109 protein-coding genes, 1 tRNA gene and 1 riboswitch (2 of these 111 only partly in view) are annotated in these 111605 nt (G+C 72.3%); of the genes, 46 read left to right on the forward strand and 64 right to left on the reverse strand.

What is annotated here, in order from left to right:
• Nucleotides 1–1399, forward strand: partial view of an HAD-IC family P-type ATPase gene (locus tag BX283_RS19610; RefSeq protein WP_101388868.1) — the 3' portion only. The gene continues 1019 nt to the left of window position 1, outside the view; the window shows 1399 of its 2418 coding nt (coding positions 1020–2418); its start codon lies beyond the left edge, outside the window; it ends in the stop codon at nt 1397–1399.
• Nucleotides 1400–1657: 258 nt separating this feature from the next.
• Here the strand turns inward: BX283_RS19610 and BX283_RS19615 are convergent, their stop codons facing one another.
• Both BX283_RS19615 and BX283_RS19620 read right to left on the reverse strand, forming a co-directional pair.
• Entirely contained in the window at nt 1658–4783 is a 3126-nt protein-coding gene (locus BX283_RS19615) for a sacsin N-terminal ATP-binding-like domain-containing protein (protein WP_101388869.1), read from the reverse strand.
• A gap of 376 nt (nt 4784–5159) precedes the next feature.
• Nucleotides 5160–6068, reverse strand: coding sequence for a DUF3027 domain-containing protein (locus BX283_RS19620; RefSeq protein WP_101388870.1), 909 nt, complete (start codon nt 6066–6068; stop codon nt 5160–5162).
• A 291-nt stretch (nt 6069–6359) separates the two neighbouring features.
• On the opposite strand from BX283_RS19620, the gene BX283_RS19630 reads away from it, so the two are divergent.
• From BX283_RS19630 to BX283_RS19645, 4 genes are read left to right on the forward strand one after another with little or no spacing between them, the layout of a single operon-like run.
• On the forward strand, nt 6360–7709 hold the full coding sequence (locus BX283_RS19630; RefSeq protein WP_101388871.1) for an MFS transporter: 1350 nt from the start codon (nt 6360–6362) through the stop codon (nt 7707–7709).
• Nucleotides 7710–7736: 27 nt separating this feature from the next.
• Entirely contained in the window at nt 7737–8234 is a 498-nt protein-coding gene (locus tag BX283_RS19635; protein ID WP_229848007.1) for a DUF2771 domain-containing protein, read from the forward strand.
• A gap of 1 nt (nt 8235) precedes the next feature.
• Nucleotides 8236–8874: a futalosine hydrolase gene (locus BX283_RS19640; protein ID WP_101388872.1), complete on the forward strand. Its 639-nt coding sequence runs from the start codon at nt 8236–8238 to the stop codon at nt 8872–8874.
• A complete protein-coding gene (locus BX283_RS19645; protein ID WP_101388873.1) occupies nt 8867–9724 on the forward strand; it encodes a 1,4-dihydroxy-6-naphthoate synthase in 858 nt (285 codons plus the stop codon). Before BX283_RS19640 ends, BX283_RS19645 begins: the two co-directional genes overlap by 8 nt.
• A 10-nt stretch (nt 9725–9734) precedes the next feature.
• On the opposite strand, the gene BX283_RS42185 is transcribed toward BX283_RS19645, so the two are convergent.
• A complete protein-coding gene (locus tag BX283_RS42185) occupies nt 9735–10118 on the reverse strand; it encodes a cold-shock protein (RefSeq protein WP_067162767.1) in 384 nt (127 codons plus the stop codon).
• Nucleotides 10119–10291: 173 nt separating this feature from the next.
• On the opposite strand from BX283_RS42185, the gene BX283_RS19655 reads away from it, so the two are divergent.
• Nucleotides 10292–10552, forward strand: a complete 261-nt coding sequence (locus BX283_RS19655; protein ID WP_101388874.1) for a hypothetical protein — start codon at nt 10292–10294, stop codon at nt 10550–10552.
• Here the strand turns inward: BX283_RS19655 and BX283_RS19660 are convergent.
• Together BX283_RS19660 and BX283_RS19665 are read right to left on the reverse strand one after the other, a co-directional pair.
• Nucleotides 10549–11187: an HAD family hydrolase gene (locus BX283_RS19660; RefSeq protein WP_101388875.1), complete on the reverse strand. Its 639-nt coding sequence runs from the start codon at nt 11185–11187 to the stop codon at nt 10549–10551. The genes BX283_RS19655 and BX283_RS19660 overlap by 4 nt on opposite strands.
• 192 nt (nt 11188–11379) lie before the next feature.
• On the reverse strand, nt 11380–12378 hold the full coding sequence (locus BX283_RS19665; protein ID WP_101388876.1) for a hypothetical protein: 999 nt from the start codon (nt 12376–12378) through the stop codon (nt 11380–11382).
• Nucleotides 12379–12459: 81 nt separating this feature from the next.
• On the opposite strand from BX283_RS19665, the gene BX283_RS19670 reads away from it, so the two are divergent.
• Nucleotides 12460–15021, forward strand: coding sequence for a helicase C-terminal domain-containing protein (locus tag BX283_RS19670; RefSeq protein WP_101388877.1), 2562 nt, complete (start codon nt 12460–12462; stop codon nt 15019–15021).
• A gap of 173 nt (nt 15022–15194) precedes the next feature.
• Nucleotides 15195–16844: a DNA repair helicase XPB gene (locus tag BX283_RS19675; RefSeq protein WP_101388878.1), complete on the forward strand. Its 1650-nt coding sequence runs from the start codon at nt 15195–15197 to the stop codon at nt 16842–16844.
• 96 nt (nt 16845–16940) lie between these two features.
• Here the strand turns inward: BX283_RS19675 and BX283_RS19680 are convergent, their stop codons facing one another.
• Entirely contained in the window at nt 16941–18140 is a 1200-nt protein-coding gene (locus BX283_RS19680; protein WP_373979599.1) for a glycosyltransferase 87 family protein, read from the reverse strand.
• 131 nt (nt 18141–18271) lie between these two features.
• Nucleotides 18272–18463, reverse strand: a complete 192-nt coding sequence (locus tag BX283_RS19685; protein WP_101388879.1) for a hypothetical protein — start codon at nt 18461–18463, stop codon at nt 18272–18274.
• 404 nt (nt 18464–18867) lie between these two features.
• Here BX283_RS19685 and BX283_RS19690 point away from each other — a divergent pair, with 404 nt between their 5' ends.
• Complete coding sequence (locus BX283_RS19690) at nt 18868–20910, forward strand: ATP-binding domain-containing protein (RefSeq protein WP_101388880.1); 2043 nt, start codon at nt 18868–18870, stop codon at nt 20908–20910.
• Between the two features lie 23 nt (nt 20911–20933).
• Here the strand turns inward: BX283_RS19690 and BX283_RS19695 are convergent, their stop codons facing one another.
• The gene (locus BX283_RS19695) at nt 20934–21260 is read right to left on the reverse strand and encodes a helix-turn-helix transcriptional regulator (RefSeq protein WP_101388881.1); all 327 of its coding nucleotides are present in this window, start codon (nt 21258–21260) and stop codon (nt 20934–20936) included.
• A 90-nt stretch (nt 21261–21350) separates the two neighbouring features.
• Between BX283_RS19695 and BX283_RS19700 the strand changes: the two genes are divergently transcribed.
• The 3 genes from BX283_RS19700 to BX283_RS19710 all read left to right on the forward strand — a co-directional run bounded on the left by BX283_RS19700 (nt 21351) and on the right by BX283_RS19710 (nt 24725).
• Complete coding sequence (locus BX283_RS19700) at nt 21351–22538, forward strand: MFS transporter (protein WP_101388882.1); 1188 nt, start codon at nt 21351–21353, stop codon at nt 22536–22538.
• A gap of 126 nt (nt 22539–22664) precedes the next feature.
• The gene (locus tag BX283_RS19705; RefSeq protein ID WP_143676439.1) at nt 22665–23351 is read left to right on the forward strand and encodes a hypothetical protein; all 687 of its coding nucleotides are present in this window, start codon (nt 22665–22667) and stop codon (nt 23349–23351) included.
• Between the two features lie 126 nt (nt 23352–23477).
• Nucleotides 23478–24725: a DUF2993 domain-containing protein gene (locus BX283_RS19710; RefSeq protein ID WP_101388884.1), complete on the forward strand. Its 1248-nt coding sequence runs from the start codon at nt 23478–23480 to the stop codon at nt 24723–24725.
• Nucleotides 24726–24840: 115 nt separating this feature from the next.
• On the opposite strand, the gene BX283_RS19720 is transcribed toward BX283_RS19710, so the two are convergent.
• Both BX283_RS19720 and BX283_RS19725 read right to left on the reverse strand, forming a co-directional pair.
• Nucleotides 24841–25530, reverse strand: a complete 690-nt coding sequence (locus tag BX283_RS19720; RefSeq protein WP_101388885.1) for a copper homeostasis protein CutC — start codon at nt 25528–25530, stop codon at nt 24841–24843.
• A 116-nt stretch (nt 25531–25646) separates the two neighbouring features.
• Nucleotides 25647–26876, reverse strand: coding sequence for a hydrolase (locus BX283_RS19725; RefSeq protein WP_101388886.1), 1230 nt, complete (start codon nt 26874–26876; stop codon nt 25647–25649).
• 463 nt (nt 26877–27339) lie between these two features.
• Here BX283_RS19725 and BX283_RS19730 point away from each other — a divergent pair, with 463 nt between their 5' ends.
• The gene (locus BX283_RS19730) at nt 27340–27972 is read left to right on the forward strand and encodes a hypothetical protein (protein ID WP_101388887.1); all 633 of its coding nucleotides are present in this window, start codon (nt 27340–27342) and stop codon (nt 27970–27972) included.
• Between the two features lie 110 nt (nt 27973–28082).
• Nucleotides 28083–28685, forward strand: coding sequence for a Uma2 family endonuclease (locus tag BX283_RS19735; RefSeq protein WP_101388888.1), 603 nt, complete (start codon nt 28083–28085; stop codon nt 28683–28685).
• A 32-nt stretch (nt 28686–28717) separates the two neighbouring features.
• Here the strand turns inward: BX283_RS19735 and BX283_RS19740 are convergent, their stop codons facing one another.
• Together BX283_RS19740 and BX283_RS19745 are read right to left on the reverse strand one after the other, a co-directional pair.
• Nucleotides 28718–28984, reverse strand: coding sequence for a DUF4031 domain-containing protein (locus BX283_RS19740; RefSeq protein WP_101388889.1), 267 nt, complete (start codon nt 28982–28984; stop codon nt 28718–28720).
• The gene (locus BX283_RS19745) at nt 28981–29349 is read right to left on the reverse strand and encodes a hypothetical protein (RefSeq protein ID WP_101388890.1); all 369 of its coding nucleotides are present in this window, start codon (nt 29347–29349) and stop codon (nt 28981–28983) included. The genes BX283_RS19740 and BX283_RS19745 overlap by 4 nt, the downstream gene beginning before the upstream one ends.
• Nucleotides 29350–29436: 87 nt before the next feature.
• Here BX283_RS19745 and BX283_RS19750 point away from each other — a divergent pair, with 87 nt between their 5' ends.
• The 3 genes from BX283_RS19750 to BX283_RS19760 are packed head-to-tail and all read left to right on the forward strand — an operon-like array spanning nt 29437 to nt 31934.
• Nucleotides 29437–30357 (forward strand): MurR/RpiR family transcriptional regulator, encoded by a 921-nt coding sequence (locus tag BX283_RS19750; RefSeq protein WP_101388891.1) that lies wholly within the window; start codon nt 29437–29439, stop codon nt 30355–30357.
• 41 nt (nt 30358–30398) lie between these two features.
• On the forward strand, nt 30399–31316 hold the full coding sequence (gene murQ, locus BX283_RS19755) for an N-acetylmuramic acid 6-phosphate etherase (RefSeq protein WP_101388892.1): 918 nt from the start codon (nt 30399–30401) through the stop codon (nt 31314–31316).
• Between the two features lie 60 nt (nt 31317–31376).
• Nucleotides 31377–31934: a hypothetical protein gene (locus BX283_RS19760; RefSeq protein WP_101388893.1), complete on the forward strand. Its 558-nt coding sequence runs from the start codon at nt 31377–31379 to the stop codon at nt 31932–31934.
• 12 nt (nt 31935–31946) lie between these two features.
• Here the strand turns inward: BX283_RS19760 and groL are convergent, their stop codons facing one another.
• The 4 genes from groL to thrC form a co-directional block, all read right to left on the reverse strand.
• Nucleotides 31947–33569, reverse strand: coding sequence for a chaperonin GroEL (groL, locus tag BX283_RS19765; protein ID WP_067162842.1), 1623 nt, complete (start codon nt 33567–33569; stop codon nt 31947–31949).
• A 334-nt stretch (nt 33570–33903) separates the two neighbouring features.
• The gene (locus BX283_RS19770; RefSeq protein WP_005315736.1) at nt 33904–34107 is read right to left on the reverse strand and encodes a cold-shock protein; all 204 of its coding nucleotides are present in this window, start codon (nt 34105–34107) and stop codon (nt 33904–33906) included.
• 434 nt (nt 34108–34541) lie between these two features.
• Nucleotides 34542–34820: a MoaD/ThiS family protein gene (locus tag BX283_RS19775; protein WP_101388894.1), complete on the reverse strand. Its 279-nt coding sequence runs from the start codon at nt 34818–34820 to the stop codon at nt 34542–34544.
• A gap of 28 nt (nt 34821–34848) precedes the next feature.
• The gene (gene thrC, locus BX283_RS19780) at nt 34849–36144 is read right to left on the reverse strand and encodes a threonine synthase (protein WP_101388895.1); all 1296 of its coding nucleotides are present in this window, start codon (nt 36142–36144) and stop codon (nt 34849–34851) included.
• A gap of 17 nt (nt 36145–36161) precedes the next feature.
• Nucleotides 36162–36289: riboswitch (SAM riboswitch) on the reverse strand.
• A gap of 152 nt (nt 36290–36441) precedes the next feature.
• On the opposite strand from thrC, the gene BX283_RS19785 reads away from it, so the two are divergent.
• Both BX283_RS19785 and BX283_RS19790 read left to right on the forward strand, forming a co-directional pair.
• A complete protein-coding gene (locus BX283_RS19785) occupies nt 36442–37389 on the forward strand; it encodes a glucosyl-3-phosphoglycerate synthase (RefSeq protein WP_101388896.1) in 948 nt (315 codons plus the stop codon).
• Between the two features lie 75 nt (nt 37390–37464).
• Nucleotides 37465–38856 (forward strand): trehalose-6-phosphate synthase, encoded by a 1392-nt coding sequence (locus BX283_RS19790; RefSeq protein ID WP_101388897.1) that lies wholly within the window; start codon nt 37465–37467, stop codon nt 38854–38856.
• A 189-nt stretch (nt 38857–39045) separates the two neighbouring features.
• On the opposite strand, the gene otsB is transcribed toward BX283_RS19790, so the two are convergent.
• The 3 genes from otsB to BX283_RS19805 all read right to left on the reverse strand — a co-directional run bounded on the left by otsB (nt 39046) and on the right by BX283_RS19805 (nt 41526).
• Nucleotides 39046–39888 (reverse strand): trehalose-phosphatase, encoded by an 843-nt coding sequence (otsB, locus tag BX283_RS19795; RefSeq protein ID WP_101388898.1) that lies wholly within the window; start codon nt 39886–39888, stop codon nt 39046–39048.
• A gap of 51 nt (nt 39889–39939) precedes the next feature.
• On the reverse strand, nt 39940–40185 hold the full coding sequence (locus BX283_RS19800; RefSeq protein WP_101388899.1) for a DUF3263 domain-containing protein: 246 nt from the start codon (nt 40183–40185) through the stop codon (nt 39940–39942).
• Between the two features lie 120 nt (nt 40186–40305).
• Complete coding sequence (locus BX283_RS19805; RefSeq protein ID WP_101392467.1) at nt 40306–41526, reverse strand: extracellular solute-binding protein; 1221 nt, start codon at nt 41524–41526, stop codon at nt 40306–40308.
• Between the two features lie 307 nt (nt 41527–41833).
• Between BX283_RS19805 and BX283_RS19810 the strand changes: the two genes are divergently transcribed.
• The 3 genes from BX283_RS19810 to BX283_RS19820 all read left to right on the forward strand — a co-directional run bounded on the left by BX283_RS19810 (nt 41834) and on the right by BX283_RS19820 (nt 44961).
• Nucleotides 41834–42826, forward strand: a complete 993-nt coding sequence (locus tag BX283_RS19810; protein WP_180357201.1) for an ROK family protein — start codon at nt 41834–41836, stop codon at nt 42824–42826.
• The gene (gene nagA, locus BX283_RS19815; protein ID WP_101388901.1) at nt 42826–43962 is read left to right on the forward strand and encodes an N-acetylglucosamine-6-phosphate deacetylase; all 1137 of its coding nucleotides are present in this window, start codon (nt 42826–42828) and stop codon (nt 43960–43962) included. The genes BX283_RS19810 and nagA overlap by 1 nt, the downstream gene beginning before the upstream one ends.
• A gap of 78 nt (nt 43963–44040) precedes the next feature.
• Complete coding sequence (locus BX283_RS19820) at nt 44041–44961, forward strand: 1-phosphofructokinase family hexose kinase (protein ID WP_101388902.1); 921 nt, start codon at nt 44041–44043, stop codon at nt 44959–44961.
• A 91-nt stretch (nt 44962–45052) separates the two neighbouring features.
• Here the strand turns inward: BX283_RS19820 and BX283_RS19825 are convergent, their stop codons facing one another.
• Both BX283_RS19825 and cdgB read right to left on the reverse strand, forming a co-directional pair.
• Complete coding sequence (locus BX283_RS19825) at nt 45053–46042, reverse strand: CBM35 domain-containing protein (protein WP_101388903.1); 990 nt, start codon at nt 46040–46042, stop codon at nt 45053–45055.
• 129 nt (nt 46043–46171) lie between these two features.
• A complete protein-coding gene (gene cdgB / locus BX283_RS19830) occupies nt 46172–47842 on the reverse strand; it encodes a diguanylate cyclase CdgB (protein ID WP_101388904.1) in 1671 nt (556 codons plus the stop codon).
• A 506-nt stretch (nt 47843–48348) separates the two neighbouring features.
• On the opposite strand from cdgB, the gene BX283_RS19835 reads away from it, so the two are divergent.
• Nucleotides 48349–48822 (forward strand): flavin reductase family protein, encoded by a 474-nt coding sequence (locus tag BX283_RS19835; protein ID WP_373979602.1) that lies wholly within the window; start codon nt 48349–48351, stop codon nt 48820–48822.
• Between the two features lie 239 nt (nt 48823–49061).
• On the opposite strand, the gene arfB is transcribed toward BX283_RS19835, so the two are convergent.
• Nucleotides 49062–49496 carry an alternative ribosome rescue aminoacyl-tRNA hydrolase ArfB gene (arfB, locus tag BX283_RS19840; protein WP_101388905.1) on the reverse strand — a complete coding sequence of 145 codons (435 nt, stop codon included), beginning with the start codon at nt 49494–49496 and terminating at the stop codon, nt 49062–49064.
• A gap of 181 nt (nt 49497–49677) precedes the next feature.
• On the opposite strand from arfB, the gene BX283_RS19845 reads away from it, so the two are divergent.
• Together BX283_RS19845 and BX283_RS19850 are read left to right on the forward strand one after the other, a co-directional pair.
• The gene (locus BX283_RS19845; protein ID WP_101388906.1) at nt 49678–50253 is read left to right on the forward strand and encodes a TerD family protein; all 576 of its coding nucleotides are present in this window, start codon (nt 49678–49680) and stop codon (nt 50251–50253) included.
• 377 nt (nt 50254–50630) lie between these two features.
• Nucleotides 50631–52136, forward strand: coding sequence for a M4 family metallopeptidase (locus tag BX283_RS19850; RefSeq protein ID WP_101392469.1), 1506 nt, complete (start codon nt 50631–50633; stop codon nt 52134–52136).
• A gap of 22 nt (nt 52137–52158) precedes the next feature.
• Here the strand turns inward: BX283_RS19850 and BX283_RS19855 are convergent, their stop codons facing one another.
• On the reverse strand, nt 52159–53550 hold the full coding sequence (locus BX283_RS19855; RefSeq protein WP_101388907.1) for a M1 family metallopeptidase: 1392 nt from the start codon (nt 53548–53550) through the stop codon (nt 52159–52161).
• 160 nt (nt 53551–53710) lie between these two features.
• Nucleotides 53711–54286: a heme-binding protein gene (locus BX283_RS19860; RefSeq protein WP_101388908.1), complete on the reverse strand. Its 576-nt coding sequence runs from the start codon at nt 54284–54286 to the stop codon at nt 53711–53713.
• 267 nt (nt 54287–54553) lie between these two features.
• Here BX283_RS19860 and BX283_RS19865 point away from each other — a divergent pair, with 267 nt between their 5' ends.
• The 3 genes from BX283_RS19865 to BX283_RS19875 all read left to right on the forward strand — a co-directional run bounded on the left by BX283_RS19865 (nt 54554) and on the right by BX283_RS19875 (nt 57175).
• On the forward strand, nt 54554–55693 hold the full coding sequence (locus BX283_RS19865; protein ID WP_257584340.1) for a sensor histidine kinase: 1140 nt from the start codon (nt 54554–54556) through the stop codon (nt 55691–55693).
• Nucleotides 55694–55717: 24 nt separating this feature from the next.
• Nucleotides 55718–56332, forward strand: coding sequence for a response regulator transcription factor (locus BX283_RS19870; protein ID WP_101388910.1), 615 nt, complete (start codon nt 55718–55720; stop codon nt 56330–56332).
• A 339-nt stretch (nt 56333–56671) separates the two neighbouring features.
• Nucleotides 56672–57175 (forward strand): hypothetical protein, encoded by a 504-nt coding sequence (locus BX283_RS19875; protein WP_101388911.1) that lies wholly within the window; start codon nt 56672–56674, stop codon nt 57173–57175.
• A 28-nt stretch (nt 57176–57203) separates the two neighbouring features.
• On the opposite strand, the gene BX283_RS19880 is transcribed toward BX283_RS19875, so the two are convergent.
• Nucleotides 57204–57884 carry a pentapeptide repeat-containing protein gene (locus tag BX283_RS19880; protein ID WP_101388912.1) on the reverse strand — a complete coding sequence of 227 codons (681 nt, stop codon included), beginning with the start codon at nt 57882–57884 and terminating at the stop codon, nt 57204–57206.
• Nucleotides 57885–57995: 111 nt separating this feature from the next.
• On the opposite strand from BX283_RS19880, the gene BX283_RS19885 reads away from it, so the two are divergent.
• Nucleotides 57996–59156, forward strand: coding sequence for an NAD(P)-binding protein (locus BX283_RS19885; protein ID WP_101388913.1), 1161 nt, complete (start codon nt 57996–57998; stop codon nt 59154–59156).
• 118 nt (nt 59157–59274) lie between these two features.
• Nucleotides 59275–60282, forward strand: a complete 1008-nt coding sequence (locus BX283_RS19890) for a zinc-binding dehydrogenase (RefSeq protein ID WP_101388914.1) — start codon at nt 59275–59277, stop codon at nt 60280–60282.
• A gap of 56 nt (nt 60283–60338) precedes the next feature.
• Here the strand turns inward: BX283_RS19890 and BX283_RS19895 are convergent, their stop codons facing one another.
• Nucleotides 60339–61736: an FAD-binding oxidoreductase gene (locus BX283_RS19895; RefSeq protein WP_101388915.1), complete on the reverse strand. Its 1398-nt coding sequence runs from the start codon at nt 61734–61736 to the stop codon at nt 60339–60341.
• 232 nt (nt 61737–61968) lie between these two features.
• Here BX283_RS19895 and BX283_RS19900 point away from each other — a divergent pair, with 232 nt between their 5' ends.
• Nucleotides 61969–62706, forward strand: coding sequence for a thioredoxin domain-containing protein (locus BX283_RS19900; RefSeq protein ID WP_180357202.1), 738 nt, complete (start codon nt 61969–61971; stop codon nt 62704–62706).
• On the opposite strand, the gene BX283_RS19905 is transcribed toward BX283_RS19900, so the two are convergent.
• Nucleotides 62684–63358, reverse strand: a complete 675-nt coding sequence (locus tag BX283_RS19905; protein WP_101392471.1) for a rhomboid-like protein — start codon at nt 63356–63358, stop codon at nt 62684–62686. The two genes, BX283_RS19900 and BX283_RS19905, sit on opposite strands and share 23 nt — an antisense overlap.
• 16 nt (nt 63359–63374) lie before the next feature.
• On the opposite strand from BX283_RS19905, the gene BX283_RS19910 reads away from it, so the two are divergent.
• Complete coding sequence (locus tag BX283_RS19910; RefSeq protein ID WP_373979603.1) at nt 63375–64280, forward strand: aminoglycoside phosphotransferase family protein; 906 nt, start codon at nt 63375–63377, stop codon at nt 64278–64280.
• Nucleotides 64281–64348: 68 nt separating this feature from the next.
• Nucleotides 64349–64825 carry a GNAT family N-acetyltransferase gene (locus BX283_RS19915; RefSeq protein ID WP_101388917.1) on the forward strand — a complete coding sequence of 159 codons (477 nt, stop codon included), beginning with the start codon at nt 64349–64351 and terminating at the stop codon, nt 64823–64825.
• Here the strand turns inward: BX283_RS19915 and BX283_RS19920 are convergent.
• The 6 genes from BX283_RS19920 to BX283_RS19950 form a co-directional block, all read right to left on the reverse strand.
• On the reverse strand, nt 64777–65046 hold the full coding sequence (locus BX283_RS19920) for a hypothetical protein (RefSeq protein WP_101388918.1): 270 nt from the start codon (nt 65044–65046) through the stop codon (nt 64777–64779). The genes BX283_RS19915 and BX283_RS19920 overlap by 49 nt on opposite strands.
• Nucleotides 65047–65346: 300 nt before the next feature.
• Nucleotides 65347–66198: a helix-turn-helix transcriptional regulator gene (locus BX283_RS19930; protein WP_101388920.1), complete on the reverse strand. Its 852-nt coding sequence runs from the start codon at nt 66196–66198 to the stop codon at nt 65347–65349.
• A gap of 21 nt (nt 66199–66219) precedes the next feature.
• A complete protein-coding gene (locus tag BX283_RS19935) occupies nt 66220–66762 on the reverse strand; it encodes a DUF6879 family protein (protein WP_101388921.1) in 543 nt (180 codons plus the stop codon).
• Nucleotides 66734–66976, reverse strand: a complete 243-nt coding sequence (locus tag BX283_RS19940) for a hypothetical protein (RefSeq protein WP_101388922.1) — start codon at nt 66974–66976, stop codon at nt 66734–66736. Before BX283_RS19940 ends, BX283_RS19935 begins: the two co-directional genes overlap by 29 nt.
• A 110-nt stretch (nt 66977–67086) precedes the next feature.
• Nucleotides 67087–69198, reverse strand: coding sequence for a restriction endonuclease (locus tag BX283_RS19945; protein WP_101388923.1), 2112 nt, complete (start codon nt 69196–69198; stop codon nt 67087–67089).
• Between the two features lie 103 nt (nt 69199–69301).
• Nucleotides 69302–69378, reverse strand: a tRNA-Thr gene (locus BX283_RS19950).
• 218 nt (nt 69379–69596) lie between these two features.
• Between BX283_RS19950 and BX283_RS19955 the strand changes: the two genes are divergently transcribed.
• The 3 genes from BX283_RS19955 to BX283_RS19965 all read left to right on the forward strand — a co-directional run bounded on the left by BX283_RS19955 (nt 69597) and on the right by BX283_RS19965 (nt 72120).
• Nucleotides 69597–70733, forward strand: a complete 1137-nt coding sequence (locus tag BX283_RS19955; RefSeq protein WP_101388924.1) for an ABC transporter ATP-binding protein — start codon at nt 69597–69599, stop codon at nt 70731–70733.
• Nucleotides 70734–70939: 206 nt separating this feature from the next.
• The gene (locus BX283_RS19960) at nt 70940–71350 is read left to right on the forward strand and encodes a hypothetical protein (protein ID WP_101388925.1); all 411 of its coding nucleotides are present in this window, start codon (nt 70940–70942) and stop codon (nt 71348–71350) included.
• Between the two features lie 38 nt (nt 71351–71388).
• The gene (locus tag BX283_RS19965; RefSeq protein WP_101388926.1) at nt 71389–72120 is read left to right on the forward strand and encodes a nucleotidyltransferase family protein; all 732 of its coding nucleotides are present in this window, start codon (nt 71389–71391) and stop codon (nt 72118–72120) included.
• 269 nt (nt 72121–72389) lie between these two features.
• On the opposite strand, the gene BX283_RS19970 is transcribed toward BX283_RS19965, so the two are convergent.
• The 6 genes from BX283_RS19970 to BX283_RS19995 form a co-directional block, all read right to left on the reverse strand.
• Complete coding sequence (locus tag BX283_RS19970) at nt 72390–73925, reverse strand: DoxX family protein (protein WP_101388927.1); 1536 nt, start codon at nt 73923–73925, stop codon at nt 72390–72392.
• Nucleotides 73926–74042: 117 nt separating this feature from the next.
• Nucleotides 74043–75002: a 23S rRNA (guanosine(2251)-2'-O)-methyltransferase RlmB gene (gene rlmB / locus BX283_RS19975; RefSeq protein WP_101388928.1), complete on the reverse strand. Its 960-nt coding sequence runs from the start codon at nt 75000–75002 to the stop codon at nt 74043–74045.
• A gap of 119 nt (nt 75003–75121) precedes the next feature.
• Nucleotides 75122–76522, reverse strand: coding sequence for a cysteine--tRNA ligase (gene cysS / locus BX283_RS19980; protein WP_101388929.1), 1401 nt, complete (start codon nt 76520–76522; stop codon nt 75122–75124).
• 134 nt (nt 76523–76656) lie between these two features.
• On the reverse strand, nt 76657–77169 hold the full coding sequence (ispF, locus tag BX283_RS19985) for a 2-C-methyl-D-erythritol 2,4-cyclodiphosphate synthase (RefSeq protein ID WP_101388930.1): 513 nt from the start codon (nt 77167–77169) through the stop codon (nt 76657–76659).
• Complete coding sequence (gene ispD / locus BX283_RS19990) at nt 77159–77896, reverse strand: 2-C-methyl-D-erythritol 4-phosphate cytidylyltransferase (protein WP_101388931.1); 738 nt, start codon at nt 77894–77896, stop codon at nt 77159–77161. Before ispD ends, ispF begins: the two co-directional genes overlap by 11 nt.
• 248 nt (nt 77897–78144) lie before the next feature.
• Nucleotides 78145–78627 (reverse strand): CarD family transcriptional regulator, encoded by a 483-nt coding sequence (locus tag BX283_RS19995; protein WP_003953493.1) that lies wholly within the window; start codon nt 78625–78627, stop codon nt 78145–78147.
• A gap of 629 nt (nt 78628–79256) precedes the next feature.
• Between BX283_RS19995 and BX283_RS20005 the strand changes: the two genes are divergently transcribed.
• The gene (locus BX283_RS20005) at nt 79257–79937 is read left to right on the forward strand and encodes a DUF461 domain-containing protein (protein WP_101388933.1); all 681 of its coding nucleotides are present in this window, start codon (nt 79257–79259) and stop codon (nt 79935–79937) included.
• A gap of 77 nt (nt 79938–80014) precedes the next feature.
• Here the strand turns inward: BX283_RS20005 and BX283_RS20010 are convergent, their stop codons facing one another.
• Both BX283_RS20010 and BX283_RS20015 read right to left on the reverse strand, forming a co-directional pair.
• Nucleotides 80015–80695: a response regulator transcription factor gene (locus tag BX283_RS20010; RefSeq protein WP_017242433.1), complete on the reverse strand. Its 681-nt coding sequence runs from the start codon at nt 80693–80695 to the stop codon at nt 80015–80017.
• Nucleotides 80692–81969, reverse strand: coding sequence for a cell wall metabolism sensor histidine kinase WalK (locus BX283_RS20015; protein WP_101388934.1), 1278 nt, complete (start codon nt 81967–81969; stop codon nt 80692–80694). The genes BX283_RS20010 and BX283_RS20015 overlap by 4 nt, the downstream gene beginning before the upstream one ends.
• A 212-nt stretch (nt 81970–82181) precedes the next feature.
• Between BX283_RS20015 and phoU the strand changes: the two genes are divergently transcribed.
• Nucleotides 82182–82859 (forward strand): phosphate signaling complex protein PhoU, encoded by a 678-nt coding sequence (gene phoU, locus BX283_RS20020; protein ID WP_101388935.1) that lies wholly within the window; start codon nt 82182–82184, stop codon nt 82857–82859.
• A 338-nt stretch (nt 82860–83197) separates the two neighbouring features.
• On the opposite strand, the gene BX283_RS20025 is transcribed toward phoU, so the two are convergent.
• Together BX283_RS20025 and BX283_RS20030 are read right to left on the reverse strand one after the other, a co-directional pair.
• Nucleotides 83198–84379 (reverse strand): serine hydrolase, encoded by a 1182-nt coding sequence (locus tag BX283_RS20025; RefSeq protein ID WP_101388936.1) that lies wholly within the window; start codon nt 84377–84379, stop codon nt 83198–83200.
• 199 nt (nt 84380–84578) lie between these two features.
• Nucleotides 84579–85340, reverse strand: coding sequence for a phosphoglyceromutase (locus tag BX283_RS20030; protein WP_101388937.1), 762 nt, complete (start codon nt 85338–85340; stop codon nt 84579–84581).
• A 174-nt stretch (nt 85341–85514) separates the two neighbouring features.
• Here BX283_RS20030 and BX283_RS20035 point away from each other — a divergent pair, with 174 nt between their 5' ends.
• Nucleotides 85515–86789 carry an MFS transporter gene (locus tag BX283_RS20035; protein WP_101388938.1) on the forward strand — a complete coding sequence of 425 codons (1275 nt, stop codon included), beginning with the start codon at nt 85515–85517 and terminating at the stop codon, nt 86787–86789.
• Nucleotides 86790–86804: 15 nt separating this feature from the next.
• Here the strand turns inward: BX283_RS20035 and BX283_RS20040 are convergent, their stop codons facing one another.
• Together BX283_RS20040 and mshA are read right to left on the reverse strand one after the other, a co-directional pair.
• On the reverse strand, nt 86805–87314 hold the full coding sequence (locus tag BX283_RS20040; RefSeq protein WP_101388939.1) for a YbjN domain-containing protein: 510 nt from the start codon (nt 87312–87314) through the stop codon (nt 86805–86807).
• Nucleotides 87307–88650, reverse strand: a complete 1344-nt coding sequence (gene mshA, locus BX283_RS20045) for a D-inositol-3-phosphate glycosyltransferase (RefSeq protein WP_101388940.1) — start codon at nt 88648–88650, stop codon at nt 87307–87309. The genes BX283_RS20040 and mshA overlap by 8 nt, the downstream gene beginning before the upstream one ends.
• Before the next feature lie 207 nt (nt 88651–88857).
• Between mshA and BX283_RS20050 the strand changes: the two genes are divergently transcribed.
• The 3 genes from BX283_RS20050 (at nt 88858) to BX283_RS20060 (ending at nt 92865) form a co-directional block, all read left to right on the forward strand.
• On the forward strand, nt 88858–89646 hold the full coding sequence (locus tag BX283_RS20050; RefSeq protein WP_101388941.1) for an SAM-dependent methyltransferase: 789 nt from the start codon (nt 88858–88860) through the stop codon (nt 89644–89646).
• A 305-nt stretch (nt 89647–89951) separates the two neighbouring features.
• Nucleotides 89952–90968, forward strand: coding sequence for a C40 family peptidase (locus BX283_RS20055; RefSeq protein WP_101392472.1), 1017 nt, complete (start codon nt 89952–89954; stop codon nt 90966–90968).
• 334 nt (nt 90969–91302) lie between these two features.
• Nucleotides 91303–92865 carry a PP2C family protein-serine/threonine phosphatase gene (locus BX283_RS20060; RefSeq protein WP_257583211.1) on the forward strand — a complete coding sequence of 521 codons (1563 nt, stop codon included), beginning with the start codon at nt 91303–91305 and terminating at the stop codon, nt 92863–92865.
• Here BX283_RS20060 and BX283_RS20065 read toward each other — a convergent pair.
• From BX283_RS20065 to BX283_RS20090, 6 genes are all read right to left on the reverse strand, one after another.
• A complete protein-coding gene (locus tag BX283_RS20065) occupies nt 92862–93209 on the reverse strand; it encodes a DUF2516 family protein (RefSeq protein ID WP_257583213.1) in 348 nt (115 codons plus the stop codon). The two genes, BX283_RS20060 and BX283_RS20065, sit on opposite strands and share 4 nt — an antisense overlap.
• Nucleotides 93210–93309: 100 nt before the next feature.
• Nucleotides 93310–93927 carry a hypothetical protein gene (locus tag BX283_RS20070; protein ID WP_101388942.1) on the reverse strand — a complete coding sequence of 206 codons (618 nt, stop codon included), beginning with the start codon at nt 93925–93927 and terminating at the stop codon, nt 93310–93312.
• 59 nt (nt 93928–93986) lie between these two features.
• The gene (locus BX283_RS20075) at nt 93987–94412 is read right to left on the reverse strand and encodes a helix-turn-helix domain-containing protein (protein WP_101388943.1); all 426 of its coding nucleotides are present in this window, start codon (nt 94410–94412) and stop codon (nt 93987–93989) included.
• Between the two features lie 104 nt (nt 94413–94516).
• Nucleotides 94517–95101 carry a YceI family protein gene (locus BX283_RS20080; protein WP_101388944.1) on the reverse strand — a complete coding sequence of 195 codons (585 nt, stop codon included), beginning with the start codon at nt 95099–95101 and terminating at the stop codon, nt 94517–94519.
• A gap of 202 nt (nt 95102–95303) precedes the next feature.
• On the reverse strand, nt 95304–97361 hold the full coding sequence (locus BX283_RS20085) for an AAA family ATPase (RefSeq protein ID WP_101388945.1): 2058 nt from the start codon (nt 97359–97361) through the stop codon (nt 95304–95306).
• 67 nt (nt 97362–97428) lie between these two features.
• On the reverse strand, nt 97429–98037 hold the full coding sequence (locus tag BX283_RS20090; RefSeq protein ID WP_101388946.1) for a TetR family transcriptional regulator: 609 nt from the start codon (nt 98035–98037) through the stop codon (nt 97429–97431).
• Between the two features lie 120 nt (nt 98038–98157).
• On the opposite strand from BX283_RS20090, the gene BX283_RS20095 reads away from it, so the two are divergent.
• Nucleotides 98158–99129: a zinc-binding dehydrogenase gene (locus BX283_RS20095; RefSeq protein ID WP_101388947.1), complete on the forward strand. Its 972-nt coding sequence runs from the start codon at nt 98158–98160 to the stop codon at nt 99127–99129.
• A 225-nt stretch (nt 99130–99354) separates the two neighbouring features.
• Here BX283_RS20095 and BX283_RS20105 read toward each other — a convergent pair whose 3' ends face one another.
• The 3 genes from BX283_RS20105 to BX283_RS20115 all read right to left on the reverse strand — a co-directional run bounded on the left by BX283_RS20105 (nt 99355) and on the right by BX283_RS20115 (nt 102352).
• Nucleotides 99355–100491: an aminoglycoside phosphotransferase family protein gene (locus BX283_RS20105; RefSeq protein ID WP_101388949.1), complete on the reverse strand. Its 1137-nt coding sequence runs from the start codon at nt 100489–100491 to the stop codon at nt 99355–99357.
• Between the two features lie 170 nt (nt 100492–100661).
• Nucleotides 100662–101357 (reverse strand): HAD family hydrolase, encoded by a 696-nt coding sequence (locus BX283_RS20110; RefSeq protein WP_180357203.1) that lies wholly within the window; start codon nt 101355–101357, stop codon nt 100662–100664.
• Between the two features lie 80 nt (nt 101358–101437).
• Nucleotides 101438–102352 carry a GntR family transcriptional regulator gene (locus BX283_RS20115; RefSeq protein ID WP_257583218.1) on the reverse strand — a complete coding sequence of 305 codons (915 nt, stop codon included), beginning with the start codon at nt 102350–102352 and terminating at the stop codon, nt 101438–101440.
• Between the two features lie 128 nt (nt 102353–102480).
• Between BX283_RS20115 and BX283_RS20120 the strand changes: the two genes are divergently transcribed.
• Nucleotides 102481–102672, forward strand: a complete 192-nt coding sequence (locus tag BX283_RS20120) for a hypothetical protein (RefSeq protein WP_101388952.1) — start codon at nt 102481–102483, stop codon at nt 102670–102672.
• 21 nt (nt 102673–102693) lie between these two features.
• On the opposite strand, the gene BX283_RS20125 is transcribed toward BX283_RS20120, so the two are convergent.
• The 3 genes from BX283_RS20125 to BX283_RS20135 form a co-directional block, all read right to left on the reverse strand.
• On the reverse strand, nt 102694–103989 hold the full coding sequence (locus BX283_RS20125) for a GNAT family N-acetyltransferase (RefSeq protein WP_101388953.1): 1296 nt from the start codon (nt 103987–103989) through the stop codon (nt 102694–102696).
• A gap of 77 nt (nt 103990–104066) precedes the next feature.
• On the reverse strand, nt 104067–105017 hold the full coding sequence (locus BX283_RS20130; RefSeq protein ID WP_101388954.1) for an asparaginase: 951 nt from the start codon (nt 105015–105017) through the stop codon (nt 104067–104069).
• A gap of 61 nt (nt 105018–105078) precedes the next feature.
• Nucleotides 105079–105687 carry an ABC transporter substrate-binding protein gene (locus BX283_RS20135; protein WP_101388955.1) on the reverse strand — a complete coding sequence of 203 codons (609 nt, stop codon included), beginning with the start codon at nt 105685–105687 and terminating at the stop codon, nt 105079–105081.
• Nucleotides 105688–105830: 143 nt separating this feature from the next.
• Here BX283_RS20135 and dtd point away from each other — a divergent pair, with 143 nt between their 5' ends.
• The gene (dtd, locus tag BX283_RS20140) at nt 105831–106256 is read left to right on the forward strand and encodes a D-aminoacyl-tRNA deacylase (RefSeq protein WP_101388956.1); all 426 of its coding nucleotides are present in this window, start codon (nt 105831–105833) and stop codon (nt 106254–106256) included.
• Nucleotides 106257–106326: 70 nt separating this feature from the next.
• Here dtd and BX283_RS20145 read toward each other — a convergent pair whose 3' ends face one another.
• From BX283_RS20145 to BX283_RS20175, 6 genes are all read right to left on the reverse strand, one after another.
• Entirely contained in the window at nt 106327–107292 is a 966-nt protein-coding gene (locus tag BX283_RS20145; RefSeq protein WP_101388957.1) for a folate-binding protein YgfZ, read from the reverse strand.
• Nucleotides 107293–107301: 9 nt separating this feature from the next.
• A complete protein-coding gene (locus tag BX283_RS20150) occupies nt 107302–107763 on the reverse strand; it encodes a Fur family transcriptional regulator (protein WP_101388958.1) in 462 nt (153 codons plus the stop codon).
• 81 nt (nt 107764–107844) lie between these two features.
• Nucleotides 107845–108417, reverse strand: a complete 573-nt coding sequence (locus tag BX283_RS20155; protein ID WP_101388959.1) for an FABP family protein — start codon at nt 108415–108417, stop codon at nt 107845–107847.
• Nucleotides 108418–108689: 272 nt separating this feature from the next.
• Nucleotides 108690–109565 (reverse strand): hypothetical protein, encoded by an 876-nt coding sequence (locus tag BX283_RS20165; protein WP_101388961.1) that lies wholly within the window; start codon nt 109563–109565, stop codon nt 108690–108692.
• Nucleotides 109562–110335 carry a hypothetical protein gene (locus tag BX283_RS20170; protein ID WP_257583225.1) on the reverse strand — a complete coding sequence of 258 codons (774 nt, stop codon included), beginning with the start codon at nt 110333–110335 and terminating at the stop codon, nt 109562–109564. The genes BX283_RS20165 and BX283_RS20170 overlap by 4 nt, the downstream gene beginning before the upstream one ends.
• Nucleotides 110332–111087, reverse strand: a complete 756-nt coding sequence (locus BX283_RS20175; RefSeq protein ID WP_257583227.1) for a hypothetical protein — start codon at nt 111085–111087, stop codon at nt 110332–110334. Before BX283_RS20175 ends, BX283_RS20170 begins: the two co-directional genes overlap by 4 nt.
• Before the next feature lie 104 nt (nt 111088–111191).
• Between BX283_RS20175 and BX283_RS20180 the strand changes: the two genes are divergently transcribed.
• Complete coding sequence (locus tag BX283_RS20180; protein WP_101388964.1) at nt 111192–111557, forward strand: DsrE family protein; 366 nt, start codon at nt 111192–111194, stop codon at nt 111555–111557.
• 22 nt (nt 111558–111579) lie between these two features.
• Here BX283_RS20180 and BX283_RS20185 read toward each other — a convergent pair whose 3' ends face one another.
• A protein-coding gene (locus tag BX283_RS20185; RefSeq protein WP_101388965.1) for a DUF3099 domain-containing protein crosses the window boundary here: on the reverse strand, nt 111580–111605 show its final stretch. It continues 232 nt past the right edge of the window; 26 of the gene's 258 nt are visible here — the last part of the coding sequence; the start codon falls outside the window, past its right edge; its stop codon occupies nt 111580–111582.

The following is a 111605-nucleotide window of genomic DNA, read 5'->3' on the forward strand; positions in this document are numbered from 1 at the left end:
GGGCGCGGACGAGGCGTACGTACGGAAGGTGCTCGGCGCCCTCGGCGAGTCCGACCCGCGTCCCAACGCGTCGCTCCAGGCGATCATCGACGCGTATCCGGACAGCGAGGAGTGGCGGTGCAGGGAGTCGCTGCCGTTCTCGTCGGCGCGCAAGTACAGCGGCGCCGCCTTCAGCGAGGGGGACGGGGAGAACTCGACGTGGCTGCTCGGTGCGCCGGACGTACTCCTGCCGCCCGGCGACCCGTCCCTCGCGGAGATCGACGGGCTGAACGAGCAGGGGCTGCGGGTCCTGCTGCTCGCCCGGACGCGGCGCGAGCTGGACGACCCGAAGGTGGCGGCGGACGCGCGGGCGACGGCGCTGGTCGTCCTCGAACAGCGGCTGCGCCCCGACGCGGGCGACACCCTGCGCTACTTCGAGGAGCAGAACGTCCACGCGAAGGTCATCTCCGGTGACAACGCGGTGTCGGTGGGCGCGGTGGCGGGGAAGCTGGGCCTGCCGGGCGCGGAGAACACGGTGGACGCGCGGCAGTTGCCGGCGGACCGGGCGGAGATGGCGACGGTCCTCGACTCCCACGCCGTCTTCGGCCGCGTGACGCCCCAGCAGAAGCGGGACATGGTGGCGGCGCTCCAGTCGCGCGGGCACACGGTGGCGATGACCGGGGACGGCGTCAACGACGTCCTGGCGCTGAAGGACGCGGACATCGGCGTCTCGATGGGGTCGGGCTCGGAGGCGACGCGGGCGGTCGCGCAGATCGTCCTGCTCAACAACAGCTTCGCGACGCTGCCGTCGGTGGTGGCGGAGGGCCGCCGGGTGATCGGCAACATCACGCGGGTGGCGACGCTGTTCCTGGTGAAGACGGTCTACTCGGTGCTGCTCGCCCTGCTGGTGGTCTGCACGCAGGTGGAATACCTGTTCCTGCCGCGCCACTTGACCCTGCTGTCCACGCTGACGATCGGCATCCCGGCGTTCTTCCTGGCCCTGGCGCCCAACACGGAACGGGCGAAGCCGCACTTCGTACGGCGGGTGATGCGCTATGCGATACCCGGCGGGGTGATCGCGGCGGTGACGACGTTCGCGACGTACCTGCTGGCGCGGCACTACTACGTGGGCGACGGCGCGCGCGAGGCCGAGACGAGTGCCGCCACCCTGACGCTGTTCCTGGTCTCGATGTGGGTCCTGGCGATCATCGCCCGCCCGTACACGTGGTGGCGCATCTGCCTGGTCCTGTCGATGGCCGCGGCCTTCCTCCTGGTCCTGGCGGTCCCGTGGCTCCAGACCTTCTTCGCGCTGAAGCTGGTGGGGACGACGTTGCCGTGGGCGGCGGTGGGGATCGCGGTGGCGGGGTCGGTTCTGCTGGAGCTCGCGTGGAGGTGGGTGGACCGCCGGGTCCCGGCGTAGTTTTGTGCCCGGTCTTCGTCTGCGGGCCGGTGAGTGGCTGGTCGCGCAGTTCCCCGCGCCCCTAAAAGCGCCCCTCCGGGCCGCCCAGGGGATTGCCGCGCAGCGGCATTCAAGGGGCGCGGGGAACTGCGCGACCAGCCATCTACGGTCCGCAGACGAAGGGCGTCCGGGGTCCGGGGGCGTAGCCCCCGGGAAACCCACCTTCACCCCCACCCACCCCCGGAGGGTTCAGGGAAGGGGCGGGGAGGGGCTCACCCCTCAGTCGAACCAGCGCGCTCGCGCCAGTTCCGGCACCCGGGACGGGTCCTCCAGGAGCGCTGCCACCTCGAAGCGCCGAGGCCACTGCCCCGCCGCCCAGGCGAGCGCCGCCGCGACCCCCTCCAGGGTCGCCGCATGCAGCACCCCGTCCGGCGCCCGGCGCCAGTCCAGCTCGACCCCGCCCGCCAGCAGCTCCTCGTGCTCGACGTACGTCGAAGGCGTCGCCGCACCCAGCAGGACCCGCACCGCCTCCGGCACCTCGTGCTCCGTCCCGACCGACGTCACCTCCGCCGTCACCGTCTCCCCGAGACGGCGGACCTGGAGGAGGTCCGCCAGGTCGGCCGCCCGCGACGGGGCGACGGGCAGCAGCGGCACCCCCGACGTCAGCGGCAGCAGATCCGGCGCGTCCGCCACCACCGCGTCGGCCGCGTCCACCACCCGTACTGCACCGTCGAGCACCACCCGCAGCTCGTCCGGCAGCGTCACCTGCTCGGGGTCGAGGTCGGCCAGTGCCGTGTAGAGGGCGTGGAGCTGGGCGTCCGAGACCGGGCGGGAGGGGTCCGCGAGGCGGGACAGGAGCTCGGCCGCGCCGCCCGGCTCGTCGAGCAGCGCCGCCACCGACGTACGGACACCCAGCGCCCGCAGCACCTGCTCGTCGTCGAACCCGGTCGCGTCGGCCGACTCGTACAGGCCGGACAGGAGCGGATCGGACCCGGCCGCCCGCAGGCCCGCCGGGCGGCGCCCGCCGAGGACGGGGTGGCCGCGCAGCCACCACGCCGTGTACGGGCGGACCGTCTCCGTCGTGCCGTCGGGCAGCAGGATCCGTACGGGCTGGGTCAGCGCGTCCCGCAGCGGCGGCTGGGCGAGCATCGCCAGCGCCTGCGGCCAGGCGTCGTCGTCGACGAGGTCCAGGTCCCGGACCGCCACGATCTCCGTCGCCACCGGCGGCACCGGCGTGTGCGGCAGCCGGTCGAGCACGTCCTCGCACCACACGTCGACCGCGTCGAGCAACCCGGCGTCGTCGGGCTCGGCGAAGTCGCCGTCGCGGGGCTCCAGTTCGTCCGGGTCGAGGACCACGTCGGTGGCCCGGACCAGGGCGAACGTCGCCAGTACGCCGCAGGCGGCCAGCGGCTGCGCGCCCCAGCGGCCCGCGAGCTCCGCGTCGACCTCGGCGAGTTCGCCGGGGCGGATGACGGAGGCGAAGGGGCTTCCGGGCAGCACGAGTTCACCGGCGGGGGCGAGCTCGCCGTCCTCGTCGGGCAGGGCGAGGGCGCCGAGCCACGGCTCGTCGCCGGGCTCCAGGGCGGCGTCGCGCACCAACGCCAGTACGGTCTCGGCGAGTTCGTCGGCGTCGAGCGCGTCCTCGTCCCAGATCTCCCCGCCGTCGAGGGAAGCGGCGACGGCGGCCCGTACCTGAGGAGTCGTCAGGACGGCGCGGGGCGTGGCCGGGAGGGCCCCCAGCTTCTCCAGCAAGGGGTGCGTGGCGTCCGCGTGCGCGACCTTCAGGCCGAGGCGGCCGAGGTCGGCCGGGGTGTCGGGCAGGGGCAGCAGGATCTGCCGGGGCCCGATGGCCGTACGGCCGTCCGCGAGCGGCACCGGAAGCCCGGAGAGCCGGTCGGGGTCGACGCCGGCCAGGGTGTCGTAGAGCCGGTACCACCACTCGGGCGCGCGCTCGGCGCCCCCGATGCGCTCGATGGCGTCGCCGAGCGGCAGCCGCCCGACGCCGAGCGTCCGCAGCTCGGCCCGGCGCTCAAGGCCGGCGGGCAGCAGCGTGGGCAGTACTTCCGCGAGCACCCGTACGGTGTCGGCGCCCGCCCCCTCCACGACCTCGGCCTCGAACGGCCGCAGCGCGGGCAGCTCCTCGGACGGCACGGCCGGGGCGAGGAAGGCGACCCGGGGCAGCCGCTCCAGGATCGCCGCGCGCAGCGCCCCGTCCAGCTCGCCGCGCCCGAGCGGGCCGGGCACGAGGTCGACGGTGCCGGTCGACACGGGCCGCCAGTCGGCGAGCAGCCGGGCGTACGCGTCGGCCGCGCGCTCCACCAGGAAGTCGGTCAGCGGTCCCGGGGCCGGGTGGCGCCGCGCGGTGTCCAGCGGGAGCGACGCGATGAGCAGGGCGGGCACGCCGAGGGGTTCGTCGGTGGGGGTCGGGGCGTGCACGACGGGCGCGGTACGGGGCCGTTGGGGAGCGCCGTCCAGGTCGACCGGCACGGCCCAGGTGACCGACCAGTGCGGCCGCAGCCGCTCTTCCACGGGCCGGTCGGCGAGGAGTTCGGCGGCGAGCGCACCGCTCGCGCTCTCGACCCGCCAGCGGTTGAGGCCGTCCCGGGTGTCGTCGATGTGGACGTACCCGTCGCGCTCGGAGCGGCGCAGCACGCGCGAGCCGTCGGGGGTTTCGACGATGACCTCGACGAGGCCGGGGAGGGTGAGCAGAAGGGCGTCGTCGACGGCGGCGAGCAGCCGCAGCACGAGGTCCTCGGCGGGCTCGTCGCGCAGCGGCAGGACGACCACGGTGTCGTATCCGTCGGGTGCCGTGCCCTCGGCGGGCAGCGGGAGCCTCAGCAGCGGTACGTGTCCGTCGCGGCGGCGCAGTTCGTCGCCGAGGCCGGGGCTGAAGCGGGCGGCTTCGGCGGCCAGGTCGCGGGCCTCGGCCAGCGACCAGCGGACGCCGCCGGTGCGGCCGACGACGGCGGGTTCGTCGCTGACGGCGAGCACGGCGGCGAAGCCGACGCCGAACCGCCCGACGGCGGTGCCGGAGTCGCGCCGCTTGGCGGAGGCGCGGAGGGTGGAGAGGGATTCGACGCCGGTGGCGTCGAGGGGGGCGCCGGTGTTGGCGGCGGCGAGTACGGGCTGTTCGCCCCGGGCGCCGGGGTGGAGGGTGAGCCGGAGCCGCCCCGCCACGCCCGCGCGTGCGGCGGCGTCGGCGGCGTTCTGGGCGAGCTCGACGACCAGCCGGTCCCGGTAGCCGCCGAGGGCGAGGTCCTCCTCGGCGTTGGCGTCCTCGCGGAAGCGGGCCGGGGTGGTGGCCCAGGCGTCGATGACCCCGCGCCGGAGCCGTCCCGTCCCGAAGGGGTCGGCACCTTCGACCGCCGTCGCCTTCACGATCACGCGCACTCCGTCCACAGCCATCGGGAAACCCTGCGGCCCGAAGGTACCGCGTCGCGCTCCGGGACGCCCGGCCCCGGTCGGCGGCCGGGGGCTTCGCCCCTGGACCCCGGTTCGTCCGCGGGTGGTCGCGGGTTGCTCGCGCAGTTCCCCGCGCCCCTTTTTGGCCCGGCCTTTGTCTGCGGGCCGGTGGGTGGCTGGTCGCGCAGTTCCCCGCGCCCCTCAACCCTCGTCCGTCTGCGGACCGTGGCGGGTTGCTCGCGCAGTTCCCCGCGCCCCTGAAGTGCTCGGCTTCGCCATCGCCACCGCCCGTATCCCCCAGGGGCGCGGGGAACTGCGCGACCAGCCACCCACGGTCCGCAGACGAACACAGCGGAGGCCGGTGGCTACGCCCCGAACCTCACGAGTGGCCGAGGTCGTCCGACTCCGTATCCCCCGCCGCCTCCACAGACCCACCATCCGCGGCGGGCCGCAAGGCCAACGCATCCGCGCCCAGCGTGTCCAGCACCGGCGGCGACGGCCGCGGCGGCTTCGGCATGACCGCCGCCTCCGAGTGCCCGCCGCAGCCGTACGACAGCGACACGACACGCCCGTCCGCCGGACCGAACTCGTTCGCGCAGATACCGAAGGCCTGCTTCAAGGAGCCCGCCAGCGGGACCAGGAAGGCGCACGACACACACGAGGCCGGGGCCGCCTGCGCCATCGGCGTCTTCGCGCCGAACGACTCGTCCCAGCGGTCCGCCGCCGCGTGCAGGCCGTAGCGGGACAGCACACGCGCCCGGCGCATGCCGAGCTCCTCGGCCAGCGCCGCGATCGAGCCGCGCGAGGTGCCGGGCCGGGACACCAGCTCCGCGTCCTCCGCCTCGACCCGCTCGGCCATCTCCTCGGAGACGGCGGAGTTCGGCGGCGGGGCGTCCTCGCCGCTGTAGCCGGGCTCCAGGCGCAGATCGTCCGCCTCGGTGGGCAGCAGGTCGCCGGGGCCCATGTCACCCGGGCGCAGGCGCTCGCTCCACGGCACCCATTCGGGCGCCTGGAGCGCGTCGGGACCGGGCAGCAGGACCGTCTCGTCGAGGGTGACCAGCTTCGCGCGGGAGGCCCGCGCGACGGTCACCGCCCAGCGCCAGCCCCGGTACCCCGGCTCCTTGCACTCGAAGAAGTGCGTGACGACCCTGTCACCCTCGGCCACCGCCGATACGTGCTCTCCGACCACGCCGGGGTGCGCGGCCTCCTCGGCCGCCTCCCGGGCGAGGTCGACCGCTTCGGCGCACAGGCGGTCGGGGGTACGGCTTCGCGTCGTCGCAGCACTCACAGGTCTCGCTTCTCTCCTACGCCGTCTCACGGGTGCGCCGGGGACCGCGTACGGGCGAGTCGCGGACGGAGCGGACCAGGGGGCCGCGTCGACGTCCGCGCCCGGGCCGTGAGCTGATCAGGGGCGCGCCTTTCGCCATCCATTCTGCGGGATCGCGGAGAGGCGCGCGGCCATGAGCAGCCGCGGGCGGCGCGCCTGTCACGCTACCCCCTTCCCGGCCCGTGGCCCACCTGCCGGTCCGAATCCCCGTCGGTACGTCATGGTCGTACGGGGTTGGGGCACTATGACTGCGTGGCTACCGCAAGGTCCACCGACAAGAAGGCCAGTCCCCTCCGCACGGCGGGGCGGACGGTCGGCCGAGCGCTGCACCTGCCCTTCACGGGCACCGCCCGTTCCATCAGAAGGGCGACCCACGCGCACGGCGCCGGTGAGTCGGGCCTGGGCAAACTCATCGAGCTGCACGCGGTGAACGGCGCGGGCGACGTGATGATCACCGTGGCCCTGGCGTCCACCGTCTTCTTCTCCGTCCCGACCGATCAGGCCCGCGGCCGGGTCGCGCTGTACCTGGCGATCACGATGGCCCCGTTCACCCTCCTGGCCCCCGTGATCGGCCCGCTGCTGGACCGGATGCCGCACGGCCGGCGCGCCGCGATGGCGGGCGCGATGCTGGCGCGGGCGCTCCTCGCGCTCACCATGTCGGGCGCGGTGGCGACGGGCGGGCTTGAGCTGTATCCGGCGGCGCTGGGCGTCCTGGTGGCGTCGAAGGCGTACGGAGTGGTGCGCAGCGCGGTCGTGCCCCGGCTGCTGCCACCAGGTTTCTCGCTGGTCAAAGCCAATTCGAGAGTCACACTCGCGGGGCTCCTCGCGACGGCCGCGGCGGCCCCGATCGGGGCGGGGCTCCAGCACGTCGGGCCCCAGTGGCCGCTCTACGGGGCGTTCTGCGTCTTCGTGGCGGGCACCTTCCTGGCGTTCACCCTCGACCACAAGGTGGACTCGGCCAAGGGCGAGGGCAAGGCCCAGCTGGTCGTCCACGGGGCGCGCAAACCGGGGCTGCGCACGGTCGGCGCGTCCGTGCAGAACGGTCTGATCGCCAACGCCGCCCTGCGCTCGCTCTCCGGGTTCCTGATCTTCTTCCTGGCGTTCCTGCTGCGCGAGCACCCGCTGGCCGGGCAGAGCGCCGCCGTCTCGCTCGGCGTGGTCGGCGTCTCGGCGGGCGTCGGCAACGCGCTCGGCACGGCCGCGGGCTCGCTGCTGCGCTCCCGGGGCCCGGAGGTCATCATCGTGATGGCGCTGACGGCCGCGCTGGGCGCGGCGGTGTGCGCGGCCGCGTTCTTCAGCGGGGTGCTGATGGCGGTCCTCGGCGCGACCGCCGGGTTCACCCAGGCGCTGGCGAAGCTGTCCCTGGACGCGATGCTCCAGCGCGATGTGCCCGAGGAGGTGCGGACCTCCGCGTTCGCCCGCTCGGAGACCGTGCTCCAGATGTCGTGGGTGTTCGGCGGTGCCATAGGGATCGTGCTGCCGCTCAACGGCGTGGTCGGGATGTCGGTCGCGGCGGGGCTGCTCGCGGTCGGCGCGGCCACGTCCGTACGAGGGCTGCTGAGCTCCGCGCGGCGCGGCACGCCACACCCGCGCGTGGCGTGATCTCGGGGGACCGATAGCCTTCGGCTCATGACCGTTGCGTTCACCTCTGGTAAGGCCCGCCGGGCCGGCATCGCCCTGGGCGCTGTCTCCGTCGGCCTCCTCGCCCTCTCCGCCTGCGACAAGCCGACGCCCCTCGCGACCGTGACGGTCGGGACGAGCTCGGTGAACGCCGAGGCCTCCTGCCGCAACGACGGCAAGGTGCTGACCGAGGAGAAGGTCACGACCTGCCTCAGCAGCGTCAAGACGTCGAAGTCGATCGACTACTCGCCGGGCTCGACCCTGCGCCTGGGCGTGGACCCGGACGTCGTGGAGCACGGCGACAAGTGGCTCGCGCTGCTGGACGGCTCGCCGATCTTCAGCGAGCCGATCGGCACCACCTACCGCTCGTTCCCGAACGCGGACGTGTTCGCGACCGGTGGCCAGAGCGCCGCACCGAAGACCCGGAAGATCAACATCATCCAGGTCAACAAGGACAACAAGCCCAAGGCCGTGTGGGGATTCACGCTCAAGCACGACAACGGCTGACATGCGCGTCCTCGTCGTGACCGCCGTCCCCGCCGAACGGGACGCGGTCACGAGGGCGTGCCCGGCCGGCTTCGACGTCCTCGCCGGCGGGGTCGGCCCCGCCGCGGCCGCCGCCTCCACCGCGGCCGCGCTCGCCCGCACCCCGTACGACCTGGTGGTCTCCGCCGGGATCGGGGGCGGGTTCCGGCCCGTCGCCCCCGTCGGCTCCCTCGTCGTCGCCTCCCGGATCGTCGCCGCCGACCTCGGGGCCGACACGCCCGAGGGATATCTGGATGTCGAGGCGCTCGGCTTCGGGCGCTCCGCGCACCTGCCGCCGCAGGGGCTCGGGCGGGCGGTCGCGGACGCCACCGGGGCCGCGTACGGGCCCGTCCTCACCGTCTCCACCGTCACCGGCACCGCCGCCCGCGCCGCCGAGCTCGCCGCCCGCCACCCCGGGGCCGCCGCCGAGGCGATGGAGGGGTTCGGGGTCGCGGAGGCCGCGGCCCAGCAGGGGGTGCCCGCCCTGGAGATCCGGGCGGTCTCCAACGCCGTGGGGCCCCGCGACCGTTCCGCCTGGCGGATCGGGGACGCGCTCGGCGCACTCACCGACGCTTTCGGGAAGCTCCCGCCCGCACTGGAGAGTTGGAACGGTCATGACTGAGCCGCTGCGCATCGCCTACTCGCCCTGCCCCAACGACACGTTCGTCTTCGACGCCTGGGCGCACGGCCGCGTCCCCGGCGCGCCGGACATCGACGTCACCTTCGCGGACATCGACATCACCAACGGCATCGCCGAACGGGGTCCCGGCGAGAGCGACTTCGACGTACTGAAGGTGTCGTACGCCGTCCTGCCGTGGGTCCTCGACGAGTACGCGCTGCTGCCCTGCGGCGGCGCGCTGGGCCGCGGCTGCGGCCCTCTCGTCCTCACGCGCGAACCGGGCGTGGACCTCACCGGCAAGACCGTCGCCGTCCCGAGCGAGCGCTCGACGGCGTATCTGCTCTTCCGGCTGTGGGCCGCCGACGTGGTCCCCGGCGGGGTCGGCAAGGTCGTCGTGATGCCGTTCCACGAGATCATGCCCGCCGTGCGCGACGGCAAGGTCGACGCCGGACTCGTCATCCACGAGGCCCGGTTCACCTACCAGGAGTACGGGCTGCACTCGCTCGCCGACATGGGCGAGCACTGGGAGTCGACGACCGGGCTGCCCATCCCGCTGGGCGCGATCATCGCCCGCCGCTCGCTGGGCGCCGCGCGGCTGCGCGAGCTGGCCGAGGTCATCCGGACGTCCGTCCGCATGGCCTGGGACGACCCGGAGGCCTCCCGGCCGTACGTACGGGAGCACGCCCAGGAGATGGACCCGGCGGTGGCCGACCAGCACATCGGGCTCTACGTCAACGAGTTCACGCACGATCTGGGCGAGGACGGCTACGCGGCGGTGCGCGGGCTGCTGACGCGGGCCGCGGCCGAGGGGCTCGTGCCTCCGCTCGGCCGCGACGCGCTCAGCTTCGTGTGACGGTGACCGGTCAGACGTCGAGCTGGTCCGCCACCGCCCGCAGCAGTCCGGCGATCTTCTTGCCCGCGGCCTTGTCGGGGTAGCGGCCGCGCTCCAGCATCGGCGTGATGTTCTCGAGGAGCGTCGTCAGGTCCTGGACGATGGAGGCGAGTTCGTCGGGCTTGCGGCGCTGGGCGGCCGCGACCGAGGGGGCCGGGTCGAGGACGGTCACCGAGAGAGCCTGGTCACCGCGCTGGCCCGCGACCACACCGAACTCGACGCGCTGGCCGGGCTTGAGCGTCTCCACCCCGGAGGGGAGCACGGACGAGTGGACGAAGACGTCACCGCCGTCGTCGCGGGAGAGAAAGCCGAAGCCCTTCTCGCTGTTGAACCATTTGACCTTGCCGGTAGGCACGTCTGTCCTCGTCCTCGTACTCGTCGTCGGGTGCTCGGGATCGCCGCGAAAACGGCTCTGGATAGCACTGCAGCGGGTCGCCTTCGGACCCGCCGACACCAAGGCTAATGGTCCAGAGGCTGCTGACAAGACGTCCCGGCAGGTCCTTACGGGCAGGGAACTACCCTGACCGAGTGAGTAACGAAACCCAAGCGAATTCGGCCAGGAACGAGTCGAACACCGGGGACCGGCTGGTTCGCGCCGGTGTCATCGTCTTCTTCGTCGGCGCGCTCGCCACGCTGGTCACGGTGGCGCCGCTGTTCCTGCACACGTCGCCGTTCCCGCCGATCGCGTACGCGGTGTGCATGCTGATGGGCGTCGGCTTCCTGATCGCCGGGGCGGGCGTGGTGACGTCGGTGCGGACGCAGCGCCGGGCGGAGAGCGCGGCCGGTTAGCCCGCGGTCCGCGTGTCCGCCGTCTCCCTGTACGCCTTCCACCACGGGCGGAACTCCGTGAGGTCGGCGAGGACGACGTCCGCGCCGGCCGCGCGCAGCTCGTCCGCGCCGATCGGGCCGGTCGGTACGGCGACGGAGAGGGCGCCCGCGGTGTGGGCGCCGCGGACGTCGCCGGTGTGGTCGCCGACGTACACCGAGGCGCCGTGCGCGCGCAGCGCCTCCGCCTTGGCCTCGGCCCACAGCCCGCCGATCAGCTCGTCGGGCTCCAGGCCGAGATGCGTGAGGTGCAGGGCCGCCTGCGGCCGGTTCTTGGCGGTCACGACGATGGCGCGGCCGCCGAGCTCCTGGACGGCGCGGATCGCGTCGGCGGCGCCGGGGAGGGCGTGGGTGGGCTCGATGGCGTACGTGGGGTACAGCTCGCGGTACCGGCTCGCCATCTCCGCGATGCGGTCCTCGGGGAACCAGTGGCTGAGCTCCCACTCCAGTGGGGGGCCGAGCCGGCTGACGGCGGCGTCGGCGTCTATGGGGGTGCCGGTGTCCTCGGCGAGGCGCCGGTAGCAGGCGTGGATGCCGGGGCGGGAGTCGATGAGGGTCATGTCGAGGTCGAAGCCGACGGTGCCGGTGCGCGATGCCATGCCCCCATTGTGGGGTGAGCTCCCCACCCCCCTTGCTTCGTCTGCGGGCCGTCCCCAACTGGTCGCGCAGTTCCCCGCGCCCCTAGGGGGTACGGGCGAGTGCGATGGCGAAGCCGAGCATTTCAGGGGCGCGGGGAACTGCGCGAGCAACCGGCCACCGGCCCGCAGACGAAGCACTCGCCTGCTCAGCGCTCAGCGCCGGCGCTGGGAGCGCCAGGCCAAGAACGCCGCCGAGGACAGCGCAGCGCCCCGCACCACCCACGGCCACACCCCCGCCACCGCATCCCCCATCGCCCCCTCCGCGATCGGCTCGCCCCACCGCTCGTTCTGGCGGCCCCACAGCCACACCAGGCCCGCGGCCACCGCCAGCGACGGCAGTCCCAGGACCGCCCACTTCGTCTCCGCGGGGGTCAGGCGGCGCGAGACGTACGCCAGGAGCCAGCCGCCGCCCAGCGCGAGCCAGTTGCCCAGTGCCGCGCCCACCACCAGCAGCGCGGCCGCCAGCAGCAGGAGGGGGTTCGTCAGGGGGCGGCGGGTGGCCGTGGCGCCGGGGAGCAGGGCCCGCCAGTTCGGGGTGCGGGGCGGCGGGGCCTCGTCCTCGGTCTCCGCAGGATCCGGATCCTTCGAGGGCTCCGCCTTCTCCGGCTCCGCCGACTCCTCCGGCGGCCGCAGTATCTCCGGGATCTCCACCCCGCCCACGAACCCCGCGACCGAATCCCCCGGCATCCCGCCCATCGGGCCCGGTTCGATCCGCCACCAGTCCGGCTCGCCGTCCGACGGGCCGAGCTCGTCCATCCCCGCCAAGTGGGGCGGGGACGCGGCCGTCTGCGACGGGGGCGGTGGCGGCGGGGGCGACGACGCGCGCGGGCGCGGGAACGCCACACGGCGGCCCCGGCCCCCGTCCCGCTGCCCCGGCACCCCGCGGACCGCCGTCTCCACCTCCGCCGGCGCCTCGTAGGCCCCGTGCGTCGCCACCGACTCCACCACCTCGTCCGGCGTACCGAGCCGCCCCAGGATCCGGCGCACCGCGGCCGGGGAGTCGCTGCCGAACTTCGCCCGTCTGCGGTCGATCTCGTCACGCAGCCCGGACACCAGCCGCATCCGTGCCGCCGAGGGCAGCTGCCGCTGCTGGGCCAGGTCGCCGACCCGGCTCAGATAGTCGTAGACCAGCTGGTCGCTCTCGATCCCCACACCGTTCCCCTCCGTGCCCCGCCGGGGCCCGCCGCCGCCTCCCTGCCCTGACGGTAGCGCGCAGCGGCTAACGTGGGGCGGATGGGGACCGGCGAGCGCGACCAGGAGGCGCACGTGTCCGAAGGAACGACCGGAGCGGGCGGAACGGGCGAGGCGGGCGGAACGACCGGCGCGGCCGACGCCGGGAGCCGTGGCACCCCCACGTCCTCGCCCCGCACCCTCGCCGAAGCCCTCCGCTCCCGCCCCGACGCCTCCCTGGCCGCGCTGCTGCGCGCCCGGCCCGACCTGCTCACTCCCGTACCGAACGATCTGACCCAGCTGGCCACCCGGGCCGGGACGCGGGCCTCGGTCGTACGGGCGCTGGAGCGGCTGGACCGGTTCGCGCTCCAGACCGCGCAGGCGCTGGCCGTGGCGCCGGACCCGGCGCCGTATCCCGTCCTGCTCGCGCTTGTGGCGGGGGACGAGGGCGACACCGCGGTGGAGAGCGCGCTGCCCGGGGCCCTCGCGGGGCTGCGGGAGCAGGCGCTCGTGTGGGGGTCCGACGAGCGGCTGCGGCTCGTGCGCACCGCCCGCGAGTTGCTCGCGCCCTCCCCCACGCACCCCTCCCCGACCGGTCTCGGGCCGACCGTCGCCGAGGCCACGGCCGGGATGTCGCCGGGGCGGGTGCAGGAGATCCTGCAAGCCGCCGGGCTGCCCGCCACCCATGACCCCGTCTCCGCCGTCGCCGCGCTGACCTCGCTGTTCACCGACCGGGGACGGATGTCGGAGCTCCTGGACACCGCCCCGCCGGAGGCGCTCGCGGTGCTCGACCGGCTGGTGTGGGGGCCGCCGTACGGAGAGGTGTCGGCGGATCCGGCGCCGCCGGTGCGCTGGCTGCGCGACCACGGGCTGCTGCTGCCGACCTCCGCCCGCACGGTCGTCCTGCCGCGCGAGGTCGCCCTGCATCTGCGCGCCGGGCGCGCGCACCGGGCGCCCGAGCCGGTGGCGCCCGCCGTCGCGCCCGCGAAGGAGTACCGGCCGCAGGTGGTGGACTCCGCGGCGGCCGGTCAGGCGCTGACCGCGCTGACCATGGTCGAGGACCTGCTCGCCGAGTGGAACGAGGGCGGGCCCGCCGTACTGCGCGCGGGCGGGCTGAGCGTGCGCGACCTGAAGCGGACGGCCGCCGCCCTCGACACCACCGAGCAGGCCGCCGCCTTCTGGCTCGAACTCGCCTACGTGGCCGGGCTGTTGGCGTCGGACGGCGAGGCGGACGAGCGGTACGCGCCGACGCCCGCGTACGACGGCTGGCTGGACCTGCCGCCCGCCGAGCGGTGGTCGCGGCTGGCCGCCGCGTGGCTCACCGCGACCCGTACGCCCGGCCTGGTCGGCGGTCAGGACGCCCGCGCCCGCACCCTGGCGGCCCTCGGCCCCGACCTGGACCGCTCCCCGGCCCCTGAGGTGCGCCACCGTGTGCTCACCCTGCTCGCGCGGCTGCCCGAGGGGACCGCGCCCGACCCCGAGACGCTGCTCGCCCGGCTGCGCTGGGAGCACCCGACCCGCACCGGCCCCGAGGACCTGCGGCCCCGGCTCGCCCAATGGACGCTGACGGAGGCCGAGTTGCTCGGCGTGACCGGCCGGGGCGCGCTGGCCGCGCACGGCCGGGCGCTGCTCGCCACGGGCAGCGTCGCCCCCTCCCGCACGGACGCCGCCCCGCTCCTCGGCCTCGGGGCCGCCGCCGCCCTCGCGCCGCACCTGCCCGAGCCCGTCGACCACGTCCTGCTCCAGGCCGATCTGACCGCCGTCGCGCCCGGCCCGCTGCGGCGGCCGCTCGCCGCGACCCTGAACGTGCTCGCGGACATCGAGTCGAAGGGCGGCGCGACCGTCTACCGGTTCACGCCCGCCTCGGTACGGCGCGCCCTCGACGCCGGGCAGGCGGCCTCCGACCTGCACGCGTTCCTGGCCGCTCACAGCACCACGCCCGTGCCGCAGCCGCTCAGCTACCTCATCGACGACGTGGCCCGCCGCCACGGGCACCTCCGGGTGGGCGCGGCCTCGGCGTATGTGCGCTGCGACGACGACGCGCTCCTGGACGAGATCGTCGCGGACAAGCGGTCGGCCGGGCTGCGGCTGCGCCGCCTCGCCCCGACGGTCCTCGCCGCCCAGGCCGACCCCGCCGCCCTCCTGGAGGGCCTGCGCGCGATGGGCTACGCCCCGGCCGCCGAGTCCGCCGAGGGCGATGTGGTGATCACCCGCGCCGACACCCGCCGCACCCCGCCCCGTACCGCCCCCGCGCCGGTTCCGGAGGGCCCGCCGCTGCCCGACGAGACGTTGCTCGGCGCGGCGGTCCGGGCGATCCGCGCGGGCGACGAGGCCGCCACGGTCGTACGCAAGGAGCAGCCGCACGCCGCTCCCGCCGAGCCCGGCGGGCTGCCGCGCACCACGGCCGCCGAGACCCTGGCCACCGTCCAGGCCGCCGTGATGACCGGCTCGGCGCTGTGGATCGGCTACGTCAACGCGGACGGCGCGGCCAGCCAGCGGGTGATCGCGCCGGTGCGGGTGGAGGGCGGCTTCGTGACGGCGTACGACCACACGGCCGACGAGGTCCGCACGTATCCGCTGCACCGGATCACGGGCGTCGCGGAGCTGGCGGACGACCCGGCCTGAGCGGCCGTCTTGCCCGGGGTTCGTCTGGCTGAGCTGGGGTTTTCCGGCTGCGGCCGACTACCTGAGGGGCGCGGGGAACTGCGCGAGCAACCCACCACCGGCCCGCAGACGAACCCCGGGCCCCCCAGCTGAGGCACACTGGAGGTTTGGCACCTGCGGAGGGATGTAGGTACGTGAACGGGCCACTGATCGTCCAGTCGGACAAGACCCTGCTCCTGGAAGTCGACCACGAGCAGGCCGACGCCTGCCGCCGGGCCATCGCGCCGTTCGCGGAGCTGGAGCGGGCGCCGGAGCACATCCACACCTACCGGCTGACCCCGCTCGGGCTGTGGAACGCGCGCGCGGCCGGGCACGACGCCGAGCAGGTGGTGGACGCGCTCGTCGAGTTCTCGCGCTACCCCGTCCCGCACGCCCTGCTCGTCGACGTCGCCGAGACGATGGCGCGCTACGGGCGGCTGACACTGAGCAAGCACCCCGTCCACGGCCTGGTGCTGACCACCACCGACCGGCCGGTCCTGGAGGAGATCCTGCGGTCGAAGAAGGTCGTTCCGCTGGTCGGCGCCCGGATCGACGCGGACACCGTCGCCGTGCACCCCTCCGAGCGCGGCCAGATCAAGCAGACCCTGCTGAAGCTCGGCTGGCCCGCCGAGGACCTCGCGGGGTACGTGGACGGCGAGGCGCACCCCATCGAGCTCGCGGAGGACGGCTGGGCGCTGCGGCCGTACCAGAAGCAGGCCGTCGAGGGGTTCTGGCACGGCGGCTCCGGCGTGGTCGTGCTGCCCTGTGGCGCCGGGAAGACGCTGGTCGGGGCGGGTGCGATGGCGCAGGCCAAGGCCACCACCCTCATCCTCGTCACCAACACCGTCTCGGCCCGGCAGTGGAAGCACGAGCTGGTCAAGCGCACCTCGCTGACCGAGGAGGAGATCGGCGAGTACAGCGGTACGCGCAAGGAGATCCGCCCGGTCACCATCGCCACGTACCAAGTGCTGACGACCCGCCGCAAGGGCGTCTATCCGCACCTCGAACTCTTCGACTCCCGGGACTGGGGGCTCATCGTCTACGACGAGGTGCACCTGCTGCCCGCGCCCGTCTTCAAGTTCACCGCCGACCTCCAGGCACGCCGCCGCCTCGGGCTGACGGCCACGCTCGTACGGGAGGACGGCCGCGAGTCGGACGTCTTCTCGCTCATCGGGCCGAAGCGGTTCGACGCGCCGTGGAAGGAGATCGAGGCGCAGGGCTACATCGCGCCCGCCGACTGCGTGGAGGTCCGGGTCAATCTGACCGACTCCGAGCGGCTGGCGTACGCGACGGCCGAGACCGAGGAGAAGTACCGGTTCTGCGCGACCACCGCCACCAAGCGGAAGGTCACCGAGGCGCTGGTGCGGAAGTTCGCGGGCCAGCAGATCCTCGTCATCGGGCAGTACATCGACCAGCTCGACGAGCTGGGCGAGCATCTGAACGCGCCGGTGATCAAGGGTGAGACGCCCAACTCCCAGCGCGAGAAGCTCTTCGAGTCGTTCCGGCAGGGCGAGATCTCCGTGCTGGTCGTCTCCAAGGTCGCGAACTTCTCGATCGACCTGCCGGAGGCGACGGTCGCCATCCAGGTGTCCGGCACGTTCGGGTCGCGGCAGGAGGAGGCCCAGCGCCTGGGCCGCGTGCTGCGCCCGAAGGCCGACGGCCACCAGGCGCACTTCTACTCCGTGGTGGCCCGCGACACCCTCGACCAGGACTTCGCGGCCCATCGGCAGCGGTTCCTGGCGGAGCAGGGCTATGCGTACCGGATCGTGGACGCGGACGATCTGCTTACGGGGGATGCGGGCTGAGGTTCGCTTTTGCCTGCGGGCCGCGCCCCCTTTTTTGGCCCGGTGTTTGTCTGCGGGTGGGTGGTGGGCTGGTCGCGCAGTTCCCCGCGCCCCTTATCAGCCCGGCGTTCGTCTGCGGGTTGTGGTCGGTTGCTCGCGCAGTTCCCCGCGCCCTTGGAGCGCCCCTTCGGGCCGCCCCGGGGATTGCCGCGCAGCGGCATTCAAGGGGCGCGGGGAACTGCGCGACCAGCCCCCACCGGCCCGCAGGCAAACGGCGACCTGGGCGAGCCCGAGCAGCGCGTACGGCGACGCCAACGGCTGTTGCCACCAGGGGAGATGGAGGTCCAGGTCCCCCTGGTGCGGCACCAGCCACAGCGTGCGCGCGGCGAAGACGGCCGCCACGGCGACGGCGGTACGGGTCCGGCCCTCGGCCACCAGCACCGCCAGCAGCGGCACGCACCACACCCAGTGGTGCGACCAGCTGATCGGGGAGACGAGCAGCGCGGTGATGGCGGTGACCAGGACGCCCCAGCGGTCGTCCGCGCGGCGGGCCGTCCACAGGCCCGCCGCCGCCACGGCCGCCGCCACCGCCATCCACACCGCCCCCGGCGCGGGCGTGTGCAGCAGCCGGGCCAGCAGGCCCTGGAGCGACTGGTTGTCGACGATCCACGCCTTGCCGACGCGGTCGGTCTCGTAGAGCCGCCGGGTCCAGAAGTCGGCGCTGGCGCCGGGCAGGACGAGCGCGCCGAGCAGGACGGTCCCGGCGAAGGTGGCCGCGCCCGTCGCCGCCTCCCGGCGTCTTCCGGTGAGCAGCGCGTACAGCAGGAACAGCGCGGGCGTGAGCTTGACGCCCGCCGCGATGCCGACCCCGAAGCCCTTGCCCGGGGAGCCCGGCGGCCGGGTGAGATCCCACAGGACCAGGCAGGTCAGGGCGAGGTTGATCTGGCCGAACAGCAGCGTCTGGAACACCGGTTCAAGCCAGAGCCCGGCGGCCGTGGCGGCGAGCAGGGCGGCGGGGCGGGGCGCGATCCGGGCGAAACGGCAGGACAGCCGCACCAGAAGGGCGAGCAGCAGCGCGTTGCCGACGGCGAAGGCGGCCTTGAGCACCGGGACGGGGAGCCAGGCGGTCGGCACGAAGAGGAGCGCGGCGAACGGGGGGTAGGTGGCGGGCAGGTGCCAGCGGGTGACGGTGAAGCCGTACAGCTCGGTGCCGTGCGCGACGGCCGCGCCCTCCGCCCGGTAGACCAGGGCGTCCGCCATGGGGATGCGGAGTGCGGCGCAGAGCGCTGTCAGCGCGGCGAGGGAGAGGGCGAGCAGGACGGCGCCTGTCGCGGGTGCAACGAAGAGTGAACGGTCGGTCACGGTCCGGTACTTCACGGCCGTGACCCTAGAGGATCACACGATCGGGAGGGGGCAGGCTCGGCGGCCCCAGGGGGTTCCGGTGGGGGTCAGTGGCGGCGGCGGACGCCCGCCTCTTCCGAGTACTCCCCGAGGACGACGACGCTCAGCGCGGCGCCCGCGAAGGCCTTGCAGGCGCGCAGGGCGTTGCCGACGCGGTGCGGGGAGTGCGGGGCGCCGGTGGCGGTGGCGCCCCGGGGGGCGGGGACGGTGGGCGCGGAGGTGCAGGTCACGGTGCTCATGTATCCATGGTGCTCCCGGGCCCCGCGCGTTTCATCGCTCTGCGGTCGGAACCCTCGGCGCCCCCGTGTCCACCTATGGTCCAACGCCGTCCCCTACGGGTAGGACCCCGGTCCCTAAGGGTCGGCCGGGGGGACGAGGGGGCCGCCGGGAAAAATCGTTCGACCGCCCCCGAACCCCCTGACTACAATCTCCCTCCCCCACGCTCCCAGGAGCAGGGGGCACTCCCTTCCCGCCTCCCTCCGAGGAGCGCCGCCGCCCGGACGGAAACCGGCCGGCCGCCGAAGCCGCAAGGCGATCCTGCGCCCTGAACCTCCCCCAAGCTCTTGATGAGCAGGGGGACCCCAGCCCCGATCAGCCCCCAAGCTCTTGAGGAGCAGGGGGGACCCCCTCCCGGAGGAAACCCGTGTCCCCGCACGACCCCGAAGAGCCCCTCAGCCGCGAGCGCGCCCACCTCCGCGAGTCGCGTGCGGCCCTGCGCGCGATGCGCGAGGACGTGGAGAACCTCGACATCAAGGACGTCACCGCGAACTGGGTCAACGCGGCCGTCCTGCAACGCCAGATCGACGACCGCGTCAAGGCCCTCGCGGACCTCTCGCACACCCCGCTCTTCTTCGGCCGCCTCGACTATCTGCACGCCCCGGGCGCCGAGTTGGCCGAGGGCGCGGAGGGCGAGAAGTTCTACATCGGGCGCCGCCATGTGCACGACGCCGAGGGCGACCCGATGGTGATCGACTGGCGTGCGCCGGTCTCGCAGCCGTTCTACCGCGCCTCCAGGAAGGACCCGCAGGACATCGGTCTGCGCCGCCGCTTCGGCTACACGGGCGGCGACCTCACCGCGTACGAGGACGAGCACCTCACCGACCCCGCCGAGGCGGCCACCACCAGCAAGCTGCTCCAGGCAGAGATCGAGCGCCCGCGCGTCGGCCCGATGCGCGACATCGTGGCGACGATCCAGCCGGAGCAGGACGAGATCGTACGGTCGGGGCTCGGCGGATCCGTCTGCGTCCAGGGCGGCCCCGGCACCGGGAAGACCGCCGTCGGCCTGCACCGGGTCGCGTACCTCCTCTACGCGCACCGCGAGCGCCTGGCCCGCACCGGCACGCTGGTCATCGGGCCGAACGCGTCCTTCCTCCACTACATCGAGCAAGTGCTGCCCGCGCTCGGCGAGTTGGAGGTCAAACAGGCGACCGTGGACGACCTGGTGGCGCATGTCGAGGTGAAGGGCACCGACGACGCGCCCGCCGCGATCGTCAAGGGCGACGCCCGGATGGCGGAGGTGCTGCGCCGGGCGGTCCGCTCGCACGTCACGATCCCCACCGAGCCGCTGGTGGTGGTGCGCGGCTCGCGCCGCTGGCGGGTCCCGGCGTACGAACTGGAGGAGATCGTCCGCGAGTTGCAGGAGCGCGACATCCGCTACGGCGCCGCCCGGGACGCCCTGCCGCAGCGCATCGCGCACACCGTGCTCGTACGGATGGAGCAGGCGGGCGAGGCGCCCGACGACCGGGTGCAGGACGCGGTGGCCCGCAACGCGGCGGTGAAGGCGGCGGTCAAGGCGATCTGGCCGCCGGTCGACCCGGCGAAGCTGGTGCTGCGGCTGCTGTCCGACGCCGACTTCCTGGCGGAGCACGCGCAGGGCGTGCTCACCGACGACGAGCAGAAGACGATCCTGTGGGCCAAGCCCGCGCGGAGCGTGAAGAGCGCCAAGTGGTCGGCGGCGGACGCGGTCCTGATCGACGAGGCGAACGACCTGGTGGCGCGCACCCACTCGCTCGGCCATGTGGTGGTCGACGAGGCGCAGGACCTCTCCCCCATGCAGTACCGGGCGGTCGGCCGCCGCTGCTCGACCGGCTCGGCGACGGTCCTCGGCGACCTCGCGCAGGGCACCACGCCCTGGGCGACGGCGAGCTGGGACGAGGCGCTGCGCCACCTCGGCAAGGCGGACGCGGTGGTGGAGGAGCTGACGGCGGGCTTCCGCGTGCCGCGCGAGGTGATCGCGTACGCGTCGCGGCTGCTCCCCTCCATCTCCCCCGGCCTGGCCCCGGTGGAGTCGGTCCGTGAGACACCGGGCTCGCTGGACGTACGGCTGTCCACGGACCTGGACGCGGATGTGGTCGCCGCCTGCCGCGAGTCGCTGGAGCACGAGGGCTCGATCGGCCTGATCGCGGCGGACGCGAGGATCCCGGTTCTCGCGGAGGCCCTGACGGCGGCGGGCCTGGCGTTCCTGGCCCCCGGCGAGGAGACGACGACGGAGTCCCGCCTCACCCTCGTCCCCGCGTCCCTGGCCAAGGGCCTGGAGTACGACTACGTGGTCCTGGACGAGCCGGCGGCGGTGGTGGACGGCGAGCCGGACGAACGCACGGGGCTGCGGCGGCTGTACGTGGCGCTGACGCGAGCGGTGTCGGGGCTGACGGTGCTCCACGCGACGGCGCTGCCTGCGCCGCTTTAGGGGCGCGGCGGACCGACCGCCCCCTACAGCGACTTGATCAACGCATCCAGCAGGCCTGGGAACCGCGCATCCAGATCGTCGCGACGCAGCCGCACATAACGGCTGCGCCCGACGACCCGGGTGGACGTGACCCCGGCCTCGCGCATGATGCGCATATGGTGCGAGACCGTCGACTTATGAAGGTGGTCGAGCCCCAGCGCCCCGGGCGCGCAGCTGTACTGCTCCCCGTCCGCGTACACCTTGAGCAGCCTCAGCCGTACGGGGTCGCCGAGCGCGTGCAGCACCTTGACCAGCTCGATCTCACTCACATCGGGCTGCGTCAGCCACTCCCCGACCGGTTCGTCACCCATGCCCCCACCCTCCCCTCCACAAGAATCGTTTGACAAACATCAAACAACTCCGCGATCGTTTGACGTACATCAAACGATACGGGGGAACTGATGCGCCTACGCCTGCTCCTGCTCGCTCTGGGCACCTTCGCCGTCGGCACGGACGGGATGGTGATCGCCGGAATCCTGCCGCTCGTCTCGGACGACCTGGACGTGTCCGTCTCGGCGGCGGGCCAGATGATCACGGTCTTCGCGCTGGCGTACGCGGTGCTCGCGCCGGTCCTGGCCACGGCGACGGCGAAGTGGCCGAGGCTGCACACGCTGTTGACGGCCCTGGCGGTGTTCACCGTGGCCAACGCGCTCTCGGCGCTCGCCCCCACCTTCGGCCTACTGCTCGCCACCCGCGTCCTGGCGGCGGTCGGCGCGGCGCTCTACACACCCACCGCCAACGCCGTGGCCACGGCACTCGTACCTCCGGAGCGGCGCGGCCGGGCCATCGCCACGGTGATGGGCGGCCTCACGGTCGCCACGGCACTCGGCGTCCCGCTGGGCACCTGGATCGGCCGGACGGACTGGCGCCTGACGATGTGGCTGGTCACGGCGCTGGGCGCGGCCGCGTTCGCCGGGGTCGGCCTGATGCTCCGGGGCCTCCCGGCCCCCCAGCCGTCCCCAGGGCTGCGGACGCGCCTGGCCCCGCTGGCCAACAGTCGCGTACTGGGCGCGACGGCGACGACGTTCCTGGTCTTCCTGGCCTTCCAGACGGTCTTCATCTACTTCACGGTGGCGGCGTCCCCGGCGACCCACGACGACCAGTCGAAGCTGACCCTGCTCCTGCTCGTGTCCGGCGCGTTCTCGGTGGCGGGCAGCTCGCTGGGCGGCCGGGTGGTGGACCGCTGGGGCCCGAGGGTGGTGATCCTGACGGCGGGCACGGTCTCGGCCACGGTGTCGCTGGCCCTGCCATGGCTGATGCAGTCGATGACGACGGCCCTGATCGCGTCGGCCCTGAACCCCCTCGCGGGCTGGGCGGTGGCGGTGGCGCTCCCGGCCCGCCTGGTGTCGCTCGACCCGCCGTCCGCACCCCTCCTCCTCTCCCTCAACAGCAGCGCGCTGTACCTGGGCGTGGCGGCGGCGGGCGGCACGGGCAGCGCGGCGATCGCGGTGCTCGGCGAGCGCTGGTTCCCGTTCACGTCGACGGCGCTGACGCTGTGCGCGGTCGCCCTGGCGGCGTTCACGACACGGCGGGCGCCCGCGCGGCCGACGTCCGCCGCGCGTAGCGCTTTCGTCCTGACCAAGTCATGAATCGGCCACGGGCACGGGCATATCGGTCAGCGCGGTGGCACCCCGTGGTGGATCTGCATTAGGAACTCTGTTCGCAGAGATCGCAAAGGCGATCCACAGCACGATGGCTTACGGGGGAGTACGAACATGAGCAGTTCTGTCATGCGCCGAGGCGGCCGGGTCAAGCTGGCGTCGGTCGGTCTGGTGGTCGTCGGTTCGCTGGCGCTGAGCGCGTGCAACGGGGACGACGGCGCGGCGGACAAGCCGGTCGGCGGGGCCACCCCGACGTCGTCGGCGCCCTCTTCGGCGCCGTCCACCAAGCCGTCGGACCCGGCCGCCGACGGTGGCGCGACCGGTGGCGGTGGTGCCACCGGCGGTCAGGCCAAGGCGGGCCAGACGTTCAAGATCGGCGAGGCGGCGCAGTTCCCGTTCAAGTACGGGACCACGAAGAAGGGCGAGATCGCCCTCACCGTGGACGCGATCGAGAAGGGCGACCCCGCCGACCTCGCCCCGCTCAAGCTCGGCGACAAGGCCAGCGGGAAGGTCCCGTACTACATCCGCTACACGGTCAAGAACGTCGGCACGACGAACCTGGAGTACGCCTCCGTGTCCCACATGAAGGGCCACCTCGGCGACGGCACCGAGGCGCAGAGCCTCCTGATCGTCGGCAACTTCGCCAAGTGCGACAGCGAGTCCCTGCCGCAGGGCTTCACCAACGGCAAGACCCAGAAGGGCTGCGCGGTCGCGCTGGCACCGTCGGCCGCGACGAAGGTGGCGTCGGCGGAGTACTGGGGCGACCCGTTCACCATGGGCGAGGGCATCCACTGGAAGTGACCAGGTAGGCGTACGTGCGGGGGCGGCCGGGCAACTGGCCGCCCCCGCACGGCTTTACGCCGTCGTAACGCCTGTATCGCCGATCTCACATACGTACGCAGATTGCAGATGTGATGGGATGAGGTGATGCGACCCCCCACACGCATACCGCCCCGTCCCCGCAATCCCTACGACGAACTGGCGGCACTCGCCGACCCCGACCCCGATCTGGACCCCGCGCCCCGGCCCCGGATCCTGCCCCTCGACCTCGGCCGGATGTACGCCGAGACGGAGGACGAGCCGTGGTCCCCGCCCGACCACCGGCGGTCCGGGAACGGCCGCCGTGCCAGGCGGAGTCGACGGCGCCGCCGCAGCCCCTTCGCCGCGCTCCCCCGGCTGGCCAAGCTGCTGTTCGCGCTGGTCGTGTGCGTCGGGTTCCTGGTGCTCGCGGACCGGTGCGCGGCGATGTACGCGGAGAAGAAGGCACAGCGGGCCCTCCAGGACGAACTCCATCTGGCGGCCGCTCCCCAGGTGGACATCCACGGGTTCCCCTTCCTGACGCAGGTCCTGGACAAGCACCTCAAGCGGGTGGACGTCACCGTGCCGCATGTGGCGGCCGACCGGGTCACGCTCGCGAAGGTGCAGGCCAGTGCGCGTGACATCAAGCTGACGGGGGATCTGCCGAGCGACATCCGCAGTGCGGTCATCGGCGACCTCAACGGCCGGATCACCCTGTCCTTCGACGACATGAACCGCGAACTCACCGCCTCGCGGCTCAAGTTCAGCCGGGTCAGCGACGACACGGTGGGCGCGGAGGGCGGGTTGAGCGTCGGCGGTCAGGAGCTGCGCGTACGGGCGCGGGCGCAGGTGCGGCTCGTCGGCACCAGCGGCCTGTCCACGGATGTCGACGGCATGAGCCTCGACCTGCCCGGCATCGCCACGTACCGGCCCGGGAAGAACCGGGGTCTGACGCTGCACCGGGAGTCCGCCGAGCTCATCAGCCGGGACACGGCCCGGGTGAAGGCGCTGCTGTCGGTGCCGGCCGTGGTGGAGCGGCTCGGGGTGTCGCAGAAGGACGTGGACTCGGCACTGCGGAGCGACAAGAAGCTGCACGATCTGGTCGGCACGCCCCGGTTCGTCGAGCAGCTGACGCGGGTCAACCTGGTCGACGTGGTGGCGGATCACCCCTGGCTGCTGTCGAAGATCGGCATCGACCCGAAACTGGTCACGGGCCTGCTCGCGATGCGCCCGCCGGAGCTGTCCGACCGCCTGTCCTTCTCGTTCACCCTGCCGAGGGAGGCACGGGAGCTGCAGCTGCGGGATGTACGGGTGGAGAAGGACGGCGTCACGGCGACGGTGTCGGGGGTTGAGGTGGGGGTGGGGAAGGGGCGGTAGGGGCCGGAGCCCGGGAGGGGGTGGGCCCGGAGGCGGGGGCCCGGGGGCCAGTGAGCCCGGAGCCGACGGCCCCGGAGGCGGGGCCCCAGGAACGGGGCCCCCCGGGAAGCCCCCGCTACGCGTCCAGCGCCCCGCGCCACTCCGCGACCGCTTCCGCCGCCACCGGCCCGTCCCAGCCGCCGGGCCGCGACGCTCCCCCGATGTGCACCGCGTCGATCCCGGCGCCGAGCAGCGCCGGCAGGTGGTCGAGGCGCAGCCCGCCGCCCACCAGGATCCGCGGCTCGTACCCGGGCTCACCCGCACGCGCCGCCTCGGCGACCAGCGTCGACAGCCCGTCGTCGACGCCCCCCGCCGCACCCGCCGTCAGATACGTGTCGAGCCCCGCCAGGCCCGTGAGCTCCTTGCGCAGGGCGTCGCGGTCGGCGGCCCGGTCGATCGCCCGGTGGAAGGTCCACCGGCACCCGTCGAGCTCCGCCACCAGCGCCCGTACCGCCGCCATGTCCGGCGACCCGGTCTCGTCGAGGAACCCGAGCACGAACTCGTCCGCACCCTCGGCCCGCAGCGCCCGCGCGTCCCGTACCAGCGCGTCCACGTCGCCCGCCGCGAAGCCGTCCGCCGAGCGGAGCATCACGCGCAGCGGGATGTCCACGGCGGCGCGGATCGCCGCGAAGGCCTCCCGGGACGGGGTCAGGCCGTCGGCCGCGATGTCGGTGACCAGCTCCAGACGGTCCGCCCCGCCGGCCTGCGCCGCGACCGCGTCGTCCACGTCGAGAGCGATCACCTCAAGCAGTGCACGGTTGCTCATCTGACCCCAATTCCTCGGCTGTCCTACAGGTCGACAGGTCTAGTCCAATAACAAGCCTACGCGCCGACGTGCCGAGCCGCATGACCTAGGGGTACGAGGACAGCGGGCAAGGCGGCTCACTCCACGAACCGCACCTCCGGCCACCGCGCCGAGGGCCGCTCCAGCAGCCCGGCGTCGTCGCGGCCGCGCAGCCACCGGTCGAAGAAGGCGCAGACGTACGCCTTCTGGGCGGCGACGGACCGTACGGGGTCGACGCGGCCCACGCTCTTGGCCACGAAGTCATCCGGCAGCCCCAACTGGCGGGCGATCTGCGGCACTTGGGACTGAAGGTCGGTGAACGAGGCGTGGGCGGTCCCGGTGAGGGTCAGATCCCGGCGCCAGCCGGTGCTGTGCTCCCAGACGGCGCCCCAGGAGGCGACGGTGTGGTGGTCGTCGCCGTCCATGCCCATGAGGAGGAGCGGCCGGTCGACGCCGTCGGTGCCGACGGGGGACGGGTTCGCCGGGTCGTCGTCGCGCTCGGTGTAGCCCATCACCCCGTCCATGTTCAGCGCGGCCCTGATCCGGCGGTCGTCGTGCATGGTCTGCGCGGCGGTGAAACCGCCCGCGGACTGCCCGAACATCCCGACGGCCCCGAGGTCGAGGAGCCGCCCGAGCGGACCGGGCAGCTGACACAGCTGGTCGAGGACGAACCGGGTGTCGGCCACCCGTACGTCCACGACCCTCTTCAGGAGCGCGACGACGTGCTCGGGCCCCGCGTCCTTGGCCCGGGTGAACTCGCGGGGCAGCACGGTGCGTTCGAGCCGGCGCCGGGGGAACTCGACGACCTGGGCGTCGTACGTGTGGTCCAGCATCACCACGACGTACCCGCGCGAGGCGAGCTCGTCGCAGAGCGTGGTGCCGAGGGTGCGGGGGTCGCCGGCGCCGGGCGAGTACAGGACGACGGGGAAGCCGGCGGGGCGGGCGGGGCGGGCGACGGGGGCGTGGGTGTACGCGTGACTGCGGGTGGCCGCCCAGTCGACCCTGCCGGGCTCCACGAGCCCGTTCATCCGGTCGTACGCCTGGGCCGCGGCCGGGGTCATCTGCGGCGCGCTCTCGTACCCGCGCACGCTCCGGGCCGGATACCGCACCCCCACCATCAGCTCCCGGTACGCCCGGGTGCCCCACGGATCCCGCCGCCCCCGGTCGACGAGCCGCACCCCGACGGTGCCGACGTCGTACGGGCCGGTGGGCGCGGGCAACGACATCCGCGCGCGCGGGGCGGCGACGGTGGGGCCGGCGCCGGTGAGGAGGGCGGTGGCGGAGAGGGCGGCGGCGGACAGAACGACTCGACGAGAGGGCGCGATCATGCCCCCGACTCTCCCAGCCGCCCCAGCCCCTGCCCATCGGGCCAGCCCCCGAAGTCCCCTTCGGGTTACCCCGAGGGCGGTTCGTCCGCGGGCGGGCGGGGGGCTGGTCGCGCAGTTCCCCGCGCCCCTTTTTGGCCCGGGGTTCGTCTGCGGGCCGGTGGTGGGTTGCTCGCGCAGTTCCCCGCGCGCCTGGGTCGGTGGTCGTCTGCGGGCCGTGCGTGGCTGGTCGCGCAGTTCCCCGCGCCCCTAAACCCGCCTTCGTCTGCGGACCGTGGTGGGTTGCTCGCGCAGTTCCCCGCGCCCCTAGGGGGTGCGGGTACGGGCGATGGTGAGTGCGAGGGCGAAGCCGAGCATTTCAGGGGCGCGGGGAACTGCGCGACCAGCCGTCCACGGTCCGCAGACGAACACAGCGGGGTGCAGGGGCCGCAGGCCCCGCAACGGGGGCCGGGGCCACAATGGCCCCATGGTCGATCTCGTCGCCCGATGGGGCGAAACCCTCACCGCCGCCCGCCGAGGGCCCGGCCCCGACCCCACCCCCTACGCCGAGCGCCTGCTCACCCAGTGGTCCGAGCCGCACCGCAAGTACCACACCACCCCCCACCTCACCGCCGTACTGCGCCACATCGACACCCTCGCCGACCACGCCGAGGCCCCCGAACTCGTACGCCTCGCCGCCTGGTTCCACGACGCCGTCTACCGCCCGGACCGCTCCGAGAACGAGGAGCGCAGCGCCGCCCAGGCCGAACGCGCGCTCCCCGAGGCCGGGTTGAGCCAGGAGGCGACGGCCGAGGTCGCCCGGCTCGTACGCCTCACCGTCACCCACGACCCCGCCGAGGGCGACACCAACGGCGAGGTCCTGTGCGACGCGGACCTGGCGGTGCTGGCCGGGGACCCGGAGGAGTACGCCGCGTACGCCGCCGCCGTCCGCGAGGAGTACGCCTTCGTCCCCGACGAGGCCTTCCGCACCGGCCGCGCCCAGGTCCTGCGCCAGCTCCTCGCCCTGCCCCGGCTGTTCCGCACCCCGTACGGCAGCAAGGAGTGGGAGGCCCGGGCACGCGAGAACCTGACAACGGAACTGGAGCTGCTCACCGGCTGAGTCGTCACTGCGCCGCTCACCCGATCGTGGGACGCTGGACGAAGCGGCCCCGCGCCGCTGAACCGTCGATCTAGATTCGCCCCGTCGGGCCACCACAGGAGGGAGTCGCGATGACCGCCGCGATGGCCGAGAACGACCGGACGCCGAGCCGCAGCCAGTGGGACGACCTGCTGACGGCGTGGCGCGAGCTGGACGTGCCCGAGGGGTGGCGCGCCGAGATCGACGAAGGACAGGTCCGCATGGTTCCGCCGCCGCACCCGCACCACAACGGCATCGCAGCGAAGGTCCAGCGCGCGCTGTACCGCTCGCTGCCGGAGGAACTGGAGATCTTCCAGACCCTCGGTATCCACATCGCGCGGCTCGACAAGCTCTACATGCCGGACTTGGTGGTCATGCCCACGGCAGTCATCGAGGCGGCCGACCCCCACACCAACGACCCCGTCGACGCCGCCGAGGCCCTCCTGGTCGTCGAAATCACCTCGAAGAGCAATGCCAAGGACGACCGGACGAAGAAGCTCTGGGCCTACGCCCACGCCCCCGTCCCCACCTACCTCCTCATCGACCGCTTCGACGAACACGGCCCCACCAGCACCCTGTTCACCGACCCCGTCGACGGTGTCTACAACCGCACCGTACGCACCCCGTTCGGCGCGGAGATCAAGCTCCCCGAGATGTTCGGGAAGCCGCTGGACACCTCCGTCTTCCCGCACTGACCCACTGATTCACTGCCCCACTGACCCCGGGTCTACGCCGGCCGCCCCTTCGGCCGCCGCAGCCCCGCCTCCGTGAGGCGCCGCACCAGCTCCTTGGACCCGATCTCCACCGCTCCGGCCGCCACCGCGTCCCCGTACCGCGCCTGCGGCACGTCGTAGTGGTCGCGTTCGAAGGCGCGCGGCGGGCAGCCGATGGCGGCCGCGAACGCGTGCAGCTCCTCGTACGAGACGTCGCTGACCAGGTGCGACCACAGGCGGCCGTGGCCCGGCCAGGTCGGGGGGTCTATGTAGACCGTCATGCGGCCGGGCCGCCCAGGCCGCCGACGGGAGCCACTCTCACGCCCGCCTTGCCGCACACCCAGTGCGGGTCGGGGCCGAGCTCGGGCTCCACGTCCAGCGCGTGCGGGTCCCCGGCGTCGCACACCGGGCAGATGGGCCAGCGGCCGTACTTCTCCAGGAGCGCGTCCTGCACGTCCTGGGCGACCAGACCGGCGACGTACTCCACGCCGTCCGGCCACTGCTCCACCCACCAGCGGCGGTGCGTCACCGCGTCCTCGACCAGCGAGACCACATCGGCCTGGGCCACGTCGCGCGCGGCCAGATCCGCCAGCACCAGGGCGCGTGCGGCATGCAGGGACTGCTCCAGGGGGTCGACGTCGTCCATGCAGCCATTGTCACCCCTTCGGCCCCACCCGCCCGCCTCACCCCGAGAGGGTTGACCGCGAACCGGCCGCGAAAATATCTTTCCAAGGTGACTCGTGACGTGAAGGAAATTTTCACCGGCGACGGCGCCCCGCCGGCCCCCGCCGCCCTCGCCGCCAAGGTCCGCACCCTCGCCCCCTCCATGACCCGCTCGATGCAGCGCGTCGCCGAGGCCGTCGCCCAGGACCCCGCCGGGTGCGCCGCCCTCACCGTCACCGGTCTCGCCGAGCTCACCGGCACCAGCGAGGCCACCGTCGTGCGCACCGCCCGGCTGCTCGGCTACCCCGGCTACCGCGATCTGCGCCTCGCGCTCGCCGGGCTCGCCGCCCAGCAGCAGTCGGGGCGCGCCCCGGCCGTCACCGCCGACATCGCCGTGGACGACCCGATCGCCGACGTCGTCGCCAAGCTCGCCTACGACGAGCAGCAGACCCTCGCCGACACCGCCGCCGCCCTCGACACCGTCCAGCTCGGCGCCGCCGTCGCCGCCCTCGCCCAGGCCCGGCGGGTGGACATCTACGGTGTGGGGGCCTCCTCGCTCGTCGGCCAGGACCTCGCCCAGAAGCTGCTGCGCATCGGGCTCATCGCGCACGCCCACACCGACCCGCACCTCGCCGTCACCAACGCCGTCCAGCTGCGGTCCGGCGACGCCGCCGTCGCCATCACCCACTCCGGCTCGACCGGCGACGTCATCGAGCCGCTGCGCGTCGCCTTCGACCGGGGCGCCACCACCATCGCCGTCACCGGCCGCCCCGACGGCCCCGTATCCCAGTACGCCGACCACATACTGACCACCTCCACCGCCCGCGAGAGCGAGCTGCGCCCGGCCGCGATGTCGTCCCGGACGAGCCAACTCCTCGTCGTGGACTGCCTGTTCATCGGTATCGCCCAGCGCACGTACGAGACGGCCGCCCCCGCGCTCGCCGCCTCCTACGAGGCGCTCGCCCACCGCCACAGCCCGCGCACCCGCTGACCCCGGGTGCCTCGCACACGTACGGAAAGAGCAGCGCTCCCATGACTTCCACGTACGGGGAACTCCGCGCCCAGCTGGCCGCACTGACCACCGAGGCGTTCCGGCCCGAACTCGCCGACATCGACCGGCTGCCGACCGCCGAGATCGCCCGCCTCATGAACGCCGAGGACGCCACCGTCCCGGCCGCCGTCGCCGCGCAACTGCCGCGGATCGCCGCCGCCATCGACGCCACCGCCGAGCGGATGGCCCAGGGCGGGCGCCTGGTGTACGCGGGCGCGGGCACCGCCGGGCGGCTCGGCGTCCTGGACGCCAGCGAGTGCCCGCCGACCTTCAACACCGACCCGTCGCAGGTCGTCGGGCTGATCGCGGGCGGACCGGCAGCCATTGCCACCTCCGTCGAAGGCGCCGAGGACTCCAAGGAGCTGGCCGCCGGTGATCTCGACCGGATCGGAATCGGCTCCCTGGACACCGTCGTCGGCGTCTCCGCCTCCGGCCGCACCCCCTACGCCGTCGGCGCCGTCGAACACGCCCGTGCGCGCGGGGCGTTGACCATCGGGCTCGCCTGCAACGAAGGGTCCGCCCTGGCCGCCGCCGCCGAGCACGGCATCGAGGTCGTGGTCGGGCCGGAGCTGCTGACCGGCTCCACCCGGCTCAAGTCCGGCACCGCCCAGAAGCTCGTCCTCAACATGATCTCGACGATCACGATGATCCGGCTCGGCAAGACGTACGGGAACCTCATGGTCGACGTACGGGCCTCCAACGAGAAGCTGCGCGCCCGCTCGCGGCGGATCGTCGCGCTGGCGACGGACGCCGGTGACGAGGACATCGAGGCGGCCCTGGTGGCCGCCGACGGCGAGGTGAAGACGGCGATCCTGATGCTCCTCGCGGACGTGGACGCGGCGACGGCGACCCACCGCCTGGAGCGGGCGAACGGCCGGCTGCGCTCGGCGTTGACGTAGAACCGGCAACTCTCCTGCGCCGCCAACTCCCCGGCGCCGCGCCCGCCTTACGATCTCGTCATGACCACGTCCGACCGCGAACCCGAGCCCGTCTTCATCAGGGTCGGCTGGGGAGGCCGCTGGCGCTACAACCCCGCCAATCCCCTCGGCCTCACCCTCATCTTCCTCACCCTGATCTTCGTCGCCGTCGCCTTCCTCGTCGTGAACGACCAGAGCGACTGGAGCGAGGGCGAGCTGCGGGACGCCGCCCACCAGGCGGCCCGCGACCTGGACGGATCGACCCAGCGCAACATCGACCCGTCCCTGGCGTTCTCCGGCGGCGACTACGCGCAAACCATCGAGGACGCCATGAAGAACACCGGCGCGGCCCAGTGGTTCGTCGACCCGCTCGTGCTGCGCAGCCACGGCAAGGACCCGGCGGCGTACGACATCACCGGCGCCGGTACGGACGCGGCGTTCTGCATGCACCTCACCGTCAGCCCGTTCGGCGACGGCCAGGCGGTCATCGGGGCCCGGGTCACGGACGGCGCCTGCCGAGGAGAGCCTGAGCACGCCGAAGGGCGGCACCCCTGCGAACAGGAGTGCCGCCCTCGGCGTACAGCGTGCTGGAACCGCTGATCCCGGAGGGGATCAGAAGTCCATGTCACCGCCCGGCATGCCGCCCGGAGCGGCCGCGGCGGCCTTCTCCGGCTTGTCGGCGATGACGGCCTCGGTGGTGAGGAACAGCGCGGCGATCGACGCGGCGTTCTGCAGCGCGGAGCGCGTGACCTTCGCCGGGTCGATGATGCCCTCGGCGATCATGTCGACGTACTCGCCGGTCGCGGCGTTCAGACCGTGGCCGACGGCCAGGTTGCGCACCTTCTCGACGACGACGCCACCCTCGAGACCACCGTTGACGGCGATCTGCTTCAGCGGGGCCTCCAGGGCGAGCTTCACGGCGTTGGCGCCGGTCGCCTCGTCACCCGACAGGTCCAGCTTCTCGAAGACCGAGGAGGCCTGGAGCAGGGCCACGCCACCACCGGCGACGATGCCCTCCTCGACGGCCGCCTTCGCGTTGCGAACGGCGTCCTCGATGCGGTGCTTGCGCTCCTTGAGCTCCACCTCGGTGGCGGCGCCGGCCTTGATGACGGCCACGCCGCCGGCCAGCTTCGCCAGGCGCTCCTGGAGCTTCTCGCGGTCGTAGTCCGAGTCCGAGTTCTCGATCTCGGCACGGATCTGGTTGACGCGACCGGCGACCTGCTCGCTGTCACCGGCACCGTCGACGATCGTGGTCTCGTCCTTGGTGATGACGACCTTGCGGGCGCGGCCCAGCAGGTCGAGACCCGCGTTCTCCAGCTTGAGGCCGACCTCCTCGGAGATGACCGTGCCGCCGGTGAGGATGGCGATGTCGTTCAGCATCGCCTTGCGGCGGTCGCCGAAGCCCGGGGCCTTGACGGCGACGGACTTGAAGGTGCCGCGGATCTTGTTCACGACCAGGGTCGACAGGGCCTCGCCCTCGACGTCCTCGGCGATGATCAGGAGCGGCTTGCCCGACTGCATGACCTTCTCGAGGAGCGGCAGCAGGTCCTTGACCGAGCCGATCTTCGAGTTGACGATCAGGATGTACGGGTCGTCGAGCGCGGCTTCCATGCGCTCCATGTCGGTCGCGAAGTACGCCGAGATGTAGCCCTTGTCGAAGCGCATGCCCTCGGTGAGCTCGAGCTCCAGACCGAAGGTCTGGGACTCCTCGACCGTGATGACGCCTTCCTTGCCGACCTTGTCCATCGCCTCGGCGATGAGCTCGCCGATCTGGGTGTCGGCGGCGGAGATGGAGGCCGTCGAAGCGATCTGCTCCTTGGTCTCGACATCCTTCGCCTGCTCCAGGAGCGCACCGGAGACGGCCTCGACGGCCTTCTCGATGCCGCGCTTCAGAGCCATCGGGTTGGCGCCGGCGGCGACGTTGCGCAGGCCCTCGCGCACCAGCGCCTGGGCGAGCACGGTCGCGGTGGTCGTACCGTCACCGGCGACGTCGTCCGTCTTCTTGGCGACTTCCTTGACCAGCTCGGCGCCGATCTTCTCGTACGGGTCCTCGAGCTCGATCTCCTTGGCGATGGAAACACCATCGTTGGTGATCGTGGGGGCGCCCCACTTCTTCTCGAGGACGACGTTGCGGCCCTTGGGGCCAAGGGTGACCTTGACGGCGTCGGCGAGCTGGTTCATCCCGCGCTCGAGACCGCGCCGTGCCTCCTCGTCGAACGCGATGATCTTGGCCATGTGAAGTGGTCCTCCCGGACAGGGGTGGCGTTCTTCGTGGACCGTGCCGGTGCCCGCGACGGACGGTCTGCAGTCCTTGTGGTTCCTTGCCCCACCCGGTCTGCGGACCTCACTGACCCGATCCAAGTTCTGTCACTCTCACTCGGAGAGTGCTAACGCCAATGATTAGCACTCGACCCAGGAGAGTGCAAGGCCGTCCCACCCCCGCGGCCCGGTCCCGGCCACCTCCGGGGCGGGCTTCCCGGGCCCCGGACACACACGTGGGGCCCGCATCCATTTACAGAGGATGCGGGCCCCACGGGCCTGTATGCGTCGGTGGCCGATCGCGCCGAGATCAGACGGCGAGCTTGACCATGTCCGCCTGCGGACCCTTCTGGCCCTGCGAGATCTCGAACTCGACTCGCTGACCTTCTTCAAGGGTGCGGTAGCCGTCCATCTGGATCGCGCTGTAGTGGACGAAAACATCCGCACCACCGTCGACCGCGATGAAGCCGTACCCCTTCTCCGCGTTGAACCACTTGACGGTGCCCTGAGCCATGCCTAACTCCCCTATTACTGGCCCTTGCACGGGACCGCACTTCGCGGACCCGGGTCAGACCTCCACCCTCCGACAGGAGAGGGTGTGCGCCGGAACGCGTCGACCGCGGCTGAATGTATCTGCCCAACTGCCCTCTGCAACAGGTCAATCGGACGAGAATTCCGGGCAGGGGTGAAGAGCGGAATGCCGCGAAATTCAGCATTCCGGGGCAAGTCGGGCCGGGCAAAGCGCACTTAAGGAGCAATATGCTCGAACACTTTGACTGCTTCTCGACGCCGGTTCGTCGCGTTCTCATATGCACGTGGCACGCACAACGAAGGGGACTTCCCCACTGTACCGCGCTCAACCACACTGAATTGCCCCCTCCGCTTAGCTTGCGGAGGGGGCAATTCAGGTAACTGTGCGTGCAGCGCGCCGGTGTTCGGCGCCTTTGCTCAGCAGCCGCCGGCGACGGCGGGAATGATCGAGACGCCCGCGCCGTCCGGCGTCGCCGTCTCCAGGCCCTGCTCGAAGCGGACGTCGTCGTCGTTCACGTACACGTTGACGAACCGGCGCAGCTTGCCCTGGTCGTCCAGGACCCGGGCGGCGATCCCGGTGTGGTTCTTCTCCAGGTCGGCGATGACCTCGGCGAGGGTGGCGCCCTCGGCCGCGACTTCGGCCTTGCCGCCGGTGTACGTACGGAGAATGGTGGGGATGCGGACGTTGACGCTCATGGGGTTCTGCCTTTCCGTGGCCGGTGGGTCAGTGGGCGAGGCCCGCGTCGCGGAACGCGTCCAGGCTCGGGCGGATCGTCGCGGTCGGGCCGGTCGTCGGGGCCACGGCGTCCAGGGTCTTGAGGCCGTCCCCCGTGTTGAGGACGACAGTAGTGAGCGCCGGGTCGAGCAGCCCGCTTTCGATGAGCTTCCGGGTGACGCCGACCGTCACGCCGCCCGCCGTCTCGGCGAAGATGCCCTCGGTCCGGGCGAGCAGCTTGATCGCGTCCACGACCTGCTCGTCGTTCACGTCCTCCACCGCACCGCCGGTGCGCCGGGCGATGTCCAGGACGTACGGGCCGTCCGCCGGGTTGCCGATGGCCAGCGACTTGGCGATGGTGTCCGGCTTCTGCGGCCGGACGACGTCGTGGCCCGCCTTGAAGGCGGTGGAGACCGGGGAGCAGCCCTCCGCCTGGGCTCCGAAGATCTTGTACGGCTTGTCCTCGACCAGCCCCAGCCTGATCAGCTCCTGGAGACCCTTGTCGATCTTCGTGAGCTGCGAGCCGGAGGCGATGGGGATGACGATCTGGTCGGGCAGCCGCCAGCCGAGCTGCTCGCAGATCTCGTAGGCGAGGGTCTTCGAACCCTCGCCGTAGTACGGCCGCAGGTTCACGTTCACGAAGCCCCAGCCCTCGCCGAGCGGGTCCCCGATGAGCTCCGAGCAGAAGCGGTTGACGTCGTCGTAGTTGCCCTCGATACCGACCAGCTCGCCGCCGTACACCGCGGCCATGACGACCTTGCCCTGCTCCAGGTCGTGCGGGATGAACACACAGGAGCGGAATCCGGCCCGGGCGGCGGCGGCGCCGACCGCGCCCGCCAGGTTGCCGGTGGAGGAGCAGGAGAGCGTGGTGAAGCCGAAGGCGCGGGCGGCCTCGACGGCGATCGCGACGACGCGGTCCTTGAAGGAGTGCGTCGGGTTGCCGGAGTCGTCCTTGACGTAGAGGCCACCGGTGACGCCCAGCTCACGGGCGAGATTGTCGGCCTTGACGAGCTTGGTGAATCCCGGATTCAGGTTGGGCTTTTCAGCCACATTGGCCGGAACAGGCAGCAGGGGCGCATAGCGCCAGATGTTGTCCGGGCCCGCCTCGATACGCTTGCGCAGCGCCTCGGGGTCACCCGTCGGAAGGTCGTACGCGACTTCGAGCGGCCCGAAACACAGGGCGCAGGCGAAGATCGGGCCGAGGTCGAACCGCTCGCCGCATTCCCGGCAGGAAAGCGCGACGGCGGGACCGAGGTTCACGGTGGTGGCGGCATTGGCAGTGTCGTCGATGGTGTGCACAGCCATGATGGCGAGGCCCTTTCTCCTCATCTTCCCCATGGCGCATTTCGCCATGAGACGGAATTGGCACCTTCCCCACCGTGACCTCGCGGTCGGCAGGAGGGTTGCCGGGACTTCAACGGGCCGTTCCCTCAGTCCCTCTGGATGAGCGCTGTGGCACTGGGTCCAGGACCCAGGCATTTGTTCGCGCGACGACCCCGACATGCGACGGTCATCCGCGTTGTTCAAGACTGTAACCGAAGGCCCGGACGGTTGAGATAGTCGTCCGAACCGCGAGATGGATCACAGAGGAGGCTCCGGCCCGTGTTGGAAGAGGTGGAGCGCTGGCTGAGCAGGCGTTCCTGGTCGGCGGCCGACCGCCCGCTGGACGTGATCCTGGCCGCCAAGCGCCGCGGCGCCACCACGGTCAGCGTCGTGCTGCCGGCGCTCGACGAGGAGGCCACGGTGGGCCACATCGTCGCCGCGATCCGGCGCGAGCTGATGACCGCCGCGGTGCCGCTGGTGGACGAGCTGGTGGTGGTCGACTCCGGCTCCACCGACCGTACGGCCGAGGTCGCGGCGGCCGCGGGCGCCCGGGTGGTGCACCGGGACGCGATCCTGCCCCGGATCCCGGCCCTGCCCGGCAAGGGCGAGGTCCTGTGGCGCTCCCTGCTGGTCACCACGGGTGACATCGTCTGCTTCATCGACGCGGACCTGCGGGACTTCGACCCCGCCTTCGTCTCCGGGATCGTCGGGCCGCTCCTGACCGACCCGGACGTGGACTTCGTCAAGGCGATGTACGACCGCCCGTTCGGCGACTCCCCAGGTCAGGGCGGCCGGGTCACCGAACTGGTGGCCCGCCCCCTGCTCAATCTGCACTGGCCGCGGCTGGCCGGGTTCGTCCAGCCGCTGGGCGGCGAGTACGCGGCCCGCCGCTCGCTCCTGGAGCGGCTGCCGTTCCCCGTCGGTTACGGAGTGGAGCTGGGCCTGCTCGTCGACGCACTGCACACGGTGGGCCTGGACGCGCTGGCCCAGGTCGACGTGGGCGTACGCAAACACCGCCATCAGGATGGCCAGGCCCTCGGCCGGATGGCGGCGGCGATCTACCGCACGGCCCAACTCCGGCTCTCCCGCGCCCACTTGGTGCGCCCGACGCTGACGCAGTTCGAGCGCGGCGCGGACGGATTCGTTCCGCGGACCTACGCGGTGGACACCGAGGAGCGGCCGCCGATGCGGGACATCGGGGAGTACGCGGTGCATCGGGCGGCGTAAGGGGGCGTGACGATCCGGGGTCCGTGCCGCTGTTCGCACGTTTGAGGCATTCCGCTACGGGCTAGGTTCGTGTCCATGGTCTCCGCGCGCGCTGCCCAGGTTCTCGTCGCCTCCAACCGCGGCCCCGTCTCGTACGCCCTCGGCGCCGACGGGACGCTGACCTCCCGGCGCGGTGGCGGCGGCCTGGTCTCCGGCCTGTCGGCCATCGGCTCCGAGGCGAACGCCCTCTGGGTCTGCTCGGCGCTCGGCGACGGCGACCGGGAGGCCGTGCGGCGCGGGGTGGGCGAGCCGGGCGTGCGGATGCTCGACATCGACGCGGGGACGCACGCGGACGCGTACAACGGCATCGCCAACTCGGTGCTGTGGTTCGTTCACCACATGCTGTACCAGACGCCGCTGGAGCCGGTCTTCGACGCGGAGTTCCGGCGCCAGTGGGGCGCGTACGAGACGTACAACCGCGCCTTCGCGCAGGCGCTGGCGCAGGAGGCGGCGGACGGGGCCTCGGTGGTGGTCCAGGACTACCACCTGGCGCTGGTGCCGGGCCTGCTCCGCGAGCTCCGCCCCGACCTGCGGATCGGCCACTTCTCGCACACGCCGTGGGCGCCGCCGGAGTACTTCCGGATGCTCCCGGACGACGTGGCGGAGCAGTTGCTGCGGGGGATGCTCGGCGCGGACCGCCTCGGCTTCCTGACACACCGCTGGGCGGACGCGTTCACGCGCTGCTGCACGGACGTGCTGGGCGGGACCGGCGACACCCGGATCGGGGTGCACGGGCTCGGCGCGGACGCGGAGTTCCTGCGCCGCCGCTCGCACGAGCCGGACGTCGAGGAGCGGATGGCCGCGCTGCGGGAGGAGATCGGCGCGGGCCGCCGGACGATCGTGCGGGTCGACCGCACGGAGCTGTCGAAGAACATCGTGCGGGGGCTGCTGGCATACCGGCAGCTGCTCGACGAGCGGCCCGAGTGGCGCGAGCGGGTGGTGCACGTGGCCTTCGCGTACCCCTCGCGGCAGGACCTGGCGGTGTACCGGGAGTACACGGCGGAGGTGGCGCGGGTGGCCGACGCGATCAACTCGGCGTACGGGACCGATGACTGGACCCCGGTCGTCCTCCACGTCAAGGACGACTTCGCACGGTCGCTCGCGGCGTACCGGCTGGCGGACGTGGCCCTGGTGAACCCCATCCGGGACGGCATGAACCTGGTGGCCAAGGAGGTCCCGGTCGTCTCGGACGAGGGGTGCGCCCTGGTCCTGTCGCGGGAGGCGGGGGCGTGGGAGGAGCTGGGGGCGGATGCGGTGGTGGTGAACCCGTATGACGTGTCCGGGACGGCGTCCGCGTTGCACGAGGCGCTGTCGATGGCGCCGGAGGAGCGGGGGGCGCGCTCCAAGCGGCTTGCCGCTGCGGCGACTGCGTTGCCGCCGCAGCGGTGGTTCTTGGAGCAGTTGGAGGCGCTGCGGTCGGGTGGTTGATTCCCCCACCCCGCCCCTTCCCGAAAGCCTCCGGCGGGTGTCGTTCGTCTGCGGACCGTGCTGGGTTGCTCGCGCAGTTCCCCGCGCCCCTGGGTAGTCAGGGGCGCGGGGAACTGCGCGACCAGCCACCCACGGTCCGCAGACGAACGGGTCCCTCGGAGAGTTTCGGGAAGGGGTGGGGTGGGGGCTCTAAAGGCAGGCCGCCAAGGCCGACAGGAGCGACACCACTCCCACCGGGCCCGGGACCCGCACATCCGCCCGCTCCGACACCTCCGGCACCTCCGAAGACCCGCTGCACACCAGCAGCCCCGGCACCCCGTCCGAACGAAGCTTCTCCACCGCACCGAACGCGGGCAGATCGCCGAGGTCGTCACCGGCGTACAGCACGGACCCCGCCCCCACCTCCCGCAGGTACTCCGCCAGCGCCACCCCCTTGTCCATCCCGGGCGGGCGCAGCTCCAGGACCATACGGCCGGGCTCAAGGATGAGGCCGTGGCGGGTGGCGAGGGCGGCGAGCGGGTCGCGCAGCGCGGCGTACGCGGCCGAGGGGTCCGTGGCCCGCCGCGTATGGACCGCGACGGCCTGCCCCTTCTCCTCGATCCAGGTGCCCCGCCAGGCCCCGTGCGCGTCCAGGACACCCGGCAGCTCGGCCCGGGCGGCCGTGACCCCGGGGTGCGGCGCGGGCGCGTGGACCGTCCCGGTCACCGCGTCCCAGCGCTCGGCGCCGTAGTGGCCGAGCACCACCAGGTGCTCCAGGCCGGGAACGCCCGCGAACCCCCCGTACCGTACGGCCACACCCGCCGGACGCCCCGTGATCACCGCGACCGAGGCGACCTTCGGGGCGAGGGCGGCGAGGGCGGGGACGGCGCCGGGGTGGGCGCGCGCCTGCTCGGGGTCGGGGACGATCTCGGCGAGCGTCCCGTCGAAGTCGAGGGCGATCACGGCCCGCTCGGGCGCGGCCAGGATCGCGGCCAGCGCCTCGCGTCCGGCGGAGGTGGCAGGGGTCGGCAGGGGGTGCGGTTGGCTGCCCATGTCACGACCCTAGCGGCGCGGGGCGGATCACAGCCATGGCGGGGAGGGCGGTTATGCGCGGCGCTCGCGCTGGGCCTCGCGTATCCGGCGCAGCCGGTTCACCGTGACCGGGTCGTGGGCCAGCGCCCGCTCGTCGTCGAGCAGGGCGTTGAGGAGCTGGTAGTAGTGCGTCGGCGAGATCCCCAGCCGCTCCCGTACGGCCCGCTCCTTGGCCCCGGGCCCGGCCCAGGACCGCCGCTCAATGGCCAACACGGCCCGAGCCCGCTCACTCAGCCCGCCCTCGTCGTGGTCAGTCATACAACCCAACGTATCGCCCCCCTGCGGGGCGCCCAGGGGATTGCCGCGCAGCGGCATCCAAGGGGCGCGGGGAACTGCGCGACCAGTCGGGGACGGCCCGCAGACAAACCCCGGGCAGAACTACTCCGCGTTCTCCGCCTCCGTGGCCACCTTCGCGATCCCCTCCAGCACCGACCGAGGGTCCCCCTCCGGCGACACCGCCCCGCCGATCCGCTTCTTGATCGTCTCGCTCACCTTCGGCCACGACGTCTTGCCGACCGGCGGCAGCTCCGACGTCGACAGCGCGGCCAGGAACTCCTTGAGCTCCGGGTGCTTGCCGTTGTTCTGCATCGCCTGCGACGCCGTACGGGTCGCGGGCAGCAGGGCGTACTTGTCCGCGAACGCCAGCACGTTCTGGTCGTTGAACGTGAAGTCCAGGAACTTCCCGATCTCCTCGCGGTGGCCGTTCTGCTTGAAGCCCATGATCCAGTCGGCCACGCCCATCGACGCCTTGGCCTTGCCCTCGGTGCCGGGCAGCGGGACCATCCCGTACTTCACGCCCTTCTTCTTGGCCTGCTCCATCAGCGACGGGTGGCCGTTGAGCATGCCGACCTCGCCCTTGGCGAACGCGTCGAAGGCCGCCTGGCGGTTGAGCTTCGCCGGGGCGACGGGGCCGGTCAGGCCCTCCTCGACCAGGTTCTTCTTCAGCCAGTTGAAGGTCTTGATGTTCTCGGGCGAGTCGATGTCGTACCCGGAGATCTGGTTGACGTACGAGCCGCCGCCGCTCAGCATCCACATCATCGTCTCGGCCTGGGCCTCCTCGCTGCCCAGCGGCAGCGCGAACGGGGTCTTGACCCCCTTGGCCTTCAGCGCCTTGGCGTCGGCCGCCAGCTGCGCCCATGTCTGCGGCGGCTTGATGTGCGCCTTGTCGAAGAGCGTCTGGTTGTAGAACAGCAGGCGCGTGGAGGCGACGAACGGGATGCCGTACTGGACGCGCTTCATCTCGCCCGCGTCCGCCAGCGGCGCCAGGAAGTTCGCCTGGACGGGGATGGAGAGCACCTGGTCGACGGAGTAGAGCTTGCCGGCCGCCGCGTAGTCGGAGTACGCGCCGATCTGCGCGATGTCGGGGGCCTTGCCCGCCTTCACCATCTCCGCGACCTTGGCGTCGACGACGTCCCACGAGTAGACGGAGACGTCGACCTTGACGCCGGGGTTCTTCTTCTCGAAGTCGGCGACGACGTCGTGCCAGTACGCCTTGGTGCTGCTGCCGCCCGCGATGTCGTAGTCGGCGGCGACCAGCTTGAGGGTGACGCTGCCGGAGCCGCTGTCGCTGCCGCAGCCGGTCAGGCCCACGGCCGCCATGCCGAGTGCGGCGACCGCCGCCGTCAGACCAATGAAGCGCCGCTGCTGCACGTGCTCTGTCCCACCCTCGTTGTTCGCCAGTCGGTCCCCCGTGAACGTCCTGTTCGCAACGTCCTGTCTACATGAGCTGCGATCTTCTCTTGCGGCCGGGGCTGAGGTCTACACCAGTTGGGTATCACTTCCGCAACTTCTGCCGCCGCCGCCCCACCCGTACGGCCGTATTCCGGGCGGCACTTGGGAAAACGCTTACCCGCCGCCCGGTGAGTGGACTAGACCTTTCATGGGTGAACGCGCGAGACTGTCCCCCGTGAGACACGTCATCGCCCTGGATGTGGGCGGCACCGGGATGAAAGCCGCCCTCATCGGGGTGGACGGCGGCCTGCTGTACGAGGCGCGCAGGCCCACCGGCCGCGAGCGCGGCCCCGAGGCCGTCGTCGAGAGCATCCTCGACTTCGCCGCCGAGCTGCGGACGTACGGCGAGGAGCACCTCGGCGAGAGCGCCGTGGCGGCCGGCGTCGCCGTGCCCGGCATCGTCGACGCCGAGAACGGCATCGCGGTCTACGCGGCCAACCTGGGCTGGCGCGACGTCCCCATGCGGCGGCTGCTGAGCGAGCGGCTCGACGGCGTGCCCGTCGCCCTCGGCCACGACGTGCGCACCGGCGGCCTCGCCGAGGGCCGGATCGGCGCGGGCAAGGGCGCCGACCGCTTCCTGTTCATCCCGCTCGGCACCGGCATCGCCGGGGCCATCGGCATCGACGGCCGCATCGAGCCGGGCGCCCACGGCTACGCGGGCGAGATCGGCCACATCGTGGTGCGCCCCGGCGGCATCCCCTGCGGCTGCGGCCAGCGCGGCTGCCTGGAGCGCCTCGCCTCCGCCTCCGCCGTCACCCAGGCGTGGGCCGAGGCCAGCGGCGACCCGGACGCGGACGCGGCCGACTGCGCCAAGGCCGTCGAGTCCGGCGACCCGGCGGCGCGCGCCGTGTGGCGGAACGCCGTGGACGCGCTCGCGGACGGCCTGGTCACCGCGCTCACCCTGCTCGACCCCCGCACCCTGATCATCGGTGGCGGACTCGCCGAAGCGGGGGAAACCTTGTTCGTACCGCTGCGGGCGGCCGTCGAGGAGCGCGTCACGTTCCAGAAGCTGCCCGCGATCGTCCCGGCGGCCCTCGGCGACACGGCGGGCTGCCTGGGCGCGGGCCTGCTCGCCTGGGACCTGCTCGACACCGCCGCCCCCTCGTCCGGCTCCTCTTCGTCCGGCACCGACGCCGGTCCCACCCACTCCTCGGAGGTAACCGCCTGATGGCCACCAGCAAGGTCCTCTCCGGCGCCCGCGTCGTCCTGCCGACCGGGGTCGTCGAGAACGGACGCGTGATCGTCGAGGGCGGGAAGATCGCCGGAAGCGCGCCCGAGGCCGCCGAGCGCGTCGACCTCACCGGCCACTGGGTGGTCCCCGGCTTCGTCGACATGCACGTGCACGGCGGCGGCGGCGCCTCCTTCACCAACGGCACGGTCGACGACGTCCTCAAGGGCGTCCACACCCACCGCCTGCACGGCACCACCACCATGGTCGCCTCCACCGTCACCGGCGAGATGGATTTCCTCGCCCAGCGGGCCGGGCTGCTCTCCGAGCTGGTCGAGCAGGGCGACCTGGCGGGCATCCACTTCGAGGGCCCGTTCATCTCGCCGTGCCGCAAGGGCGCCCACAGCGAGGACCTGCTGCGCCACCCGGACCCGGCCGAGGTCCGCAAGCTGATGGACGCGGCCCGGGGCACCGCCAAGATGTTCACGCTCGCCACCGAGCTCCCCGGCGGCCTGGACTCCGTACGGCTGCTCGCCGAGCACGGCGTGATCGCCGCCATCGGCCACACCGACGCCACGTACGAGCAGACCGTCGAGGCGATCGACGCGGGCGCCACCGTCGCCACCCACCTCTACAACGCGATGCCCGCGCTCGGCCACCGCGCGCCCGGCCCGATCGCCGCCCTCCTGGAGGACGAGCGGATCACCGTCGAGCTGATCAACGACGGCACGCACCTGCACCCCGCCTCCCTCGAACTCGCCTTCCACCACAAGGGCGCCGACCGGGTCGCGTTCATCACGGACGCCATGGACGCGGCCGGGTTCGGGGACGGGCTCTACCACCTCGGCCCGCTGGAGGTCGAGGTCAAGGAGGGGGTCGCCCGGCTCGTCGAGGGCGGCTCCATCGCGGGCTCGACCCTCACCCTGGACCGCGCGTTGCGGCGCGCGGTGACCGTCGACGGCCTCCCCGTCGAGGACGCCGTCCGCGCGCTCAGCGCCAACCCGGCGCGGCTGCTCGGCGTGTACGACAAGGTCGGCTCGCTGGAGCCGGGCAAGGACGCGGACCTGGTGGTCCTGGACGAGGCGTTCGCGCTCAAGGGCGTGATGCGGCGCGGCGAGTGGATCGTGGCGCTTTAGCCCCTACGGCTGGACGGTGGCCGGATTCCGGGGCTGTGGGGTCTGGGCCGGCCACCGTCCGTTTGGCATGATCACCTCGTGATCCTGACCGTCACGCTGAACACGGCACTCGACCTCACCTACCGGGTCCCGGAGCTCGTCCCGCACGCCAGTCACCGCGTGGACGAGGTCACCGAGCGCCCCGGCGGCAAGGGCATCAACGTCGCCCGGGTGCTGGCCGCGCTCGGCCACGAGAGCGTCGTCACGGGCTTCGCGGGCGGCCGCACCGGCGCGGTGCTGCGCGAACTGCTCGCCCCGCTCGCGCCCGTCGACGCGCTGGTCCCGGTCGCCGGGACCACCCGCCGCACGATCGCGGTCGTGGACGCGGCCACCGGCGACACCACCCAGCTCAACGAGCCGGGCCCGCAGATCACGGCCGACGAGTGGGAGGCGTTCCTCACGGCGTACGAGCCGCTGCTGCGCGAGGCGGACGCGGTGGCGCTCTGCGGCAGCCTGCCGCCCGGGGTCCCGGTCGGCGCCTACGCGGACCTCGTACGCCGGGCCCGCACCGCGGGCGTCCCCGTACTCCTGGACACCAGCGGCGAGCCCCTGCGGCGCGGCCTGGCGGCCCGCCCCGACCTGATCAAGCCGAACGCCGACGAACTGGCCCGCCTCACCGGCTCCCGCGAACCCCTGCGCGCGGCCCGCGACGCCCGCCGCCGAGGCGCCCACGCGGTGGTCGCCTCGCTGGGCCCCGAGGGCCTGGTGGCGGTCACCCCGGACGGCACCTGGCAGGCCACCCCGCCGTCCCCGGTCCGCGGCAACCCCACGGGCGCGGGCGACTCGGCGGTGGCGGCCCTGCTGTCCTCCCTGGTGGAGAACCTGCCGTGGCCGGACCGCCTCACCCGGGCGGTGGCCCTGTCGGCGGCGACGGTACTGGCACCGGTGGCGGGAGAGTACGACGCGGGGGCGTACGAGGAACTGCTCACCGGGGTACGGGTGAACGCCCTGACGGGCTAGCGGGCCGGGGATTGCCGCGCAGCGGCATCCAAGGGGCGCGGGGAACTGCGCGACCAGCCACCCACCGGCCCGCAGACAAATCCCCGGCCGACTAGTACTGCTTCTTCGTCTTGCTGATCTCGACCCAGTCGAACACCGCATCGCACTGGTTCCCCTGCTCGCAGGAGAACTTGATGGTGTTCTGCCCCTGCTTGAGGGTGACCTGCGTCCAGGTGGTCTGCCAGTTCTTCTCCAGGTTGGGGTCCGAGCTCCCTATGAAGTTCCCCAGCCGGACCGGCTGCGCGTTGGGCTTGCCGTTGACCGTGACCGTGGCGTTCGCCTCCTTCGCGGGGTTGGCGTACCGCACGTAGAGGTAGTAGCCCCCGGAGGACGGCAGATCGGCCTGCCAGGTCAGGGACGCGCCGATCTGGTTGAAGCCGTTGACGTACGCCCCGTCCGTGCCCTGCGCGCCCTTGACGTCCTTGGCCAGCACCGCGCCGCCGCCCAGCTTCAGCGTCGCCGCGTCCTGCTTGGGGAGCTCCTGCGCCGCGGGGGACGCCGAGTCGGAGGGCTTCTGGGACGGCTGCTGCGAGGTGCCCGTGGAGCCGCCGCCCGACGGCTTGCCCGCGTCGTCGTCCTTCTTGCCGTCGCCGTTGGTGGCGAGCGCCACACCGATGCCGATGACGACCGCCGCGACCACCGCGACCGCGCCGATCAGCAGCCCCTTGGTGTTGGGGCCGCGGCTGCCGCGCCCGCCGCCGCCGTCGGCCGGGGGCGCGGGCCGGTGGGGGCCGCCGCCGTAGGTCTCGGGCGCCGCGTACTGGGCGGTGGGCTGCCCGTACTGCTGCGGCTGCTGTCCGTAAGGAGCCTGCGGCTGGCCGTACTGCTGCTGCGGGACCTGCCCGTACTGGCGCTCGCCGACCGTCCGCACCTGGTTGTACGAGGTTCTGGGCACGCCGGGCTGGTGCGGGGCACTCGGGCCCGGGTAGCCGTAGCCACCGGAGCGGGGCGGGGTGGCGCCGGAGGCCTGACCGTCCTCGTACAGATAGCCGAACGGATCGTCGTCCTCGGGCGTGCTCGCGCCGTTGTTGCCGGGCGTCATCCGGGGTCACTCCTCACTGTTCGCCAGCCGTCGCCGACCGGCCGAGCCTACCCCGAACGGCCGACACCATGGCCGCGACCTCGTCCCGGAGCCCGGGGACCGGCCGGGGCGCACAAGAGCAGGCGGCGGCTATCCGGCCCGCCGGTGGACCTTCGCCCGCGACCGCTTCTCGATGTACATCCGCTGGTCGGCGGAGCGCAGCACCTCTTCGACGGACATCCCGCAGCTGGCCCAGCCGATGCCGAAACTCGCCCCGACCCGGACCGCCCGGCCGTCCACCCGGATCGGCGGGATGATCGCGTTGCGCAGCCGGACGGCGAGGTCGGCCGCGTCGGCCGCGCCCAGGCCGTCGGCGAGGACGACGAACTCGTCGCCGCCGAGCCGGGCGACCGTGTCCCCGTCCCGTACGCCGGTGGTGAGCCGGCGCGCGACCTCGATGAGGACGGCGTCGCCGGTGTTGTGGCCGAACCGGTCGTTGATCGACTTGAAGCCGTCGAGGTCGCAGAAGAGGACCGCGAGGCCCTTGGTGCCGTCGTCGACGTCGCCCTCGGGGGCGGTCATGTGCACATGGTGGTCGAAGGGGCCGCCGCCCGGCACCGGGTCGAAGTCGAAGCCGCCGGGGGCGCAGACCGCGTGCCCCGGGGTCTCGCCGCGCCCGTCGTGCACCGCTCCGTACGCCGCGTCCAGCGCCTCCACGGCGGTCGCGCCCACCGCGTACGGCCGCTGGCAGAGGCGGGCGGAGAGCCGGGCGCGCAGTTCGGCGCTGTTGGGCAGGCCGGTGAGCGAGTCGTGCGAGGCGCGGTGGGCGAGCTGGAGCTCGTGCCGCTTGCGCTCCTCTATGTCCTCGACATGGGTGAGCAGAAAACGGGGACCGTCGGCGGTATCGGCGACGACGGAATTGCGCAGCGACACCCAGACGTACGAGCCGTCGCGCCGCCCGAGCCGCAGCTCAGCGCGGCCGCCCTCGGCCGAGGTGCGCAGCAGGAGCCCGATGTCCTCGGGGTGGACGAGGTCCGCGAACGAGTAGCGGCGCATCACGGCGGCGGGCCGGCCGAGCAGCCGACAGAGCGCGTCGTTGGTGCGCAGCAGACGTCCGTGCTGGTCACCGCCCATTTCGGCGATGGCCATGCCGGACGGCGCGTACTCGAAGGCCTGCCGAAAGCTCTCCTCGCTGGCCCGCAGCGCCTGCTGCTCCCGCTCCAGGCGGACGAGCGCGCGCTGCATGTTTGCGCGAAGCCGGGCGTTGCTGATCGCAATGGCGGACTGGGAGGCGTACATCTGAAGCGCTTCGCGCCCCCACGCGCCGGGGCGCCGCCCGTTGCGCGGCTTGTCGACGGAAATGACGCCGAGGAGCTCCCGCCCGCCGCCCGAGGCGTACATCGGCGCGTAGAGGCGGTCCTGGGGGTGCCACTCGTCCTCGAAGCGCGGCTCGGGCCCTTCGGTGTACCACTGCGGAACGTCGTCCTCCAGGAGCACCCAGCCCTCGGTGTGCGGGATGAACCGCAGGTCGCCCCAGCCCTCGCCCATGGTGAGCCGCCGCTCCCAGGAGGCGCGGGAGCCGACCCGGCCGGTGATCAGCGCCTCGGCGGCGGCGTTCCCGGCGAAGGCGGCGACGACGAGGTCGCCGTCAGGGCGTACGAGGTTGACGCAGGCCAGTTCGTAGCCGAGCCCGGCGATGACGCCGTCGGCGACGGTCTGCAGCGTGTCCGCCAGGCTGCGGGCCGTGTTCAGGTCGGTGACCACCTGATGCAGCTGCCGCAGGGTCGCAAGACGGACGTACGGCTCCGACTCGGTCTCCATTGCTCGCTCTCCCCGAGACCTCGACAGCAACTCCAGGATCCTGATTCGGCGCGCTTCTTCTCCGGCTTCCGGCCCGGCTTCCGACTTCCCTGTGGGCGCTTTTCGTGCAGCGTCCCCGTCACTGAATCACAGCGAGCTGCCCACTCGGTACACAGGGTCAACAATTACTGCGCTCTGTGACTCAAGTCACACGGGGTGATGACAGGCGGCCCCCAGGGGGTGGGAGCGCTCCGCGAAATTCCGGAATGCAAACAGGCATTAATGCCGGTTTTTGGGGGCGGGGTGGGGGTGTGGCGGGGGCTTCTGGGGCGGCGGAGTTTGCACCGCACGCGGTGTGCTCGTGCCTGGTCCTAGGACTCTTCTGGTCCCAGGGCACGATGTGCGGCGTTGACCCGGAGACTAGCGTTCTGTACGTGTTGCAGACAGACGTTCTCCGTGCTCTTCCCACCCTGCCGTCGCACAGCCCCCATGCTGAGGGGGTGAGCAATGACGAATTCCGCGCCGCGATGTCCCGGCTGGCGGGCGGGGTGGTGCTGGTGACCGCCCACGACGAGGACGCGGGCCCGCGCGGTGAGGACGTCGGTATGACGGCCACGGCGTTCCTGTCCGTGTCCATCGATCCGCCGCTTGTCCTGGTGAGCGTACGGAACGGCTCCCGCATGGACGACCTGCTCGCCGAGCAGCCCCTGTGGGCGGTCTCGGTCCTCTCCGAGAGCCAGCGCCACGTGGCGGGCCGCTTCGCGATGAAGGGCCGCATCAGCGACCGTCTGCTCTTCGAGGACATCCCCTACAAGAGGGGCCCCCTGAGCGGCGCGCCTCTGGTGGGCGGCGCGCTCTCGACTCTGGAGTGCCGTACGGAGCAGCGGGTGGAGGCCGGTGACCACACGCTGGTGATCGCACGGGTGCTGGGGGTGGAGCTGCCGAGTGCGGAGGGGGGGCCGCTGTCGTATTTCCGGGGGCGCTACCGGCAGCTGGGCTGACCCCTTCTCCCGGGGCTGCGCCCCGGCCCCCGTTCGCCTGCGGACCGTGGGTGGCTGGTCGCGCAGTTCCCCGCGCCCCTAAGAATGCCGCTCCGCGACAATCCCCTGGGCGCCCCGAAGGGGCGCATCTAAGGGGCGCGGGGAACTGCGCGAGCAGTTGGGGACGGCCCGCAGGTCTACGCGAAGCGCAAAAGGGGGTCTGGGGCGAAGGCACCAGGAGCCCGGACCACCTCACCCCACTACCAGTCGCGCCCCGCGCGACCCCGCTTCGTCTCCGCCCGCGCCTTCTTCTCCCGCAGCCGCCGCTCATTGATCCCGCGAGGGATCTTCGTCGCGCGCCGCGGCTTCGGCGGCGGTGCCGTCGCCTCCGCGAGCAGCGCGGTCAGGCGGACCGCCGCCGTCTCCCGGTTGCGCCACTGCGACCGGTGCTCCGAGGCCCGTACCGTCACGACCCCGCCCACCAGCCGCGAGGCCAGCCGCTCCAGCGCCCGTGCCTTCCAGACCTCCGGCAGCGCCTCCGTGCGCGCCAGGTCGAAGCGGAGCTCCACCTGCGAGTCGCTGGTGTTGACGTGCTGCCCGCCGGGCCCGGAGGACCGCGAGAAACGCCACATGAGCTCGGCCTCCGGGAGGGAGACGGAGCCGCGGATGAAGTAAGGCCCGGACATGCGCTCCATGGTCCCCTGCGTACGGGGCGCCGTCACCCTCTTTTGCGTACACCCGTCCGCGCACCTGCTCGACGCCCGGGCAAAGAAAGTAAAGCCAACTGGAACCCACCCTCCCCTGCCGACGTTATGAGGGGTGACGGTAGCTTCGGGAACGGCCGTAGCCCGCACATCACGATGAAGGGGACATCCCATGGCTGTAAGCCTGTCCAAGGGCGGCAACGTCTCGCTCACCAAGGAGGCCCCGGGCCTGACCGCCGTCACGGTGGGCCTCGGCTGGGACGTCCGCACGACCACCGGCACCGACTTCGACCTCGACGCCTCCGCGATCGCGGTCAACCCGGCGGGCAAGGTCTACTCGGACGCCCACTTCGTCTTCTTCAACAACAAGTCGACCCCGGACCAGACCATCGTCCACACCGGTGACAACGTCACGGGCCAGGGCGAGGGCGACGACGAGCAGATCAATGTCAACCTGGCCGGCCTCCCCGCCGACGTCGACAAGATCGTCTTCCCGGTCTCCATCTACGACGCGGAGAACCGCTCGCAGAACTTCGGCCAGGTGCGGAACGCGTTCATCCGCATCATCAACCAGGCCGGCGGCGCCGAGATCGCCCGCTACGACCTGAGCGAGGACGCCGCCACCGAGACCGCGATGGTCTTCGGCGAGCTGTACCGCAACGGCGCGGAGTGGAAGTTCCGCGCGGTCGGCCAGGGGTACGCCTCGGGCCTGGTCGGCATCGCCCAGGACTTCGGCGTCAACGTCTGAGTCCCGGCACCCGCCCACACCTCCCGAAGCCCCCGGCGCACCCCGCGCCGGGGGCTTCGGCGTGCCCGCGCACCCACGGCCCGGTTCGCGCCAACCCGCCCTCCCCGCACGGCGATCCGTGTCGCTTACCGGACACGCGACACCCCCTGACGGACACTTTCCGGTCAAATACTTGTCGGCGGCCTGTCAAAAAGTAGTCATCTGCTGGCACGCTCACCCCACGCACCACTCGCAGATGCGCCCCACGTACCTGCACGGGCACCAGCCACTCGCACCACCCCCCACCGCGCACCCCCACCGCGCAACGGATCGAGTGAAGGAGAACCCCCCAAGTGAGAACTTCCCTGCGTGCCGCCGCTCTTGCCGCCACCGCCGCCATGGTCGTCGTCGGCGTCCAGTCGGGCACCAGTGCCGGGGCCGCCGACCGCGAGGCGGGCGCGAGCGCCCGCGTGCTCGGTGTGGCCGAGCGCGCCGGCGCCATCCAGGAGGCCCAGGCCGCCGCCCCCGCCGCCGCCCGCCAGATCGGGCTCGGCGCCAAGGAGGCGCTCGTCGTACGCGATGTCGTCAAGGACGTGGACGGCACCGTCCACACGCGGTACGAGCGCACGTACGACGGTCTGCCCGTCCTCGGCGGCGACCTCGTCGTCCACGCCAAGAAGGACGGCAGCCTGAAGGGCGTCAGCAAGAGCACCGAGGCCCGGATATCCGTCGCCACCTCCGGCGTCTCGCTCAAGGCCGCGCCCGCCCACGCCCGCAAGGTCGTCTGGGCCGCGAGCGGCACGCCCGTCCTCGCGTACGAGGCGGTCGTCAAGGGGACCCAGCACGACGGCACCCCCAGCGAGCGCCACATCATCACCGACGCCGCGACCGGGGCCGAGCTCTACTCGTACGAGGCCATCGACACCGGGACGGGCACCAGCGAGTACTCGGGCAAGGTCACCCTCGGGACGTCCAAGTCCGGCTCCACGTACAGCCTCACGGACGCCGGCCGCGGCGGGCACAAGACGTACGACCTCAAGCACGGCTCCTCCGGCACCGGCACGCTCTTCACCAAGGCCACCGACGTCTGGGGCGACGGCACCCCGCAGAACCGCGAGACCGCCGGCGTCGACGCGCACTACGGCGCCGCCGTGACCTGGGACTTCTACAAGGCCGAGCTGAACCGCAACGGCATCGCGGGCAACGGCAAGGCCGCGTACTCCCGCGTCCACTACGGCAACGCGTACGTCAACGCGTTCTGGGACGACAGCTGCTTCTGCATGACGTACGGCGACGGCGCGAACAACCTCAAGCCGCTCACCGCCCTCGACGTCGCGGGCCACGAGATGAGCCACGGCCTCACCGCCGCCACCGCCAAGCTGAACTACAGCAAGGAGTCCGGCGGCCTCAACGAGGGCACCAGCGACATCTTCGGCACGTCGGTGGAGTTCTTCGCCAACAACGCCAGCGACCCCGGTGACTACCTCATCGGCGAGAAGATCGACATCCGCGGCAACGGCACCCCGCTGCGGTACATGGACAAGCCGAGCAAGGACGGCCAGTCGGCCGACTACTGGTCGAGCACGGTCGGCAACAAGGACGTGCACTACTCGTCCGGCGTCGCCAACCACTTCTTCTACCTGCTGTCCGAGGGCAGCGGCGCGAAGGTGATCAACGGCGTCAGCTACAACTCCCCGACGTCCGACGGCTCCAAGGTCACCGGCATCGGGCGGACCAAGGCCTACAAGATCTGGTACAAGGCCCTGTCCACGTACATGACGTCGACGACCAACTACGCGAAGGCGCGCACCACGACCCTGCAGGCCGCGGCCGACCTGTACGGGGCGAGCAGCACCGAGTACAAGACGGTGGCGGCGGCCTGGACCGCCGTCAACGTGAAGTAACCGGCCACCATCGGGCAGGGCTCTACGGGGACTTGGGCTTGCCGTCCCCGTAGAGCCAGGTGTCCCACAGATCCGTCAGGTCCTCGCCGGACTCCTCCTCCACGAACCGGGTGAAGTCCTCGGTGGAGGCGTTCGCGTGCCGGTACCGCTTCGTCCAGCCCTGGACGATGTCGTAGAACGCGTCGTCCCCGACGGCCCGGCGGATCTTGTGGATCACCATCGCACCGCGCTGGTAGACCGGATCGTGCGAGATCTCGGCGGCCGACGGCGGCTCAGCGGGCGGGAACGCCCAGAGCCCGGCGTCGGCCCCCTTCGCGTACTGCTCGTCGAAGTGCGCCTGCGTCGACCTGCCGCCGTGGTCCTCGCTCCACAGCCACTCCGCGTACGTCGCGAACCCCTCGTTGAGCCACATGTCCTTCCAGCGCTTCGGCGTGACCGAGTCCCCGAACCACTGGTGGGCGAGCTCGTGGACGAGGGTCTCGGTGTCGAACTGGTCGGCGGGGATCACCGGGCGGTTCTGGGTCTCCAGGGCGTACTCGGCGGAGCCCTCGGGGGCGACGATCACGCCGGTGGAGGAGAAGGGGTAGGGCCCGAAGTTCTCCTTGGCCCACTCCACGATCTCCGGGAGCTGCGCCACGACACCGGCGGTCTCCTTCCTCGCCGCAGGATCAACTGCCGTATAAACAGGGATTCCTGACGGTGTTTTTGACGGCTCGACGTCGTACTTCCCGATCGCCACCGTCGCCGCGTAGCTCGCCATCGGCTCACCGGTGTGCCAGGTGAAGGTGGTGCGCCCGCCCGCCGTGACCGTCGACTTCAGCTCCCCGTTGGAGACCGCCTTCAGCCCGGCGGGCACGGTGATCCTCATGTCGTACGTGGCCTTGTCACTGGGGTGGTTGTTGGAGGGGAACCACGCCATCGACCCGGCGGGCTCGCCGAGCGCGAGCGCGCCGTCGGCGGTCCGCAGCCAGCCCTCGTGCGAGTCGTCCTGGTCGGTGAGGGTCTTGGGAGTCCCCGAGTAGGCCACGGTCGTACGGAACCGGGCGCCCTTGTCGATCTCGTCCGCCGGGCGCAGGGTCAGCTCGGTGCCCGCCCGGTTGGCGTCCGCGCGCTCGCCCCCGACCGTCGCGGAGGTCACTTCCATCCCCGCGAAATCGAGGTTGAAGGCGCTCAGGTCGCGGGTGGCGCGGGCGTCGAGGGTGACGCTGCCGGTGAGGTGGTCGCGGGCCGGGTCGTAGTCGAGGGCGACGCTGTAGTGCTCGACGTCGTAGCCCCCGTTGCCCAGCTTGGGAAAGAGCCCGTCCCGCACCCCCGCCGCCCCCGGCTTGCCCTCCACGCCGCCGGTGCAGCCGCCGAGGGCCAGTAGGACGGCCGAGGGGAGGACGAGCCGGCGTATCGCGCTGCGGTGATCCACAAGGCGATCCTACGGGCGCGGGGCGCGGCGGGCGCGGGGCGCGGCGGGCTCGGGGCGCGGCGGGCTCGGGGCGCGGCGGGCTCGGGGCGCGGCGGGCTCGGGGCCGCCGGGGCGCGGCCGGAAACGGCCGCCCCGGGGCCGCCGCACCCGGGTCCGGGCGCTACTTGGCCAGCGCCGCCACGCCCGCCTGGGCGAACTTCTCGTCGAGGTCGCCGCTCGGCGCCCCGGCGACGCCGATGCCCGCGATCGGGGCGCCCTGGGCCTGCACCGGCGCGCCGCCCGCGAGGAAGAGGGTGCCGGGGATGTCCTTGAGGTTCGGCGCCTGGGCGAGGCGGCCGGCGAGCACGGACGTGGTGGCGTTCCAGGAGACGGCCGTGAACGCCTTGCGCTCGGCCGACTCGTACGACTGCGGGCCCGCGCCGTCGCCGCGCAGGGTCACCACGGTGTTGCCGTTGCGGTCGACGACGGCGACCGAGACGCGCTGGTTCTCCTTGCGGGCCGCGTCCAGGGCGGCGGTGGCGGCCTTGGTCGCGGCGGCCACGGTGAGGTGGGTGGAGGTCGTGAGGTCGCGGCCGGCGGCGTCCGCCTGCTGGGCGGCGGGCTTGGCGGCCGGGGCGGCCGCGCTGGCGCTCACCGCGCCGAAGGTGCCGGCGGCGAGGGCGGCCGCGGCGACGGCGCCGATGACGATCTTCTTGGTGCGGCGGGTGGCCGGGGTGCGGTGCGTGTTCGTGTCCATGACTCGATCGTGGCCCCGGCCGCGCCCCCGCACGGTCGGCGCACCGGCTGCTCCCCGCGCCCGGACCGGTGGACCCGCCCGTCATCCGATCGGCTGATGCGGGGGTGGCCGGACCGGGTGAGGATGAGTACGGAGACGTACGTACGCGCAGGTCAGGAGCGGGTTGTGGAGGCGGACGAGGCGGGGGCGGAGCGGAACGCCGGGCGGCGTGCGGCGGGACTCCCTGCCGGGCGGCCCGCCGCCGACGAACGGTGGCTGCCCGTCGTGATGCACGCCGCCTTCTTCCTGCTGCTCGGCGCCTCGCTCACGCGGTTCCTGATCCGCCACCCCGGCGACGGCCGCACCCCGTGGATCGTGGCGCTCTCGGCCGCCCTGGCTCTGCTGTACGTCCTCGGCCCCGCCCTGGGATCACGGCCGACGCCCCGGCGGCTCGGCTGGCTCGGGGTGGTGGTGGCGGTGTGGATGGTGCTCGTGGTGCTCGCGCCGAGCTTCGCGTGGTGCGCGGTGCCGCTGTTCTACACCGGGCTGCGGACGCTGCCGACACGGGCCGCGCTGGTGCTGGTGGCCCTGCTGACCGCGTTCGTGGTGGCCGCGCAGCTGATGCTGGCCGAAGGGGTCGATCCGAACCTGGTGGTCGCCCCGCCCGCCGTCGCGGCCGTCGCCACCGCCGTCTTCGTCCATATGCAGCGCCAGGCGGACCGGCAGCGCCACCTCATCGACGACCTGATCCGCACCCGGCGCGAACTGGCCGCCACCGAGCGGCGCGAGGGCACGCTCGCCGAGCGCCAGCGCCTCTCCATGGAGATCCACGACACGCTCGCCCAGGGCCTGTCCAGCCAGCAGATGCTGCTCCAGGCGTCGGAGCGGGTGTGGGAGTCCGACCCGGCGGCGGCCCGCCGCCACGTCCGTACGGCCGAGTCGATCGCCGAGCGCAACCTCGCCGAGGCCCGCCGCTTCGTCCACGACCTCGCCCCCGCCGAGCTCGCGGCGGGCGGCAGCCTGCCCCAGGCCCTGCGGGCGCTGGCGGCCCGGGCGGCCGCGGAGTCGTCCCTGGATGTACGGCTGCACGTCGACGGGGTGCCCGTCGCCCTCCCCGACCGGGTCGAGTCGACGCTGCTGCGGATCGCGCAGGGGGCGCTCGCGAACGTACGCGAGCACGCCGGGGCGCGTACGGCCGCGCTCACCCTCACCTATCTGGGCGACCAGATCGTGCTGGACGTCGCGGACGACGGGCGCGGGTTCACGGGCGCGGGCGCGGAGTCCCGGGACGGCCGGGGCCACGGGCTGCCCGCGATGCGGGCGCGGCTGCGGCAGCTCGGGGGCACGCTGACCGTGGAGTCGGCGCCAGGGGAAGGCGCGGTGCTGTCCGCGGCGATTCCACTGGATCCGCTGGAGGGTGTGCGATGAGGGGTGTCCGATGAAGGGTGTCCGATGAAGGTGCTGTTGTGCGACGACCACGCGGTCGTACGGGCCGGACTGCTCGCGCTGCTCGGCAGCGAGCCCGACATCGAGGTGGTCGGGGAGGCGGGCACCGGCGAGGAGGCGGTCGCGGCGGCGGCCAAGCTGCGCCCCGACGTCGTCCTGATGGACCTCCAGCTCGGCCCGGGCATCGACGGGGTCGAGGCGACACGGCGGATCGCGGCGACGGGGGTGCGGGTGCTCGTCCTGACCACGTACGACACGGACGCGGACATCACACGGGCGATCGCGGCCGGGGCGACGGGCTACCTGCTGAAGGCGGAGCGCCCGGAGGAGCTGTTCGCGGCGATCCGCGCGGCCGCCCAGGGCCGCACCGCCCTTTCACCCCCCGTGGCGAGCCGGGTCATGGAACGCATGCGGGGCACCGGCCGCCCCTCCCTCACCGACCGCGAGCTGGACATCCTGGCGCAGCTGTCCCGGGGCCTGGGCAACCGCGAGATCGCGCGGGCGCTGTTCATCAGCGAGGCGACGGTGAAGACGCATCTGGGCAGGATCTACGAGAAGTTGGGGGTGGAGACGCGGGCCGGGGCCGTGGCGGAGGGGAAGGAACGGCGGCTGCTGCCGTGAGGGCGGCCCCCACCCCGCCCCTTCCCTGAACCCTCCCGGGGTGGGTGGCCGGCTGAGGCGGTCTCCCGGGGGCTACGCCCCGGACCCCTTGGGCGGGGCCTGCGGCCCCCGTACCCCGCTTCCTTCGTCTGCGGGCCGGTGGGTGGCCGGTCACGCAGTTCCCCGCGCCCCTCAGATGCCGCTCCGCGGCAATCCCCTGGGCGCCCCGCAGGGGCGCGCTTCCAGGGGCGCGGGGAACTGCGCGAGCAACCCACCACCGGGCCGCAGGCAAAAGGGGACCGGGGCGCGGCCCGGGGGCTCGGGGCGAGGGGGACGGCCCCCTCGTGGGACCATCGGAGCGTGCTCGACATCGGCTACTCCCTCTCCAACCGCTTCCCCGACCCCCCGCAGACCGACTACCGCCGGGCGGACGTACACGCGCTGCGCCACGACCTCTTCTGCGGAGACGTCTACCTCGCCGACACCAAGGCGGACCGCGAGGTGTCCACAGCCTGGGGATGGGTGCCGGTGCTCGACTTCGCGTGGGCGCTCTGCGACACCGTGGAGGCGCTCGACCGCGACCCGCGCGGCAGCCGCTCCTCCCGGAGCCAGTACGCCGAGATCGACTTCACCGAGTCCACCGACCGCATGCTCTTCGAGCGCCGCTTCGGCTGGGTGGACGTCGAGGCCGACTGGATGCCCGGCGACGAGCCGCCGCTCACCTTCAGCCACCGGCTCCTGCGCCGCGAGGCCCGCGACTTCCTGCACGACGTGATCGCCGACCTCAGCGACATGCACGACGACCTCGCCGAGAACCCCGTCATCTGGACGCTCCAGTCCCGCTTCCCCCGCATCACGGACTAGGGCCCGGGGAAGCGGGACGGGACGGCCCTCACGCCACCACCCGTACCCCCACCTGCGCCGCGAACGCCGGCGCCAGGTCCACCAGCTGGGACGGCGTGATCACCGCCCCCGCCAGGCGGTCCACGCCCCGGGCGATGTCCAGGAGCGCCGCGCCCCGCAGGTCCACGTCCTTCATACGGGCCCCCGTGAAGTCCGCGCCCCGCAGCTCGCAGCCCGCGAACGCCACCCGGTCCAGGCGGGCCGACGCGAAGTCCGGCTCGGCCAGGACGCAGTTCTCGAAGACCACGTCCCGTAGCTCCGTATCGCGCAGATTGAGGTAGTCGATCTTGCCGCCGCGGATCAGGACCCGCTCCAGGACCGCCCCGTGGAGCTGGACGCCGCCCATGCGCACATCGTGGATCTCCACGTCGCGCAGAGACGCGCGCGACAGGTCCGTCCCCACGCCCCGTACGCCCGAGAGCACCGTGTCGATGAAACGGGCGCCGGGCAGCCGGGTCTCGTCCAGCGCGCAGCCGTACACCCCGCAGTCCATGAAGCGGGCGCCGGTGCCCTCCTGGCCCGACAGGTCCAGGTTCCGGAACTCCAGGCCGTCGTAGTCGCCCTCCGGTTCCAGTTCCGCCGGACCGTGCGGGGCCAGCGGGGGCAGCCGCACCTCAGGACGCCGCACCGCCGTCACTTCCCTGGTCACTTCCCTCGCCCTCTTCGCCATGACTCCATGCTGGACCACGCCACTGACAACCGCCCCACCCCTACCTGTCACATTCCACCCTGCTCACACCGTCTCTAGAGATGAGTGCCCGCACAGCGACAGGAGAGCAGCATGGACCGGATCACCGTCATCGGCGGCGGCCTCGCCGGGCTCACCGCGGCCATCACCGCAGCCGAGTCCGGCGCCCGGGTGAACCTGTACGAGTCGCACCACACGCTGGGCGGACGCGCGCGTACCGCGGAGGGTCCGTACCTGACCAACGACGGTCCGCATGTGCTCTACAACGGGGGCCCGCACTGGGCCTGGCTCAAACGCCGCGGCCTGCTCGGGCAGGTCGCCTCCGTGGCGCCGCTCGAAGCGGCGAGGTTCCGCTTCAGCTGGGACGGCTCGCTGCGCCACACTCCGCCTCTGGCGCTGCTCAAGCTGGCCCGGCAGAGTCCGGAAACCGCCCCGGTGGACCGCGACTTCGCCTCCTGGGCCGCCGGAGTCGTCGGCTCCAAGGCGGCCCGCGCCGCCGCCAACTACGCCGCTGTGGCGCTCTTCCACCACGACCCGGGCTCGCTCTCCGCCGCCTTCGTCCAGGAGCGGCTGCACCGCGCCACCGCACTGCCGCCCGAGGCCCGCTATCCGGTGGGCGGTTGGGGCGCCGTCGTCGACCGGATGGCGACGCGCGCGTGGGAGCTGGGGGTGCATGTGGAGACCACCGCGCGCGTGGACGCGCTCCCCGAGGACCACGGCCCCGTCGTCGTCGCCACCTCCCTCGACGCCGCCCGGCGGCTGCTCGGCGACGACTCGCTGCACTGGACCAGTGGCCGCACGGCCCTGCTCGACCTGGGGCTCAGTACGCGCAGGGGCGACCCGTTCGTCGTCTCCGACCTGGAGCACCCGGGCTGGATCGAGCGGTTCACCGCCGCCCACCGCACCCTCGCCCCGGCCGGACACCAGCTGCTCCAGGCGCAGTTCCCCATCGCCCCGCACGAGTCGAAGGCCGACGGCGTCGCGCGCGGGGAGCGGCTGCTCGACGCCTCGTTCGCGGGCTGGCGCCAGCGGGTCGCCTGGCGCCGGGACGCGCTGGCGGCGGGGCGTACCGGGGCGGTGGACCTGCCCGGCACCACCTGGCGCGACCGCCCGGCGATCGACCGCGGTGACGGGGTGTTCCTCGCGGGCGACCAGGTGGCCGCGCCGGGCATGCTCTCGGAGGTCGCGTTCGCGAGCGGGATCGAGGCGGCGTCACTGGCGGTACGGAGCCTGAGACTGACCCGGGCCTCCTGACGGGGCCTGCCGGGGCTCGACTGGGCTTGACTGGGCTCGACTGGGCTTGACCTCAAGGGAACTTGAGGTCGGAGGCTGACGGCAAGCATCCGCCCCGCCCCCGTCAGGAGCCCCAGCCATGCACGCCATCCGCCTCCACACCTTCGGCCCCGCCGAGAACCTCGCGTACGAGAAGACCGAGGACCCCGTGCCCGGCCCCGGCCAGGTGCGGATCGCCGTCGCCGCGGCCGGGGTGCACCTGCTCGACACGGCCCTGCGCGAGGGCCGGCCGGGCCCCTTCCCGGCCCCGCCCGTCCTGCCGACGATCCCCGGCCGCGAGGTCGCGGGCACGGTCGACGCGCTGGGCGAGGGCACGGACCCCGGCTGGCTCGGCAAGCGGGTGGTGACCCACCTGGGCATGGCCCCCGGAGGCTACGCCGAACTGGCGGTGGCGGACGCGGCCCGCCTCCACGAGATCCCGCCGAACCTCGACCCCGCCGAAGCGGTCGCGATGATCGGCACGGGCCGTACGACGATGGGCATCCTCCAGTTCACCGACCTCGGCCCCGACTCGGTGGCCATCGTCCCGGCCGCCGCGGGCGGCATCGGCACGCTGCTGGTGCAGTACGTGAAGAACACCGGCGGCACGGTCGTCGGCCTCGCCGGCGGCCCCGCCAAGACCGCCCGCGTCCGCGAGAACGGCGCGGACCTGGCCGTCGACTACCTGCGCCCCGACTGGCCCGACACCGTAAGGGAGTTCCTCGGCGCCGACCGCCGCGCCACGGTCGTCTTCGACTCGGTGGGCGGCACCACCGGCCGCACCGCGGTCGACTTCCTCGCCCCCGGCGGCCGGCACCTCGTCTTCGGCTGGTCGGGGGCGGGCCCGCACGACGGCGAACCGCTGACGTTCACGCAGGAGTACCTGACCGAGCACGCCCTCACGTCCCAGAACGTCCTGGGCCCGGCGATGCTGTCCCGCGCCGAGGGCCCGGACCCCCTGCGCACCCTGGAGACCCGCGCCCTGGAGAAGGCCGCGACGGGCCGCCTGCGCCCGGCGGTCCAGCGCTTCCCGCTCGCGGAGGCGGCCGCGGCGCATCGGGCGCTGGAGGGGCGGGGGACGGTGGGGAAGGTGGTGTTGGTGCCGTGAGGTTTCCTGAGGTGCCTGAGGGCCCCTGAGGCCCTTCAGAGGTGGTGATCGCCCCCTCAATGCCTCCCGGAAATCCGGTCCGCCACCACAGCGATCCGGTCCGTCGTCGCCGTATGCGACGACAGCTCGCGGCGGTCCGCCCCCCGGTACGCCGCGTACATCCCCCGCACCCCCAGCCAGCGGAAAGGTTCCGGCTCCCAGCGGCGGACCTTGTGGTTGACCCAGGGCAGGGCGGTCAGTTCGGTGGGGCCGGACTGGCCGGAGTCCTGTTGGACCAGGTCGCGCAGGGTGCGGGCGGCGAGGTTGGCGGTGGCCACGCCGGAGCCGACGTAGCCGCCCGCCCAGCCGAGGCCCGTCGAGCGGTCCAGGGTGACCGTGGCGCACCAGTCGCGCGGCACCCCGAGCACCCCCGACCAGGCGTGCGTGACCGCGACCCCGGCGAGCTGGGGGAAGAAGCGGATCAGGATCTCGCGCAGGGCCTCGATGGTCTCCGGCTGCGTACGGCCGTCGTTGTCGGTGCGGGAGCCGAAGCGGTACGGCACGCCGCGCCCGCCGAGCGCGATCCGGCCGTCGGCGGTGCGCTGCGCGTACATGTACGCGTGCGCCATGTCACCCAGCGTCTCGCGGCCCTCCCAGCCGATCGTCTCCCACAGGTCGGCGGGCAGCGGCTCGGTGGCGATCATCGACGAGTTCATCGGCAGCCAGGCGCGGCGCTGGCCCTTCAGGGACGCGGTGAACCCCTCGGTGCAGCGCAGGACGTACGGGGCGCGGACGGTCCCGTACGGGGTGACCGCGTGCTTGGGGCGGATCTCCGTCACCGGGGTCGACTCGTGGACGGTCACGCCCAGCGCCTCCACCGCCGCCGCCAGGCCCTTGACCAGCTTGACGGGGTGGATGCGGGCGCCGTGCGGGGTCCAGGCGGAGCCGACGGCCCCGGCGACCCGCACCCGCTCGGCCGTCTCGCGGGCCCCGAGCAGCAGCCGGTCCTGCTCGCCGAACGCGAGCTCGGCGGCGTGGAACGCCTTGAGGCGGGCCAACTGGGCGGGGGTGTAGGCCACTTCGAGCACCCCGCCCTGATGGACGTCGGCGTCGATCGACTCCTGCGCCGCCGCCCGCACGACCTCCTCGACCGTCTCGTTCATCGCCCGCTGGAGGCGTACGGCGGCCTCGTGGCCGTGCAGCTTCGCGTACCGGTCGCGGCCCGCGATGCCGTTGTAGAGCCAGCCGCCGTTGCGGCCGGAGGCGCCGTAGCCGCAGAAGCGGGCCTCCAGGACGGTGATGTTGAGGAAGGGGACGGCCTTCTTGAGGTAGTACGCCGTCCACAGCCCCGTGTAGCCGCCGCCCACGATGACGACGTCGGCCGTCGCGTCGCCGGTCAGGGGCTCGCGGGGGGCGGGGATGCCGTCCTGCGCGTACCAGAAGGAGATGCCGCCGTTGATCGTCCGCGTGCTCATGGGGCTTGTTGGTACACCGCCGGGTGGGACCTGTCCAGATGCGGAATCCGCAGGTACGGAATCCGAAGGCGCGGAAAAGGGGTCGCGCGGGACCTTCGGCCCTGCGGGTCGGGACCTTCGGCGGGCCGGGCCGCCCGGCCGGGCAACTAGCTTCGATATGGACAGGTTTGGCACGACATCGAAGCGCCGTCGAACCACCATCGAGAGCGACACCGTGGGAGAGCTGACTCGTATGACCGGACGTCCGTCCGCACGCAAGGTCCGTCGCGCGGCCGTGGCGCTCGCGCTCGCCGGGGCGCTCGGCGTCTCGGTCGCCGCGTGCTCCTCGGGGTCCGGTTCGAGTGCCTCCGCCCCGGCCGACCTTGAGGTGAAGGCCGCGCCGCACGCGGCGACCCTCGCCAAGCTCCCGGCGAAGGCGGAGGGTGCGGAAATCGTCGTGGGCAGCCCGTCGGCCGCGCACACCGTGACCGTGTACGAGGACCCGCGCTGCCCGTACTGCGCCAAGTTCGAGGCGTCCGGCGCGGTGCCGCTCGCGGAGCTCGCCGCCCAGGGCAAGGTCAAGATCCGCTACACGCTCGCCTCCTTCCTCGATCGCAACCTCGGCGGCAGCGGATCCAAGAACGCGGCGGGCGCGCTGCGGGCGTCGGTGGACGCGGGCAGGTTCGCCGAGTACCACGCGGCCGTCTTCGCCAGCCAGCCCGAGGACGAGGGCAGCGACGGCTACACCGCCGACAACCTGCTGAAGATCGCGGACAAAGTGCCGGGTCTGCGCGGCGCCGCCTTCGACAAGGCGGTGCGCGAGAACACGTACAAAAGCTGGGTGGCGTCCGCCGAGAAGGCCTTCGAGGGCTCCGGCGTGAACTCCAGCCCGACCGTCCTGATCGATGGCGAGCGCCCGGCGGGCGACGGCTCGGCGATCCTGGACGCGGACGCGTTCGCGAAGGTGCTCAAGGACGCCGGTATCTCGTGACTGTCGTCACAGGGTCCCAGGGCGCGCCCCGGTCCCGTACGAGCGGATGGCAGGCGAGCCCGACGAGCACGGACGTGAAGTGGCCGAGGTCGGTGAAGGTGCGGCCGGTCAGGAGCGGGGTCCCGTACAGGACGAGGACACAGACGAGGTACACGTACCGCCAGGGCGCCGCGATCCGGTACGTCAGCACGCCGATGATCCCCGCGAGTGCGTAACTCACGCCCACATCAAGGGTGTTGACCGCCGACCGCGGGGCCACCTCGTGGTGCACCGCCCACAGCAGCGCGCCCTCGCTGAGGTAGGTCGCGAGCACATGGGCGAGGACGACGACCGCGAGCCAGCGCGGGGTGCCGAGCCAGCGTTCGGCCTGCGCGTGGAAGACGGAGTAGAGGACGGCGTACGGGAGCCAGTGGCCGCCGTCGATCCACAGGGCGCTGGTGATCAGGACCCGGACCGGGTTGGTCGACAGCTCGTGGATGTTGGTGGAGCGCTGCCGCAGGAAGTCCTCCTCGAACTCCGGCGACATGTGGTGCAGGGCGATGGTGGTGACGAACAGGACCGCCAGCCAGAGGTACGTGCCGGGGGCGCTGCGGACGTACCGGCGCACGGGGGCGGACAGCCGGGACACGGACCTCCGGGAGAAAAACCGCATGAAGTGATTGACCCACGTGCGTAGGGTCGGGCGGGTGATCGACATTCCGGACGAGCTGGTCGCCACGCAGACGCGCTTCCACGGGCACGCGGGCCGCGCCTTCATCGAGGAGCTGCCGGGCCGGACGGCCGAGTTCCTTGACCGGTGGGGGCTGCGGCTCGACGGGCCCTCCATGTACGGGATGTGCGCGCTGGTGCTTCCGGTGACGACCGGCGACGGCACCCCGGCGGTCCTTAAGCTCCAGCTGCTTGACGAGGAGAGCGTGGGCGAGCCGGTCGCACTGCGGGCGTGGGACGGGGCGGGCGCGGTGCGGCTGCTGCGGCACGACGCCGGGACCGGCACGATGCTGCTCGAACGGCTCGACTCCGCCCGCCTATTGACCTCGGTGGCGGACTCGCGGGAGGCCGTTCTGGTGATCGGCGGGCTGCTGTCCCGGCTCACCGCCGTACCGGCCCCGCCGGAGCTGCGCCGCCTGGGCGAAGTGGCCGCGGCGATGCTCGACGACACCCCGGACGCGGTCCGCACCCTCACGGACCCGTTCGAACGGCGCCTCCTGCTCGACTGCGCGGCGGCGGTCTGCGAGGTCGCCGCGGAGCCCGGCGACCGGCTCCTGCACTGGGACCTCCACTACGAGAACGTGGTGGCCGCCGACCGCGAACCCTGGCTGGCCATCGACCCCACCCCGCTGGCGGGCGACCCCGCCTTCGAACTCCTCCCGGCGCTCGACAACCGCTACGACCCGGCGGAGCTCCGCTGGCGCTTCGACGCCCTCACGGAGGTGCTGGGCCTGGACCGCGAGCGGGCCCGCGCCTGGACCCTGGGCCGGGTGCTCCAGAACTGCCTGTGGGAGATCGAGGACGGCGAGCCGCTGGAGGCGGAACAGGTGGAGGTCGGCGCGGCGGTGCGGTCCTGGCACCTGTGAGGGTCCCTCCCCGTCCGGGGAACGGAATGCCCGCGACCGCTCCGCCCCCGCCCGGTTACCCTGCGGCCATGATTCGTACCGCGACGCCCGAAGACGTCCCCGTCATCCACGCCATGGTCCGCGAACTGGCCGAGTACGAGAAGTGTCCCGACGAGGCGCGGGCGACGCAGGAGCAGCTGCGTGAGGCGCTGTTCGGCGAGCACCCGGCCGCGTACGCGCACATCGCGGAGACGGCCACCGGCGAACCGGCGGGCTTCGCGCTCTGGTTCCTCAACTTCTCGACGTGGCGCGGAGTGCACGGCATCTACCTGGAGGACCTGTACGTACGCCCCGCCCACCGCGGCGGCGGCCACGGCAAGGCCCTCCTGACGGAACTGGCCCGCATCTGCGTGACCCGCGGCTACGGCCGCCTGGAGTGGTCGGTCCTGAACTGGAACGCCCCGTCCATCGCCTTCTACGAGTCGCTGGGGGCGCGGCCGCAGGACGAGTGGACGGTTTATCGGTTGGCGGGTGGGGCGTTGGAGGGGCTGGCGACGGGAGCATAGCCAGCGGCAGAGCCACCCGCGGCCGGGCCCAGTGCGTCGAGCAGCCGGTGCGCGTCCTTGACGTGGAGAGCGCCGAGCTCCACGTAGCCGCGCCCGGCCCCGGTGACCAGGGGCCTTACCCGCGCGGCCTGGGCCTCAGTGACTCCGGCGCGGGCGAGGGCGACCCGCAGCAGTGCCGCGATGTGTTCCGCCTCGGCCAGGGTGCTCTTGTACTGCTCCATGGGAATCACGCGTGTACCCCCGCCCCGTGTGGGTGCCGCCGGATCTCCACGTTGCAGTCGGAGACCGTGGAGCCGTCGCCTGCGCGTCGCGCGGTGGCACGTGCTGTCTCCAGGGCCGCGCACACATCGCATCCGATGGTCGGCGGAGGAGCGGATACCCCTTGCCATGGCGTCTCAACAGGCGTGGCAGGACAGGTGGCTGGGGTGGACATGGCGCCCCCTTCGCATCGTGTGGCTGACGTCCACGCTAGGGAGGCGGCGTCGCCGCATCCAAGGAAGTTCCACGGATTTCCACGCGGATCACCCCAGCGAGTCCACGGCTGAGGTGATCAGTGCTCGGGCGTCGGCCCCGTAGACGGCCAGTCGGGAGAACTCGCCGAAGGCCTTGAGGTATTGGCGGATCTCGGCGGGCGCTGTGACGTTCACGCGAGCCGTCAGGAGCTCTGCTTCCGCCTGCTCCTCGTCGTAGACCGTGAACGTCTCGATCATCCACATCCGGCGCTCGGCTGAGAACGGGATCACGCCGAGAGAGACGGACGGGAAGGCCATCGCGGCCAGCAGATAGCCCAGTTGCCCGACCATCGTCTCGGCGTTGCCGACCCGGTGCCGCAGGACCGACTCCTCCAGCACCAGGGCGAAGCGGTGGTCGCCCTCGCGGACCACCCGCGCCGACCGGTCCAGTCGGGCTTCGACGGCGTCGGCCACATCGTCGGGGGTCTCGTGGAAGCGGCTGATGGAACGCATCAACGCCGTCGCGTAGGCGTGGGTCTGGAGCACGCCGGGGACGACGTTGCAGCAGTACGTACGGAACACGCGGGTCCGCTCGTACAGCGGGATGTACGACTCCTGGAGCCGGCGCAGACCTGTGCGCTGGACCCGCCGCCACTCCACGTACATGTTGTCCGCGGAGCGGGCGGCGGCGATCAGGTCGACGGCCTGGTCCTCGGCCGCGCAGGCCAGGCACCACGCGCGGATGTCCTCATCGGAGGGAGGGGTGACCGCGTTCTCCAGGCGGGAGACCTTGGACGGATACCAGCCCGTCCTGGCCGCCACCTGGCGGGCTTTGAGGCCCGCGTCCCGGCGAATCTCCCGCAGGCGGTCGGCTACGAGTTTGCGGGCGTCCTCGACGCTGGACGATGCGGTCGCGGGCATGTGGCTGATGAGTCCGTCAGATCAGACGGCCGGAGCAGCGGGTCTGATCCGGTAGTCGTCGTGCGGCGTCGCCCGCGCCCAGACGGCTTCGAAGGCGGTGGCGCAGAGCTTCGCGACCTCGGGCCGTTCGTCCACCTCCGGACCTGCCGAACCGCCGGTCCCGGTGAAGTGGTTCCACATGATCACGCGCCCGTCGAACAACCAGAAGTCGTTGCCGGGAAGAGCGATGTCCGACGCCCGCCGCCGGGGGAGCCAGCGGACCGACTCCCCTGCCGCCACGTTCTGGTACGTGCAGTCGTACTCGTAGGCGATGTACTCGCTCACCGGCTCCGAGACGATGCGCGCACGACGGAAGGACACCCCGCGTGCGGTCGCGTCACGTACCCAGCTGTGGAAGTCGTTCCACCAGGTGGCAGGGTCGGTGTCCGGCCGCCAGCCGGCCCGCCAGGCATCGAACTCCGCCGCCTCCTGGCCGATCCCATAGCCGTCCCGCATCTCCAGATGGACGGCCGAATGCCGGGTGTTCGCGAGCAGATCAACGAATTCCAAGTCGGTCTGCGACATCACATGCCTCCCTCAGCGCGGGCACCATACGGATCGGCAGCCGCACCACCGCTTCCGATTCCGGGATCGACCCCGTCTCGCGGCACCGCGCCAGGAGGGCTTCCCCGGCCTTCCAGCCCTGAACCACGATCTCTTCCGCTTCGTCGTCCACCCAGGCTGTCGGACACTGGGTTCCGTTCGTGTTCGGGTCCTTGGCGATGAACAGTAGCGCCATGACTGCCCTCCACAGTTGTGCGGGTTCCACGGTGTTCTACGAACATGACGGGCAAGGGAGTGTGCGTCAACAGCGCACACATGTGCGGCACTTGCCGCGCAACCACCCCCCTACTCCACCTCGATCCCAAAGTCCCCCACCAGCTCCTCCAGCCCGCCCCGATACCCCTTCCCCCCGACCACGAAGTCCCAGTCGCCCCCCGCCCGCCGCCGGAACGACCCCAGCACCAGGGCCGTTTCGCCGACCCGGCCGTCCGAGACCTCCAGGCGGTCCAGTTCCGTGCCCGTCGCGTCGCGCAGGCGGATGCCCGCGTCCGTGAAGCCCGTCAGGTCCGCGTCCGGGTTGGCCTCGGGGTCGACCGAGGCCACCAGGACCAGGCGGTCCGCCCGGGGCGGGAGGGCGTCGAACGCCACCCGGACCGCCGCCCGGTCGCCCAGCGCGCCGGGCACCATCCGTACCGAACCCCCGGGTATCTCACGGTTGTTGAAGAACACGAAGTGGTCGTCGTCGAGCACCCGGCTGCCCGCGCACACCAGCGCGCACACGTCCAGGACGACCGAACCGGTCCAGGTCATGCCCAGGACGTTGAAGTCGGAGTCGGAGTCGGAGTCCGATTCGGGCTCGGGATCCCCCTGGCCCGCCGCCGGCACGTCCACCAGCGTCCCCGACGGCCCCCGCCCCGGCCGCTCCCCCAGCCTCCCCCGCAACCCGCACGCGTGCAGCAGCTCCACCAGCTCCGCCCCGGACACCAGCGTCAGCGGCTTGCCCTGGGCGAAGGCGTACGAGCCGGGGCCGAAGCCCGAAGTCGTCACCAGGACACCCTTGTTGGCACCGGCGCCCTGGACCGTGCCGTACAGGTCGCGGACGGCCGTCGGCGGGACCGTGTTGCGGTAGCGCTTGACCTGGACGATGATCCGGCCGCCGCTGATCGGGTCGGGGTCGACCGCCTCGACGTCCACCCCGCCGTCGTTCGAGCGCTGGGTCGTCACCGCCCCCATCCCCCGCGCCCGGAACAACTCCGCCACCAGGGCCTCGAATTCGATCGGGTCCATCGCGAACAGGTCCGGTTCCTCGGCGGACGCGTCGGCGCCGTGCGAGAGGACGCCCGAGCCCACGTCCTGGGGGCGGCGCACCGGGCGTACCGCCGCCCGCTGGTCGGGGCGGGCCGAGAGCTGGCCGCGCAGCGCCTCCGTCAGGCAGTCCACCGCGCTCACCTGCGTCAGGTTCAGGGCCTGGAACGACGGCCGGTCCACCATCACCGTCGCCAGGAAGATCTCCGCCCGGCGGCCCGTCGCCGGGTCGACGTCGTCGACGAAGCCGTTGAGCGCCACCGACTGCAGTACGCCGAACTCGTCCGCCGCAAACAGGTCCCGCACCACGAGCAGCACGCTCTGCGCCAGCGCGTCCCGGTACAGCGCGCGCCGCTGGGACACCGGGCGGGCCGACTCGCGCTCCTCGTCCGTACTGGCCACGTACCGTACGGACTTGGCCGCCGGGACCACGTCGAGGGCGGGCAGCTCCCAGTCCAGGACCAGTTGCCCGGCGCCCCTGTCGTACGCGCACGACAGGCGGCGGGGGAAGCCCTCCGGCCACGCCGACGCCGCGTACAAGGCCGCCGAGAAGTACTCGACGACCGCGTCCGGCTCGCCCGCCCGCACTCCGCGCGCCAGGTCGGCCACGCCCGCGTTGTGGGCCCGGACCTCGTCGAGCCCGCCCCGCGCCCAACTCTCGTACCGCTCACGGTAGTCGGCGAGGCGGCGGCGCCGGTCGTTCTCGGCCAGTTGCGCCGCGTCCCAGTCCCGCTGGTAGGCGGCCTGCGCCTGGCCTCGGCGCCAGCCCTGGGCCTGGTAGCGCGCCGGGTCCGGCATCGGCACCGGCTGGGCCAGCGCCCCGGGCGCGAACGGCTCGATGCGCTCCTCGCGCAGCAGCGCCGCCGTACGGAACGGCGGCTCGGCGCACCCCGCCGCCAGCAGCCCCGTCAGCGCCTCCACGCGCGCGTCCAGCTCCTGCGAGCGCTGCCGGGCGTCCGCCTCCCGGCTCTGCCGGTAGGCCGCCCGCTGCTCGCGGTGGACGCGGGCCGCGTCCCGCTCGTACTCCCGCTGCCGGCGCTCCTGCTGCCGCTGCTGCTGGACCGACGCCCGGTGCTGGGCCTCCTGCTGGCGCTGCTGCTGCCGCTGCGCCTCCGCCCACACCCCGACCAGCCCGCTGGCACGACGACTCATACGGCTCCCCGACCCCTTTCCCGCACACCCCTCGCAACACCCCTTGAAACACAATTGTCCCGGACCAGGAAGGTCCGGGACACGGTGTTACGCGGTGTTTCGGTGGAGCCGCCTGTCGGAATCGAACCGACGACCTCAAGATTACAAGTCAAGCGCTCTAGCCAACTGAGCTAAGGCGGCAGCGCGTGCGACCGGCAGACGATCGGCACCCGCACGCGAGGCTCCCTCACTCTACACAGAGCACGATCGGGAGCTCCACGAAGTTCCCCGCTCGCACCTGCTGACAGATCGGACATCGCCGGGTAGCGTCTCGTGCAGCCCACCCAGGTGGACTACACCACTTCTCCCTCTACTCGGATCGTCCGGCACGTTCCTGCCGGTGAAGGGACAGGTCTCCCATGGCCACTGTCACGTTCGACAAGGCGACCCGGATCTACCCGGGCTCCACCAAGCCCGCGGTCGACGGGCTCGACATCGAGATCGAGGACGGCGAGTTCCTCGTCCTCGTCGGCCCCTCGGGCTGCGGCAAGTCCACCTCCCTGCGGATGCTCGCGGGCCTGGAGGACGTCAACGGCGGAGCCATCCGCATCGGTGACCGCGATGTCACCCACCTCCCGCCGAAGGACCGGGACATCGCCATGGTGTTCCAGAACTACGCGCTCTACCCGCACATGACCGTCGCCGACAACATGGGCTTCGCCCTGAAGATCGCCGGGGTCAACAAGGCGGAGATCCGCAAGAAGGTCGAGGAGGCGGCGAAGATCCTCGACCTCACCGAGTATCTGGACCGCAAGCCGAAGGCGCTCTCCGGCGGTCAGCGCCAGCGCGTCGCCATGGGCCGCGCGATCGTCCGCGAGCCGCAGGTCTTCCTCATGGACGAGCCGCTGTCGAACCTCGACGCCAAGCTCCGCGTCTCGACCCGTACGCAGATCGCCTCGCTCCAGCGCCGCCTCGGCATCACCACGGTGTACGTCACCCACGACCAGGTCGAGGCCATGACCATGGGCGACCGCGTGGCCGTACTGAAGGACGGGCTCCTGCAGCAGGTGGACAGCCCCCGCAACATGTACGACCGCCCGGCCAACCTCTTCGTCGCGGGCTTCATCGGCTCCCCCGCCATGAACCTCGTCGAGGTCCCGATCACCGACGGCGGCGTGAAGTTCGGCAACAGCGTCGTCCCGGTGAGCCGCGAGGCGCTGTCCGCGGCCGCAGACAGGGGCGACCGCACGGTGACGGTCGGTGTCCGCCCCGAGCACTTCGACATCGTCGAGCACAACGGCGGCGTGGCGAAGTCCCTCACCAAGGACAGTGACGCCGAGCCCGCGGGCCTCGCGGTCACCGTGAACGTGGTGGAGGAGCTCGGCGCCGACGGTTACGTGTACGGCACGGCCGAGGTCGGCGGCGAGCAGAAGGACCTCGTGGTCCGGGTGAACGGCCGCTCAGTCCCGGAGAAGGGCACCCAGCTCCACGTGGTTCCGCGCCCCGGCGAGACGCATGTCTTCTCGACCTCGACGGGCGAGCGCCTCAGCGACTGACGTACGGCGGCACGTCAGCCGGCCCCGCACCCACCTACCGGGGTGCGGGGCTTTCCCTTGCCCTGGAGCCTGTCGACAAATACCCCGGCAGACCGCCCATTTCGAACACCGTTCGTCAACACCGGATTCGAAACGCCGCCTCGAACCATCCCTCGACCGGGTGACTAAATGTCGCCAAATCATTACCCCCCGCTACGCTCGCCTCCGTGACGCACACAGCCCGCCGAATCGGCCGCACCCTAGCTCTCGTCCTGCCCGTCGTCCTCGTCCTCTCCGGGACGCTCGCGGTCACCCGGGTCAACTGGGCCGGGACCAGCGACTCGCAGCTGCTGACCGCCTCCTCCGAGGACGTCTCCGTACGCGCGAAGCCGCGCACCCCGCAGGACGTCCTGCGCGACGCGCTCCTCGTCGAGCTCCAGGAGAAGGACCCCGGTACCGCCCTCACCCACCTCCAGCGGGAGGTGGAGCGGCGCCCCTCGCTCGCCCGGCACTGCATGTCGATCGCGCGGGCGCTCGGACGGGCCGCCGTGGAGCAGTACGGGCCCGTGAAGGCCCAGTCGTACTCGCGCCCCGTCTGCGACACGTCGTTCGCGTCGGGCGTGGCCCAGGAGTCCTGAGCGACTCCGGCTGCGCCGCAGCGCATATCGTTCACCGCATGACTGCGAGCACGACTTCGACCTTCCCGACGCAGGCCGTGGTCCTGGCGGGCGGCCAGGGCTCCCGACTGCGTCCGTACACCGACGACCGCCCCAAGCCGATGGTCGAGATCCCGGGCACCGGGACCCCGATCATCGGCCATCAGCTCGCCTGGCTGGCCGCGGAGGGCGTCACCGACGCCGTGATCTCCTGCGGCCATCTCGCCGGTGTGCTCCAGGAGTGGCTGGACTCGGCGGATCTGCCGCTGCGCGTCTCCACGGTCGTCGAGAGCGAGCCGCTGGGGCGGGGCGGCGGCCTCAAGTACGCGGCCGCGCACCTGCCGCACCCCGACCAGCCGTGGTACGCCACGAACGGTGACATCTGGACGCGCTTCTCCCTGCGCGAGATGGCGTCCTTCCACGGCGAGCGCGACGCGACGGCCACGCTGGCGCTGGCCCGGCCCCGCATCCCCTGGGGCGCCGTCGAGACCGACGCCTTCGGCCACATCACGGACTTCATCGAGTCCCCGCCGTCGCCGTATCTGATCAACGCGGGCGTGTACGTGTTCTCGTCGGCCTTCACTTCCCTGCTGCCGGACCGGGGCGACCACGAGCGCACCACGTTCCCGCGCCTGGCCCGCGAGCGCCGCCTGGCCGGGTACCCGCTGCCGCACGGGGCGTACTGGCGGGCAATCGACACGGCGAAGGACCTGACGGAGGCGGCGAAGGAACTGGCGGCGGCGGCCCACTGAGCCCCCTCCGGGGTGCTGCGCCCCCGCCCCCCGTTCGTCTGCGGGTCCGCTGTGGCTGGTCGCGCAGTTCCCCGCGCCCCTGAAAGGCTCGGCTCCGCCCTCGCACTCGCCCGCAGCCCGTACCCCCTAGGGGCGCGGGGAACTGCGCGAGCAACCCACCACGGTCCGCAGACAAACGCCCCGCCCCCACCCGGCCGCCCGCCAGAGGCCACGCGGCGGAGCCGCACATGTCACAGCAGGAAAGGGGCGGGGTGGGGGAAAACGCCCCCTCAGCCCAGGAGGCCGCCGATCGGGTTCCGGTTGCCCGACGTGCTGCCCGACGGAGTCGACGCCCCACCCGTGGACGTCGGCCCCGCACTCGTCGTCGACGGCGCCACCGGCGCCTGATGACGGGACGTCGACGGCTTGTGCCCCGTCGTCCCCTGGGACGTCTGGCTCGGCACACCACCCACCGTGCCGGACTCCCGTACCGACTTCGACCGCGCCTTCTTGGACGCCTTCGCCGACGGCTTCGCCGAGCCGCTCACGGACGGCTTGGGGGAGGGCCGGCGGACCGCCGGCGCGTGCGGCGCGGGCGCCAGCGGCGTGCCGGGGAGGTAGTTGGTCGGGTCGGAGTGCGGCCCCGGCACCGTCACCATCTCGGTGGAGCGGACCGCGCCGCCCAGGAGCGAGCCGATCAGCAGGGTCAGACCGACCACGACCGTCGCCATCACCGTGCCCCGCCGCAGCACCCGCCGCCGCAGCTCCCACAGCGTGGAGCGCGGGCCGAGGCGGCGCCAGGCCTCACCGGAGAGGCGGGCGTCCAGCGAGTACACCGGCGCGCCCGCCGTGATCAGGGGGGACCAGGCCGCCAGGTAGATGAAGTCCGGCGCGTCGTACGCCGGGACCGTCTGCCAGCTCACCGTCACAAGCAGCGCCGCCGAGAGCAGCGCTCCGAACACCGCCGCGACCCGCTGCCACAGGCCCAGCATGGTCAGCACGCCCACCACGATCTGGAGGAAGGCCACCGACAGGCCCGCCCCGACCGGATGCTGGAGCGCGAAGGAGCGCAGCGGCTCGGCGAGGCCCCACGGGTGCAGCGAGTTCAGCCACTTCATCATCGAGCCGCGCTCGCCGCCGTCGAAGTAGACGGGGTCGCAGAGCTTGCCCATCCCCGCGTACACGGAGATGAAGCCGAGGAAGACGCGCAGGGGGAGGAGGACCACGCCGAGGTTCATCCGGCGGCCCGGGTAGTACGCGTGCCGCACCTGGTCCGCGCCGTGGCGCTGCCCGCGCGACTCGGGACCGTCGGGCCCGTCGGAGCCGTCACCCTCGTAGCCGCGCTCGAACTCGTCGAACTCGTCGTCCCCGTACGCCCCTTGGCCGTAGCCGGGCGGGCTCTGGCGCACCGCCTGGAGCAGGGCCGTGTCGGCGCCGCCGGAGTCGCCGAGCGGCGCGCGCGGGGCCACCACGACCGGCGTCGGCATGGTGTCCTCGTCGATGCGCGGGATGACCTGGGTGGCGCCCACGTCGAGCGACGTGCCCTCCGCGGCCGTCGCGTCCAGGCCGCGCACCGCCTGGAGCAGGCCGGTCGCCCCGGGCGCCGCCCGTCCGCTCCACACCACCGGGGCCCGGCGCCGGGCCGCCCCGGCCGGCACCCTCGCCGGGTCCTTCAGCGGGCGCCTCGGCTGGGCCTTCGGAGGGAAGTGCACCCGGAAACTGGCGTGGTTGACGATGACCTGCGCGGGGTCCGAGTCCACCTTGACCATACTCAGGGCAGGCTGATCGTCGAACCCGGGCCGGGGCGTTCTGGTGTCCACACTCATCTAACCGAGTGATGGAGGTTTAGGACACTGCCTTGACGGAGGGGATCTGTCCGAGGCCCGTCAAGATCATGTACGCCGGACGGGCGTCGGGTGACAGCCCGTCCGGCGGTACGCGCGTCAGCCCTTGCGCCGGCGCGCCGCCTCGTAGAGCACGATGCCCGCCGCGACACCGGCGTTCAGCGACTCGGCGCCGCCCGGCATCGAGATCCGCACGCGGTAGTCGCAGGTCTCGCCGACGAGGCGGCCCAGGCCCTTGCCCTCGCTGCCGATGACGATGACGACCGGACCGCCCAGCGCCTCCAACTGCTCGACCGTGTGCTCGCCGTCGGCCGCCAGGCCCACGACCGTGACACCGGCCTTCTTGTAGTCCTCCAGGGCGCGGGTCAGGTTGGTGACGCGCGAGACCGGCGTACGGGCCGCGGTGCCCGCCGAGGACTTCCAGGCGCCGGCCGTCATACCGGCCGCGCGGCGCTCGGGCACGACCACGCCGTGTCCGCCGAAGGCGGAGGTGGAGCGGACGATCGCGCCGAGGTTGCGCGGGTCGGTGACGCCGTCGAGGGCCACGATCAGCGGCTGGTCGTGGTTGTCGTACGCGGCCTCCAGGAGGTCCTGCGGGTGCGCGTACTCGTACGGCGGGACCTGGAGGACCAGGCCCTGGTGGTTGAGCCCGTTGGTCATCCGGTCGAGCTCGGCGCGCGGGGCCTCCATCAGGTTGATGTTGCCGCGCTCGCCCGCGAGCTGGAGCGCCTCGCGCACCCGCTCGTCGTTGTCGATGTACTGCTGCACGTACAGCGTGGTCGCCGGGACGCCGTCGCGCAGCGCCTCGAAGACCGGGTTGCGGCCGACGACCATCTCGGACGTGCCCTTGGGGCCGCCGCGGCGGGGGGCCGGGCGGCGGGTCGCGGCCTGCCTGGCCTTGGCCGTGGCGATGCGGTTCTTCTTGTGCTTCTTACGGTCCTCGGCCTTGGGCGTGGGGCCCTTGCCCTCCAGACCCCGGCGCCGCTGGCCACCGCTGCCGACCGTAGCGCCCTTCTTGTTGGACGTGCGGCGGTTCCTGCGCTGGCTGTTCCCGGCCATGACCTACCTGTTTCCGTGATTCTGCGACCTACGGGGCGTCGTGGCGTCCGTGGGTCCTGCGTACGTACGTATATGAAGTGTGCCGCCCGGTCGCCCGGGCGGCACATCGCGCTGCCCCGTCAGCGGGGACCGAGGGTCCAGCGGGGGCCGCTGGGGCTGTCCTCGATGACCAGGCCGGACTGGGTCAGCTGGTCGCGGATGGCGTCGGCGGTGGCCCAGTCCTTGCGGGCGCGGGCCGCCTCGCGCTGTTCGAGCACCAGCCGTACGAGCGTGTCGACGGCCCCGTGCAGGTCTTCGCCGCGGTCGGCCTCGCCCGCCCAGTGGGCGTCCAGCGGGTCCAGGCCCAGGACGCCGAGCATCGCGCGGACCTCGGCGAGCCGGGCGACGGCCTCTTCCTTGTCGTCGGCGGCCAGCGCGCTGTTGCCCTGGCGGACCGTGGTGTGGATGATCGCGAGGGCCTGCGGGACGCCCAGGTCGTCGTCCATCGCCTCGGCGAACGCCGGCGGCACCTCGGCGGCCGGCTCGACCACGCCCCCGGCCTTCTCGACCACGCGCTGGACGAAGCCCTCGATGCGCGCGAACGCCGACTCGGCCTCGCGCAGGGCCTCCTCGCTGTACTCGATCATCGAGCGGTAGTGCGGGGTGCCGAGGTAGTAGCGCAGGACGATCGGCCGCCAGCGCTTGACCATGTCCGCGACCAGCACCGAGTTGCCCAGCGACTTGGACATCTTCTCGCCGGACAGGGTCACCCAGGCGTTGTGCATCCAGTACTCGGCGAAGGCGTCGCCGAAGGCCTTGGCCTGGGCGATCTCGTTCTCGTGGTGCGGGAAGATCAGGTCGAGCCCGCCGCCGTGGATGTCGAAGGCCTCGCCCAGGTACTTGTGCGCCATGGCCGAGCACTCCAGGTGCCAGCCCGGGCGGCCGCGGCCCCAGGGGGTATCCCAGTCGGGCTCGCCGGGCTTGCTGGCCTTCCACATGGCGAAGTCGCGGGGGTCGCGCTTGCCGGTGATGCCTTCCTCGGCGGGCTGCTGGAGGTTGTCGAGCTCCTGGTTGGAGAGCGCCAGGTACCCGGGGTAGGAGCGGACGTCGAAGTAGACGCTGCCGTCCGCCTCGTACGCGTGGCCGCGCTCGATCAGGCCGCGCATCATCTCGATCATCTCGGTGATGTGGCCGGTGGCGCGCGGCTCGTACGTGGGCGGCAGGCAACCCAGCGCGTCGTAGCCGTCGTTGAAGGCGCGCTCGTTCTCGTACCCGATCGACCACCAGGGGCGGCCCTGGTCGGCCGACTTCCGGATGATCTTGTCGTCGATGTCGGTGACGTTGCGGACGAAGGTCACGTCGTAGCCGCGGTACGTGAACCAGCGACGCAGCATGTCGAAGTTCAGGTACGAGCGGACGTGCCCGATGTGCGGCGGCGCCTGGACGGTCGCGCCACAGAGGTAGATCGAGACACAGCCCGGCACGAGCGGGGTGAAATCACGGATCTGCCGGGCGCTGGTGTCGTACAGGCGAATAGTCACGGGTCCAGGGTAGTGGGCCCGTAGCAGTGCCCCGCGACCCTTGGGCCACGGGGCACCGAAGTGTGACAGAAGCTTTTCCGGCGCACTGTGCCGTGCTCATTTCGGCGGTCGTTCCGACGCTCGCCGGAACGTCGTCATCCGGTCCGGTACACCAGCGCCGTGGCGATCGCGGCGAGGCCGTCGCCGCGGCCGGGGAAGCCCAGGCCGTCGGTGGTGGCGCCGGAGACCGAGACGGGCGCGCCGACCGCGTCCGCGAGCACCTTCTGCGCCTCGTCGCGCCGCTTGCCGATCTTGGGGCGGGGGCCGACCACCTGGACGGCCACGTTGCCGATGCCGAAGCCCGCGGCCCGGACGATCCGCGCGGCCTCGGTGAGCAGGGTGACGCCGGAGGCGCCGGACCACTCGGGGCGGCCGGTGCCGAAGTGGGCGCCGAGGTCGCCGAGGCCGGCCGCGGAGAACAGGGCGTTGCAGGCGGCGTGGGCGACGACGTCGGCGTCCGAGTGGCCCGCCAGGCCCGGACCCTCGTCCTCCCAGAGCAGGCCCGCGCACCACAGCTCGCGGCCCTCCTCGAAGGCGTGGATGTCGGTGCCGATGCCGACCTGCGGGATCACCGGGGCCTGCGGCGCCGGGGGCGTCTCAGAAGCCATCGTTCGCCCTCCTGCGGGCCAGGACCGCCTCCGCCAGGACCAGGTCCAGCGGGCGGGTGACCTTGAAGGCCTCCTCGTGGCCGGGGACGACCACCACCTTGAGGCCGAGCTTCTCCACCATGGAGGCGTCGTCCGTGACGTCGCCGGTGACGCTCTCGTGGGCGCGCACCAGGGTGGCGTGGTCGAAGCCCTGCGGGGTCTGGACGGCGCGCAGCCGGGCGCGGTCGGGCGTGGCGAGCACCGGCTCGGGGGTGCCGTCGGCGTGCGGCTCGACCTCCTTGACGGTGTCGGCGAGCGGCAGCGCGGGGACGACGGCCGGGGCCCCGTCCCGTACGGCCTCGATGACCGCGTCGACCGTGTCGACCGGCACCAGCGGGCGGGCCGCGTCGTGGACGAGGACCACGTCGATGCCCTGCGGCAGCGCCTCAAGGCCGAGCCGGACGGACTCCTGGCGACTCTCGCCGCCGGGCACCACGAGGAAGTCGGTGCGCTCCGGCAGCGCGTGCTCGGCCAGCAGGTTCTTCACCTCGGGGGCGCCGTCGGGCGGGGCCACCACGACGACGAGGGAGACGGCGCGGGAGGCGGCCATCGCCCGTACGGCGTGGATGAGCATGGGTGTGCCGTTCAGCGCGCGGAGCGCCTTGGGGGCGCCCGGGCCGAGCCGCACGCCGCGGCCGGCCGCGGGAATCACGGCGGCGGTGCGGAAAACGCGCGTTTCCTCAGACAAGGTTTGTGTCCTTCGGCGACATGGGTATGGCCTCAGCAAGCTGGGCGCGACGCCCCTGACCGGCCCCTTCCGTGACGACCGGTCGGGCTCTCTGCCCGGCCCGGCACGCCGCTGCGGGTGCCGTGCGTACGAATGATGTCCGAACATGCCGCAGCGCCCGGCGACACAGCAGTGAGGTCACTGCTGGTCAGCGGGCACCGCGGCAATTGCTGGTCCGCCGGGAGACGAAGCTCCCGGAATCACCAGTGTCAGGACGCGAGGACCTCGTCGAGAAGGGCCTCGGCCTTGTCTTCGTTGGTGTTCTCAGCGAGTGCCAGCTCGCTCACCAGGATCTGCCGCGCCTTGGCGAGCATGCGCTTCTCACCTGCGGAGAGTCCGCGCTCGCGCTCACGACGCCACAGGTCACGCACCACTTCGGCGACCTTGATGACATCGCCGGAGGCGAGCTTTTCGAGATTTGCCTTGTAGCGACGGGACCAGTTCGTGGGCTCTTCCGCATACGGTGCACGCAGCACCTCGAAGACCCGGTCCAGCCCGTCCTGGCCAACCACATCGCGAACGCCGACGAACTCCGCATTGTCCGCAGGCACGCGCACAGTCAAGTCGCCCTGGGCGACCTTGAGCACCAAGTAGGTCTTGTCCACGCCTTTGATCTGGCGAGTTTCGATGGCCTCGATCAGCGCGGCCCCGTGATGGGGATAGACCACGGTGTCGCCAACCTTGAACGTCATGTGACAGGTACCCCTTCCGTGGCTATCCAGGGTAACACGAGAACAGCCTGTTCTGAATGGCGTTTTCGCAGGTCAGGGCATATCTCGGGGCTTGACAACAGCAACAGGAACGTGCTGCGGAGGGCTCACGGGAGGGGGTATCCGCAGGTCGGAGCGGCTGTTCGGGGGCAGGGAAACATGCCCGTCACACTCTTCGCAACCCCCCTCAACTGGTCCGAACGTCCCGTTTTGTCGGGTTCCAAGCGGTGAACTTCCACTGCTCCGTTCGGTGATCGGTCACCCGTTCGGCGTGATCGCGATTTTTTCGTGAATTGATCAACGGAGGCGGGCCGGGAGGTTTTCGGTAAGGAATACGTGGCGGTCCGGAGAATTGATCACCCGCGATATGTGAACGCGGCGCGAAACTCCGAGATCAGAGCGGGTGCGGACGGATCACGGGGGGTGAGGGGAAGGTTCCGGGGGCGAGCCCGGGAGGTGTGCGGACAGCGGTGTACGGGCTCGGGCGCGGCGGACCCTCGCCCAGGGGCGGGTCGGGTGCGGGCTCGCGAGGACGGCTCGGTAACCTAAGCCAGCTGACACAGACTTAGCTGTCCTTTAGATGTCCTTACGTCCAAGGAGTTGCCGCCGCCGTGAGCCGCAGCCTTCGACGCGGCGCCCTCGCCGCCTCTGCCCTCGCGTTCTCGCTCGCCTCTCTCGCCGCATGCTCGGCGGGCAACGACGCGCAGACGCTCGAAGTGAAGCCGGACAACGCCGCCGTCAAGGTCGGTGACATCAAGATCCAGAACGCGACCGTCCTCACGCAGCCCAAGGCCGACGCGGCCGGGCCCGCCGTGATCACGGCGACCGTGTTCAACAACGGCGACAAGCCGCAGACGCTCGACGCGATCAAGCTCTCGGCGTCGGGCGCCACGGTGAAGCTCTCCCCCGGCAAGGGCCAGCAGGGCCTCACCGTCCCCGCGCACGGCTCGCTGGTCCTCGGCGGCAAGGACAACGCGTCCGCCGTGGTGGAGAACGGCAAGGAGGCCGCCAAGAACGGCAACGCCCAGCCCGTCACCTTCCAGCTGAGCAAGACCGGCGACGTGACGCTGCGCGCGTTCGTGGTCCCGGCCACCAGCTTCTTCGAGGGCTACGGCCCCAGCGAGGCCCCCAAGCCTCCGGTGGCGCCGGGCGAGCCGGGCGCGAGCACCTCGCCGGGCGCCTCCACCACGCCGGGCGCCCCCGCGAGCGGCAAGCCCTCGGGCAAGCCGTCGAACACCCCGGCCAAGGGCGGCAAGCCGTCGGGCAGCGCGAGCACGGGTACGGGTCACTGACGTACACGGACATACGAGGGAGGAGGGGCCCCGGACAGTGTCCGGGGCCCCTCCTCGTATGTCGGCCGTCCGCCGGTCTACGGCTCGAACTTGTAGCCCAGGCCCCGCACGGTGACGAGGTAGCGCGGCGCGCCGGGGTCGGGCTCGATCTTGGCGCGGAGGCGCTTGACGTGGACGTCGAGGGTCTTGGTGTCGCCCACGTAGTCCGCGCCCCAGACTCTGTCGATCAGCTGCATACGGGTCAGCACGCGGCCCGCGTTGCGCAGCAGCATCTCCAGGAGGTCGAACTCCTTCAGCGGCAGGTCGACCTTGCCGCCGGAGACGGTGACCACATGGCGGTCCACGTCCATACGGACCGGTCCGGCCTCCAGGGCCGCCGGGGTGACCTCCTCCGGCTCGCCGCGGCGGCGCAGCACCGCGCGGATGCGGGCGACGAGCTCACGGGACGAGAAGGGCTTGGTGACGTAGTCGTCGGCTCCTATTTCGAGGCCCACGACCTTGTCGATCTCGCTGTCCTTGGCGGTGACCATGATCACCGGGACGTTGGAGCGGCCGCGCAGCTGGCGGCAGACCTCCGTGCCGGGCAGCCCCGGCAGCATCAGGTCGAGCAGCACGAGGTCGGCGCCGTTGCGCTCGAACTCGTCCAGCCCGTCGGGCCCGGTGGCCGCCACGGCGACCTCGAAGCCCTCTTTGCGGAGCATGTAGGACAGGGCGTCGCTGAACGATTCCTCGTCCTCGACGACGAGCACTCGGGTCACGGAAGGACCTCCGGGGCAGGGGGCACAGTGGTGGAGTCGTGCGCGGTCGGGAAGGTGTCGTACGGCGGCTCGTCGACGGCGTCGTCGTCCGGGCCTGCGGGGTGGGGTGCGGCGCGGTCCCGTACGGCGCCGGCCTCCGGCAGCCTCAGGGTGAAGGTGGAGCCCTGTCCCTCGGAGCTCCAGACCGTGACCTCCCCGCCGTGCGAGGCGGCCACGTGTTTGACGATGGCCAGGCCCAGGCCCGTACCACCGGTGGCGCGGGAGCGGGCCGGATCCACGCGGTAGAAGCGCTCGAAGACGCGCTCCCGGTCCTTCTCCGAGATGCCGATGCCCTGGTCGGTCACGGCTATCTCGATGAGGTCCCCGCCGGGCGCGGCGACGCGGCGGCCCGCGATGCCGACCCGGGTCCTGGCCGGGGAGTAGTTGACCGCGTTCTCGACGAGATTGCCCAGGGCTGCTGCGAGCTGGCCGCGGTTTCCCCAGACGTACAGGTCCGCCGTGCCGCCCGCGGCCATCGTGATCTGCTTGGTGGACGCGGGGTGGCGGGAGCGGTCGATGGCCTCGGCCACCAGCTCGTCGACCCGGACCGGCTCGGCGTCCTCCAGCGGGTCGTCGTTCTGCACCCGGGACAGGTCGATGAGCTCCTGGACCAGATTGGTCAGCCGGTTGGCCTCGATCTGCATCCGGCCCGCGAAGCGGGTGATCGCCTCGGGGTCGTCCGAGGCGTCCATGACGGCCTCGGAGAGCAGGGAGAGCGCGCCGACCGGCGTCTTGAGCTCATGGCTGACGTTGGCGACGAAGTCGCGCCGGACCGCCTCGATGCGCCGGGCCTCGGTCAGGTCCTCGACCAGGAGCAGCACCAGGCGGGAGCCGAGCGGGGCGACCCGGGCGGAGACCGCCAGGGCCTCGCCGCGGCCGGTGCCCCGGCGCGGAAGGTCCAGCTCCACTTGCCGTATCTCACCGTCGCGGCGGGTGTCGCGGGCCATGTGGAGCATCGGCTCCACGGCCAGCTTCCCGCCCCTGACCAGCCCCAGCGCGTACGCCGCGGAGCTGGCCTTGACCACCGAGTCGCTCTCGTCGAGCACCACCGCCGAGGAGCGGAGCACCGAGAGCACGGTGTCCACGCCGGGCGGCAGGACCGCGTCCGTGTGCAGGGATGTCCGGGTGGGCCGCGCCTGGTCGCGCTCGCTCCAGCGGAACGCCAGCATGGCGATGACGCCGGTGCACAACCCGGCGATCGCTGCAGCTGCGGCGACCGCCGCGTTCACGTCCATGCATCCAGGTTATGCGTGCCCACCGACACTCTCCCAGCCATCCGGGTGCCTGCTCGAACGTTCGTCGCCCAGAGTTCACCATGGTGATAGTGCTGGTTCACTTGGTGTGGCCGAATCGGACGCGTAACCCACGGAACGTGGGAGCGTGGGGATCACGGACACCCCCTGCCTCCCCGGAGTCATTGCCCGGAGTCATCGAAAGAGGGACACCCATGCGGGACGCGTACCACGAGGAACTTGACTCGATCGGCGAGGGCCTGGTCGAGATGGCCCGCCTTGTCGGGTCGGCGATCGGGCGCGCCACGACGTCCATGCTCGACGCCGATCTCAAGCTCGCCGAGAGTGTGATCGCCGCCGACCAGAAGGTCGACGATCTGCAGCACGAACTGGAGGCGCGGGCGATAGCCCTGCTGGCCCGCCAGCAGCCCGTCGCCACCGACCTCCGCATCGTCGTGACGTCCCTCCGGATGAGCGCCGACCTGGAGCGCTCGGGCGACCTGGCCCAGCACGTGGCCAAGCTGACCCGGCTGCGCTACCCGGAGCGGGCGGTCCCGCGCGATCTGCACGCCACCATCCTGGAGATGGGCCAGCTGGCCCAGCGCCTGATGGCGAAGGCCGCCGAGGTGATCATCACCAAGGACGTCGACCTGGCGCTCCAGCTGGAGCAGGACGACGACGAGATGGACCTGCTGCACCGCACGCTCTTCCAGCACCTGATGGACGACCGCTGGAAGCACGGCATCGAGACGGCCGTCGACGTGACGCTGCTCGGCCGCTACTACGAGCGCTTCGCCGACCACGCGGTCTCGGTCGCCAAGCGCGTCGTGTACCTGGTCACGGGCGAGCACGCGGACGAGCTCCAGCAGTCGGCGCAGGTCGAGGGCGCGTAGGGGCGGAGCGGGGAGCGGGACGGCTCGGCACGCGGGGGTGCGGACGGCGCCTCGAAGCGCGGGGGCGCGCGGGCAGGGCGGTACGCGCCGTTGATGCGCCCGCCCCGGCGGGCGTCCAATGGGGGTGAGGTACGCGTACCCCCAACCCCGGGAGGGACCATGACCGAGACCCCGACTCCGAACGCCTCCGGCTGCAGCTGCGGCCCCGGCTGCCAGTGCGGCTGCCAGTCGGGCGGCTCCTGCCAGTGCGGCGGCGGCTGCGGCTGATCCGATACGCGAAGGGGCCCCGTCCGTCGACCGGACGGGGCCCCTTCGCGCGCTGCCGCTTCGGGCAGGTGTCAGTCCTGGTCGGACGCGTCGCCGTAGACGTTGCCGGGGCTGATCACCTGGGTGATGGCCCGGCCGAGCAGGGTGCTGGGGTTCTCGCCGTTCGAGGCGATGTCGGTGTTGAGCAGGATCACCATCGTCGCCTTCTGGGCGGGCAGGTAGACCGTCAGGCTCTGGTAGCCGGGCAGGGAGCCCGCGTGGCCGATCCACCCGTGGTTGATGTCGATGCCGAGCCCGTAGAAGTCGCCCGGCGCGCCGGTGGGCTGCGCGTCGAGGCGCTGCGCCTGGGTGTGCCTGCTCAGGAGCCGGCCGGTGGCGACGTTCACCGCCCAGGAGCGCATGTCGTCGAGATCGGAGATCATCGCGCCGGCCGCCCAGCCCCAGCTGGGGTTGAAGTGCGTGGCGTCCGCCACCGTGCCGTCCGGCGTGAAGTCGGTGTAGCCGTGGGCGTGCGGCCGCGGGAACTCCGCCGCCTTCGGCAGGAAGGTGTGCCGCAGGCCGCTCGGCCCGGTGATCAGGTCCCGGATCACGCCCCGCAGCGGGCGGTGGGTGACCTTCTCGACGACCAGCCCGAGCAGCACGGTGTTGGTGTTGGAGTAGTCGAACCGCGTCCCGGGCGGGAACTGGTTGGGGTGCTCGAAGGCGAGGCGGAGCAGTTCCCTCGGGGCCCACTGGCGGTGCGGCTGCGTCGTCAGCAGGTGCTGGAACTCCTCGTCCTTGCTGTACGGGAACAGACCGCTGCGCATCTCCGCGAGCTGACGCAGCGTGATGTGCCGTCCGTCGGGCACTCCGCGGACGTACCGGGAGATCGGGTCGTCCAGGCCGACCTTGCCGCGGTCGACGAGCTGGAGCAGCGCGGTGACGGTGAAGGTCTTGGTCTCGCTGCCGATGCGCATGTTCAGGTCGGTCCGCATCGGGGCGCCGGTGCGCTTGTCGGCGACGCCGAAGGCCCGCACATAGCGCGGCTGTCCGGGCTTCCAGACGCCCACGATCACTCCCGGGACCCCGGCGTCGGCCGCCGCCCGCTGGATCACCCGGTCGAGCTCCGCCGCGGTCCCGGCCCAGGGCGGTGGCGCGGCGGCCGCTGTCCGGGGAGCCGGTACGGCCGCCGCGGGACCGGCGACCGAGGGCAGGAAGGCCGCCACGCAGGCGGAGACGACCAGCGCAGTGCGAAACAGGGCATTCCTGCCCATTCGGATATACATACGTCCTGGATAAGTCCCGCCGGGCCGCTGCCCGCAGTGCAACGCTGGCCCCCGGCCCACATTCATCCGAACGCCCCGGGGCCGCCTCACCCGGCGGAGAAGAGGCCGAGGGCCCCGAGCGGTCCCCGGCCGTGAAAATGCCTCCCGGCCGCGCCCTTCGCGCGGCCGGGAGGCATGATCACGTCGGCTACTTCTTCTTGCCCTGGTTCTTGACCGCCTCGATCGCGGCGGCGGCCGCATCCGGGTCGAGGTAGGTGCCGCCGGGCTTGACCGGCTTGAAGTCGGCGTCGAGCTCGTAGACGAGCGGGATGCCGGTCGGGATGTTCAGGCCCGCGATGTCGGCGTCGGAGATGCCGTCGAGGTGCTTGACCAGCGCGCGCAGCGAGTTGCCGTGGGCGGCGACCAGCACGGTCCGGCCCGCGAGCAGGTCCGGGACGATGCCGTCGTACCAGTACGGCAGCATGCGGACGACGACGTCCTTGAGGCACTCGGTGCGGGGGCGCAGCTCCGGCGGGATGGACGCGTAACGGGCGTCGTCGCTCTGCGAGAACTCCGTGCCGTCCGCGAGCTCCGGCGGCGGGGTGTCGTACGAGCGGCGCCACAGCATGAACTGCTCCTCGCCGAACTCGGCGAGCGTCTGCGCCTTGTCCTTGCCCTGGAGCGCGCCGTAGTGGCGCTCGTTCAGGCGCCAGCTGCGGTGGACCGGGATCCAGTGGCGGTCGGCGGACTCCAGCGCCAGTTGGGCCGTGCGGATCGCGCGCTTCTGGAGGGAGGTGTGCAGCACGTCGGGGAGCAGGCCGGCGTCCTTGAGCAGCTCACCGCCGCGCGCAGCCTCCTTCTCGCCCTTCGCGGTGAGGTTGACGTCCACCCACCCGGTGAACAGGTTCTTCTCGTTCCACTCGCTCTCGCCGTGGCGGAGGAGGATCAGCTTGTACGGTGCGTCGGCCATGCGTCCGAGCGTAATCGACGTTCGCGGGCCCTCGCGCGCGCGGGGAGGAAGGCGCCCAGGGCGTCTCGGCACGTGGACGATTGACGGACGGTGTCAATTGAGTGGCGGGTTCCGATCTCTGCGTCGTAAGTTGCGGCTATCGCCTGCGCCACTTACACATCTTCGGGGGAATCGATGTCCGTCGCCAGTCTCAGACGCGCCGCACGAGAGAGCGTCTCGGGTCTGCCCCGGGAGTTCTGGTGGCTGTGGACGAGCACGCTGATCAACCGGCTCGGGGCGTTCGTCGCCACCTTCATGACCCTCTATCTGACCCATGAGCGCGGCTACTCCGCCTCGTACGCGGGTCTTGTCGTCTCCCTGCACGGTCTGGGCGGGGTGGTCTCCTCGCTCGGCGCGGGCGTCCTGACCGACCGGCTCGGCCGCCGCCCCACGATGATGATCGCCCAGACGGCGACGGCCTTCTCGGTGGCGCTGCTCGGCTTCATGACCGACCCGGCGGCGATCGTCGCCGTCGCGTTCCTGGTCGGCATGGCCTCCAACGCCTCACGCCCGGCCGTCCAGGCGATGATGGCGGACATCGTGAAGCCCGAGGACCGGATGCGGGCGTTCTCGCTCAACTACTGGGCGATCAACCTCGGGTTCGCGGTCTCCTCGGCGGGCGCGGGCTTCGTCGCGCAGCACAGCTATCTGGCGGGCTTCCTCGGCGAGGCCGCGCTCACCCTGACCTGCGCGATCCTCGTCTTCCTCAAGCTGCCCGAGTCCCGGCCCGATCCGACATCGGCGGTACGGGAGAAGGGCCGCGAGCCGGAGGTCGGCCTCGGCACGGTGTTCCGCGACGGCCGCTTCATGGGCGTGGTCGGCCTGTCCTTCCTCATCTCCCTGATCTTCCAGCAGGGTTACGTCGGTCTGCCGGTGGCGATGGGCGCGGACGGCTTCTCCAGCGCGGACTTCGGTCTGGCGATCGCGGTCAACGGCGTACTGATCGTCGCCGTCCAGATCCCGGTCACCCGGGCCATCGAGCACCGCGACCCGCGCCGGCTCCTGATCGTCTCGGCGCTGCTGGCGGGATACGGGTTCGGGCTCACCGCGTTCGCGGGTTCGGTGGCGGTGTACGCGGCCACGATCTGCGTCTGGACGCTGGCCGAGATCGTCAACTCGCCCACCCAGACAGGTCTGGTGGTGCGCCTCTCGCCCGTCCACGGCCGGGGCCGCTACCAGGGCGTGTACACGATGTCCTGGTCGGTGGCGGCGCTGGTCGCCCCGCTGATGTCCGGCTATGTCGTCGACCACTTCGGCGCGGACTGGCTGTGGGCCGCCTGCGCGGTGCTCGGCACGGTGGCCGCGGCGGGGTACTGGCTGCTGATGCGGGGGCTGGACGACGGCGAGGACGTGGTGGCCGGGGTCGGCACCCCGGAGCGCGCCGACCTCCGTACGGACGCGGTGGCCTGATGGCCGCTCGCGGCTCTAGTTGCGCGGCGAGGGCCGGGACGGCGAGGACTTGGTCAGGTTGGCGAACGCATCCAGGTTCCGCGTCGACTCCCCCCGCGACACCCTCCACTCGTACTCCCGCCGGATCGCCGAGGCGAAGCCCAGTTCCAGGAGGGTGTTGAAGGAGCCGTCCGCCTCCTCCAGGACCGTGCCGAGCAGGCGGTCCAGCTCCTCGGGGGTGACCGAGGCGAGGGGGAGCTTGCCCGCGAGGTAGACGTCTCCGAGGTTGTCCACCGCGTAACCCACCCCGTACAGCCGCAGGTTGCGCTCCAGGAGCCAGCGGTGGACGCCCTGCTCGTTCTCGTCGGGGTGGCGAACCACGAAGGCGTTCACCGACAGGGAGTGGCGGCCCACCCGCAGCGAGCACGTGGTGGACAGCTTGCGCGTGCCCGGCAGCTTCACCACGTACGAGCCCGGCTCGGGGGACTCCCACTCCAGCTCGGCGTCCTTGAGGTACGCGTCGATCACAGCCAGTGCGTCAGCCATGGTGCGAGCGTACGCGACGGCGGTGTTCGTGCATCGCGGCGGTGTAGACGTCCGCCGTGGCCGACGCGGCCGTCCCCCAGCCGAAGGACTCGGCGTGCCGGGCGGCCGCCGCGCCCATCCGGTCCGCCAGCGTCGGGTCGTCCAGGAAGCGGCGCAGGGCGCGCGCGTAGTCGACGGGGTCGTGGCCCTCGACCAGGAAGCCGGTCTCGCCGGAGCGGACCGCGACCGGCAGACCGCCCACCGACGCCGCCACCACCGGCGTCCCCGCCGCCTGCGCCTCGATCGCCACCAGGCCGAAGGACTCGCTGTACGAGGGCATGACCAGCACCGACGCCGCCCGGAACCAGTCCGCGAGCCGGTCCTGGCCCACCGGCGGGTGGAACCGGACCACGTCGGAGATGCCGAGCCGGGCCGCCAGCTTGTGCAGCCCCTCCGGCTTCGCCAGACCGCTGCCCGACGGGCCGCCGATCACCGGCACCACCAGCCGCGAGCGCAGCGAGGGGGTCTCGGTGAGCAGTACCGCCACGGCCCGCAGCAGGATGTCCGGCGCCTTCAGCGGCTGGATGCGGCCCGCGAAGAGCGGGATCACCGCGTCCTGCGGCAGCCCGAGCCGGGCCCGGGCCGCCGCCCGGCCGTCCGCCGGGCGGAAGCGCTCCAGGTTCACGCCGGGGTGGACGACCGCGACCTTTCCGGGGTCGGCGTCGTAGAAGCGGACGAGCTCGTCGGCCTCCTCGGCGGTGTTGGCGATCAGCCGGTCCGCCGCGTTGACGATCTGCGTCTCGCCGATCACCCGGGCCGCGGGCTCGGGCGTGTCGCCGTCGGCGAGCGCGGCGTTCTTGACCTTGGCCATGGTGTGCATGGCGTGCACCAGCGGCACGCCCCAGCGCTCGGCGGCGAGCCAGCCGACGTGGCCGGAGAGCCAGTAGTGGGAGTGGACCAGGTCGTAGTGGCCGGGCCGGTGGCCCGCCCAGGCCTGCATCACGCCGTGGGTGAAGGCGCACAGCTGGGCGGGCAGCTCCTCCTTGGCCAGGCCCTCGTACGGCCCCGCGTCCACGTGCCGGACCAGGACCCCGGGCGCCATCTCGACCGTCGGGGCCAGCCCGCCCGTCGTCGCCCGGGTGAAGATCTCGACCTCGATGTTGATCGCGGCGAGCCGCTTGGCGAGCTCCACGATGTAGACGTTCATCCCGCCCGCGTCGCCCGTGCCCGGCTGGTGCAGCGGCGAGGTGTGGACGCTGAGCATGGCGATCCGCCGCGGCCTGCGATGGCCCCCGGGGAGCCTGAGCCGGGGCGGCCCCGCCAGGGTGCCGGTGAACCGGGACACGTACTGGCTCACGTCGACGTCCTCTCGACCGGGGGCAGGGCGGGTGGGGTCCCCCTGCTCCTTAAGAACTCGGGGGAGCTGGGCATGGCTTGTCGAGGACCCGTACGGGCCCTCAATGAGCGGTAACCACCGGAACCCTTCCTTCCATTCCGCCTCCCTGCACTTTTGCCGAAATCTTGCCCGCCACCTCCTCTCACCAGGGGCGCCTACCCTCGTCCTATGGCTCCACCCAAGCGACCCGTCGGCACCGTCACACGCGGCACCACCAACCCGAACCGGCTCCGCCGCATGGACCGCTGGATCGCCGAGGTCCACGGGCCCGCGCTGCGCCGCGCCGAGGCACCGGTCGCGGTGGACCTGGGGTACGGGGCGGCCCCCTGGACGGCCGTCGAGCTGCTCCAGCGGCTGCGGACCGCCGCGCCCGCCGTGTCGGTGGTGGGGATCGAGATCGAGCCGGCCCGGGTCGCGGCCGCGAAGCCGTACGAGCGGGAGGGCCTCACCTTCCTGCACGGCGGCTTCGAGGTGCCGCTGCCGCAGCCGCCGCTGCTGATCCGGGCGGCGAACGTGCTGCGGCAGTACGAGGAGGGCGAGGTCGCGGCGGTGTGGGCGCGGCTGTGCGGGCGGCTCGCGGAGGGCGGGCTGCTGGTCGAGGGCACCTGCGACGAGATCGGACGGCGGCACGTGTGGGTGGCGCTGGACGCCTCGGGCCCGCGCACGGTGACCTTCGCGACCCGGCTGGGCTCCCTGGAGCGCCCGTCCGACCTGGCGGAACGGCTGCCGAAGGCGCTGATCCACCGGAACGTGCCGGGCGAGCCGGTCCACGCGTTCCTGCGCGACTTCGACCGGGCGTGGGCGGCGGCGGCCCCGTACGCCTCGCTGGGGGCGCGGCAGCGGTGGATCCGGGCGGTCCGGGACCTGGCGGCGGACTGGCCGCTGCGGGACGGGCCGCGGCGGTGGCGACAGGGGGAGGTCACGGTGGAGTGGGGGGCGCTGGCCCCTCGGGGGTGAACCCCGGCGTGCCCCGACAGGGCCGATTGACCTCGCACGAGTGAATGCCGGGGTGCGACGGCGTCAGGGGGAACGCACCGCGCCCGCCGTTCGTCCCACTCGCGGGGAGTGACCCGTGAGGTGCCGTCCGCCCCTGTCGTTTTGGGGGACGGCATGGCACCATCACGACGTTGCCAGAATGTTACTGACGGTAAATCACATACCGTTCTGCCTGGTGTTGTCCGGTTGTTGGAGGGGGAGACTTAGTGCAGCCGCGCCGCTTGGCCACCGCGATCACCGTGGTGTGCGCCTTGACCGTGCTCGCGATGCCGGCGACGGCGTTCGCCGCGCCGAATCCGCAGCCGGACCCGACCACCTCGTCCGCTCCCCCGGCCCCGCCGGTGTCGTCGAAGAGCCTCGACGACGTGCGCAAGGAGATAGACGAGCTGTACCGGCAGGCGGCGGTCGCGACCGAGGCGTACAACCAGGCCCAGGAGCAGACCAAGCTCCAGTCGGCCGAGATCGTGAAGATCGCCCAGGAGATCGTCAAGGGCGAGGCGCGGATCAAGCAGCTGAAGGACCAGGCGGGGGCGACGGCCCGGCTCCAGTACCGCACGGGCGGGCTGCCGCTCGGCGCCCAGATGATGCTCAGCGGCAACCCGGACGGCTTCCTGGACGGCGCCGACCGGCTGCGCCAGGGCCAGCAGGCCGCACAGGGGATGCTGGCCGAACTGAACCGTACGCAACAGGACTTGGCGCAGTACTCGAAGGACGCCTCCGCCCAGTGGAAGAAGCTGGAGGCGAACCGGGTCAAGAAGGAGACCGCCAAGAAGGAGATCACCGGCAAGATCGCGGCCGCCGAGAAGCTGGAGTCCCAGCTGGAGGCGAAGGAGCGCGAGCGGCTGGCGGAGCTGGAGCGCCAGCAGCAGTACAAGGCGCAGACGGACTGGCTCAGTTCGGGGATATTGAAGGAGATCAACGGCAAGGCGAGCGATCAGGGCCGCAGGGCGGTGACGTTCGCGACCGACCAGATCGGCAAGCCGTACGTGTGGGGCGCGGAGGGACCGAAGTCGTACGACTGCTCCGGCCTGACGTCCCAGGCGTGGCTCGCGGCGGGCCGGGGCATCCCGCGCACCTCGCAGGAGCAGTGGGCACAACTGCCGCATGTCGCCATCAAGGACATGCGACCGGGCGATCTCATCATCTACTTCGCGGACGCGACGCATGTCGGGATGTACATAGGGGACGGCGCGATCGTGCACGCGCCCCGGCCGGGCCGGAACGTGACGATCGCGGGCGCGGGCACGATGCCGATCCTGGGGGTTGTGCGGCCGGACAAGTAGCGGGGCACGCCGGGGGCGTGGGGGCCGGGCGGTGTGGCGGGATGCCGGAGGTGGTCCGGCGGCCGGGCCATGCGTAGGGTGCCGTGCCCGGAGGCCAGGCGGCGCGTGGGGTGCCCGGAGGTGACCCGGCGGCCGGGCGGCGTGTCGGGTGCCGGAGGTGGTCCGGCCGTGCGGGCGCCCGGAGAAGTGCGGCATGTGGCATATGCCATGAGCCATTTGCCGAACAGTCACCGAACGCCATTCCGCTGCGCGGCCGACTGACGCTAGGGTCCCGGACTGGCGGCAACGCAGCCCGGCGTTCCGCGGCGCCCTCGAAAGGAGGGAGACCGGAACGATGCCCGCACCGCAGATGTGGTCCCCTCGGACGCCCCCGCCGGGGCCGGGCGAGCCTGCCCCGGTCACCCCGGCCGCACCGGGCCCCGCGAAGGGACCGGGCACCCCCGCCGAGGCCCCGGCCGCACCGGGCCCCGCGAAGGGACCGGGCACCCCCGCCGAAACGGGCGACCTCGCGCGACCGGGCGACCTGGTACGACCTGACGCCCTGCTGGGCCAGGGCGGCCCGCAAGGTCCCGGCCGTCCGGCGACCGAGGCAGGTCCCGGCGCGACGGCCACCGGCCTGGGCGCGAGCGCGGGCCCGGGCACGAACCACGTCCCGGGCACCCTCCCGCACCCCGGACGCGCCGCCGACCCGCACGGCCCCGCGCCGCAGGCCACCGCCCTCAATCTGCTCGTCATCGAGGACGACCCCGTCGGCCCCTTCACCGTCTCCGAGCTGCTGCACACCGCGGAAACCCGGGTGCGGATCCGTACCGCGCGCAATCTCACCGAGGCCGAGCGGCTGCTCACCGACGACGTGAACTGCATCCTGCTCGACCTCGCGCTGCCCGGCCGCGACCCCGACGACGAGCTCGCCGCGCTGCGGGCCCTGCTGCGGCTCGCGCCCCGGCACGCGGTCCTCGCCCTCACCGCCTCCACCCACGCCGAACGCGCCGCCGAGGCCGTCCGTGTCGGCGCGCAGGACTACCTCTTCCGCGACGAGCTGGACGGCAGACTGCTGAGCCGGGCCATCCGGTACGCGGTGGAGCGCAAGCGCGCCGACACCGCGCAGTACAAGCTCACGGAGTCACGGCTGCGCGCCCAGGAGAACGCCCGCCTGGAACGCGGGCTGCTCCCGACGCCGCTGCTCGACGGCTCCGACCTGCGGTTCGCCGCCCGCTACCGGCCGGGCCGGTCCCGCGCCCTGCTCGGCGGCGACTTCTACGACACGGTCCGCACCCCCGACGGCACCGTCCACGCCATGATCGGCGACGTCTGCGGCCACGGCCCCGACGAAGCGGCGCTCGGGGTGGAACTGCGCATCGCCTGGCGGGCGTTGACGCTGGCCGGGCTGTGCGGCGACGCGCTTCTGACGACCCTTCAGCAGGTCCTGGAGCACGAGCGCGACGGCGACGAGATCTTCGCGACGCTCTGCACGGTCGACATCGCCCCGGACGGCCGCCGCGCCGAGCTGAGCCTGGCGGGCCACCCGGCCCCGCTGATCGCCCGCGCGGGCAGCCCCGCGAGCCTGCTCGCGTACGAGAGCGGGGGCCCGGCGCTCGGGCTGCTGCCGCAGACCCGCTGGCCGCGCCGCCGGGTCGAACTGGGGGACGCGTGGAGCCTGTTGATGTACACGGACGGCCTGATCGAGGGCCGCACCGGCGTCGGCAACCAGCGGCTGGGCCAGGAGGGCATGACCGAGATGGTCAACCGTCTGCTGACGACGGGCCTGGGCGGCGAGTCGCTCCTGGAGGCGGCGGTCACCGAGGCCCGCGAGCTCAACGGCGGCGAACTCACCGACGACGTGGCGGTGTTGCTGCTCGAAAGGACGGGGCCGGGCCTTGAGAAGCCGTCGGCCTAGCGGCCGCCGTTGTACGGCCCGTACGGACCGTCGCTGCTGGATCCGCCGCGACGGCCGCCGCGCCCGCGCCCGCCGCTGATCTGCCGCACCGCCGGGCGGACGTCCACGATGTAGACGATCACCGCCACCGCGCCGATCACCGGCAGGAACGAGAGCACCGGGAACAACACGCTGACCAGCAGGGCGATGGCCAGGATGATCAGCCAGAACGGCTTGGTCTGCTTGTCCACCGCACGGAACGCGTCCTCACGGCGGAAGGCCGCGTCCACGAGCGCGAACAGGCTCAATGCGGTCAGGGCTGTACTCAGCAGCCACATGAACCCCGTGAATCCCTGCATCAGCACGGTCGTCCACCACCTTTCCCGGAATCGCTCCTACGCGGCCAAGGTACCCGTCCAACGCGGCGGACACCGAAAAGGTGCCCGCCGCCGCGACGGGACCCGCTCACTCCGCGGGCTTGGCCGCGGTCTTCTTGGCCGTGCTCTTGCGCGCGGTCGTCTTCCTGGCGGACGCGGGCTTGGCCTCGGCGGAGGAGTCGGACGAGTCGGACGAGTCGCCGGCAGGAGCCTCCGGCTCGGACGTGGAGGTCCCGGAGCCCTTCGGCTCGATGGCCTCGGCGACCTCCAAGATCTCCTCGGCGGCCTCGCCGCGCCACTCCTTGACGACCTCCTGGCCGCGCTCGGCCACCTTGTCGTAGCCCTCACGGGCCTTGACCAGGGACTCGGCCGCGAAGCCGACCGCCTGGAGGGCGAGGTGCTGGACGGAGTCGCCCAGCTTCTTCACGTCGCCGTCGAGCGCGCCGACGACCTCGGTCACCTTGGCGGTGACGACGGCCTGGGCCTCCTTGGCCTGGGCGACGACCTTGTCCTGGACGACCTTGGGGTCGGTCTTGCGCACGGCCTCGACCCGCGCCGGGACCTCGGTCTGGAGCCGCTCGACGATGACCGGGATCTTCTCCGGGACCTTCGCGGCCTGCTTGGCGCCGAGGTCGAGCGCGCCGGCGACGAAGAACAGGGGCTTGGGGTCGGTCAGGGCATTACGCAGCTCATCGGTGACGGCCATGCTGGTTTCCTCCCGGATCAGTGATCAGTACCTGGATCAGCTCGTGGGGAGCCGATGGATCAGCTCTTGGGAGCCGATGGGTCATCGCCCGTGCCGTCCTCGTCGCCCTCGCCCTGGGCCGAAGCAGGTGCGTCCGCGTCGAGCCCGTTCTCCTTGCGGAAGGACTCGTAGATCTGGATCAGCACCTGCTTCTGCCGCTCGTCGAGCGAGGGGTCGGCGAGGATGACGCTCCGTGTCTCCGCCGCTTCCGGCGCCCGTTCGTCGAGGATCCCGGCCTGCACGTACAGCGTCTCGGCGGAGATCCGCAGCGCCTTGGCGAGCTGCTGGAGGATGTCCGCGCTCGGCTTGCGCAGCCCGCGCTCGATCTGGCTCAGATACGGATTGGACACACCGGCGGCATCCGCGAGCTGCCGCAACGAGAGCTGGGCGTTACGCCGCTGCTCGCGCAGGAACCCGCCGAGATTGCCGACGTTGAGCGATGCCATACCCCGATACTGCCCCTTCCCCGCTAACTATTGCAAGCACGTGCTTGCAAAAGTGTGCCGCGCCACGCCGGGCCGCGCTTCGCCCCCGACCCCCAGCACCCCAATCAGCCCCGGCTCGCCTCCACATCCAGCGTGATCTTGATGGTGTCGCCGAGGGTCGCGCCCACCGCCCCGCCGGTGACGCCGAAGTCCTTGCGGCCGATCCTGGTGGTCGCGGTGAAGCCCACCACCGAGCGGCCCTCGTACCCCTTGCCGAAGCCGTGCAGCTCCAGGTCGAGGGTGACGGGACGGGTGACGCCGCGGACGCTCAGCTCGCCGTCGAGCAGGAAGCCCTCGGCGCCGCCGGGCCGGACCCCGGTCGAGCGGAAGGTCATCTCGGGGAACTCCTCCGCGTGCAGGAAGTCCGCCGACCGGATGTGGTTGTCGCGCTGCTCGTGCGCCGTGGAGACCGAGGCGATCTTGATCGTCGCGGTGACCGAGGACTCCAGCGGGTTCTCGGCGAGCACGATCTCGCCCTCGAACTCGTCGAACCGGCCGCGCACGTTGGCGACGCCCAAGTGCCGTACGGCGAAGGCGATTTCGGAGTGGACCGGGTCGATCACCCAGGTGCCGGGCTCATAGCCGGGCAGCTCGGCGGCCGAGACGGCCCGCTCGGGTGACGCGGAGGACGAGGAGGAAGTGGCGGTCATGCTGGTGGCCCCCTGAAGGCGTAGGCGTTCGAGTGGTGGTGCTCGCGTTGCCCTGCTCTGCCGCCCCGCGCCTCCTTGCCCCGCGCAGGGCTCGACCTCGCCCCGCGTAGGGCTCGGTCCCATGCTTGAACCCTCCACAACATAGTGAGTCGAGGCCATGCGCGCACCCAACTGCCGTATGAAATACGGGTGTTGCACACCCCTACCGCAGCGCCGCCGGCAGCGGCCGACTGTGCAGGACCTCCAGCCGGGACACCGCCCGCGTCAGCACCACGTACAGCCGGTGCAGTCCGCGCTCCTCCGCCTCCGCGATCGCCGCCGGCTCCACGGCCACCACATGGTCGTACTCCAGCCCCTTGGCCACCGTCGCGGGCAGCACCGTCACCCGGGCCGCCGCCGTCAGGTCGTCCGCCTCCGCCGTCGCCACGCCCGCCGCCGCGAGGGCCGCGCGCAGCTCCGGTACGTCCGCGTCGCACGCGATCACCCCCACCGACCCCTCCCGCGCAAGCGCCGCCCGTACGGAGTCGACCAGCGCGGCTCGTACGTCCTCGACCCGCCGCACCGCCAACTCCCCGTCCCGGCGCAGCGAACGGGACGGGGGTACGGTCACGTCGAGCGCCCCGAGCAGCCCGTTCGCCAGGGCCACGATCGCCGCCGGGACCCGGAAGCCGGTCGTCAGCGGGACCACCGGGGCGTCCGGCTTGCCGAGGTGCGCCAGGCGCTCCGGCCAGTCGCGGGCCGCCCACGGGGTGGTGCCCTGCGCCAGGTCGCCGAGCACGGTCAGCGAGCCGAAGCCGGAGCGGCGGGCGACGGCCCGACACTGCATCGGGGAGAGGTCCTGCGCCTCGTCGACGACGATGTGGCCGTATCCCTGCGGACGTTCGATCAGCCCGGCGAGCTCGTCGAGCAGCACCTGGTCGGCCGCCGACCACTTGGCCGACTTGTACGAGCGCGGCGCCCGGCTCCACAGCAGCCGCTTCTGCTCCTCGGCGTCCAGCACGCCGTCGGCGGCCGCCGCCAGGACGTCCGGGTCCGTGAAGAGCGCCGCCAAGACCTCCTCGGGCGTGACCTTCGGCCAGGCCGCGTCCACGAACGCGGAGACCGGACGGGCCCGCGAGATCCGTTGCAGCCAGGTGTTGTTCATCGGCCCGGCCCGGCGCTCGGCCTCCAGCTGGATGACGCGGACAGCCCGGCTGCGGACCCGCTCGCGCCCCACGGCGTACGGGGGCGCCTCGGCCCGTACCTCCTCGACGATCCTCGCCAGCTCGCCGCCGGTCACCCGCCAGCGGTACGAGCCGTCGGGCACCTCGACCGGCTCGTACCGCCCGGCGGGGTCGTCCACGCGCGCGTAGAGCGCCCGGTGCAGCACGCGCGCCATCCGGGCGTCGTGCTTGACGACGGCCGCGGCCTCGTCGTCGACCGCCCGGACGGGCCCGCGCGCGACCTCGTCGTCGACCGTCGACTGCCGGATGTCGATCTCGCCCAGGGCGGGCAGGACCTGGGCGATGTAGTGGAGGAAGGTCCGATTGGGGCCGAGGACCAGGAGGCCGCCGCGCTGGATGCGCTGCGGGTAGGTGTAGAGCAGATACGCGGCCCGATGCAGCCCGACGGCCGTCTTGCCGGTGCCGGGCGCACCCTGGACGCAGAGGGACTGGCCCAGCTCGGAGCGTACGAGGTCGTCCTGCTCGGGCTGGATGGTGGCGGCGATGTCGCGCATGGGGCCGACGCGGGGGCGCTCGATCTCGGCGGCGAGGATGCCGCCGACCTGCTGCGCCTCCTCTGCGGCCGGGGCGCCCAGCCGCTCGTCCTCCATGCTCGTGAGGTCCTCGGGAGCGCCGAGGCTGCCCGGGGCCCAGCCGAACCGGCGGCGGACGGCGACGCCCAGCGGGTCGCGGGTCCCGGCCTGGTAGAAGGTCCGCGAGACGGGCGCCCGCCAGTCGACGACCAGCGGCGGCGCCGAAGGGTGCTCGCTGATGCGGCGGCGGCCGATGTAATAGCGCTGCCCGGCGTGGTCGCCGGACGCGGCGCCGTCCTCGAAGTCCAGCCGCCCGAAGAACAGCGGACTGTCCGGCTCCTGCCGCAACTCCTTGGCCCAGCTGCGCAGTTGGTACCCGAGCACCTCTGCGTCCGCGCCGGAGGCGAACGCGTTCTCGCCGATGACGACCCGGACGTCCGCGCCTTCGACCATGCCGGCCAGGGCCGCGCGGCAGGCTTCGTGGTAGGTCCGTTCCTGACTGAGTTCGCGGTCGAGTGGCGTCATGGATCCAGCGTAACGCAACCCAGTTAAATTTTTTACTCAGTAACGAAATACGGGGGCGGGTATTGATTTACGCGTACCGGCCCAGCCCGTCCCTCAGCTGCGCGAATGCCTCCTCGGCGGCCACGACCGCATCCCCGTACACCTCCTCGGCGCTCTCCCCGGCCTGGATCCGCCGCCAGTTCTCCTCCGCGAGGATCCGCTGTACGGCGATGATCTGGCCGGCCGCGAGGCGCGCCCCGATGTCCGTGCCCAGGGCCTGCGCGAGCGCGCCCTCGGCCCGGCCCTGATAGGAGAACAGCCGGGCGACGAGGCTGGGTGTCCCGTACAGCAGCCCGTGGTACGCGCGGACCCGCGGATCGTCGTTCAGCCCGGTCACGGGGTCGCGGCCGTCGAGCCCGGCGAGGAAATGGCGGCGCAGGGCGGGTAGCGGGGCGACCCCCTCCGTACGCCCCTGCTCGACCACCCGGGCCGCCTCGTCCTCGTGGTCGGAGAACCGGTGCAGGGCCAGGTCCTCCTTGGCCGGGAAGTAGCGGAAGAGGGTCGGCTTGGAGATCCCGGCGGCGGCCGCGACCTCCGCGACCGGCACGTTGTCGAAGCCCTTCTCCAGGAAGAGGGCGATCGCCACGTCCGAGACGGCCTGGTACGTCTGCTGCTTCTTCTGCTCCCGCAAACCCATGGGGCGAGCGTACGGGGAGGGCGCGGGAGGGGCGGGGGCGGCGGGCGCTTGACCTCAACCCCGCTTGAGGAAAAAGACTGCGATCACAGACTTCGACTGACAACTGGATGGGTGACCGGCATGCGCGTGGCTCAGGTGGAGAGGTTCGGCGGCCCGGAGGTACTGGTTCCGGCGGAGCTGCCGGACCCGGTGGCCGGGCCCGACGAGGTGGTGATCGCGGTCGACCACATCGACACGCTGTTCGTGCAGACGCAGATACGGGCGGGCGCGTTCGGGGAGTACTTCGACGTACGGCCGCCGTACGTGCCCGGCGGCGGGGTCTCCGGCACGGTGACCTCCACCGGCGCGGAGGTCGACCCGGCGGTGTGGTCGGGCCGCCGGGTGATCGCCGCGGTGGACCCCGGCAGCTACGCCTCGCTGGCCGCCGTCCCCGTCGACCACCTGGTCCCGGTCCCCGACGGCGTCGGCCTGCGCGAGGCGGCCGCCCTGGTCCACGACGGCGTGACCGCACTGGCCCTGCTGGACCTCACGGCCCTGAAGGCGGGCGAGACGGTCCTGATCACGGGGGCGTCGGGGGGAATGGGCACGCTGCTGGTGCAGCTGGCGCGGTCGCGGGGGGCGCGGGTGGTGGCGCTGGCGCGCGGCGCGGAAAAACTTTTCCTGGTACGGGAGTTGGGCGCCCACGAGGTGGTGGACGCGGAGCTTCCCGACTGGCCCCGGCGCGCCGCGGAGGCGCTGGGCGGGGGTGCGGATGTGGTCCTGGACGGGGTGGGCGGCGCCGTGGGGTCGGCGGCGTTCCCCCTGACCGCACCCGGCGGCCGCTTCTCGGCCCACGGCGCGCCGACGGGCGACGGGTTCGCGGCGGTGCCTCTGGAGGAGGCCGGCCGCCGCTCGATCACGGTCCTGGGCATCGCCGATGTCCAGATCCCCCCTGCGCAGCGGGTGTCCCTGGCGGCCCGGGCTCTGGAGGAGGCAGCAGCGGGCCGCCTGCGGCCGGTCGTCGGGGCGGTGTATCCGCTGGAGCGGGCGGGGGAGGCTCATGCGGTTATTGAGGGGCGGGGGGTGGTGGGGAAGGTGTTGTTGAGTGTGTAGGCCGCTATTCGTCTGCGGGTGGGTGGTGGCTGGTCGCGCAGTTCCCCGCGCCCCTGAACCCGCCTTCGTCCGCAGACCGTATGCGGCTGAGCGCGCAGTTCCCCGCGCCCCTTAAGTGCCGCTGACGCGGCAATCCCCTGGGCGCCCCGGAAGGGGTGCTTCCAGGGGCGCGAGGAACTGCGCGACCAGCCCACCACCGGCCCGCAGACGAACCCCGGGCCGCCCCTACCCCCTCCGCCCCCGCAACCACTCCCCGTATGCCTCCCGAATCTCCCGCCGCGTAGGCACCCCGCGCAGCCCGAGTGCGTCCTTCGCCATGGCCAGGACCCGCTGGACCTTCCGGGCGGCCCGGGCCAGACGCAGTCGGCCGGGGCCCGGCCCGGTCGCGGCCCCCGCCACCAGCGCCAGCGCCCCCGCGCCAACCAGCAGCCCCACGGCCGTACGGATGATGTCGGTGTAGACGGACTGCGCCTGCTTGAACGCGAGCAGGTGAGGCAGGTCCCGCTCCCACCCGTTCGAGGCCCTGGGGCGCGCGGCCTCGACCGCCCGCCGCCACACCTCCTTGACCCGGCGTGCGTCACACTCCGGGTAGTTCATCAGGTGCAGATGGGTCGCCAGGTCGTACAACGGGTCCCCGATCATGGCGAGTTCCCAGTCGATGAACCAGAGGTCGCCCCGCGAGTCGACGATCAGATTCCGCCGGTGCAGATCCCCGTGCACAAGGGAGAACGGCCGCTCGGCCAGCGTCTCGGCCCGTTCCCGGAGTCCATTCAACGAAGTGGCCGAAACACCCAGCCTGTCGAATAGCGAACCGAACTCCCCGCGGTTCTTCTCGTAGACCTCGTCCTGAGTGAAGTCGATCATCCCGCGGAGGAAGCCGGGGGTGTCACCGTCCTGGACCGACAGCCAGGGAGGATCCCCGGAAAGCGTTTCCAGGGTCAGCTCACCGGGCTTGACGGCAGCCATCTCCCCGAATAATTTCCCCAGTTGACCGACATGGCGCTCCGACATACGGCCGAGCCCGAATCGCCCCTCCCGGAGCGTCCGGCCCTCGACGAAACCCTGAAGGAACAGCCCCGCCATGAATTCGGCGCATTCCGGAATACGCGAGACACGGCCCCTCAGTGCCATCAGCAACTCGTCCTCGGAAGCGAAGGTACGCCGGTCGAACCAGAGCAGACCTTCCCGCCGCATCCGCAGCTTTCCCCGCGCATATCCCTCACCCAGCGGATTCCCCGACGGAAGGACGATCGCGTACGCCTCGTGGTGGTGTCCCTGGAGCGGCCCGTACACGCCCCGGTCACCGTCGCGGCTGAGCTTGACCGCGACCTCGCGGGCCGTGGACGCCGTTTCGGGTGCCATCAAGTCGAGCCTTCGAGGTGCGGCGCGGGACAGGTGCCGCGGGAGCGGAGGATCTGGAGCGGGACCCTATCGGCAACCGGGCCCGGAATAGGCAGATCCGGCTGTTTACACCGTCGGTGTCGCACCGCCGGTGTCGCCCGAAACCTCTCCGCCCTGCCTCCTCGACGCTCTCACCTGCCCAAAAGCTCACTGAGCGACGTCACGACCGGCATTCGGCCATACCATCGGCGTTCATGTATTCGTTCGCTCGATATGCGGCTTTTCTTCGATTCTGGCGCGTATGCAATGAACGTCACCCCGAGCCGGTCGGCGGCTATCAGATCGTTGCTGGAGTCCCCGATCATGACGGACTCCTCCGGCTTGGAGCCGGTCGAGTCGAGGACGCGCGACAGCGAGTCCGGGTCCGGCTTCAGCTTGGCAATGTCCTGCCCCCGGCCGTGCACATGCGTGCCGAAACTTCCGTCCAGACGCATCCGTCTGAGATACGCGACGGCCGCTGCGGCCGAATTGTTCGTGGCAATGCCGAGCCGGACCCGTACGGCCACCAGCTCGCATATCAATTCAGCCGCGCAGTCCGTCGGTCGAGCGGACTCGGCGGCCCGCTCCTCCTGCTCGGTGAGACGTTTCTCCAGCCCTTCCACACAGGGGTCGCCCGGATGGCTCTGCTCGACCAGTCCGAGATATCCGAGGGGGTCGTCCGCGAACTTCCCTGGCGGGACAGCCACTTCGAGGTCCTTCTCCAGCCAGGTGTGCAGATCCTTCACCACATCGGACGCCGTGTATTCCGCGAAGAGATCGCACACCGGCCCGTCGAAGTCGAAGATGACGCAATTCGCAGCATTGAGGAGATCACGCGGGTAGCCCACATCGCTCCATCCGTCGAGGAGAAGGCAGAATAGCGTCGCCCCGCCTCCCATGCTGCCCCGGCGCCGCGACTCCCCATTCCTCAACCACCCAGGTTGAGACTGGTGGTGATGGTGACCCAGAGGTTGTCGAACCACCGTTGCGACCGTTCCACGAACGCCGCGTCCCGCGACCCGCCGCCGCGCAGGTACTGGAACAGCATCGACTCGTAACCCAGCGAGTCGTAGATCTCCACCGACCTGTCGGCGATCCCCTGCTCGCGCTCGACGATGTCGTAGTAGCCGAAGAGCGCCTCGGAGCCGTTGAGCAGATACAGCTTGATCGGCGAGGTCAGCGGCAGTGCCTGGAACTCGATGCGGATGTCGATCTCCTCGCCGTTCGCCCCCTTGATGAGGCGCAGCGCCTCCAGGTTGTCCCGCAGGACAAGGCCCTGGGTGTTGCGCTGGCTCAGCCACCGTTCGTGGACCAGCCGGTCGCCGTCCGCCGAGCGGTGGACGGGCCGGGGGAAGGCGAGATTGATGTTCCGGTCCGGCAGCAGCACCCGCACATGCACCGACTCCGGCCGGAACAGCCCCGCATGGATCGCCCCCAACGGCTCCCCCAGCGCCAGATTCAGCGTCTCCGTCGTCAGGCACACCGCGTCGATCCGGACCTCCTTCGCGCGGAACGCCTCCGCCACCCGGGGGCTGAGGACCGCCGCCGTGCGCTTCGGTTCCTCGTCCGAGGGGCGGGACGCGGCCGGGACCGCGCTGGCGATCTTCGCGGGGGCGCCCTTGCGGCCCTCGGTGATCAGGCCCTCGGCGTGCAGCTGCTGGAGGGCCTGGCGCACCACCGTCCGCTCCACGCCGTAGTGCTCCACCAGCCAGGCCTGGGTGGGCAGTTTGGCGCCGACCTTGAGCTCGCCCGCGCGGATCCGGGCCCGCAGGGAGGCCGCCACGTCGTCGGGGGTGCGCCTGGCGCCCCCGCCGTCCGTCACCTCATCAGGTTGCGAAGTCACATCTGAACGCTACAACTATCCGACAGCAAGGGGGAGTTGTTCGTGAGTTGGTTTATGAGTCTTGAGTTAGCGGGACAACTTCACCAAGTTGTCCGCCAACTTGGTGAAGTTCCACGGGGAGGGACTCCATGCCACTGATCGCGCTCATCGTCGCCTTAGCCCTCGTCGCCTCCGAGAAGCTGGTCCACCACAAGCTCGGGGCCATCGGTACCGTGGGGGTCGTGGTGCTGTCAGTCGGCGTCCAGACCCACGAGAACACCTTCACCGTCATCGGCGCGGCCGCGATCCTGGCCGCGCTCCTCCCGCAGGCGGACAAATGAGCGCCCTCACCTCGCCCGCCCTCAGAACACGTCCGGGCACCAGGCCCGCCGCGGCGTCCGCAAGAGGGCGTCCGCCCGGGCCGCTGCCCCCGCCGTCTCCTCGGCGGCCAGGCCCAGCGCGGCCAGTCGCACCGCCGACTCGTCTCCCAGGTACAGCGTCCCCAACTCCCGTACGTCCAGCGCAAGATCCGGAGAAGAAGTCGTGGGGGCGCAGGTCGCGCCCGACGGGTCCGCGTCCAGGCGGTAGCGGCCCGACGCCAGGCCGGACGCGTCCGTGATCTCCAGGACGAGGGTGCCCGAGGACGCGTACGTACGCGCCTCAAGGGCCCGTACGACATCGAGCACCCGCAGCCACAGGAAGTCCGCGTGCGTCACCATCCGGGCCGCGCGCGGGTCCGGGAGGAGCAGCGGGAGCAGGTCGTCGGGGGCGCGGTGGCCCGTGCGGACCTTGGTTATCCAGTCGACCGAGCAGACGAAGTGCCACAGCGCGCGCTCGGCGGCCGGGGTCAGCCCCAGCAGCCCGAGCACCGTCGCCGTGTTCAGCGGCTGCTTGGCGTCCGTCCACTTCTCGTCCGCGTGGTACGACGCCAGGCCCTCCACCTCGCCCGCCGCCGAGCGGTACACCGCCCAGAACGGCTCGGTCCACGGCTGGTCGTCCCGCCGGGCCGCGCCCGTGCGCAGGTCCCACCAGCGCGCGTCACGGCTCACCGCGCCCGGCTGCCCGGCCCGGAAGCGCTCGAAGAGTTCGGGGCCCAGCTTGCGTACGTCCTCGGCGTCGGCCAGGTCGATGCGGCCGCCGTCCTCCGGGCCCGACCAGCGCGGGTCCAGGCCCGACCGGCCCGTGTCGACCTCCCACTCGGCGGTCCAGGTGGCGGGGCCGAACCCGTACCGCCCGTAGATCGGGTACTCGGCGGCGATCAGCGTCGCCGCCACCTCGCCGCGCTCCTTCGCCGCCGCCAGGTCGTTCGCCATCATCCTGCTGAGCAGGCCGCGCCGGCGGTGCGTCGGGGAGACCGTGACGTTGGTGACCGCGCTGGTGGGGATGGCCGCGCCGCCCACCACGGTCAGCTCCTGGGCGAAGGAGCGGAAGGTCGCCACACAGCGCCCGTTGTCGAACACGCCCTGCGTACGGGCCAGATCGGTGTTGGCCCGGCGGGCCTCCAAGTCGTTCTCGCTCACCACCGGCGGCCGCAGGAAGCCGGTGCTGACGGCCTTCATCCAGTCGGCCAGTTCGGCGTCGGAGACGGTACGGATGTCGAGGGAGGCGGAGGCGGAGGCGGAAGTGGGGGCGGCTGCTGCTCGGCGGCTCGGGCTCATCCCGCCACGCTAGGCAGGCCCCCGCCCGGCTGTCGCCCGAATTTCCGGGCCCCGCCCACGCCTCCCCGCGCCCGTCCTCAGAACGCCGCCCGGATCTCCCCCACCCGCTCCGCCCCGCCCAGCAGCGGCGCGCTGCCGATGCGGTCGACCACCGGCGCGTCCACGCCGAGCAGCCGCAGCGCGCGGGCCAGGACCGGGCCGAGGGCGCGCGCGGCGCCGTCGTCGACCTTGAAGGCGAGCGCGCGGCCGTCCGCCAGCGCCACCGCCTGCACCGCCTCCGCGCCCATCTTCGACAGCGTCCCGGGCACCTCGCGCATCAGCCAGGTGTCGGGGCGGCGGGTGCCCGCCACGTACTCGGGGTGCGCGCGCATCGCGTCCGCCACCCGGCGCTCCGGCGTGCCGAGCTCGGCGAGCACGAACGTACGGAAGGCGCGGGCCAGGCCGGTCAGGCTGATCGCCATCAGGGGCGCGCCGCAGCCGTCCGTGCCGACCGTCGTCACCGGCTCGCCCGCCGCCGCCTCCACGCCCTCGTGCACCAGGCGCTGGAGCGGGTGCGCCGGGTCCAGATAGGTGGCCTCGTCCCAGCCGTTGAGGCGGCAGGCGGCGAGCATGGCCGTGTGCTTGCCGGAGCAGTTCATGGTGACCCGGTCGCGGACGTGTCCCGCCGCCAGGTACGTCTCGGCCTCGGCCGGGTCCAGCGGCAGGTCGGGCGGGGTCTGGAGGTCGTCCAGGGTCAGCCCGTGCTCGGCGAGCATCTTGCGCACCAGGTCGAGGTGGAAGCCCTCGCCCGAGTGGCTGGCGGCGGCGAGCGCGAGGCGCTCACCGGAGAGGTCGAGCCCGGCCCGCAGCACGGCGGCGGCCTGCATGGGCTTGTTGCTGGAGCGCGGGAAGACGGGCGCGGCCGGGTCGCCGAGCGCCAGCTCCACGCTGCCGTCGGCCGCCAGCACCACCAGCGAGCCCCGATGATGGCCCTCGACGAAACCGGAACGTACGACTTCGGCGAGGACCGGGGGTATGGAGGGGGTCATGACTGGGGCCTTCCGGACTGGACCGCCCGGTGACCTTGGAATCGTCGGTCAGAATCGTCGGTCAGATGAGCAGGTCGTCTACTTGTGCTTCCCCTTCACGGTACCTGCGGGCGATCTCCGCGCTGCAATCGTCGGCCGTCCGCTGGAGGTGCTGGCGGCGCCGCGAGACCTGCTGCTCGTAGCGGATCAGCCGGCCCATCGCGGTGTGCAGCTCCTCGTCCGTACGGGCGTCGAGGTCGGAGAGCTGGACCTCCGCGTCCATCTCGGCCGCCAGCCGCCGGTACTCGGCGCTGCGCGGCGTGGAGAGCGTGACATGGCGGGCGGAGGCCCGGTGCGAGGAGGGCGCGTCCGCCAGGATCTCGGAGAGCCGCTCCACGACGGGCGTGTGCGGCCCGGTGCGCCGCGCCAGCTCGGCCCGCAGGATGTCGATGCGGCCGTGCAGCAGCCGCCGCACATAGCTGAGGTCGGCCTCGTCGCTCTGCGACTGGCGCCGCAGCGTCCGCAGCTCCGGCAGCCGCAGCGCGGTCAGGTCGGGGTCCTCCGGTACGGGCAGATGGTCACCGGCACGCTGCGCGGGCGGTCGCGGGGCGGCCGCCCGCGCGGCCGACGGGCTCGTCCGGGTCAGCGAAACGGGGCCGGGCGGGTGCTGCCCGGCGCCAGGAGTGCTCATGAGTCTTACCGTCCCCTCGACCGGTGCGGGATGGGGCGCACCGCCTGTCAGCATCGTGCCACTCCCGGTGGTGCATATGCAGACACACACCACCCGTTCGGCCCCGGTGGGACCGGATTGGTGCGTGGAATAGGTTGGATCCCATGCGAGCGGTGGTACAGCGGGTGGACGGCGCGAGCGTCGTCGTGGCGGGCGAGACGGTCGGCGAGATCACCGGCGAGGGCCTGTGCGTCCTGGTCGGGGTCACCCACGGGGACACCCCCGAGAAGGCGGCGCAGCTGGCCAGGAAGCTGTGGTCGGTACGGATCCTGGACGGCGAGAAGTCCTGCTCGGACGTGAACGCCCCGCTGTTGGTGATCTCCCAGTTCACCCTCTACGGCGACGCCCGCAAGGGCCGCCGCCCCACCTGGAACGCGGCGGCCCCCGGCGAGGTGGCCGAGCCCCTGGTGGACGAGGTGGTGGCCCGGCTGAGGGCGCTGGGCGCGACGGTGGAGACGGGCCGCTTTGGCGCGGACATGAGGGTGACGCTGACCAACCACGGGCCGTTCACGGTGCTGGTGGAGGTGTAGCTCCCCGGGGCGGCACTCCCGGCCGCCGCCGCGGGCCTCGGGTGGACAACCGCGCACAGCCCGCCGCGGGCTACGGCTCGACCACGACCTCCTGCGCGGCGGCCGTGTTGCCCGCCAGCAGCTCCGCGTCCACCGGCACGTTCCGCTTCACCAGCGCCAGCGCGATCGGGCCCAGCTCGTGGTGGCGGGCCGACGTCGTGATGAAGCCGATCTGGCGGCCCTCGTCGCCGTCCGCCGCCACCCGCAGCGGCGTCCCGTGCGCCGGCAGCAGCACCTCGCTGCCGTCCAGGTGCAGGAAGACCAGCCGACGCGGCGGCTTCCCCAGGTTGTGGACGCGCGCGACCGTCTCCTGGCCCCGGTAGCAGCCCTTCTGGAGGTGCACGGCGGTGCCGATCCAGCCCAGCTCGTGCGGGATGGTGCGGTGGTCGGTCTCCAGGCCGAGCCGGGGCCGGTGCGCCTCGACCCGCAGCGCCTCGTACGCCAGGATCCCGATCGCGGGCCCGTGCGCGGCGGCGAACGCCTCCAGCTCCGCACGCGGCAGGAACAGGTCCCGCCCGTGCGAGGCCTCCCGGACCACCGTGCCCGAGGGCACCTCGGCGATCGACCCGGCGGGCAGGTGCACCACCGCGAAGTCCGCGGTGCGGTCGGCGACTTCGACGCGGTAGAAGAACTTCATCGACTCCAGGTACGCGATGAGGTCGTCCTGCGTACCGGGCTCGACGTGCGCCCACACCGTCGTACCGTCGTCGACGAGATAGAGCGCGTGCTCGATGTGCCCGTGCGCGGAGAGGATCAGCGCCTCGGTCGCGAGGCCCGCCGGCAGGTCGCTGACGTGCTGGGTGAGCAGCAGGTGCAGCCAGCTCAGCCGGTCGTCGCCGGTGACGGTGACGACACCGCGGTGCGAGAGGTCGACGAGGCCGCTGCCGTCGGCGAGGGCGCGCTGCTCACGGAACAGGTCGCCGTAGTGCGCGGCGACACCGTCGTCGGGCCCCTCGGCGGGGACGGCGCCGGGCAGGGACAGCAGAGGGCTCTTCATGCGGTAAGCCTACGACTCGCCGCTCGGAGCATCGGTGGAGGCGTTGCCCGACGCGTTCTTGGCGCACTTCTCGCACTGGCCGAAGATCGCGAAGTGCTTCATGTCCGTCGTGAAGCCGAACGTCGAGCAGAGCTTGGCGGTGAACTCCGCCGCCACCTCCACGTCCGCCTCGATCACCGACGTACAGTCCCGGCAGACCAGATGGATGTGGTGATGGCGGTCCGCCAGGTGGTACGTCGGGGCGCCGTGGCCCAGATGGGCGTGCGAGACCAGACCCAGCTCCTCCAGGAGCTCCAGGGTCCGGTACACGGTGGAGATGTTCACGCCGCCCGCCGTCTTCCTCACCTCGGTGAGGATGTCGTCGGGCGTCGCGTGTTCCAGTACGTCGACGGCCTCCAGCACGAGCTGGCGCTGGGGGGTCAGCCGGTACCCGCGCTTGCGGAGGTCGCTCTGCCAGTCGGTGGTCACCACACGCCCAGTGTAGGAGCCACCCCGGGATTACCGGCTCCGCGAACGGATCTCTCCGAAACGGATCTCCTCCCGGCGGATCTCCTACTTGAAGAAGGCGATCCCGTCGTCCGGCAGGTCACCCAGGCCCCGGGCCATCGCCGCGACCTCCTCGGGCGTGACGACCTTCTTGAGGTGGGCGGACATGTACGGCCGGAGCTCGACCTCGGGGGTGGCCTTCTCGCCGACCCACATCAGGTCGCTCTTCACGTATCCGTAAAGACGCTTGCCGCCGGTGTACGGACCGGAGGCGGCGGTGCGCGCCACGGCGTCCGTCACCAGGTCGATCTGCGGCTTCTGGTCGGCGAGCTCGCCGTACCAGATCTCGACGACGCCCTGGTCACGGACCATGACGACCTCGACCTTACGGTCCTTGTCGATGCGCCAGAAGCCGGACTCGCTCTCCAGCGGCTTCACCTTGTTGCCCTCGGCGTCGAGGATCCAGGAGTGCGACACGTACTCCAGGAAGTCCCGGCCGTCGTGGCTGAAGGTGACGGACTGGCCGAAATTGGCCTTCTCGGCGCCCGGGAAGTCGGTGACACCCGCGCCCTCCCACGTGCCGAGGAGGAAGGCGAGGGGGACGAGGTCCGGGTTCAGGTCGGACGGGATCTCGATCATGAGGCTTCGATCAGTCTTTCGTTACGTCTGCGGCTGGGGCGCGGTTCAGCGCTGGCCCTGGTACAGCTTCTTCACGGCCAGACCGGCGAAGGCGAGGACACCGACGCAGACCAGGACCAGCAGGGTTTCGAAGAAAGCCTCAAGCACGGGGTGCTCCTCGGATGAGCGTGTGGGCAGTAAAGGGCCGTACCCCAGCCTAATGGGTTGAGCCACGGCCTTCTCTGTGAGGTGCGCCGCCGGGCGGCGCGGCGCACCTCATCGGGCCGCGCCGGTCAGCCCAGCAGCTCGTTCTGGAGCATCACCGTCTGCTGGAAGGGGACGGCGGGGGCGGAGCCGGAACGGGACTGGACGACCACCGCGAGGACGTCCCCGGCCAGCACGTACGCCTGCCGCAGCTGCTCCGGGCCGTACGGCTCGACCTCGTTGTACGGGTACCGCGAGGTGCCCTCGACCTGGGCCTCCAGCGGGAAGGACGTGTCCAGCTCGGCGTAGTGCGCGCCGAGGAGCGCGTGGTACGGCGTGCTGTAGCGGGTGACGTCCTTCGACTGCACCCGCTCGGCCAGTGCGTGGGTGTCGAACTGGAGCAGGAAGATCCTGCTCCGGGTGCCGTCGGGCATGGTCCAGCCGCGGGCGGCGATGTGGCGCAGCCCGTTGTCGACGAGCGACTGGCCGAAAGCCGCCCGGTCCTCCTTCTCGTACTGCTCGAGGAACACGGAGGTCGCCAGCCAGCCGTCGTCGCCCTTCAGCGCCGGGTCCACCACCGCCCCCTCGGGGGCGGGCAGCACCAGGGCGCGCAGATCGGCGTAGTGGTTCTGCCCGGTGTTGGACGCCACCAGCGGCCGGGGCGCGCCCGGCGGCAGCGGCGGCAGCGCGATCTCCGGATACCGCCAGCGCCCGTCCGACTCGGTGGCCAGGCCGGGCAGGTCGGTACGGGTGCGGTCCACGACGGCGTACGCGGTGCCGGCGCCGAAGGAGAGGAAGGCGAGGACAGCGGCGCTCCAGCGCAGTGGGGCGCGGGTGCGGCGGCGGGGCGGGGCCGGGGCTTCCGGCGCGTCCGGCTGGGGGACGGGCCGCTCATCGGCGGTGGGCCGCGGCTCCGGCTGCTCGTCCGCGGTGGCCCGCGGCTGCTCGGTGGTCGGCTCGGTCACACCGACTCCCCGGACGCGCCGATCCGGTCCAGCTGCTCGCTCAGCAGCAGGGCGACGCCCTTGGCGTTCATCGGCTTGGGGCTCTCGGCGACGACGTCCACCAGGACCTCGCCCCGGTAGGCCGAACAGACCATCATGTCGAGCTTCTCGTCCTTCTCGTCGGGGCCCAGGAAGCACCGGGCGTCCTTGTGGCCCTTGACCTCGGGGCCCTTGCGCATGACGCCCACGGAGTCGAGGAGCGCCACGCGGAACTCGGAGGTCCGGCGCACGGTCCGGCTGTTCTCCATCCGGGAGAGCGCGATCTGGACCGTGAAGGCGGAAGCGGCGGCGGCGTTCGAGGCGGGCGCGTCGTCGGTGCTGCTGTAGCTGCGCATCGCCATGCCCTTGATGCGCTCCTTCCCGCCCCCCTTCTCCAGCTTCCGCCGCTCGTCGGCGGGCAGGCCGCGCAGGGACTCCTTGCGCAGCGCCACCACCTGATCGCCGGTCAGATCGGCGTCGGCGCCGAAGCCGTCGATGTCGGGGCCCCGGCTGTACCCGTCGGTGCCGTACGGGATCAGCATCCGCCCGAGCTCCGAGACGGGATTCCCGGCCTGGGCAGGGGCATCGGCATCGGCGGTCTTGCGGCCGCTCGCCGGAAGGGCCCAGTCCGGCGCGCCGGGCGCACGGTCGGCCCGGTCCACGACGACGGCGGTGGCCCCGACTCCCCCCGCGACCAGCACGAACAGCGCCCCTCCCACGGCAAGGGCGACACCACGCCTTCTCCCGCTCACATCCGCTCCCACTGCCGCTGTGCCAGGTCCAGTGCCGTGCGCGCCGCGATCGGCTCGTCGCTGTCGAGCCACAGCTCCATGGAGACGTTCCCGCGCCGCGCGAAGGCCTCCGCCCGGTGCCGTCCGCCGGAGTCGAGGCCGCCGCCGGTGTAGACGCGCCCGTTGCCCGAACCGCTGATCGCCGTGGTGTGGCCGCTCTCCTCGGCCGCCCACCGCTCGGCGCCATCCAGGGCCTCCTGCGACGCGACCACGCGCTCGTCCCGGAACTGGACGAGCCGGATCGTCACGACGAGGCTCCCCTCCCGCCACTCCGCCACGGCCGCGCGCCGGAACTCCTCGCTCAGCAGGGTCCTGAACTCCGCGTCCGGTCTGGTGAAGTACTCCGCGTAGTCGGACATGGGCAGCCAGCCGTCGCTGCCCGCCGGTCGCTCGACGTCCGACGCCCCGGCGGGCCTCTTCAGCAGCATGTTCCGCAGATCGCCGTCGGTCGCGGCCTTGCGGTCCCGGGCGGCGGAGAGCGGCGCGGGCGCCTTGCCCTTCGCCTGTGCGAGTACGGGCTGCGAGAGCGGCGGCAACGGGGTCGGCGCCCGGCCCGCCTGAACGGTGTAACCGGCGCACAGCCCGGCCACCACGCCGAGCACGGCGCCCCCCGCGATCAGCAGCGGCGTCCGCCCGCGCCGCCGCACCGCCGCCGCCGTCGCATCCGATGCGTCCGTCGTATCCGACGTGTCCGATGTGTATGCCGTATCCAAAAGGGTCCCCCCACGAGACCTCCGTACGGGCCCGATCACCCGTGCACAGAACTGACTCGCCGTCCTCGGGAGGGGTTGTGCGGGTGCGCATTACAGTTCGGGATATGGCCAAAAAGCTCGTACTCAAGGTGACCGCCGGGGCCGACGCCCCCGAGCGGTGTTCGCAGGCGTTCACCGTGGCGGCGGTCGCCGTCGCCAGCGGGATCGAGGTCTCGCTCTGGCTGACCGGCGAGTCGTCGTGGTTCGCGCTGCCGGGCCGGGCCGCCGAGTTCGAGCTCCCGCACGCGGCTCCGCTGCCGGACCTGATCGGCGGGATCCTGGCGGGCGGCGGCACGATCACGGTGTGCACGCAGTGCGCGGCCCGCCGCGACATCACCGAGAAGGACCTGATCGAGGGCGCGCGGATCGCGGGGGCGCAGGTGTTCGTCCAGGAGGCGATGGCGGAGGAGACGCAGGCGCTGGTGTACTAGCGCCGGTCCGGCGGGGCGGCGCTCAGTACTTCTTCTTGCCGTCGAGCT

The organism is Streptomyces sp. TLI_146, assembly GCF_002846415.1.
Classification (GTDB): domain Bacteria; phylum Actinomycetota; class Actinomycetes; order Streptomycetales; family Streptomycetaceae; genus Streptomyces.

Bases quoted from the DNA above. Each gene is read 5' to 3' on its own strand.
- BX283_RS19885 (WP_101388913.1), top strand. From the start codon at position 57,996: ATGGACCGGATCACCGTCATCGGCGGCGGCCTCGCCGGGCTCACCGCG.
- BX283_RS19805 (WP_101392467.1), bottom strand. From the start codon at position 41,526: ATGGCGGCCGTGGGCCTGACCGGCTGCGGCAGCGACAGCGGCTCCGGC.
- BX283_RS19965 (WP_101388926.1), top strand. From the start codon at position 71,389: ATGACTGCGAGCACGACTTCGACCTTCCCGACGCAGGCCGTGGTCCTG.
- BX283_RS19725 (WP_101388886.1), bottom strand. From the start codon at position 26,876: ATGATCGCGCCCTCTCGTCGAGTCGTTCTGTCCGCCGCCGCCCTCTCC.
- BX283_RS19860 (WP_101388908.1), bottom strand. From the start codon at position 54,286: ATGGACACGAACACGCACCGCACCCCGGCCACCCGCCGCACCAAGAAG.
- BX283_RS20035 (WP_101388938.1), top strand. From the start codon at position 85,515: ATGTCCGTCGCCAGTCTCAGACGCGCCGCACGAGAGAGCGTCTCGGGT.
- BX283_RS19685 (WP_101388879.1), bottom strand. From the start codon at position 18,463: ATGAGCACCGTGACCTGCACCTCCGCGCCCACCGTCCCCGCCCCCCGG.
- BX283_RS19900 (WP_180357202.1), top strand. From the start codon at position 61,969: ATGACCGGACGTCCGTCCGCACGCAAGGTCCGTCGCGCGGCCGTGGCG.
- BX283_RS19970 (WP_101388927.1), bottom strand. From the start codon at position 73,925: ATGAGTGTGGACACCAGAACGCCCCGGCCCGGGTTCGACGATCAGCCT.
- BX283_RS19865 (WP_257584340.1), top strand. From the start codon at position 54,554: ATGCACGCCGCCTTCTTCCTGCTGCTCGGCGCCTCGCTCACGCGGTTC.
- nagA (WP_101388901.1), top strand. From the start codon at position 42,826: ATGGCCACCAGCAAGGTCCTCTCCGGCGCCCGCGTCGTCCTGCCGACC.
- BX283_RS20060 (WP_257583211.1), top strand. From the start codon at position 91,303: ATGCCCGCACCGCAGATGTGGTCCCCTCGGACGCCCCCGCCGGGGCCG.
- BX283_RS19670 (WP_101388877.1), top strand. From the start codon at position 12,460: ATGGGGACCGGCGAGCGCGACCAGGAGGCGCACGTGTCCGAAGGAACG.
- thrC (WP_101388895.1), bottom strand. From the start codon at position 36,144: ATGGCTGTGCACACCATCGACGACACTGCCAATGCCGCCACCACCGTG.
- BX283_RS20080 (WP_101388944.1), bottom strand. From the start codon at position 95,101: ATGACCGCCACTTCCTCCTCGTCCTCCGCGTCACCCGAGCGGGCCGTC.
- BX283_RS19745 (WP_101388890.1), bottom strand. From the start codon at position 29,349: ATGGACGACGTCGACCCCCTGGAGCAGTCCCTGCATGCCGCACGCGCC.
- BX283_RS19920 (WP_101388918.1), bottom strand. From the start codon at position 65,046: ATGGAGCAGTACAAGAGCACCCTGGCCGAGGCGGAACACATCGCGGCA.
- BX283_RS19940 (WP_101388922.1), bottom strand. From the start codon at position 66,976: ATGGCGCTACTGTTCATCGCCAAGGACCCGAACACGAACGGAACCCAG.
- BX283_RS20135 (WP_101388955.1), bottom strand. From the start codon at position 105,687: ATGAGCACTCCTGGCGCCGGGCAGCACCCGCCCGGCCCCGTTTCGCTG.
- BX283_RS19775 (WP_101388894.1), bottom strand. From the start codon at position 34,820: ATGAGCGTCAACGTCCGCATCCCCACCATTCTCCGTACGTACACCGGC.
- BX283_RS20085 (WP_101388945.1), bottom strand. From the start codon at position 97,361: ATGACGCCACTCGACCGCGAACTCAGTCAGGAACGGACCTACCACGAA.
- BX283_RS20120 (WP_101388952.1), top strand. From the start codon at position 102,481: ATGCCACTGATCGCGCTCATCGTCGCCTTAGCCCTCGTCGCCTCCGAG.
- BX283_RS19635 (WP_229848007.1), top strand. From the start codon at position 7,737: ATGACCGTTGCGTTCACCTCTGGTAAGGCCCGCCGGGCCGGCATCGCC.
- BX283_RS19905 (WP_101392471.1), bottom strand. From the start codon at position 63,358: ATGCGGTTTTTCTCCCGGAGGTCCGTGTCCCGGCTGTCCGCCCCCGTG.
- BX283_RS20130 (WP_101388954.1), bottom strand. From the start codon at position 105,017: ATGACCCCCTCCATACCCCCGGTCCTCGCCGAAGTCGTACGTTCCGGT.
- BX283_RS20105 (WP_101388949.1), bottom strand. From the start codon at position 100,491: ATGGCACCCGAAACGGCGTCCACGGCCCGCGAGGTCGCGGTCAAGCTC.
- cdgB (WP_101388904.1), bottom strand. From the start codon at position 47,842: ATGGAGACCGAGTCGGAGCCGTACGTCCGTCTTGCGACCCTGCGGCAG.
- BX283_RS20075 (WP_101388943.1), bottom strand. From the start codon at position 94,412: ATGGCATCGCTCAACGTCGGCAATCTCGGCGGGTTCCTGCGCGAGCAG.
- BX283_RS19845 (WP_101388906.1), top strand. From the start codon at position 49,678: ATGGCTGTAAGCCTGTCCAAGGGCGGCAACGTCTCGCTCACCAAGGAG.
- BX283_RS19895 (WP_101388915.1), bottom strand. From the start codon at position 61,736: ATGAGCACGCGGACGATCAACGGCGGCATCTCCTTCTGGTACGCGCAG.
- murQ (WP_101388892.1), top strand. From the start codon at position 30,399: ATGACTTCCACGTACGGGGAACTCCGCGCCCAGCTGGCCGCACTGACC.
- BX283_RS19935 (WP_101388921.1), bottom strand. From the start codon at position 66,762: ATGTCGCAGACCGACTTGGAATTCGTTGATCTGCTCGCGAACACCCGG.
- otsB (WP_101388898.1), bottom strand. From the start codon at position 39,888: ATGGGCAGCCAACCGCACCCCCTGCCGACCCCTGCCACCTCCGCCGGA.
- arfB (WP_101388905.1), bottom strand. From the start codon at position 49,496: ATGGAGCGCATGTCCGGGCCTTACTTCATCCGCGGCTCCGTCTCCCTC.
- dtd (WP_101388956.1), top strand. From the start codon at position 105,831: ATGCGAGCGGTGGTACAGCGGGTGGACGGCGCGAGCGTCGTCGTGGCG.
- BX283_RS19955 (WP_101388924.1), top strand. From the start codon at position 69,597: ATGGCCACTGTCACGTTCGACAAGGCGACCCGGATCTACCCGGGCTCC.
- BX283_RS20070 (WP_101388942.1), bottom strand. From the start codon at position 93,927: ATGGCCGTCACCGATGAGCTGCGTAATGCCCTGACCGACCCCAAGCCC.
- BX283_RS19615 (WP_101388869.1), bottom strand. From the start codon at position 4,783: ATGGCTGTGGACGGAGTGCGCGTGATCGTGAAGGCGACGGCGGTCGAA.
- BX283_RS20125 (WP_101388953.1), bottom strand. From the start codon at position 103,989: ATGAGCCCGAGCCGCCGAGCAGCAGCCGCCCCCACTTCCGCCTCCGCC.
- phoU (WP_101388935.1), top strand. From the start codon at position 82,182: ATGCGGGACGCGTACCACGAGGAACTTGACTCGATCGGCGAGGGCCTG.
- ispF (WP_101388930.1), bottom strand. From the start codon at position 77,169: ATGGCTTCTGAGACGCCCCCGGCGCCGCAGGCCCCGGTGATCCCGCAG.
- BX283_RS19760 (WP_101388893.1), top strand. From the start codon at position 31,377: ATGACCACGTCCGACCGCGAACCCGAGCCCGTCTTCATCAGGGTCGGC.
- BX283_RS19915 (WP_101388917.1), top strand. From the start codon at position 64,349: ATGATTCGTACCGCGACGCCCGAAGACGTCCCCGTCATCCACGCCATG.
- BX283_RS19705 (WP_143676439.1), top strand. From the start codon at position 22,665: ATGAGCAGTTCTGTCATGCGCCGAGGCGGCCGGGTCAAGCTGGCGTCG.
- BX283_RS20055 (WP_101392472.1), top strand. From the start codon at position 89,952: ATGCCGGCGACGGCGTTCGCCGCGCCGAATCCGCAGCCGGACCCGACC.
- BX283_RS19695 (WP_101388881.1), bottom strand. From the start codon at position 21,260: ATGGGTGACGAACCGGTCGGGGAGTGGCTGACGCAGCCCGATGTGAGT.
- BX283_RS20030 (WP_101388937.1), bottom strand. From the start codon at position 85,340: ATGGCCGACGCACCGTACAAGCTGATCCTCCTCCGCCACGGCGAGAGC.
- BX283_RS20015 (WP_101388934.1), bottom strand. From the start codon at position 81,969: ATGGACGTGAACGCGGCGGTCGCCGCAGCTGCAGCGATCGCCGGGTTG.
- BX283_RS19850 (WP_101392469.1), top strand. From the start codon at position 50,631: ATGGTCGTCGTCGGCGTCCAGTCGGGCACCAGTGCCGGGGCCGCCGAC.
- BX283_RS19700 (WP_101388882.1), top strand. From the start codon at position 21,351: ATGCGCCTACGCCTGCTCCTGCTCGCTCTGGGCACCTTCGCCGTCGGC.
- BX283_RS19930 (WP_101388920.1), bottom strand. From the start codon at position 66,198: ATGCCCGCGACCGCATCGTCCAGCGTCGAGGACGCCCGCAAACTCGTA.
- BX283_RS19720 (WP_101388885.1), bottom strand. From the start codon at position 25,530: ATGAGCAACCGTGCACTGCTTGAGGTGATCGCTCTCGACGTGGACGAC.
- BX283_RS19945 (WP_101388923.1), bottom strand. From the start codon at position 69,198: ATGAGTCGTCGTGCCAGCGGGCTGGTCGGGGTGTGGGCGGAGGCGCAG.
- BX283_RS19770 (WP_005315736.1), bottom strand. From the start codon at position 34,107: ATGGCTCAGGGCACCGTCAAGTGGTTCAACGCGGAGAAGGGGTACGGC.
- BX283_RS20050 (WP_101388941.1), top strand. From the start codon at position 88,858: ATGGCTCCACCCAAGCGACCCGTCGGCACCGTCACACGCGGCACCACC.
- BX283_RS19735 (WP_101388888.1), top strand. From the start codon at position 28,083: ATGACCGCCGCGATGGCCGAGAACGACCGGACGCCGAGCCGCAGCCAG.
- BX283_RS20040 (WP_101388939.1), bottom strand. From the start codon at position 87,314: ATGGCTGACGCACTGGCTGTGATCGACGCGTACCTCAAGGACGCCGAG.
- BX283_RS20155 (WP_101388959.1), bottom strand. From the start codon at position 108,417: ATGATCGAGATCCCGTCCGACCTGAACCCGGACCTCGTCCCCCTCGCC.
- BX283_RS19890 (WP_101388914.1), top strand. From the start codon at position 59,275: ATGCACGCCATCCGCCTCCACACCTTCGGCCCCGCCGAGAACCTCGCG.
- BX283_RS19825 (WP_101388903.1), bottom strand. From the start codon at position 46,042: ATGACGCCCGGCAACAACGGCGCGAGCACGCCCGAGGACGACGATCCG.
- BX283_RS19995 (WP_003953493.1), bottom strand. From the start codon at position 78,627: ATGACGTTCAAGGTTGGCGACACCGTGGTCTATCCCCATCACGGGGCC.
- BX283_RS20180 (WP_101388964.1), top strand. From the start codon at position 111,192: ATGGCCAAAAAGCTCGTACTCAAGGTGACCGCCGGGGCCGACGCCCCC.
- BX283_RS19835 (WP_373979602.1), top strand. From the start codon at position 48,349: ATGTCCCGGCTGGCGGGCGGGGTGGTGCTGGTGACCGCCCACGACGAG.
- BX283_RS19870 (WP_101388910.1), top strand. From the start codon at position 55,718: ATGAAGGTGCTGTTGTGCGACGACCACGCGGTCGTACGGGCCGGACTG.
- rlmB (WP_101388928.1), bottom strand. From the start codon at position 75,002: ATGGCCGGGAACAGCCAGCGCAGGAACCGCCGCACGTCCAACAAGAAG.
- BX283_RS19790 (WP_101388897.1), top strand. From the start codon at position 37,465: ATGGTCTCCGCGCGCGCTGCCCAGGTTCTCGTCGCCTCCAACCGCGGC.
- BX283_RS19710 (WP_101388884.1), top strand. From the start codon at position 23,478: ATGCGACCCCCCACACGCATACCGCCCCGTCCCCGCAATCCCTACGAC.
- BX283_RS20090 (WP_101388946.1), bottom strand. From the start codon at position 98,037: ATGGGTTTGCGGGAGCAGAAGAAGCAGCAGACGTACCAGGCCGTCTCG.
- BX283_RS19730 (WP_101388887.1), top strand. From the start codon at position 27,340: ATGGTCGATCTCGTCGCCCGATGGGGCGAAACCCTCACCGCCGCCCGC.
- BX283_RS20025 (WP_101388936.1), bottom strand. From the start codon at position 84,379: ATGGGCAGGAATGCCCTGTTTCGCACTGCGCTGGTCGTCTCCGCCTGC.
- BX283_RS20145 (WP_101388957.1), bottom strand. From the start codon at position 107,292: ATGAAGAGCCCTCTGCTGTCCCTGCCCGGCGCCGTCCCCGCCGAGGGG.
- groL (WP_067162842.1), bottom strand. From the start codon at position 33,569: ATGGCCAAGATCATCGCGTTCGACGAGGAGGCACGGCGCGGTCTCGAG.
- BX283_RS19800 (WP_101388899.1), bottom strand. From the start codon at position 40,185: ATGACTGACCACGACGAGGGCGGGCTGAGTGAGCGGGCTCGGGCCGTG.
- BX283_RS19645 (WP_101388873.1), top strand. From the start codon at position 8,867: ATGACTGAGCCGCTGCGCATCGCCTACTCGCCCTGCCCCAACGACACG.
- BX283_RS19660 (WP_101388875.1), bottom strand. From the start codon at position 11,187: ATGGCATCGCGCACCGGCACCGTCGGCTTCGACCTCGACATGACCCTC.
- BX283_RS19640 (WP_101388872.1), top strand. From the start codon at position 8,236: ATGCGCGTCCTCGTCGTGACCGCCGTCCCCGCCGAACGGGACGCGGTC.
- BX283_RS19880 (WP_101388912.1), bottom strand. From the start codon at position 57,884: ATGGCGAAGAGGGCGAGGGAAGTGACCAGGGAAGTGACGGCGGTGCGG.
- BX283_RS20095 (WP_101388947.1), top strand. From the start codon at position 98,158: ATGCGCGTGGCTCAGGTGGAGAGGTTCGGCGGCCCGGAGGTACTGGTT.
- BX283_RS19740 (WP_101388889.1), bottom strand. From the start codon at position 28,984: ATGACGGTCTACATAGACCCCCCGACCTGGCCGGGCCACGGCCGCCTG.